This is a genomic window from Paenibacillus sp. cl6col, assembly GCF_900102125.1.
GTDB lineage: Bacteria > Bacillota > Bacilli > Paenibacillales > Paenibacillaceae > Paenibacillus_B > Paenibacillus_B suaedae.
Genome location: NZ_FNAZ01000002.1, coordinates 184,851 through 300,193, shown reverse-complemented (window position 1 = coordinate 300,193; position 115,343 = coordinate 184,851). Strand labels below are relative to the sequence as shown.

The following is a 115,343-nucleotide window of genomic DNA, read 5'->3' as shown; positions in this document are numbered from 1 at the left end:
GGGTTACGGCCTTTGCGTGCGGAACGTTCGCGCACTTCAAAGTTACCGAAGCCTACCAATTGGACTTTGTCGCCGTTCTGAAGTGCAGTCGAAATCGCTTCGAATACAGCATCAACTACTTTCGTCACATCTTTCTTCGACAATTCCGTAGCCTCTGCTACTTCAGTTACCAATTCAGATTTATTCATTCTGTTCACCTCCTGATTCAAGTATGCATCGTTATCCATTTTCTTTACTGTTTCTCTAGAATTTATACCTTATCATCAGCAAAACAGTTCAATACGATATCCAATCTGCTGCCAAATGGGTTCACAGAACAAATTTATAGTAATATACCGTTGTTACAAATGCAAGTAGGGACTGAAGAACAACGATAAGCTTATGTGTTTCCCCTACTGTTTATCTGATATTCCCTTCACTCTATCTTCAACATCTCGCAGCCTGCCACCAGCTGAAGCATAGAACAATAACTGCTCTTCCGAAGCCTCTCCTCGCTCAAATAGCCGCACCATTTCCCCGTCATACATAACAACAATGCGGTCGCCAACCATTGACGCTTCATACATGTCGCTAGTGAAGTAAATGATTCCTCTTCCTTCCTCTGACAATTGTCCAATGATGCGGAAAATCTCATTTTTCGCACCGACATCGATCCCATTCATAGGTTCATCTAAGACAAATACATGCGCATCAGTGCCAAGCCATTTCCCTATGGCAACCTTCTGCTGGTTGCCTCCACTTAAATGTCTCACTTTCTGCTTCACAGAAGCGGTCTTGATATTAAGCTGCTCGATCACGCGCTCTGCTGACAGCCGTTCTCGCGTGGTTGATACGAAACCCGCTGTGCAGTATTTTGGCAATGTAGAGATACATAAATTGCTCTGTAACGACTCATCCATAAATAAGCTATATTTGCGTCGCTCCTCGGGAACAAGCACGATGCCCGCACGAATCGCATCACGAATAGAACGCGGCTGAAGCACTTCTCCATTCAACGTTATCTCTCCACCATCGCACAGCTCCGCCCCTCCAAGAATCCGAGCCAGCTTCGTCTTCCCTGCTCCTATCAGCCCCACAAATACAAGAATTTCCCCGCGTCTCAATTCGAAGTTTACATTTTTGAGCTTCTGTCCGCAAGAGATTCCCTTCACAGTAAGCAGAACCTCTTCACGAACAGAGGAATGTACACCGGGTTCTTCTTCTATGGTTTTATCCAGCATATATTGAATTGCTTCCTTGGGGCAAATATCAGAGATTAGCGAACTGTGAACCAATTCACCGTCACGCAAGATAGAGATACGATCACAATGATGAAACACTTCAGCCAGGCGATGAGTAATAAATAGAACGATAACTCCTTGATCTCGAAGTGTATGCATAATCGTAAATAACCGCTCTGACTCCTCAAAGCTAAGGGATGCAGTTGGTTCGTCAAATATGACAATCTTCGCTTCATTCAATAATATTCGCGATATAAGCACCATCTGCTTCTCCGCTAATGTGCACTCCTCCATACGCAGCGAAGGCGAGATCGACAGGCCGATAGCATCCATGATGCTCTCAGCCCTCTTCTTCAGATGTGCAGGGCGAATCCAGCAAGAACTTCTCCCCATGCTAAAGTCATCCATCATAATATTCTCTGCTACTGTAAGCTTGGGAACAAGTGCCACATCTACCTCTTGATATACACAATGAATTCCCTGTTTCTTCGCATCAGCAGGTGAATGAATTGATAATTGCTCGCTTCCTAACTGGATGACTCCGACATCGGATCGGCATGCACCTGACAATATATTCATCAACGTACTCTTCCCCGCTCCATTAGAGCCAACAAGAGCGTGAATTTCTCCGCTAGATGCAGTAAAGTTGACTTGCTTCAGAACAGATAGCCCGTTATACGATTTTGTAATTCCAAGCATGTACAAATTTGAATCCGCTTCAAATTGACAATCGCCTGCCGCTTCCGTATCGGAGACATGCGCGGAACGTAAGTTTGATACTCCTTGCGTTTTCCATACGCTGCTCATCTCTATCCCGCCTCTTAACTTTACTGATCCATTCGATTTTTGCATGACGAATAAATCCCACTTTTTACCGTTAACGGCATTATTCTTAAATATACCCGCTTCCTTCGAGTCTGTAAATTGATTTAGCAATAAAAGATCGATGAATTTTTACAGGAACATACAAAAAGCCTAAGTGGCTAATCCAATCTGGAATAGCGACTTAGGCTTCCTTGCAATCCGATTACAATATGATGGCGATTAATCCACCTGAGCCTTCGTTGATGATCCGGCCCAATGTCTCTTGAAGCTTGTAGCGAGCGTTGTCTGGCATCATGGCGATTTTGCCTTGTATGCCTTCGCGAACGATGGAATGCAGGGATCTACCGAAAATATCAGATTCCCAAATCTTCGTTGGATCGTTTTCAAAGTCCTGCATCAAGTAGCGCATCAGCTCTTCGCTCTGCTTCTCCGTTCCGATAATCGGAGCGAATTCCGATTCAACATCGACGCGAATCATATGAATGGAAGGAGCCGTTGCTTTGAGCCGTACCCCGAAGCGTGAGCCTTGTCTAATCAGCTCAGGCTCATCGAGAGCCATTTCGTTCAAGGTAGGCGCTGCAATGCCATAGCCAGTTGTCTTCACCATTTCAAGCGCATCCGCGAATCGGTCATATTCCCGCTTCGCATGTGCGAATTCCTGCATCAACTGAAGCAAGTGATCCTTGCCTCGTATTTCTACCCCGACCACTTCCATCAGAATTTGGTCGTACAATTCGTCCGGCGCGTACAAATCAATCTCAGCAACACCTTGACCCATGTCCATGCCGCTCAAACCAGCTCGGGCAATAAAGTCATACTCCATAAATTGCTGCACAACACGATCAACATCCCGCAGGCGTCTAATATCTTTGACTGTATCCCGTACCGACGACTCATAGCTGGAGCGCAGCCAATGAGTATCGTTCAGAACCATAACCCAGCTCGGAAGATTCACGTTGACTTCATGTACTGGGAATTCATACAGAACTTCACGAAGAACGCCCATTACATCTTCTTCGCCCATCGTCGCTGCACTGAGCGCCATTACTGGGATGTCATATTTAATCTGCAGCTCATTGCGGAGTGCAATCGTCTCATCACTGCGAGGCTTCGTCGAGTTAATAATCAGTACGAATGGCTTGCCAACTTCCTTTAACTCTTGAATGACGCGCTCCTCGGATTCGATATACGAGCTTCGAGGAATCTCAGCAATCGTACCATCAGTCGTCACAACAACGCCCAATGTGGAGTGCTCTTGAATGACTTTGCGTGTCCCGATTTCGGCCGCTTCCTGGAATGGAATCGGCTCCTCGAACCACGGCGTATTAATCATGCGCGGGCCATTCTCATCCTCGTAGCCTTTGGCTCCGGTTACCGCATAGCCAACACAATCCACTAGACGAACGTTAACATCCAAGCCTTCCGCTACTTTAATTTGAACTGCATTATTCGGAACGAATTTGGGTTCGGTCGTCATAATGGTCTTACCTGCTGCGCTTTGCGGCAATTCGTCAACTGCGCGAATGCGGTCGGATTCATTCGTGATATTAGGCAATACGACCGTTTCCATAAATCGTTTGATGAACGTCGATTTCCCTGTGCGGACCGCACCGACGACCCCGAGGTAAATATCCCCGCCGGTACGCTCGGCTATGTCCTTAAAAATGTCCACTTTCTCCAATTGATATCCCCTCCTCAAATTTTTCCGACGGACTACGAGACAACGTTCGCCTCTCGCCCTTCAGAAACGATTGGCACCGTTGCTAGGATTGAGCTGTTGCCGTTGTCGCCAGTGTTCGCCGCCGAGATTTCACGTCGTACAAGGGCATTTCGACGCAACTCGTACATGCTTTTGGACTAGTAACATCTTATTTGCTAGATGGCATAAATATGCCCCTCACACAAAACATTTTTCGTAAATGATTCAGTTCTAGTAGATAGTGATGCTCATCCGTGAGTGACCCCCCACTTGGGCACGAACGCAAAAGGTCGTATCAACAAACGCCTTCCAAATCAGATATATGAAGTTAGAAATGAAGTATGACATTATCTTGCATATCGATGAGTAAATCGTCTTTTCTATTTCTGTACCAACCTGTCATCCATGTTCGCATGCAAAAAAGACCAGTCGAACATATCGACCGGCCTTCCTTTCATTCCATTTGTCTATTTGGAAGTCTCTTCTTGAGGTACAGGCGCACCGTTGCTCCATTTGTACGCGACTGACTTCACTGGCACAAAGAAGGAGGCATCCGCAAGCATGGGCCTCAGATCCTTCTCTTGACCTGTAGGCTGCTTCCCAGAGCTTTCCACAAGCTGCATAATATCCTGCGCATAATCTGCGTATACCCTTCCTTGCTCATCCATCATGAACGACAGTACACTTCGGCTGAACGGACTTCGAACTTCTACAGGCTGTATGCCTATCAGCTTCTCATCAATTCGATAGAATCCAGGATATACTTCCTCCTGCTTCGGCAACGCACCCTTAGCCCGTATATGCGCATCAACAGCACGAGCAAGATCATTGACCCGCTGTGAAGTAAGTAAATCCATCACCTTCACTTTCGGAATCGTCTCTTCATCAATAATCAGATACACACCCGAGCCACCTGATTCAAATGCACTCCCGGGAATTGCGCTAAGCAGATCTTTTCGCTTGAGCAATTCAAAGTTCACACGAAACTTCTCATATCGTGGAACACTCTCATCGCTGCTTACTAGCGGAAGCAGACCTGTATCCTTCTGATACTGATCCACAGCATTTTGGACAAGAAGTACGCCCTCACGAACCGATTGTTGGCTTTCCTTGCGCATCTCCTTCGGATATAAGCATCCTTGAAGTGTCATGCTCATGATAACGAATAGCACGATACAACAGATTTGTCTCCCCGACCTCAACTACTTCTCCTCCTCAGTCACAATCACAATTCCACACTTGAAGATAGAGCTGTTCATTCTATTCTGGCATTACCACAAGCTGTCATCTTCCTGTTCCGCTAGCTTGCGGCGAATAATGGCTTTCAGAGGATCTTCTGGGACTTCCACCGTAACCGTACCTGGATTCCCTGTCAGCAGTGTCTGGCACGATAAACGAAGCCCAGTTGCTGAATGGATACCTAGCTTGCTGCTCTCTGCTAACGTGGGCTCTCCAATTAGTCCTTCTTTATCCGCTGATACCTGTACTTTACACATCAAGCAGCCCGCCTTCCCGCTGCATCTTGTGCGTATCGGAACACCTGCGCGTTGCGCGGCATCCAATAACGACATCGAGCGCTTAGCCCCCCATACCTTGCCAGAAGGCTCGAACCGCACGTTTGTCCCCATACTAGCCAGCCCCTTTCCTCAACGTTGGTAGGGCTACATGCGACTCCACCTTTATTTACAAATCATTTACATTAGACTAATAAAAAAGACATCATATTCGGACACCTTTCATTCACGATGGACTGTATATACGCAGGTTCCGAGCAATTTGCCAATACCGTATTCATAGCAGCAATATGCTGCTCAGGAGCAGCATTGATTACCTGTGCGATCGAAGCTGTACGATCTTCCCGCTGACGCAATATATTGAAGACCAATTCATGAGCTAGCGGCATTAACGCGATGCGAAATCTGTCAATATTATAGATGATGCGATGATTCCATAAGGCATCACGAATGATTGTGTTGTATTGGCATTGCGGTGTAGTCACAATGAATTGACCAACCAATTCAATGGGAACTCCGCATATTTGATAATGACTTAATAAGGAATGATAAGTACTCGTTGCATTCCATTCGGGCGCATCGGTTGCATATGGATTCCATTGCTCCTGTAGCTGCTTTGCATCGGGCTCATCCGCATAGATATCCACATCACGAGGCTCCCGGCCAAGAGGTACTCCTTGTAGAACTAATCCACAGCTCCCACCTAGCATCCAGTGCTTCATATCGTTGTTCGCTGATGCTACTAATTGTTCAATTGTACCCATTATTGGTTCGGATAATGATATCATGCCATTTGCTCCATTCACATTTGAATCCATGCTGCATTATTCAGGCTGCCAGTCACCAGTCAGGCCTTTGATCAAAAATACGGCTTGTGAACTGCACGAATGAAGCCATCCGCTTCTGCAACGACCTGACAAGAGAGCCGATAACCCTGCTCGAATTCTTCTTCCTCCATACGGTTCCACTCTGCATCCGTCACTTCGGATACATATTCTCGTCCTTCTTCGATTAAGCAGCGACATCTCGCACATGTTCCGCGCGTGCAAGCATAATTCCAATCTACTCCAGATTCCTTTGCGGCATCCAGCAGAGTAGTACCTACAGGTACAGATATACTCGCTTGCTTCGTCTTGCCTATGAATAGGATGTCCACCATTCTCAATCACACTCCTTCGACCGTCTTATCGTCAATGACGATATGTATTGAGTAAAGTGTTAATTACGCCTACAAGATGGAGAAAAATCCATATACCATACCTGCAAGCAGCATAATGAACGCAATAAGCGAAAGAATACCTCGTACCCAGCCTCTCGTCTTACTTCTGGCAAAAGCAATGAGCAGTGCAGAAAAGGCCATTAGGCCTATTCCTATAAAGGATACCCACATTTTTGTCATACTGTCCATTTTCCCGATTCTCCCATTCGTTCAAACTGCTCTCATTATACCATTCGATGAATTAGAAGAGAAACGTTTTGCACGAACATGCACAAAAAAACGACACGATCAGCTACTCGCTGTCGTGTCGTCTTCTTTTTACACCAAATCGATTGTGCCTGCTACTTCTTCATCAACTTCATCAATGCTTCCAGGTTGTTTGCGTTAACTCCGCTCTTCTTCACGGTGCTGACAATGTCATTTATTGTCGACTCTGAGACAGGGAGTTTGGCCATTGAAGCAACTTGCTTAATCAGCTGCCGCAACTGCGCCTCATTCTGCATCGTCGAAGGCTTCACCGTACCTGCAAGCTTCTTGATTTGATTCTCCGTTATGTTTTTGCCAGACTTCTTATTGATTGCATTCAATGCATCCTTCGGAAATTTATTCGACATATCGCCCCTCCTCGGGTCTGTACTCTATACAGTGTATGTCGACGAATAAATGAAGGTGATAAGGATACTAGCCAATAATAGAGTCCGTGCAAGCCCATCAATATCTAGGATGACCAATCCGATGTGGCCACTTCTTCAATTTCGTTCTTGCGAACTCGCCCCATTAAGCATTCAACTGCTGTCTTTGGATCACGAGATTCGAATAATACTCGATATAACTGCTCTGTAATCGGCATTTGGACGTCATATCGGTCAGCCAAGAAATGAGCCGCCTTCGTTGTACGGATACCTTCAACGACCATCCCCATATGAGCCAACACCTCATCAACCGCCATACCTTGACCTATCAGCGAGCCAGCTCTCCAGTTCCGGCTATGTCTGCTCGTACAAGTTACAACTAGATCGCCAACGCCCGCAAGGCCAGCAAATGTCATCGCATTCGCTCCCATCACAACTCCGAGCCGAGCAATCTCAGCCAAGCCGCGTGTTAACAAAGCAGCCTTGCCATTATCCCCGAACTCCAGTCCATCGGATAAGCCTGCGCCTAATGCAATTATATTTTTGAGCGCTCCTGCAAGTTCCACACCAATCACATCTGGGTTGGTATAGACACGAAAGAAGGATTCGTTCATAAATAAATCCTGTGCTTGTTCAGCAGCCTTCGTACTGGTTGATGCAACGACTACCGTTGTTGGACATTGCTTCACAACCTCTTCGGCATGGCTCGGACCTGACAGCACAGCTATTCGATCTGAGCTGCATCCAAGCTCCTCTACAAGCACCTCTGACATGCGCTTTAACGTTTCGGTTTCAAATCCCTTCGTCGCATGTACGACAACCATCTCGTCCGTCAAATACGGCTTCATCATTCCCGCAACTTGGCGCATCGCAGCAGATGGTGCTACAACAACGCAAGCCTTCGCACCGCTCATAGCCTCTTCGACGGAATTGGTTGCCCGAATGCCGGGATGCAAGGTAACGTTCGGCAGATATTTCCCGTTCGTATGCACCGTATTGATCTCTTCTGCCTGCTGTTCATTTCTCGTCCATAGATACACATCGTGTCCATTATGGGCGAGAACCTCGCTTAGGGCAGTCCCCCAGCTTCCGGCTACGAATACAGCAACTTTAACGGACACGGGACATGCCCCCTTTGCTCGCGCCAAGCCGGTTCTCAGTCCCTTGAACCAGCTTAACGATATTGCTCCGATGACGATAGAATGCAAATAGGCATAACAGCAAACTGCCCCAGAAAATGCTCCAATCATATTGGAATAACAAAATAAATATCGGAGTCAGTCCAGCAAAAAGCAATGATCCTAACGAAACATAACGTTTCCAAGCAATTGAAGCAATCGCGATAATGCCAGCACATAGGGCTGGCCAAAAAGCTAGAACGGCCAGCACCCCAATTGTGGTAGCAATCCCCTTCCCCCCGCGGAAGCGAAAATAAACGGGCCAGTTATGACCAACGATGGCGGCAATCCCGCTTAGCACCATGACCCATGTGTAATCCGATAGCAAATAACCCATAAGAACGGCTACCATTCCTTTGGCCGCATCAAGCAGGAGAACCCCAGCCGCTGGCCCTTTGCCTAATACGCGCAACGTATTGGTCGCGCCCGCATTACCGCTCCCGTGTTGACGGATATCAATACCACGAAGCCACTTTCCAATCAGAAGACTAAAGCTGACTGAACCGAGAAGGTAACTCGCTACAATTGCGATAATAGATAGCGTCAATTCCGCTCGCTCCTAACTTTCGTCGGATTTCCGGCGTGTGAATATCCGGATCGGTGTCCCTTCAAAGTCGAACGCTGCACGGATACGATTATCTAAATATCGCTCATAGGAGAAGTGCATCAGTTCAGGATCATTAACAAATACGACAATCGTTGGCGGTTTAACCGCAACTTGCGTCGCATAATTGATTCTGAGACGTCTTCCCTTATCCGTTGGCGGCGGATTATAGGCGACTGCATCAGTTACAACGTCATTTAACAAATGTGTTGGAATGCGTTTGGCATGCTGCTGAGCAACATGCTGTACGACAGGAAGCAGTTTATGTAAACGCTGCTTAGTCTTCGCAGACAAGAACACAATCGGTGCGTACGTCATGAATAAGAAATGGTCGCGAATCTTGGTTTCGAATTGCTGCATAGTCTTATCATCTTTATTAACGATATCCCATTTATTGACGACGAACAGCACCGCCTTGCCTGCCTCATGCGCATAGCCTGCAATATGCTTGTCTTGTTCAATAATGCCTTCTTCACCATTAATGACGACGAGTACGACGTCTGCTCGCTCGATTGCCTTCATCGAACGCATGACACTGTACTTTTCAGTCGTCTCATATACTTTGCCACGCTTGCGCATACCCGCCGTATCGATGAGCACGAACCTCTGATCGTCCTTCTCGAACGGTGTATCGATTGCATCGCGTGTTGTTCCTGCTACATCGCTGACGATAACGCGCTCTTCGCCGAGTATTGCGTTAACCAGAGAAGACTTACCTACGTTCGGTCGGCCGATCAAGGCTACCTTAATGACATCTTCATCATATTCTTCATCCGATAAATCCGGGAGATTATTTACGACTTCATCCAGCAAATCACCAATCCCTGTACCGTGAGATCCTGAAATCGGAACTGGATCCCCAAAGCCAAGGCTGTAGAATTCATAAATGTCATCCATACGACTCATGTTGTCGACTTTATTTACCGCTAGAACAATCGGCTTGCCTGAGCGGAATAACATCTGTGCCACTTCTTCATCCGCTTGCGTTACGCCGGACTTCGCTTCGCACATAAATACAATTACATCTGCTTCCTCTATCGCAAGCTCCGCTTGCACGCGGATGGAACGCAGCATTTCATCTTCACCATAAACTTCGATTCCGCCTGTGTCGATAATATTGAACGGCTTGCCAATCCACTCTCCCGTTCCGTATATACGGTCACGAGTTACACCAGGCTTGTCCTCCACTATAGCCAATCGGTCGCCGATGATTCGGTTGAAAATGGTGGACTTGCCGACATTCGGCCGCCCGACAATGGCAACAATGGGTTTTGCCATGCAGTTCACTCCTTCATATTTTGCAACTATACACGTACATCATCATATCAAAAAAAGCGGGTCTTGGCTAACGTAAATGGTTGAAATACTCGAAGAAAGCGCATTTCCCACTATTGTTCGGAGCCAAGAAGCCCTTTCAAAAACCGTTCTTTCATCCACACCATCATAATTGACATCAAACGTACAAGCAGAAACGACAGCCACCATACATCCTGAACTTGCCCTTCTCCAGCAGTAATTAACGTATGCAGACGCAGATGGATGAGAACTTCTCCTAAGGTTAACCCAAGTGTCAAGATGATCCATTGCAGCTGCCAATTCGTTGTAAACAACAGAATATAGCACGAGAAGATGCCTGCTATCAGCCAAATGTTTGTTTGAGAATTCGACATTTGCATGGAAAATCGGCTTAATAGCTCAAGCCACATCCAAATTGCAGCTAGCATGGCGACATGGCCGCATACGGTAATGAGCTTTCCACCTGACTGTTGCCCAAGGAAAAATACAGCCAACACCATCCATAGCACCCATGCGCCATTAACTTGATTGCCGTATGACAATGCTATCGTCCAATTGTGAAGAAGCAGCCAGCTAAGTCCGACAATAATCACCTGTGTCCGCGTAACAGCCGCGAATAGGGGCGTACGCCAACCGCTTGCTATCAAGATTGCAAAGCAAACCCACACCGCTACTGACAACACACCTGATGAAGTCATCGAGACCGCGCCCCCTTCCTTGTCTGATGCTATTATTTGATGCACAGTACAAAAATAAACGGCAGACTCTAAAGAGTCCGCCGTTATTTGCATTTATGAATAGATTAATTTTTGAACTTATTCAACATATCGCCAAAACGCTCAGCAAGCGTAACGCTCATTGCTTGGTTCGTAAGGGATACATTTGGATTGTTCAATTCTTCTTTTACTTTTTTCTCAGCCTTCGGTGCTGGTGCTGCAGGAGCTTCTTCTGTTTCCTTGATGCTGAGGCTTACACGCTTATCAGCAGGGTTGAAATCAAGCACTTTCACTTGTACAGATTGGCCTTGCTTCAATACTTCGTAAGGTGTAGCAACGTGACGATGAGCGATTTGGGAAACGTGAACCAAACCTTCCACACCAGGAGCCACTTCAACGAATGCACCGAAATCAACCAAACGCTTCACTTCACCTGTCAGAATATCGCCTGTCTTGATGTTGTCGCCCGCTTGTTCCCAAGGGCCTGGTTGAGTTGCTTTCATGCTCAGGCTGATTTTTCCGTTGGCAGGATCAACCTTCAGTACTTTGACTTTTACCTTTTGACCTTCGGATACAACATCAGAAGGCTTCTCAACATGGCTCCATGCCAATTCAGACACGTGAACAAGTCCATCAACACCGCCAACATCAACGAATGCACCAAATTGAGTCAAGCGTTGAACTGTTCCTTCGAGCTCTTGGCCTTCAGTCAAGCCTTCCATAACGCGAATTTTATTAGCTTCAAATTCCGCTTCCAATACATCCTTTTGGGAGAGGATAAGCTTGTTGTTCTCGCGGTCAATTTCTTTTACTTTCACGCGGAGCGTACGACCTTTGTATTCGCTGAAATCTTCAACGAAATGACGTTCAACCATGGATGCAGGGATGAATGCACGAACGCCAACATCAGCTACAACGCCGCCTTTTACAACATCAGCGACTGTTACTTCGAACACATCCTGTGCTTCAAAGTGCTTCTGCATGTCGTCCCAAGCCTGTTCGCTGTCAACTTGACGCTTGGACAGAACAAGACGTTCCTTTTCATCGTCAATGCTAACAACCTTGCATTCAACTTCTTGGCCCACTTCAACCACATCTGCAGCATTGTCAACCGATACCGCAGTTAGCTCGCGCACAGGAATGATGCCATCGTATTTATAGCCAATGCTTACTACTGCTTGATTGTCATCGATTTTGACGATTGTGCCTTTTACGGTGTCACCTTTCTTCAAGGAAACGATGTTCTCCAACGCTTCTTGGCTTGCCGTTTCGGCAGTTTCGTTAACTTTTGTTTCTTCAGACATGTGAAATACCTCCTCGATTGAACCCCATTTATTCAAAACCCGCTCCACGAATGAAGCAGAGTTCCTTACCAACTATTGGTCACTGCATACCAGAAAAATAATACCTGTAGTATCATACCATCGAAGCAAAAACATGCATGAATTACGAAGCAGCCGTTTCCTCGAGTATAATGCGATGGATATGCTCCATAATGCGTTCAGTCGCTAGCTCGAGTGCACCGCTTCCATGCTCCAATAAGTCAGACATGTCAATCGGCGGGCCATATACGACCTTCGTCTTGCGGAACAGCTTATATTCCCCAATTACGGCAACAGGAACAACAGCAGCCCCGCTCTTCAAAGCAATCATCGCTGCACCTTTCTTCGCTGCGACAGCACCATCTGTATTGCGTGTGCCTTCAGGGAAGATCCCCATGATGTCTCCGTCGCGAAGCAGGTTAAAAGCAGTTCGAATGGTTTCTTTGCCCACTCCGCCGCGCTTAACCGGAAAGGCTCCAAGACCGTTTATAATCTTACCCAACACGGGGACGTCGAATAGTTCAGCCTTCGCCATAAAACGAACCTTACGATCCAACATAATCCCGATTGCTGGAGGGTCTAATAAGCTTATATGATTGGAGCAGAGGACTACACCGCCCTCTTTAGGAACGTAATCCTTCCTCTTCGCTTCAAGTCGGAACAAGAACCGGTATAATACTCGAAGCAATGCTCTTGCAAACGTATAGAACATAATTGTTACAGCTCACCAACTCTTTTGTAAATTAGCACGCTCAACGATCGTCGAAACAACATCAGCAATTGCCATTCCTGTCGTATCAAGCAGAACGGCATCTTCAGCTTGACGAAGTGGGGACACCTCACGTGTCTCATCCTGACGATCCCGATCCGCAATCTCTTGGATAAATGTCTCAAGAGAAGCGTTCTCCTTGTCCTTCCATTCTGCATAACGTCTGCGGGCTCGTTCCTCCACAGAGGCTGTGATGAACCACTTCAATTCTGCATCAGGAAGTACATGTGTACCGATGTCTCGTCCATCCATAACGACACCTTTACGTGTTGCCATTTGACGCTGCATATGTACTAACTGCTCACGAACGACTTGGGATTTGGCATAATCAGATGCCAAGCGGCTGATCTCAGACGTACGAATTGCATCCGTAACATCTTCACCATTCAAAATAACAAATTGCCGCTCGCCTTCCGGCTTCAGTTCCAAGGTGACTCGTTTCATCTCTTCAGAGAGCGCTGCTGCCTCATCGGGTTGAATGCCGGCTCGTGACATGTGAAGAGATATCGCCCGGTACATCGCACCGGTATCTATGTATACATACCCAAGCTCTTGCGCAACTAGGCGTGCAACCGTACTCTTACCAGCTCCCGCAGGCCCGTCGATGGCAATATTTATGTGATGTCTGCTGTGATCTGACTGTGTCAACGGGGCTGACTCCCTTCGTAGAAAAACATTTCATGCACCATTCAAGAAAAAAGCAGGCGTTGCCTGCGACGTGAAAATTATACCACACATAGAATAGGGATGCAAAAAGGGAATCGCAGTCACCTCTTCTGCAAGCCTCTATCGAATGATAGATTCTCTTCCTCAAAAGGAGGATGAAAAGGAACACCTTCTAGCCTATCCACAGGCGACACCCACGGTCGAAACGCACCAACAAGCAGTAAGGATTGGGCGGCTACAACACAGAGTACGAACCATAATAACGAGCGAACTAGCCATTTCGATAATAAGCTACATAGCTCTGGATGTGTGATATGTTTTGTATAAGTGCTCCATGCTATTTTACGGTTTGGTTTCTTCTTCAATCGACTGTGCATAAGAAGCCACCCCTTCGTTTTGGAAGTAGTATGGCAACCCTGCAATCAAGCTATGCACAGTTTCAACACATATGTATGTTATTTCCGTAAATCCAACTGCCGTTCAAAACAATAACGAATCAGTTTCTGCTGTTCTACATTCGCAATCTGGTCAAACTTAAGCATGATTAACTGGCGCTCATCATTGAGAGGCTGAACACGAACAATCTGCCCAGTAAAGAAAACATGCTCGATAGCACCGCTTCGGAACGGTACTGCAACCCAGCTTTGGATGATTTGTGATTCGCGCAGCCCCCATTTGGACTCGGTAACAAAGGAGAGGCCACCACCGCTAATATCCTCAGTCAATGCTAGAAATTTCACACCATCCAACGTACTGATCGCCATCTCCAACGACGCTTGTACACGCAAATAGTTGCGTCTCTGCATTCGTGATACCCAATGGGGCTCAGGCTTCCGAATTGACATCATTGGAATGGTTTCATTGCGCCTGCCCATTACCTGTGTACGAAAATGCCACTTTACCCCATCTGATTGCGAGAAGTAGACATTCAGCTCCTCTCCATTGGAGAACAAGCCGTATTTACCCGTCTGTTCCGACAGCGGGATTTCCATCCAGATCAGCTGTTCATTTATCTCCGTTACTCTCGCCTTATAGGCAAACCCGTCCACTTCTTCCCGAACTGGCTGCACGTACAAGGTGTCACTGACATTCGGTAACATATGCTTCCCCTCCATGAAGATTATACCATGATACCAATATGCCAAAAAGAAAAAGGTTCCAATTCCCTTGCTAGGAATTGGAACCTTTATTTAGACTTCATTTATGATTTGAGAAGCTTCATCTCTTCAATCTGTTCTTCTGTTCCATTGTCGGCATTAATGTACACTCGGTAAGCACCGCCATTAATTTTGCCTCCGAACTCATAACAGAGCACTTCTTCAGACAGATCATTTTTAATAAGCGACATGCGGTCATACATAACGTCCATGTCAGGATTCAGCATTGCTTGCGCCTCTTTTTTGCCCAACTTGGGCTTGCCAACCTTGCGCTCCTTGCCTTCATAGACGAAATCAGCTGCCTGCAGCCCGGTAACTTCGCCATTATCCAATGCTACGCGAGCTGTCACCTGCTGCGGATATAGATATACGCCATCAGCAACCGGAACTAGTGTAAGACTGCCTGTATTATTGTACTCATCATAACGAACTGCAGCCATGTCAGGATAGTCATTCTTCTTCAGGAATCGCTTCGCTGACTCTTCGGCTTGCGCCATCGTCAACTTTTTCTTGCCAACGGGACGCGTGTCCATATATGACATCAGAAAGCCTTGTTTCGTGTAGTCCATCGTGAGTGCACTTCCATCGTTCTTATATTTCGTGAAGACGGTATACGACTCATATTCGGTACCTTTGCCATTCTTTCTAACTTGAACGGGTTCATTTGGCTTCTTAATTAGGAATTTCTCTGCTTTTTCTTTAATTTGCTGCTCTGATAGTGGATTTCCCTTCAGCATCTTCACGGAGCGCTTCGTATACACGCTTGATATAGAAGGTCCCCAGTTCAGCTCTGGGTACTCGCTAACCTTTTTGTCCACCGTTTTGAAGCCGTCGATAATTGTATTATCCATCGTCTTCTTCTCGGAGGCCATCGCCGTCTCAACATCCATCCAGCGCAAACTTTGACTGATGACTTTATTCTGAACCTGCTGCAAGTCTTGTGAGATTTGAGCAGCATTCTGGTGCAGTGTCTTCAGAATTTTCACCTCATCATCACTAAGAGGCTGCTTCGTCATATCTCTTACAGCAGCTCGATATGAGAAGTTTGAGATCCGTGATAAGAAGTCTTCTGTCTTGTTAAATGGCAGCAGCGTCAACGGCAGCTGATTAATTTCATTTTGCGCCTGGCTTGTAATTCTCCATACATTCACAAGGCCTTTGCGGTGCATCGCTTGCGATTTGGAGTTAACTGCAAGTGTTTGTCCCAGTTCAGAATGCAGTTTATCAACATGATACGTCAAATCATGAAAGGCACGCTGATATTGGTTCTCTGCCTTAATCAATATAGAGTTCTTCTCTTGATGCTCTTGATATCCCCATACAATCGCCCCAATAAATAAGAGCGCAAAAATCGGAAACATCACTGCACTTAATCGTTTATACATGGTACAAACGTCTCCCTTCACAGCTACTTATACATCATAGTGATGTTAGTTTGCTGGATATCAGGGAGGTTTATGCATCGATTCCCATTATTGCACTCTTATTACGATACTTATATTGGCTCTTCATCAATATGAAACGCATCTCGATTATCACAGATGCATTGTTTGAAGCCCGTTTCAATTCGACCCTTTTCCCGTTTGCCACGTAGAATGAATTTTTCGCCGCAGCATTGGCAGCGAATGGTTACCTTCACCCTCACATGAGCCCTCCTTGCTACCATGTACTGCGCCCGTTCGTGCGGTGCACAACTTGAGCATGTACATATAGCATTCCCATTATTGCTCCATATTAACCTCATCTTCCGGATTCATTAATCGGAGCGGAGATCGGGCATTGGCACGACGTACTTTCCCCATGCCGTAATACCAGAGAAACAGCATCAGCGGCACGATGAACCACAGCCAGTAACGGGTGGACATCATTAGGATAAGATCATACACTCCATGCCAGAACAACGGTAATCCAATCGAGTACATTAAATATTTACGTGAACGACCGCCAAGGAATTTTGCCTTTCCCATGTAATAGCCCATGATAACACCAAATAAGGCATGCCCGGATACAGGCAGCAAGGCACGCATGAGCATTTGAGAGAATGACGTCTGATTAAGCCATGCGTACATGACATTCTCTATGGTAGCAAATCCGAGCGACACCGCAACTGCATACAGAATCCCATCATAGTGTTCATCGAACTCTACATGATTGTAGATCATGTGGTACAGCACGAACCATTTGACAAATTCCTCTACACCCGACGAGATTAGAAAAGAATACACATACGGATTGTTTCCCCACCACAACACAAGGCCATGTTGAATAATCATGATTGGGAATACAATAAGAAACCCGAGTAGAAAGACACGAATGACCATATGAATCGGTTCATAGTCATATCGATCCTTCAAGTAGAAATACGCCAGCAATGCAATTCCTGGAGCGATTGCTGCTGTAAGCAAAGGCAATATAGGCGTCGAAGCTTCACCAGATTGTGCCGCCATCTGAGAAGTGTCTGCGACTAGCATGCCGATAGCAGTTAGCAAAGTCACCTTCACATCCTCCTTTGGCGGCTATACATAAAAATAATGATCATTTGGATAACAGTAAGTATACCATACGTTTGCAATGTACGCTTACCCTGTCGAATGCTAGGGAATAATGATGGTTTCAAATGAAGATATCGAAAAGGGCAGTGTCCAAATCATTGGAAAATGCATATATTGGTTGACGTAGCCATCTGCTGGAAAAACACGAAACAGGGAGCCCGAATTTTTCACTTGCCATGAAAAATCTCAAGCCCCCCTGTTCACGGACGCATATTAAACTGTCCTACGCGCGACGCGGACTGAAATGTGTACAAGTAACGTCGATGGCATCCTCTGCAATGATACACTTCCCATACTCCTCCAGAACAGCTGTCGTCACTGACGCCGCTTCTCCATACTCAGCCATGATTGCAATGAAGGCTTGCAATCGCTGAGGATCCGTATTTGCCGGCTCCGCATGGAAAATCCACTGTCCATTATATTGGTAGAGCGCACCTGGTACGGTAAAATTGCCATGAACCGTATGTGCCGCCTCGATGAAGTCTTCAAAATCTCGAAATGCGAATACGATCGTATCGCTCTCCTCAAGCGTTACTTCCATTTCATATACATCATCCAACTCGTCATCCTCAATGCCGTCACCATGACCTGAAGCATGGTTCCACTGCGTTCGCGTTACGATAACTACCATACCTTGTGCAGGCATTGCGAATACTTCTACGGCTAATGGTCCCGTCGCATCAAATCCGAGTTCGGTATACGCCTGATCCATCATTTCCGCGAACAGTTCCTGCAGCTTAGACATTTCCCGCCACAGATCGTCGCGTTTGATCCCGCGCTCAGACAAATCGTCGAACGTAAGGAAAATTCGAATCTTGTCTTGACTGATACGTTCGATCTTCATGACAGGACCCTCCTTTGCAACTTCGGTTATAACAGATTATGAAGCAACATATAATATGTGCTGAAAATGGTTCTATGTAATTCATGTTATCATTTCTTGTATGGATTTGCACTACATAAAATAGTTGTCAGAGAGTAAATGTACCAAACATTGAAGAAGCTGCCGAAGAAATTCGGCAGCTTCTAAGATAAAATTTCCTCAGCTATCAGTGAGTGGACTGTTGTTCTTCGAACGGCTTGCTGCGTGGAGCAGCTTGCGTTTTGGAAACGCTAGATACTGTTGTAGTAGACGTTTCTGTTTTCACAGCTGACAAATCGGATGGCGTCGGAGCCAACCCATTTTCACGCAAAATCGCATCCACCTTGCGCTTCACTTCTGGATCCCGCTCAATCAGTTCCTTGACGCGATCCAAGCTGAATGAGTCCGACTTAGATGCCTCTTTGGACAACTTCTTCATGTCAAGCAAGGAAGCAATATCCGGCATATTTGACGTCGTCACATCCATAACCTTATCCTTCGCTTTGCCAACCACATCCTGGACAACATTGCCTGCAACATGCAATTTGGATTGCAAATTAGCCAGCGAACGTCTGTCAGCCAAGTACATACCAGCCAGAATGCCAATGGCTGCACCAGAAATGAACGATGTCACTTTCACTGTTGTTCCCTCCTTCAATTCGTTAGGATCAATTGTAGTGTGAGCGCAACTGTATCGAACCATCCGGTAAAAAATCAGGAAATCTGGCCATCAATGCCCGAACGAAGCGTAATAAAATGTGCCTCAGGCTTACATAATAAACGAAAAGGAACATGCGAGGTGCCGAACCCCTTCGTGATAAACAATGTTGTAGAACCTTGTCCAAGAAAATTATGCCAGCCACATAGATATTTGCGGTAAAACTTAGAGGTGCGAAGCGGCCCGTATCCAGGCAGGTAAATTTGCCCTCCGTGCGTATGTCCTGACAATACGAGATCAATCCCTTGCAGCTCAGCCTTGCGCAAGGACAGCGGATCATGTGTTAGAACAATGGTACAGCTAGGCTCTTGTTCTGGCTCACTCATAGCAAGCTTCACATTCGTTCGCTTCGAGCTATAGTCATCCCAACCAACAAGCCATATAAATTGACCATTCTGCTCCAACCGCATTGCTTCATTGTCCAGCACCTTAACACCTAGCTGATTCAGCTTATCATCTAACTCCCGAACATCGGCCTTATAATCATGATTGCCATGTACAGCCGTCACAGGCCCTAATTGGCGCAGCTTCGCTATATTCTCCACACTGGATTCCAGATGAGCACCTTGATCAGTCATATCCCCACCGACAAGAAACAAAGAAGCCTGTTGATGACCCAAAATCTGCTCAATATGTCTGTCAGTCAATTGCCTTCGATGAAAGTCACTTATAAAAAACAAGCGGACCCCGTCGAATGTCGACGGCAACCGCTTCAGCACCACTTCTTCTTCTGTAATTGTAAACCCCCGTGCTTCCCATAACATATAAACAACAAGCACTCCGGCTGCTGCCAGCAAGCTTGCAATGACAGTAAAAGCAACCATCATCGATTACCCCTCCAGCCCCAGCTTATGACGACCCCAAAATAGTAGTCCAATTAACAATCCTACAAATAATAAAAATAGAAAATTATAAAACCATTTTGTCAGTCTAACATAACTCGACGGAAATAACTTCTTGCGTGACGGCAATGAACGATCATCCATATCTTCATCTGATGCGGAGATATTCTCTGCAAGATGAAGCAGCTGTTCTTCCGATATCGCATGGTTGCTGTCTTGTTGCTCCGTATGTGTGTCTTTCTTCGATGAATTTTCTCTCAATGAACGTAAAGCATCTAGTGCCGGGCTATGTAGGTCTGGCTCTTGCTTGCGAGAGAACCCTCGAAATAAAGGGTGTGGGTGATTCTCGCTCATACTTCCCTCCGAAATCGTATAATGAGTCCCATAATGAGATCAATGATAAAATGTGCTAGTATAGGAGCCCACAGGGTTCCTGTCCACTCATAAATAGTACCCAAAGCAAAGCTAATTAGAAACACCATTCCAGTTGGTAACCAATGGCGCAAATAACGTACATGGATAGCTGCGAAAATAATACTCGTCCAATATGCTCCAAATGCGTGCTGAATTGCCCCGCGAAAGAGCATTTCCTCACATACGCCAACGATAAAAGAGATAGCAATTATATGCCATATTGGACGATTGCGGAAGAGCTTTTCATTCACCCCACCGTCGTCCGTCATATCATCAGGAACAAATCTAGAAACCGCGATGTCAACAACAATAACTAGAGCAGCCAATCCCGCTCCAAGCCATAGCCATGACAGATTCGATGCCTGTGTAGTTAGCAATAAGAAAGGATTTCTGCCTTGAAGCCAAATCCACACCAAACCAAGAATCAGTGTGATTCCCTGTGTTACATACAAATTAAGAAGAAGCACCTTATCATCTAACTGTTGTATGTCTACTTGTCGAGATTTGAAATCATTCCATTTCTGTTTCATTACATCCCTGCCTAACGAGTTAGCAATCCATATTATATCCCTCAATAGATGCATCATATCAGATTGAAGATGGTTCATTCAAGTTGAGGAATCTGCAAAATCTGCGATTGTATTGCCTAATGTGGCACTGCCTTGTAAAATAAATGCACTTCACACGAGAGGAGACCGATTTTTTGCCTGTATCTATGCATTTCAATTGCACCTTCTATTTCGATGACGATCTGAGAGAGGTTCCGCACTCCCTCTCTGATATGTGTAATGCCATTGCTTATATAAAAGAACAGACCCAATCTGATCAGCAGAATCAAGAGGAATTAGGAAGACAATACGGAATGCTGGGTGTTTACAGCCGAATTGTCGGCAATTACGCGGACAGCATTACGTACTTAACTTCCGCAATCTCTATTCATTCTGCAATGAACAATGCTAAGCAGGTGTGGATCAATAAGCTCCGTCTCGCTCATACCTATCAATGGATGCGTGACTTCCACACATCGAACCGCATGTTCGACGATCTATTGGAACATGCGATTTCGAACGATCAACATTTCAATTTGCTTGACTTTCTCTATCAACATTATGGTAAAAATCTATATGACCAATACAAGTACGAATCAGCTCTCCCTTGGTTTGAAAAAGCATTAAAAATCCGAACAAAGTCCGAAAACGAAGAACTGATCCATTCTTCCCAAATCGCAATAGACGCCTGTATAAACCATATTCTTAAAGAAACCGGAAAATCATCATAATCCGTACAATTTACAAATATTCTACAGTTATGTTCGTATAAAAATCTATTGACACCCTAACATTTGCATGGTACATTAAGTAAAATTTCATGAGTCAAACGGTGAAGGAAACGAACATTCAGTGAAGCCTGCAGAGAGCCGATGGTCGGTGTGAATCGGTGGCGGATTGACTTGTTCCAGCGTTCCGGAGTTGTTGCGTCGAACCCTGATGGCAGTAGGCGTAACCGAATCGAACCCGTTAACGTTCGGCGTCTAGCATAGACGCGTAAGGCTGCTTGTGCGAATAAGCAGCGAATTAGGGTGGCACCACGAAGATGGAACTCTCGTCCCTTACTACGGTCGTAGTATGTGGACGGGAGTTTTTTGCTATATTCTGGATACATAACCAAGGCCTCATTTCAACAGCAAGATAACGGCATTGCCGTTTCTAATACAATATATAGCTATGCTCAGGAGGGAGAATTCCATGTTCAAAGTATTAGTATCAGACCCGATTAGCGATTTCGGGATTCAGAAGCTTGTTGACGCAGAGGATATTACAGTTGTGAAGCAAAAAGGGTTGTCGGAGGACGAGCTGGTTGGCATTATCGCAGATTATGATGCTCTGCTCGTTCGCAGTCAGACTCGCGTTACAGCACGCGTCATGGAAGCAGGTAAGAATCTTAAAGTTGTGGGCCGTGCGGGAGTCGGTGTAGACAACATTGATCTGCAAGCAGCCACACAGCACGGAATTATCGTAATCAATGCTCCTGATGGGAATACGATTACAACTTGTGAGCATGCTTTTGCCATGATGATGGCATTATCTCGTCATATCCCTCAGGCTTATGCAAAGACAATCAATGGAGTATGGGATCGCAAGACTTTCTTAGGTGTCGAGCTGATGAACAAGACTCTTGGTGTTCTTGGTATGGGTCGTATCGGCAGCGAGGTTGCCAAGAGAGCGAAGGCATTTGGCATGGACATCATCGGATATGATCCATTCATGACAGAAGAGCGTGCTGAAAAATTAGGGGTTAAGCTTGGCACAGTTGATGAGATTATTCGCGCAGCCGATTTCCTGACGGTTCATACACCATTGACGCCTGAGACGAAGCATATGATTGCTCGTCCACAATTCGAGGTCATGAAACGCGGTATGCGCATTATTAACTGCGCACGCGGTGGAATTATCGATGAAATGGCACTTGTCGAAGCAATCGATGAAGGCATTGTGGCAGGAGCCGCATTCGATGTATTCGAGGTTGAACCTCCACAACCGGATCACCCATTCTTGAGTCATCCGAAAATTATCGTCACACCTCACCTTGGCGCATCCACTGTTGAGGCGCAAGAGAACGTGGCTGTCGATGTTTCGGAGCAGGTGCTGCATATTCTACGCAATGAACCGTTCAAGAATGCAGTTAACATGCCGCCGGTTGCGCCGGCTGTATTGAATAAAATCCAACCTTACTTCACACTTGCGGAGAAGCTGGGGCAATTCGCTTCACAAATGACAAAGAGCCCAATTCTTGAAATCCTTGTTAACTACTCTGGTGATCTGGCTGAGGTCGATACGCAAACTATTACGAGACATATCGTGAAAGGCGTTCTCACCCAGCATTTTGGCTCAGATGTGAACATCGTCAACTCTGTTCACCTTGCCAAAACGCGCGATATTCATATTATCGTTCAGCAATCCCACGTTGCCAAAGGGTTTACAAATCTGTTGTCCGTAACTTTGAAGACGAACACAGAAGAACGACTCGTAGCTGGTACATTGTTGAACGGATATGGGGAACGTATCGTACAAATTGACAAGTACCCTGTAGACCTCTCGCCAGAAGGGCATCTGCTATTAATTTCGCATGATGATAAGCCTGGCGTAATTGGAATTGTCGGTACACTACTTGGATCAAATGGTGTTAACATCGCAACCATGCAAGTTGGTCGGAAAATTGTCGGAGGGTCTGCCATCATGGTGCTTTCCGTCGACAAAGCCATTCCAGAAGAGGTAATCGCAAAACTGAAAGAAACTACAGACATTAAAAAAGCCAAAGAAATTGTGCTGTAAACCGAACTTATCCTTCATCAGCTCGTGGAGTAGTGGAAACTGTTCCACGAGCATCAAGATTAATCGGAAAATTGTGCCCTCGTCTGACACATATTCCAATCGTCATTCTACAAAAAAAAACACCCTATTGCCGATGAACTGCGCAATAGGGTGTTTTGTGTCATATACTGGTTTGTGTTGGCTGTACGGGTAGAGCAATGGAGAATGTAGTTCCCTTCCCTAATATGCTGTCGACTCGGATATGACCCTGATGTGCTTCGATAATATTTTTGACAATCGCTAGACCTAGTCCTGTGCCGCCTGAAGGGCCGCGTTTGCGTGCCTTATCAGCCTTATAGAATCGTTCGAACACATACGGGACATCCTCTGACGGAATACCCTGACCATGATCCTCAATGTGAATCCACAACCACTCATTGTCCGTACGTTCCGTCCGAATATGAATCGGTTGTCCTTCAGAGGAGTGGCGTAGTGCATTGTCCAGCAAATTCGTCAACACTTGCTCTAACCGATCTTCATCCGCTTCAGGAAGAATTGGATCCATCGCATGAAGTTTCATTTCAATCGGTATATTACGTTCCTTCGCAAGTACTGTGAATTTACGATAGACTCGGGAAGCAAGTTCGTGAACATCCGTCTCTGCTTTGTGCATTGGCAGATGGCCCGCCTCCATGCGAGCTAGGTCGAGCAGATCCTTCACCAGCCTTCCCATACGCAAGGACTCGTCATGAATAACCTGAACAAGCTCTCTGCGTTCCTCTGGCGAAGCAGCTATATCATCCAATAATGCCTCACTATATCCTTGAAGCATGGACAGTGGCGTACGAATCTCGTGCGATACATTCGCGACGAAGTCTTTGCGCAGCTTCTCCAGCTGCACTTCTTCGGTCACATCCCGCAATACGGCTACGGCACCGCGTACGCGGCTGTCTGCATGCAGAGGCCCCATCACAACAGACCAAACCTGCTGCTTCACATGAACACGGGTCGTAACCTCCCGAGCTTCAGAAATAACGGTATGAAAAATGGGTCTTAACGGCTCTGGCACTCCGGATGCACCTGTCATATCTTCATCGATCGCCCAATCCATTCCATTCCAGCGGCTCATGACTGTTTCACCATGCGGGTTCGCGAGCAGCACCTGACCCGATGCATCAAAGGTAATAACAGCATCCGTCATACTGCGCAAAATACTCGCTAGATGCTCCTTCTCATGCTGCAAATCCAAAATGGTAGAGTTCAGTTCCTCCGCCATATGATTAAACGTCTGGGACAACTCCCCGATTTCATCAGAGGAGCGAAGTGTTACTCGTGTGGAGTAATCGCCTTGACGAATCGTATCGGCCGCTTGCTTCAGCTTACGAAGCGGTTGCGTAATCTTCGTAAATAAAAAGAACGCAAAGAAAGTTGTAAGTGAAAATCCAATAATTCCTGTATATACGAACAACTGCTTGATATCATTCGGATGCGCGAAATTGCTGTCAATGTAATGCAGCAAATACAGACCTAAAATGATAAGTACAAAAGCAACTAGACCAATAATGGTCATCCACAACTTGCCGACAATGCTTCGCCAAAATTTCACGTTATTTTGGCACCTCGAGCTTGTAGCCGACACCCCATACCGTAGTAATCATAGTAGCTGCTTCTGGCGAGACCTTATTCAACTTCTCACGCAGGCGTTTCACATGCGTATCTACAGTACGAAGGTCTCCAAAGAACTCGTAATTCCATACATCCTTCAGCAGCTCTTCTCTTGAGAACACCTTGTCCGGAGATACCGCCAAATAATGCAGCAGTTCATATTCCTTAGGCGTCAAGCTAATCTCTTGACCCCCTGCTGTCACACGATGTGCATCATGTTCAATAATGAGATGCGGGAATACAATGTTGTTGCTCGCCTTCGGATCGCTTGTCAAAAAGGCTGTAGCCGAAGATCGTCTCAGGACTGCCTTCACCCGGTAGATGACCTCGCGCGGACTGAAGGGCTTGACGACATAGTCATCTGCACCAACTTCGAAGCCCTGCACTCGGTTAATCTCTTCCCCCTTGGCTGTCAGCATTATGACTGGCGTCGCCTTCACTTGTCTTAAGCGCGTGCATACTTCTACACCGTCGATGCCTGGTAGCATCAAGTCAAGAAGAATAAGGTCATACTCTTCACTTACAGCCATTCGCAGCGCTGCTTCTCCATCTTCCGCCTCTTCAATTTCAAAACCTTCTTTTTCAAGGTACATTTTCAACAGTCGGCGTATCCGCTCTTCATCATCGACGATCAAGATTCGATTCACTTGCTCGGACATGTATGACTCCCCTTTCACCATAAAAGAAAACCTCAAGCGAAGCCAAGTGCGGCTGCAATTGATGAGGTTGGTAGCTCTAGCTGTAATATAAGCAGGCAACTCGCAGGATGCTCCTCTCGTCGTCGCCTTGATACTTGGCTCTATTATAGCAAAAATGTGAACGACTGGGGTACTCCTTGTTCGTAATCCCAGTCGTTTCATCTTTTTTCCATTTGTTAACCTTTATTTTTATACCCCTGAGTAGGAATGCAGGCCTGATATCACCAAGTTCACCCCAACAAGTGTGAACATGACGATGATAAATCCAATTACCGACATCCAAGAAGACTTAGTTCCCTGCCAGCTGCGTGCTAGACGCAAGTGCAGGTAAGCGCTGTATGCAAGCCAAGTCACAAGCGCCCATACTTCCTTCGGATCCCAGCCCCAAAATCTTGACCATGCAACCTGAGCCCAGATCATTGCAAAGATAAGTGCGCCTAACGTAAAGATCGGGAATCCTATCGCAATTGAGCGATAGCTAATCTCATCCACAGTGTCTGGATCAATCCCATGGAATAAGGGTTGAAGGGCCTTCGCGATTGGCTTGCGCAGCAGCAAGCGAATTAATCCGTACAAGATCAGTCCCGCGATGACCGACCATACTACCGTATTCAGCTTCCGGCCCGCTTGAACTCCCTTCATCCAGCCCGGTGCTTCCATTAACGGCAGCTTCATGCCAAGGAAAGAGGGTAGTGATTGCAGGGTAGCTTCATCACTTAAATGCGGAGCCACAAGCGGCGGCATTGTATAGGTGACCATCTCCAAGCCTGTCTCGATCTCCCCTCCGGTCTTGACCGTTTCAACTTTCTGTCCTATAACCACCTCATAGCTTGCAGCACGAAAACTGTATACGACCACGATAAAGCCGATGAATACAACGATGCATCCCATTGTGAACTCAAGCCAGCGCTGTGGCTTGCGCGAACTTCCAGCATCCCAACGGACGGTACGCAATAAGTAGAGCAGTCCTGCAACGAAGGCTACCGCAAAGAAAGCATAGCTAAGTGCCGACATCGTCACATGAAGCTTCAGCCATACCGAGTTCAGTTGTGGAATAAGCGGCTGTACCTCGCTTGGAAAGACCGATGCATACGCCATCATCAAGAAGGCGAGCGGTACAGCAAGGAGCCCTAATACAGTACTTCGGTAAATAAGGTATACAACGATAAATGCACCGATAATCATCATCGACAAAAATGACATGAACTCATACATATTGCTGACAGGGATATGCCCAGCGTATGCCCAGCGCAATCCGAAATAAACGATCTGGCTAATAAATCCAAGTATCGTTACACCAAATGAAATTGCTCCCCATCTGCGTTCGAAGCGAACGGGATCGCGAGTTTTCATCTTCCGGCCAGCAACAGTCACGACGTACAAAATAAAGGAAAGACAAAACAAGAAAAACGCGATAATATATGCGTCCTGACTCCATTGCAAAGTCACGCCTTATTCCCCCCACGATCGATCGATTTGGCATCTACTTCTACGTGAACAGCTCCGAGTGCACTCGCCACCTCATTCCGAATTCCATACCAGTTCTTATTCGTATGGGCACCGAGCAGTAAGCGATTGCCGTCGATTCGAAGCCATATGCGGCGATGCTGCCAATAGAAGCCCATAACTAGACCGATCATACTGATACCAGCCCCAATCCAGATGAGCGGCAGCGCCGTCTCCTTACGCACGGTCATATAACTGATTGAATTCGTATAGATGATATCTTTCATGGATTCTAATCCGATGCGAAGATTGGGCATCGAGCCAGACCCTAAACTCTCTCTCAGCTTGGCATTAATGTCATCCTGATGAAATTGATCTTTGTCCTTAGGCAGCGCGAAATACAAGTAAGGCAAGCCTTCACTTGGGAGATTCGGCCCCTTAATCAAGAAGCTGAATGCAGGTGCGTTCGGGTTTTGCGATTTTGTTGTCAGTTCTCCGTTTTTGCCAATTGCAAAATCCAAGTATTTCCCTGTCAGTTTCAGTGAATATGAACCTGCTTGAAACTCCGTAGCCGTATTCTGCACCCGAAGTTCAAACTTGCCGTATACCTCTCCTGTGTCCACATTGCTAAGTACAGGGCTTACCGCAACGAGACGCGATTCAAAGTCGCTCTGATAGACCATGAGCCCTTCATATTCAAGCGGTGAATTCAACTGAATATTGTGCTGAGCTACCTGTTCAAGCACAGGCTTCACACGCGCATCACCACACTTGTCCACACACTTGAACAGTGTCGCCTTCGTCTCGAACAGCTTCGGTATGACACGCCCTTCCTTCACGAACTGCTCAGGCATATCTTCCTTGCCGTAATATTCAACTGTAAATTTATCATTCTGCAAATAATAGGGAGTTCCAGGTATTTCACGGGCTTCTCCTTGCGGAAAGCCGTCATAATAATCGTAATGCCAGCCTGGGATGCTGCGTGCAAGTATAGCAAGCAAGAAGAGAATAAGTCCGATATGGTTGATGTACGGCCCCCAGCGGCTGAACCGGTTCTTCTCAGCTAATAGCGCCTCATTATCCTTAATAACTCGGTAGCCTTTCTTCTTGAGTACGTTCGACATGTTATCCAGCCAAGCTTCAGCATCTTGGTTTATTGATCCTTCATAGACAATCCGCTGTCTCGAAATAAACTGGACATGCTTACGTATCTTCTGCCGATGTAATGCACGATATAACGGAAGTACACGATCAATGCTGCAAATGACCAGTGAGGCGCCGATCATGACAAGCAATGTAATGAACCACCAGGATTCGTATGTATGAGACAAGCCAAGCATATAATAGATTTGTCCCAATGTACCGTACGTGCTCTTATAATATTGTGTCGGGTCTATGCTGAGAAATGAGCTTTCCTGTGGGTAGATGGTGCCGAGTGACGCACCAATTAATGTAATGACGATAAGAATAACCGCCACTTTTACTGAGGAGTAGAAATTCCAAATGCGATCAATCCATGACGGACTTGCCTTCTGTGACTTACGCGCAACCCCGTCATAACGCATTTCCAGTACGGAATCCACCTCATCCCCTTCAAATAGCGGCTTGCCGCAGGCCTCGCACAATACAGTTCCTACTGCATTCTGATGGCCGCATTCGCACTTCGTATTCTCAAACCGCACAGCCTAGTCCTCCTTCCCTTCAAGCCCTATTCTTTCGCCATTTGTTCCAAATAGGACTCTAGCTGGCTTGTAGTGACTTCCCCAGTATGAATAGCATGGACTTTGCCATCAGGCTTGATGAAGAATGTGGTCGGCAATGGACGGACACCGAAGGCTTTGGTTACACTCTTATTTGAATCGAGCAGCATCGTGAAATGAACATTTACCGCTTTCATATAATTGTCCACAACGATCGCATCTTCTCCATAGTTGATGCCGACGACTTCCACGTTGCGATCCTTCCAATCATCTGCTGCCTTCTGCAAGGTGGGCATCTCCCGCTCACACGGTTCGCACCAGGAGCCCCAGAAATTAAGCACCAGGGACTTTCCCTTGTAATCACTCAGCTGCACAGTATCGCCCTTCAGCGTATGAAGCGACACATCTGGTATGCGGCTGCCAACCTCAGGGTATGTAGGCTTACTGTACGCATTGCTAATTGCAATCCCGCCAAGTATCGCAATGACAGCTAGTATGAGAATCTGGACTGTCTTGTTTCTCTTGCCCAATATCATCGCCCCTTCTTGATGTGGTTCAATTGATATAGATTGAACACTTGCTTTCTATGACATATTTCACATTCAGACGACATAATTGCAACAATTGCATTACACCATCCACGACTATTATAATTCATAGATTAGCGGACATATCTTCCTCAATATGAAAATTATGTGTCACCATATACTGGGCGGGGTGCAATAAAAGCGATTTACTGCTCTATCCGATTTACGTATGCATGGTACGGTTGGATTTCATCTCCATACGGAGTTCGTTGACTTCCGACTTCGTCAGCACACGGTGTTTGCCACGGGCAATTCCTTGCAGCGTAATATTGCCGAACTTCACACGCTTCAGCTTGGTGACAGGATGGCCAATCACCTCGAACATGCGGCGAACTTGACGATTGCGACCCTCATGGATCGTTATACTGATGGTTGCCGTATTGCTCTCCAAGTCAACATCATGGTATTCCACCGCAGCTGGCTGAGTCATACCATCCTCAAGTTTAACCCCTTTTCTCAGTTGCTCCAGCTTATCCCCATGAGGTACGCCTTTCACGGTTGCATGATAGGTCTTCTCCACATGATGGCGCGGATGCATGAGCATATTGGCTAACTCACCATCATTTGTAAACAGCAGCAGCCCCTCTGTTTCATAATCGAGGCGTCCTACCGGATATACTCGTGCCTTTACACCCTTCATGAAATCCATGACTGTCTTGCGGCCTTCTGGATCTGATGTACTTGTAATAACGCCTTTTGGCTTATGGAAGGCTAATACTATTTTGTCGGACTTAACCGATATCGTTCTCCCACTAACAGTAATCACATCGCTTGACGGATCTGCCTTTACGCCTAGAGTTGTTACGACTTCTCCGTTAACTTCTACCTTACCTGCCTTAATAAGCTCTTCACACTTTCGACGCGATGCGACGCCCGCGTTCGCCAAAATCTTCTGTAAACGTTCTTCCATGAATGTCTGTCACCTCAAACTATTAGTATCCTCATTGAAGAGAAAAGCCCGCTGCCAAGAGGGCGCGAGCTTGTCATTAACTTACATTATTCAAGCTATTATGATATTACCCTGTAATGAAACCAAATACAAGGAAACAGACGACAATTGCTGCAATAAATCCGACCAAATCAGAGAATAGGCCAACTTTTAGTGCATACCGGCCTTTCTTAATCCCAACAGCGCCGAAATATACGGTCAACACATAGATCGTTGTATCAGTGCTCCCCTGTATCGTTGAAGCAATTCTTCCAATCATGGAATCAGGCCCGTACATCTTAATCAGATCGGTAGTAAAGGCAAGAGAGCCAGCTCCTGTAATGGGCCGCAAGAAAGCAAGCGGCATCACCTCACCAGGAATGCCAATCCAATCGAGTATCGGACGCAGCAGCCCCACCATCCAATCCATCGCACCAGATGCACGGAATACACTGATCGCAACCATCATGCCTACTAAGGTTGGAATGATGTTGATTGAAGTTTGGAATCCATCCTTCGCCCCTTCAACGAAGGTCTCATATACGGGCACACGCCGAAAATAGGCAAACAGCGGAATAAAAACGATAATGGCCGGTATGGCCCATGCGGATATAGAGGAAACAAATGCATACATAACCGGACCATCCTTTCTACTTCATTTCGAGGCTGGAAGTAAGGTCATGATGCCATAATCATCAAATCATTGTTCAACTAGCTGGTGTATGATATCCCGCTCCCTGAGATTCCGTATACCGCCCTTTGTCAGACTTTAATTGTTGCGGGGGCGGACGCTTCGCATCCTTTCTTCGGTACCATCGATCCGCGAAGATCGCTGCAAATGTTGCTACAATGGTCGCAAGCAGCGTAGTACCTACAATCTCGGCAGGATTAGCAGAGTTGAAATTCATCCTTATCGCAATCAATGTTGTTGGGATTAGGGTTATACTTGACGTATTGATTGCAAGCAGCGTGCACATGGCAGGCGTAGCCGTATCTTTATTCGGATTTAATTTCTGGAGCTCCTGCATAGCTCTTATCCCCATCGGTGTAGCTGCATTGCCTAGCCCAAGCAAATTCGCGCTCATATTCGACATAATGAAGCCGAGAGCAGGATGGTTGCGAGGTACATCGGGAAACAAATACCTAACGACTGGACCAAGAGCCTTGGCAAGCCGCTTCAGCAACCCTGCATCCTCTGCAATCCGCATGATCCCTAGCCAGAACACCATCACACTGATGAGTCCAAAGCTTACAGATACTCCTGTCTTCGCTCCCTCGAACACGGCTTCCGTCACTACGTCAATCTTTCCCTGAGCGGCAGCAGCGATGAATCCCACAAACAGCATGAACATCCATATCGCATTTACAATGACAACCGTCTCCCTTCCCATGGGCGATCAAGCTGCGCCAAATAGTCTGCCTGTTACACGTTTTAGTACCATCATCCATTCACTGAGTACGTTGCCGCTCTTTCTTTCACTTGGAACTGCAGAAGTGTGTTTGGCTGAACCACCTCGAGTTGGCGCAGATTCGTCTGGAGAAATTCTTCGAACATCTACACTGGCTATCGGTTCCTTGTCCACATACATCGTCAAGCGTCCCTGATGACCTAACCTTGCATCGAGACTACCGCTAGCCGGTACGAAGAGCTTGGCAGACAATTTCGATTGCTCCCCATATCCAAGCGGATACGTCAGCGATCTAGAAGCTTCGAATGGCTGACCCTCAATATGTTGGCCTTCCTCTACAATCTTCGCTTGCGGAAACGCTTGAAAGCCGTAATCGAGCATCCTTCTATGGTCTTCCCAATCTCTGGAGTCATTCAGTGTTACAGCAACAAGCTGCTGGCCATTCCGTGTGGCAGAACTGACTAGACACCGCAATGCACCTTTCGTGTAACCTGTCTTCACACCATCTGCTCCTTCATACAAGTGAAGCATTTTATTCTTATTGCCCCACACATAATCCCAATTGTCGATTGTATTAGGCGCCTTCTTCGTACGGGTGCGCACGATTTCACGGAAGGTTGCATTATGCAGTGCATATGCTGATATACGAGCTAGATCTTCTGCAGTCGTATAGTGACCCTTCTCATCCAAACCATGAGGATTGCGGAACTGGGTATGCTCCAACCCGAGCAGCTTCGCCTTCTCATTCATTAAGTGGACGAAGCCTTCTTCCGAGCCTCCAACGTGCTCAGCAATCGCCACCGCAGCATCGTTTCCTGAACGAAGCATAAGGCCATACAACAAATGGTTGAGACTCATCTCTTCTCCAAGTCTCAAGTAAATGGAGGAGCCTTCCTTCCCTACAGCACGAGAAGTCGCCTTTACTTTATCCTCCAGCCGGCCATGCTCAATTGCCACAATCGCGGTCATCACTTTCGTCGTACTCGCCATTGGAAGCTCCTGCTTCCCGTTATGGCTGTACAGCATTCTTCCAGATGCTACATCTATTAAGGCTGCTGCTCTTGCTGCAGTAGATGGAGGCGCGATTCGAGCCGAAGCAGTTCCATTCGATGGCTCAACCTGCAGCGGGATAGACCATTCCTGTACAGCCTCACGCTGTGTGCGACTTGTGTCCACGGATGGATCAGCTGACGCGGCACGTCCATACAAATCATATGCCAGAACCGAACCCAACAGTGCGCACAACGCAATCATCTTTCCAACTTGTCCTACGTATGGATGCTTGCTCATACGTTCCTCCTTAATCTGTATACCGGTCAAGTTGTTCCATATGTATGCTTGTTCGAGACCGAGTATGTCCATCACTTACGATTACTTAAGCAAGCAGGAGTTGCTCTAATGAAAAATAGCGTCAAGCTCCCGTTGACTGCATCGCCATTTTACCGGCAATAACGGCAGCAACAATCAAGCCTGACGCCATATTCCTACCGATCCGATATAATAATATCCTCGGCCGTCGTTGATTCCTGCTTCTTGAACATCGAACTGATTTGATCCAGCACATTAGGTGCGGCATCAATAATTTTCTCCAGCAAATGCGTCTGATTGTCGAGCGACACGACATCAATGCCCCGTCTGCCAACGACGAGAAAGGCAATCGGTGTTATGTAGACGCCACCGCCGCTACCTCCTCCAAATGGCTTCGAACCATAGGCATAGGCTGCAGGAACAGTACGCGCCTCACCACGTTCTGAGGCTGGTCTGTCATGTCTGTCGTGCCTGTCGTGTCTCTCATCCAACCGGAAGTCGCTGCCTCCTGCCGCAAAGCCAAATGCAACACGGCTTATCGGCAAAATGACACTGCCGTCAGGTGTTTGGACAGGATCGCCCACGATTGCATTTACATCTACCATAGCCTTAATATTGTTAAAGGCTGCATGCATTAAGCCCTCGATAGGATGTTCCGCCATGTTCGTATTCCTCCTTCTGCGCGAACGATGCGAATAATCAACTTGATTACAGCAGTTATAGCGTGCACGATGCGAATTTTGGTTATACAAACGATCCTAGTGGAAAAAAAAGGGGTGTGAAATTGCGGATTCACTTCCATCTGAGGATGTCTTCGAAATCGAATATGGTGAGACAATGCTCCTACCAGCATGCTCTTCACTGACCATGATGCCCCTGTCAATAGACAAGCTGTTGCTGGATTAAGCAGTCCAATCTCCGTATCCCAAGTAAACATGCTGCACTGTACGCGTTGGAGAGTTTCTTTGAGCCACAGAATGATGCAACGCGTATGACGTAGAAGTCGCCGCACGTTGTGCTTATATCTCTCTATCAATTTTTTATCGACCTGAGTTTCATCTCGACTTGCATGACCTGTTCCGACATTATCCTTAGCTTTTACATGCAGGTGAACCCCTGTTTCCATGTTAATAAATCGAATGGATCGCCATTCATATTTCCAACGAAGCAGTCCATAGCATGCCCGAATCAAAAGAACAACTCGCTCATGTTTTCCTGATTTGTGAATGATTATTTTGCACTCAATGGACGAAAAGACAATGAGGGCAAGCAAGACAACTACTATCCCTCCAGCAATCGCCCATCCTATCATGTCATGCGCCTCCATTTCCTAAACTATCCGTATTATGGCCTTTTATCCAAACTAGCATGCACGAGGAGCATAATTCCGAGTGGCCTTACCAAACAAAAAACCCGGCAGCTCGTATTATCGCATACGAAGCTGACGGGCAAGCATTAGAACATATTGATGCTCCTCGTTAAAGCAAGTTTCTTTGAATGTTAGGGACAAGCGCCTCTTTACAGCATCAGCTTGGAACGATCAATAGATTGACCAGGCAAAAGTTCAAGTCCTTGAATCCCAAGCTCCTGAAGCTTCGCCACAAATGCTGCCCCATCCTGTTGAATAGGAGGAAATGTATTGTAGTGCACGGGGATGACAACTTTAGCCTGTACCCACTGCGCAGCTAGCAATGCATCTTCCGGGTCCATCGTGAAGAAGCTGCCAATTGGCAAGAAGGCGATATCTGGCTTGTAGCGATCGCCAATGAGCTTCATATCGCTGTACAATGCAGTGTCTCCGGCATGATAAATCGTTAGCCCTTCTGTTTGCAGGACAATCCCTGCAGGGTTACCCATATAAATATCCTGACCATTGACTGTAACGGAGGAACTATGCAGGGCAGGCACTAGCGCAACCGTTCCAAATTCGTATGGAGCTGGTCCACCTAGGTTCATGCCTATAGCTTGCGCACCTTGCGATTCCATGTAGTTCGTAAGCTCTACCATGCCAATAATAGGCGCATTGCAGCGCTTGGAGATGGATACCGCATCACCAATATGATCGCCATGTCCATGTGTGAGCAGCACATAGTCCGCATGAATCTCTTCTGAGCGTGTGACTGCTGCAGGGTTGCCAGTCAAGAAAGGATCAATGATAATACTATGCTGTTCGGTAACAAGCTGAATGCAGGAATGACCGTGGAAATGAATGTTCAAAGCAGTTCCTCCTCATATTTGCATTTTCAACAGCTTCATATGCAGAAGTTCTTATCTTATCTCTTCCTCGTGCTCATGTTGAACTCCTGCTTCCAATTGTTCTTCAACTTCCTTCACGTCTTCAATCGTCAATTGGCGTCCATCTAACTTCTCGAACAAGAGCTGCGTTTCCTCTTCTAACCCATCCATTTGTTCAAAAGCAGAGGAATCCGGCAGTTCTTTAATTGTTGATAATCCGAAATAATCTAAGAATGATTTCGTTGTGCCATACAAAATCGGCCTTCCAATCGCTTCTGCTCGTCCAACCTCTTCGATCAAACCCTTGTTCGTCAGTGTCTGAATCGCACGATCCGATTTTACGCCGCGGATTTCTTCAATCTCAACACGGGTAATCGGCTGTCGATAGGCAACGATAGACAAGGTCTCTAGGGCTGCTTGCGACAGAGAAGAACGCGATGGCGAATATGCCATCTTCTCAAAATACGGGGCATGTTCTGGCAATGTAACTAGCTCGTACATCCCTGCGATTGCAACAATTTGCAGACCACGTTTCGAGCGCTCGAAGTCCGCGCGCAGATCGTTCATCGCTTCCTCTATAACCTCTGGGCGCTGTTCTGTAATTTCTGAGATTTGCTTAATGTTCAAGCCTTCATCACCGGCCATGAACAACAACCCCTCAATAATCGACTTCAGCATCTGAAAGTCCATCTTCCGTGTCCACCTCCCCACTCCATTGAATCACGATGTCCTCAAAGAGGCTATCCTGGTAGCAGCGAACTTGCTTCATCTTCATCAGCTCCAGCAGCGCGAGAAAGGAAACGACAATTTCCGAACGCGTGAGATGCTCGCTAAGCAAGTTAGAGAACATCATCTTACCTCCCTTGCCAAATGGACGCAGCGTGTCGATAATGCTCTTAATCCGATCCTTCACCGATATTTCATCCCGGTGGATTGTTGCGACCTGCGTTCTGCGCGACGCTTTGCTAAGTGCCTTGCGGAATGCTGCGATCAAGTCTGTGACATGTAATCCATCCACTGGATTATCAGGAGCTGTTGGCATAAATGGCGTTAAGTCCTCTGGTTCCTTGGAAAAAATCATGCTTCGTTCTGTCTCGCGTTCCCGGAGATGCTCCGCAATTCCCTTGTACTTTCGGTATTCGATCAACTTGCGTATAAGCTCTGCCCGCGGATCAGGCTCATCATCCACATAATCTTCATAGTCGTCCCATTCCATGACCGGAGGCTTGGGAAGCAATTGCTGTGATTTCATGGACAGCAACGTTGCCGCCATAACGAGAAACTCGCTCGTAATCTCCAGCTCTAATTCCTGCATATTGTGCAAATATTCCATATATTGATCTGTAATCTCACTAATCGATATATCTTGAATATTAATTTCCGCTTGGTCGATTAAATGCAGGAGCAAATCGAGCGGTCCTTCAAACTGTTCCAGCTTATACGTTACGGTCACCCCGTGATAACCTCCTGAGCAATAAAAACAAATGTAGCGCCCTTACAAAAAGGGCACTACATTAAATAAGCACTATTTTAACTGATTCGTCAAGTTCGCCATTTCAATTGCAGTAGACGCAGCTTCCCAACCCTTGTTACCTGCCTTCGTTCCTGCACGTTCAATTGCCTGCTCGATGGAGTCTGTTGTCAGCACTCCGAATATGGTCGGAACCCCTGTCTTCATGTTCACTTGCGCAACGCCTTTAGCCGCTTCACTGCACACATAATCGAAATGCGGAGTGGATCCGCGAATAACTGCGCCTAGTGTGATCACCGCATCATACTTCCCGCTCTCCGCCATTTTCTGCGCAATAAGTGGAATTTCAAATGCACCCGGAACCCAGGCAATATCTACCTCCTCATCTTTAACCCCGTGGCGCTTCAGCGCATCAAGTGCTCCCGAAACAAGCTTGCTGACAATAAATTCATTGAATCGACCAGCAACAATTCCATATTTTAATCCTTCGGAAACTAAGTGTCCTTCAAATACATGTGGCATAAGTAAAGTCCTCCTCTGTGATAAATAACTGAATCATATCGATAAGTTTATCGCACGCTTGCGGTACTTCATTTCCTTCAGGGCTTATCTGCGTGCTTGTTCATCCTGTTCAATATCGTCGAATACGAGCATATGCCCGAGCTTTGCAGCCTTCGTATGCAGATATTTTGTGTTGTCTTCATTCTCCTGCATTTGAATCGGGACGCGCTCAACGACCTCCAAACCATAGCCTTCCAACCCTTTAATTTTGCGAGGATTATTTGTAAGAAGGCGAATTTGACGAATGCCAAGATCTTTCAAGATTTGAGCTCCAATGCCGTAATCCCGCAGATCCGCTGGGAATCCAAGCTCCAAGTTGGCATCCACAGTGTCTAGCCCTTGCTCCTGAAGCTTGTAAGCTTTGAGCTTGTTAATAAGTCCAATCCCGCGGCCTTCCTGGCGCATATAGAGCAGGACGCCATTGCCTTCCTTGTCTATTTGTGAAAGCGCAGCGGCGAATTGAGGGCCACAGTCGCAGCGATGTGAATGAAATACATCCCCGGTTAAGCATTCCGAATGAACACGAACAAGTACTGGCTGAGTTCCATCAATGTCGCCCTTCACTAAGGCAACATGTTCCTTATTGTCCACACCATTCGTATAGGCAATAGCTCGGAATATCCCGAAGTCAGTAGGCATGTTCACCTCGACCTCACGTTGAACCAGCTTCTCCTTCTCATTACGATAATGAATGAGATCCTTGATGCTGATGAGCTTCAAGTCCCATTGCCCCTTCAGTTCCATCAAGTCGGGCAGTCTCGCCATCGTGCCATCTTCCTTAATCACTTCGCAGATGACACTAGCAGGTGCAGATCCGCTCAACCGGGCGAGATCAACCGCTGCTTCCGTATGCCCTGCACGGCGCAACACACCACCATTCTTCGCTATTAACGGGAAGATATGACCCGGGCGGCGGAAATCTTCTGCCTTGGCGTTCGCATCCAGCATCTTCTGGATCGTTAGTGAGCGTTCGTGCGCTGAAATGCCAGTAGTCGTATCTACGTGATCAATGGATACGGTAAATGCCGTACCGTGATTGTCCGTGTTGTGTGCAACCATTGGGTGAAGCTCAAGCTCCTCGGCACGCTCCTGCGTAATAGGTACACATACCAATCCTCGGCCTTCTGTAATCATGAAGTTAATAACTTCCGGTGTTGCCTTGTCGGCTAACGCGATAAAGTCGCCTTCATTTTCCCGATCTTCGTCATCAACCACAATGATGACCTTGCCCTGCTTCAAATCTGCAATTGCGTCTTCTATCGAATCAAAGTGAAATGCTTCCTTCATGTTGTTCCTCCCCTTTCACCATTACATAAAACCATGCTCTGCCAAAAATGCTGCATTAAGACCTCCAGAACCAGAACGATTCGAATCCTTTGTCTCGTTCTCCGGCCCTGATCTACCATACCGGAGCAAATGATCCACATACTTGCCAAGCACATCACATTCAATGTTGACGATATCACCCGGCTGCTTGCGCTGAAGAGCGGTTTGCGCCAACGTATGCGGAATAATCGATACGGCAAATTCTCCATGCTCTGCTCGCGTAAGGGTTAAGCTGATGCCGTCAATAGTGACAGAACCTTGTGGAATCATATATTTTGCCATCTCAGGCCGACTCGCCCGACATTCGATGACGACAGCATTCGCATCTCTTGTTCGTCCCACAATCGTTGCAAGACCATCTACATGTCCTTGCACAATATGACCGCCGAATCGCCCGCCTGCTGCCATTGCACGCTCTAGATTGACCGGATCGCCCGGCCTTAAATCCTTCAAATTCGTGTGGCGAAACGTCTGCGGCATCACATCCGCCATGAAGGAGGTGCCATCATATGACGTTGATGTCAGGCATACACCATTGACAGCGATGCTGTCCCCCAGCTTCATGCCATCTAGAACCTTAGATGCTCGGATGTGAAGCACCATCGCCTCACCCCGCTTCATCACAGACTGCAGTGAGCCCACTTCTTCAATCAGTCCGGTGAACATTGCTATGCTCCTCCTTTATGCTGGAATGAGTCAAATGCTCCACCTCACGCTTGCCGAAAGGATATCCTGTGATGCAGATATTATCTCCGAGCTTCTCAACCTCCACATGCTGAAGCCGGTATGCATCCTGCATCCTCTCTACACCTTCAAACACAAAACTACCAGGCGCATGCTGACCGCCGACGACAATCGGAGCCATAAATATTGCAACTTTGTCGACCAGCTTCTTCTCTAGCATCGCCCCATTCAATCGACCTCCACCTTCAAGGAGTATGGATCCGATCTCATGTTGGCCACACCATTCCATCATCTGCTGAAGGTCTACCTTCTCGCCTTCACCGCACTCGATAACCTCTACGCCTCTGGACACCAATTCACGCCGCTTCTCCCCGCTTGCCCGTGCAGTTGTGAAGATGCAGGTTCGTGCAGCTTGATCGGTTACGACGTTGGCGTCCATAGGGATCCGAAGCTTCGAGTCTACAATCAAGCGCACTGGGTTTACCCCAGGGACCGACAGACGTGTTGTCAGCGATGGATCATCCGCAAGCACAGTGCCTATGCCTACCATAATCGCTTGATGACGGTGCCTCATCGAATGAACGAGTTCACGACTTCGCTCATTCGAGATCCACTTGCTGTCCCCAGTCGAAGTGGCGATCTTGCCGTCCAGCGTACTTGCTGTCTTGAGGGTAACGAACGGAATGCCGGTCGTAATATGCTTAGCGAACATTTCAATCAGTGCGAGACCTCTCTCCCGAAGCACATCCAACGTTATCCCAATTCCATGATCCTTCAGTAGAGCAATTCCTCTCCCTGCAACCGCTGGATTCGGATCGACGCAAGCGATCACGACACGGGCAATTCCCGCTTCAATCAATCGCAGACTGCAAGGCGGTGTTCTCCCATAGTGGCTGCATGGCTCAAGGGTCACATACGCAGTCGCTCCTCTCGCCGCTTCACCAGCCATCTGTAAAGCATAGACTTCCGCATGGCCTTCACCACGCCGCAAATGAGCTCCAAGACCGACGATTCGTCCCTCGTTCACAATGACACAGCCAACTGCAGGGTTCACATCGGTCTGTCCAAGCACCTGCTCTGCCATGTTCACAGCGAGCTGCATGTACAGTTCATCATTGATAACAGCAGACATTAGGTATCCTCCTTTCCACAAACAGATCAAGGCTAACGCAAAAAAGCCCTTCGGATCCTCCGAAGGGCATGATTGATTGAGCTTACAGGTATGTACTTAATTTCACAATAGTCGCACATAAGCATAATTTCCATTTGTATATGACAAATAAAACCGACAACAAGGATGTTCTCAGCAAACTGCAACGATTTCGCATATGTCAAATACGACGATAGATGAATAGAAAACCTCGCGCTTACGCAGGTATTCGCCGTCCATTTCGCCTGGAATGCTCATGAAATTGTGAAAATAAGAACTTGAAAGAACTAATTATCGAGTTCTTCTCTCCTGACGCCCCTTCTCCCATCCAGACTATACTGTCGGCTCTGGAGTTGCACCAGATCCACCGTGTGGACGAATCCACCCGGGTCACGGACTAAGAACATCTTGCACACGCAAGAATAGGTTCATCACCGCCGGTCGGGAATTTCACCCTGCCCTGAAGGTCTGTCATTCGTATTGCTATAAAATTAGTTTCTAAGATGTTGCACTTAGAAGTGTACCACCTGACCTGGTAAAATGCAACTTGTGTCGCTTCACCGCATGGAACATTCAGCTGCGTTCAAATAAAAAAGACGTGCAGCAGCCAAGCTGCATACACGCCTTCCCTCAATTATTTCTATTCTTCCACGATTGTAACTTGCTTCATCTTGTCGCCTTGCTTAACAGCATCTACATGCTCCATGCCCTCTACAATTTTGCCAAATACCGTATGCACGCCATCCAAGTGAGGGAATGCATCGTAAGTGATGTAGAATTGGGAACCGCCTGTATCCTTGCCGGCATGCGCCATCGCAAGTACACCACGCTCATGCTTGTGCGGGTTGCCTTTTGTCTCACATTTGATTGTGTAGCCTGGGCCGCCTGTACCTGTTCCGTGCGGGCAACCGCCTTGAGCTACAAAGCCCGGAATAACACGGTGGAATGTCAAGCCGTTATAGAAACCTTCGTTGGACAGCTTCTCAAAGTTTGCAACGGTACCTGGTGCCTCTTGCTCATGGAGCTGGATTTTCACCGTGCCGCCTTTTTCCAATTCAATCAATGCATATTTGCTCATCATGTATCGTCTCCTTCCATATGTACAATGCTCACGCTTGCTCATCCGATTATACGTTATTTCATAACAAAAAGAAAACACCCGATTTCTGCCTCATCGTTATGCCACGGCAAGACAGAAGATTGGGTGTTGTAATAGTTTCCATATCTGGTGTAACTTCGAATATGAAATTCAACTGCTGCCGCGGAGCTTGCAATCGTCACATCCCGTACTATTTCAGCGCTGGCTCCTTGCGCAGACGAGCTGGAATGCAGTCATTGCGCACGATATCTTCATGCGACTCACGACGTACAACAATATCCGCTTCCCCGTTGTGCACGAATACGACAGCTGGTCTTGGAATACGGTTATAGTTGCTTGCCATCGAATAATTGTACGCACCTGTGCAAGACACAGCCAACAGATCGCCCTGCTGGACGGCAGGAAGCACAGCATCCCAGATCAGCATATCGCCGCTTTCGCAGCATTTTCCTGCTATCGACACTGTCTCCGTGGACTCATTAGTCGCACGGTTAGCAAGCAGTGCCTCATAACGAGACTCATACAGCGCTGGTCGAGGGTTGTCGGTCATCCCTCCATCAACAGCTACATATTTGCGCACGCCTGGAATATCCTTCACAGAGCCAACTGTATACAGTGTTGTTCCCGCTTCTCCAACAATACTGCGGCCTGGCTCTACCCAAATTTCAGGCAAGCATTCTCCGATGTCAGCAAAATGCTGCTTTACAGCATCTGTAATGGCCTTTACATAATCGCGAACATGCAGAGGCGTATCCCCTTCTACATAGCGGATGCCAAAGCCGCCGCCCAAGTTCACAACCCGGAATGCGATCCCTAGCTGTTCCTTCACCCCACGAGCAAATTGTGCAACGCGTTCAACCGCCATTTGGAATCCTTCAGTTTCGAAGATTTGAGATCCGATATGCGAGTGGATGCCCAGCAGCTCCAAATGAGTTGCATCCGCCGCATGACGCACAGCCTCAAGCGCCGTGCCATTGCCGATGTCAAAGCCAAACTTCGAATCCGTCTGACCTGTCGAAATGTATTCATGCGTATGTGCCTCAACCCCTGGTGTAACGCGGAGCAGCACAGGTACGGACTGATTGCGTTCTTGGCAAATTGCATTCAACAGCTTCAGCTCCGTGAAATTATCAACAACAAAGCAGCCAATGCGGGCATCAAGCGCCATTTCGATCTCCTCGGGCGTCTTATTATTCCCATGGAAGTGGATTCGCTGGGCCGGGAATCCAGCCTGCAAGGCTGTATACAATTCCCCTTCCGATACAACATCCAGCGACAGCCCCTCTTGGTCGACTAGCCGGCACATTGCTGCTGTACAGAATGCTTTGCTTGCATATGCAACCTGAAAGGTTAACCCTGACTCGCGAAATGCTTCCATGTATTGTCCACAGCGTTCTCTGACTAATGCTTCGTCAAAAATATAAAGCGGAGTACCAAATTGCTGCTTCAATTCGGTTACATCGCAACCGCCAATTTCTAAATGTCCATCCCCATTAATCTTGCTCGTTCCGTGTAAGTACATCGTCATTTCTCCCCACTCCCACTCGATCTTCTATGTCTATCCCCTCATGTTGTTCCAATTGTTGGTGAAAATATTACATCGAGTATATCAGCTTATTCGATCTTGAAAGAATGGATTTTTCCGTCCATCATTTGCATTATAGAGGTTGTCAAGGGACAAACACCTTGCCTTCCAAACGTTGAAGCTATCGCTTCGTTCTTGGCGGCATCTTTGTATTATCTCGCGTCTGATTCAAGCTAGGGCGCGTCTTTATCAGCAAGAATGGCTGTCGCACGATGATATTGTACATCGCTTTGGCATTGAACGGAATGAACGGCCATAAGTATGATGCATTGTACGAGCGATGCAGGGTCAGCCAGAGCAGCCAAACGGTTGTACCAATTACGAGTCCGGGAACTCTGAATAGCGCAACCGAAATAAGCAGCACAAGCCTCACGATTCGATTGGCCAGCGCCAGCTCATAGCTCGGTGTCGCAAACATCCCTACGGCAGCTACAGCCATGTACAAAATAACCTCATTGACGAACACTCCTGTTTTGACCGCTATGTCACCTACGAGTATCGCAGCTAGCAAGCCCAATGCTATCGCAAGCGGCGACGGAGTATGAACAGCCGCCATTCGCATGAGATCCACGCCGAGCTCTGCGATGAGGAACTGGAAAATGAGCGGTATCTTCCCTGTCTCCTGCGGTCCAATAATTTGTAGGGTGGCAGGCTTTAATCCCGGCTCGATAACGAGCAGCAGCCACAACGGGAGAATGAAGAGCGATGCAAAAATACCGATGAAGCGCACACTCCGCAAATAGGTTCCCATAAATGCAGTTTGTCGATTCTCTTCTGCATGCTGACATAAGTCGAAAAACGTCGTCGGCAAAATGATGACAGATGGAGAAGTGTCGACAAATATGACAATGCTGCCATCCATCAAATGGGAAGCGACAACATCTGGACGTTCCGAGTATCGTACTAGCGGATAAGGGTTCCACGCCTTATTGATAATCGCCTCCTCCAGTTGCTTGTCGGCCAGTGGCAGACCATCCACATTCACCGCTTTTATTTTATTACGAACCGACTCCACTTGACGCTTGTCAGCAATATCATCTATATAGGCAATACACACATCGGTACGGGTACGCCGTCCCACCTGCACCATTTCATACATAAGCCCTGGATCACGCAAGCGGCGTCGGACAAGGGTAACGTTCGTGAGCAGTGTCTCGCCGAATCCGTCACGCGCACCCCGAACCACCCGCTCGAGCGACGGTTCTTCAAGACCCCGCATAGGGAAGGTTTTGCAGTCCACTATAATTGCACTTGATTCATGATCAATAAAGAAAGCGCTGCTGCCAGCGAGCACCTTATTAATGACGCTGCTTAACTTATTCTCCCGCTCCACTTGAACATGAGGGATATAGCGTTCGAATAAGGATTTGAGCGCGTTCGGCGACATTTCTTCCTTATCCAAGTAAGACATGCGGGACAAAATTAACGTCATCACTTCGTCCTTAGCAAACCCATTCACATAGAACAGGCCCACCCGCCGCTCACCGAAGACCATCTCGCGCAGCAAGATATCGAACGACTCCCCAAGTCCGACTACCTGCTGCAGCGTTCGTTTCGTCTCGTCCAGCTTCTTGGAGATTTCGTCCTTGTCCTGCCAATAGATGATGGACTCTTCTATCGTATCGGACTTCTCACGCTGCTTTTTTCTGTCATGCAAGCTGCCTTGCTCAGATGCATGCTGCTGATTTCCTCCATCCTCAGACTTCTCTTTCGGTGATTTCGAATGAGGAGGGGGAAGTACGTCCTTTTGCGACGATTCTTGTTCTGTTTGCTGCTCTGTCATTGGGCAATGTCCTCCTTCTTATTGAATCGCAATGTTTTGGCATATCCTTCATCGCGAGATTCTCACCATTCACACAGAAATTTCAATGCGGGTATTTAAAACAGTCGAACCAAGATCCAAGAACCTTGCCAATTACCATTGCGGTCAGTAGATGAGGGAGCGCATGTGTCATACCAAGCCGTTTCGCCAATATCGGAAAAACATTCAATACCTCCGTCAGCGCTGCAGCCAAAAGTCCCACGAATACCCCATCCAGCAGTCCGATGAATGGAGAGAACCATCCCGCATAGAAGAATCGGATACTCCATAAATCTGTTACGGTAAAGAACAGCGTGCCCGCAATAATGGCGTACTCAAACCAATACGAACAGTGGAAGGAGCGAGTAAGCTGTGCTAGCCGTGGAAGCATGTCAAGCACGACAAATAATGCCACCATCGCGCCCCCAACCGTAATCCCGCCAGCGATTCCCGCGAACGATGCCAGCAGCTGTGCAAGACCATACAGCCAAGTCTCAGTCACGCTTCAAATCCTCCTTGCGCAATCGCTTGTATTCCTCGGTTATCATGTACTGGTTCAAGTTTTCCTGATATAGGAACATCTCAACTTCAAGCGGTGTCGGCTCTTCATTGAACTTCTTGCGGAAAAAGTGATTAAAAAATACGACCATCCCAAGACCGATGCCAATGGAATAGCAGGCTTGGAACCAAAATGGATTCGCATCCTTCCGACCCGTAAGCATTTCTACAATTCGTTTATGTACAGGGAGCATGCTTACATCGGCGTGAAAGTTCATGATCGCTAAGCCAGAACCGAAGAACAGCAGCAGCCAGACAAGAACAATTAGGGCGATATTTGGCTTCTTCACCTGCGTCACAACCTCAACTAATGTATGCGGCTGGCCGAAGCATTCTATGGTCATTATCGGACACAGTTCCTTAATTGCCCTCGTAATGTGCATCATGTCAATCAATATCATGTTACCGTCGCTTGTCTTTGGTTCCTTCAGCACAAGCTCTCTTAATTTCGTGTACCATGCATCGTCTGCAATGACCTCAGCTACATCCTTAAGTCGAATCGGATGATCTGGCTTGACCGAAGATTGCTTGCGCAGCCGGATATAGCAGGTACTGCCGGAATCAGGCAACTCATCCAAAGTCGCCATGTTCATCCCCCTCCTTCCTCCATATTGTTAGTATGGTTGAATAGACAGCAAAAAAACCGCAAGGACATCTCCCTGCGGTTCGCTCCTCATACCCTCTCTGGCTCACTGAGCGATCTGGGCTTTGATGGATTGCAATATTTTCTTCTCCAGTCGTGACACTTGCACCTGCGATATTCCGAGGCGACTGGCAACCTCAGATTGCGTCTGATCCCGATAGTACCGCAAATAGACAATAAGCTGCTCTCGTTCACTCAAGCCTTCTATCGCTTCATTCAGCGCAAGCTTATCAAACCATTTGTCCTGCGTATCATCGGCAATTTGATCCATTAACGTAATTGGATCACCATCATTTTCGAATACCGTCTCATGAATGGAGGTCGGTGGTTTATTCGCTTCTTGTGCGAACACAACATCCTCCGGTGATACCCCAAGCTCCGCTGCAACTTCCTTAATCGTTGGAAGCCGATTGAGCCGCTTGGACAACTCATCCTTCGTCTTGCGAACTTTGTTCGCCATCTCCTTCAGTGATCGACTCACCTTCAGCGTTCCATCATCACGCAGAAAACGCTGAATTTCACCGATGATCATCGGCACTGCGTAAGTCGAGAACTTCACGTCATATGATAAATCGAATTTATCAACAGATTTCAGCAATCCGATGCAACCAATCTGGAACAAATCATCTGGATCATATCCTCGATTCATAAAGCGCTGAACGACGGACCAGACAAGGCGTATGTTGCAATTGACAAGTGTTTCTCTCGCTAGCGAGTCACCTGTCTGACTGAGTGCAATCAGACGCTTCACTTCCGCGTCATCCAAATAATTGGGCGACGACTGCTTCAAATCAGCTTCCATGGCTTCAACCCCTAATTATAGAGCGCTTTTTTCGATTCAATCCGCTTCTTCATGCGGATGCTCGTACCCACGCCCAGTTCGGTAGTTACTTCGCATTCATCCATGAAGTTCTCCATGATCGTGAAGCCCATGCCAGAGCGTTCCATGTCCGGCTTCGACGTATACAGCGGCTGTCTTGCAAGCTCAAGATCCTCAATGCCTCGTCCATTGTCTGATACGGTCAGCATAATCTCCTCACCGGAAATAACCGCTGAAATCGTAACCATCCCAGTAGGATCATTATCATATCCGTGGATGATACAATTCGTCACTGCCTCAGAGATTACGGTCTTCATATCTGTCAGCTCGTCCATTGTCGGATCCAGCTGCGATACAAAGGCTGCAACAGCCACACGGGCAAATGCTTCATTCTCGGAACGACTGGAAAATTGCAGCGTCATTACGTTCGTGTCTGATTGTACACTCATGATACGACCTCCAACCCATTAAGCGCTTTGCGCTCATTATCGTAAACATGCACAATTTTAAACAAGCCAGACAATTCGAACAGACGTCGTACCGCGGGATTCATATCGCATACCGCCATTTTTCCGCCTCGTCCCTTGATCTGCTTGTATCTTCCTAGAATGACCCCCAAACCCGAACTGTCCATAAACGTCAAATCACGAAGGCTTAGCACGACATGGTTCACTTGCTTGCGTTGAATCGCTTCGTCGAGCTGAATTCGTACGTACTCAGACGTATGATGATCCAGTTCCCCTCTCAGACGGGTAATCAATACGTTGCGCTGGTGTTCCAATTCCACCTGCAGATTCATGGCGCTTCACTCTCCTCCCCATGATGCCGATACAGTTCGTCAATGGGATAACCAATTCCTGCCTGACGACAAAACTAGAAGCTGCACGCCGTTAATTGACAAAAAACAACTTGCCGCACGTACGTTTAAAGAGTGTCCACCAGCCAGCTTTCGCAATTTCCTCGGTGGATTCGACAGGATATTCACGAACCTTCTTATCTCCCTGATAAACGACAAGTTTCCCAAGCGACTGACCAGCCGCTACTGGAGCCTTCACAGATTTCGGACCTTCCAGTTCGAAGCGAAGATTGTCAGTGCCCTCGCCTTTTTTGAGTAAAACATGATATGGACGCCGAGCCTTCAGCTCAATATTCTCGACCATCCCTTTCTCCACACGAATATCGCCAATCTTATCTCCGCTTTTCAGCAGCGGAACATTCGTATACTGAGCGAAGGCATAATCGAACATTTGCGTGACTTCTGCATTGCGTGTCTTCGTATTCGGTTCGCCAAGCACAACAGCTACCACACGCATATTATCCCGTTTCGCTGTCGCAGACAGGCAATAACGAGCTTCTGAAGTAAAGCCTGTTTTCAACCCATCTGCACCTTGGTAGAACCGTACAAGCTTATTCGTATTGACAAGCCAAAATTTCTTGCTGGTGTTCTGTCGCAAATAATCCTCATATGCACCTGTAAATTTCGTTACATTCGGATATTTCAACAACGCTTGCGACATCAAGGCAATATCATGCGCTGACGTATAATGATTCTCAGCAGGGAGGCCATTGCAATTTACAAAATGTGTATCCTTCATGCCAAGCTCTGCAGCCTTATCGTTCATCATTTGTACGAACGCCTTCTCGGAGCCGCCGATCTTCTCAGCCATCGCAACCGATGCATCATTGCCTGAGGCCATTGCGATTCCCTTCATCATTTCCTCAACCGTCATCTCTTCGCCCGGTTCCAGAAAGATTTGCGATCCGCCCATAGACGCGGCATACTCGCTTGTTGCCACCTTGTCCGTCATCTTCAGCTTTCCTTTGTCAATGGCTTCCATGACAAGCAGCATCGTCATAATTTTCGTAATACTCGCTGGCGGAAGCCGATCGTGGCTATTTTTCTCGAAAATCACCGTTCCCGTGTCCGCATCCATAAGCACCGCTGAGCGCGCGTTATCCGCCAGTTGGGCATCCGGCGCAGCAGAGGATGTTGCTTGGCTTGGCGTTTCTGAATTTGTCCAAGGCGGCAAGTCTGTCCGTGCATAAGATGCGTTCGCCGAAGAAGGCAATATACAAGCGGCAGCAAATAAAAAGCTAAGGCTAGCACACAGCCATTTGTTCACTGATTGTCCCCTCCTATCTAAATAGCGTACATTCTGAGCGCATTACATGCGCAGGATGCACTTTCTATCCAGTGTTACCTTTCAGAAGCAAAATATTCCACTCTTACTGAAAGATAGAGCAGAACTTGGAAGGTTTATCATGTCACGATGTCGAAATAAATTGGGAAATAAATTTATAGCCTACGAAAATGAAATGCAGTACACAACGCGAGAGGATGACATCATGCTTCAGTCGCAATTTGAACACAAAATGATCTCGAGGGGTGTGAATTTCCCGGATTTTGATTTTACTAAGGATAACCTTGATCGCATCTGTATCGGGTTGCATCTGGGCTATTCAGAGGAACAGCTAATGAAGGAGCTCTCTATTTCGCAAGCACAGTGGAAGAAGAGCATCGATCTGCTCTATGGTGAAGGTCTCGCCAAAAAAGTAGAGGGGCGATATGTTCCGACATTTCCGGTCATCTCACATGAGGCGGGGCAACAGTTCTACCAGCTTAGCATCGCAATCGGAAATGACATCGTATCTCTAATCAATCACAACGCGAATCGAATCCAGCAAGAGACTTTCAAGGTCCCGGCATTGCACAATTTTGAATTTGCCGATCTCTCCCTATTTATAATGGAGCGATGTATTATTAGATTTCGTGCAAATCGACTATGTGGAACAGTTATTCCTCAAGTCCGACAGACCGTCTCGCAATGGAAAGAACTATTACTATGGTTTGTTGGAAAAACATGCTGATCAGCAGCTAGAACCGTTCGGAATTTACGGAAACCACTGTGTTCCTATCGGTTCGGCGTACTATTGCGCGTATGGGAATAACAGATACAATCAGCCTCTTCTTCCCCTGTTCAGCAAGGAACAGGTATGTACTTTATTTGGCCCTGCATTATCGGAAAATAAGGCTGCAATTCCAACGATCATCGATCACATTATTCAAAGCTCATCTGGCAACGGTTCGATTGAAAGTGAGATACGAAAGGGTTTGGGGCAGTTACATTTGTGGAAGAACGGCAAGCTGATGATCCCTGTACTGAACAACGAGGAATATCAAGCACTGCATCGCATTGCCAATCTTATTACGGCAGATTTAATCAGACTGTTCGAGGATTATCGTTCGATGCTAGTTCAAGCGTATCACGCCTCTCCTTTCGCTGAAGAAACCTCCTTCGAGGAGTATTTTATTTGGTACTATCATTTTTTATATACTTATGTGACTAACCAGCTCATCGAATTGAACGTTATACAATTGCCTTCTTCGAATGGACTCGCTCATTTTATATTGCTGGAACCATAAGATAAGGCCGCTGCTGCTGCCCGATCAACGGACAGCCATGCAGCGGCCTTTTTTCACATGTGAATGTGTTTCTTACATCACAGGGATAATTCCAATAACAAGCTTGAGGAATTGGTCTCGAACGAGCTCTGCCGTCTCCATGACCTCATCGTGCGACAATGGCTGATCCAGAATGCCCGCCGCCATGTTGCTGATGCAGGAAATGCCGAGCACTTCCATGCCTGCATGTTGCGCGACAATTACTTCGGATACCGTCGACATTCCTACAGCGTCGCCACCTAGCACACGAAGCATGCGGATTTCTGCAGGCGTCTCGTAGTTCGGGCCAAGAAAGCCGACATATACACCTTCCTGCAGTTCAACACCCTGCGAAGCTGCAACGTCCTTAGCCTTCTGGCGAAGCTGCGGGCTGTACGCCTGAGACATATCCGGGAAGCGTACCCCGAGACGGCTGTCGTTCGCACCAATCAGCGGATTGCGCCCAGTCATGTTCAAATGATCGGAAATGATCATCAGATCCCCAGGCTTATAGGAAGTGTTGATCCCGCCTGCCGCATTCGTTACGAGCAGCTTGGATACGCCAATCGCCTTCATAACGCGAACCGGGAATGCGGTTAGCTCTGGCCCATATCCTTCGTACATATGGAACCGGCCCTTCATCATCGCTACCGTACGGCCTGCGATCTTGCCGATCAGAAGCTCGCCCGCATGGCCTTCTACAGTCGATACAGGGAAATGCGGAATGTCCCCGTATGCAATCGTTACAGGCTGTTCCACCAAATCTGCCAGCACACCTAGTCCAGATCCCAAAATCAAACCTACTTCAGGCGTATCACTAATCTTAGATTGGATATAAGTCGCTGCCTCTTGAATATGATCGTGTGTAATTGTGTTGCTCATCTTATTTCCCCCATTCATCATTGTCCGATCAGAATCGATCGGTTGTAACATCATCTTCATCAAACTTTTCAAAATGTGTTGTTCCATTGTTGTCCAAACTCTTTACAGTTCTTGCAAAAAGCTTGTGCCTACTTGAGGTTGCCTTGCTCGGAAATTATCTGCGATCGTAGCACCCAAATCCGCATATGTGGTACGAACCCCAAGTGATTGCCCCGCATGCAGGGAAGGGCTGTACAGCAGAAGTGGAACATACTCCCTCGTATGATCGGTACCCGTATGTGTCGGATCATTTCCATGATCTGCCGTAATGACTAATAAATCATCCGGCCCAATTCTATCCATCATCTTAGGTAGGGCGGCGTCGAACTCCTCCAATGCCTTCGCATAGCCTGCCGGATCACGACGATGTCCGTATAATGAATCGAAATCCACTAAGTTGACGAACAGCAGCCCTTCAAATGATTGATCTAGCAACTCGATCGTCGTGTCGATGCCATGTGCATTGCTCTTGGTCGGATAAGAAGCACTTATCCCTTCTCCCGAGAAGATATCATTAATTTTCCCTACCGAAATAACGTCCTTGCCTGCCTTATGCAGCAGGTTGAGCACGGTATTTGCCGGGGGCTTGATTGCATAATCATGGCGATTCGGCGTTCTCGTGAATGCACCTGGCTTGCCAACATAAGGCCGTGCGATAACACGGCCGACAGTGTGCGGTTCACACAATGTCAGCTTCCGGGCGATCTCACAAGCGCGATATAACGCATCAAGTGGGATAATATCCTCATGGGCGGCAATTTGGAACACGCTATCCGCAGATGTATATACGATCCACGATCCAGTCGCCATCTGCTCCTCGCCATATTCATCTAGGATTTCGGTGCCTGACGCCGGCTTGTTGGCTAACACTTTGCGGCCTGTTTCTTGCTCGAATGCTTCAATCAGCTCTTGTGGGAATCCATTTGGATACGTATTGAAAGGTGAAGTAATACGTAGTCCCATCAGTTCCCAGTGACCAGTCATCGTGTCTTTGCCGACTGAAATCTCCGCCATCTTGCCATATACGCCTTCTGGGCACTCGGCAGCCTTCAAGCTGCCGAGATCGGCGATATTGCCTAAGCCAAGGCGCTGTAAATTCGAGAGTTTGATACTCGGTTTATGCTCTATGATATGTCCCAAGGTATGTGTACCCGCATCACCAAATTGCGATGCATCCGGCAGTTCCCCAATGCCAACACTGTCCAGAACAATAACTGCAATGCGTCCAAATTGCTTGCTCTCTCTATCCACGGTTACCACTCCTTCTCTTTCTTCGTCTTAGATTATGTTAAGGAGATTTGAACCATACTCCCGCTATTTCTTCTTCGCTCTTGGATGGGCAGAGGTATATACGTCCTTCATACTTGACTTTCTCATATGCTCCACATACCGCTGTGTGGTCGCAAGCTCTGCATGCCCGAGCATTTCTTGCACTGCCCGCACATCCGCACCATTCGATAACATATGAACAGCGAACGAGTGCCGCAGCGTATGGGGCGTAATGGGAAAGGATAACTCCAACTCTTCTGCATATTTTTTGATCATTTTCCAGAAACCTTGCCGTGACATCCTTTGTCCGCGCACATTGACAAAGAGCGCATTATGCTCAGTAGTCTCCAATCCATCAGCCTGTGAAGAGGAGGATAATAATTGAGGGCGTGCATCGTTCAAGTATCGTTCCAACGCTTCAGCCGCAACCTGTCCGAGAGGCACAACCCGCTCCTTGCCGCTCATGCAGCGCAGAAACCCCAACTTAGGCTGAACATCCTCCATATTAAGCGACATAAGCTCCGACACTCGAACCCCTGTCGCATATAAAGTCTCCAGCATTGCCCGATCACGAATCCCTAACGGATTGCTCTCGTCGGGTAATGCCAGCAACCGCTCTGTATCTTGCAATGACAAGATCTCTGGCGCTTTGGAAGATGCCTTCGGGCGCTCTACTTCATAGGATGGATCCAGCTTCAAATTCCCTTCACGGATACAGAAATGGAAAAAGGATCGCAGTGAGGCCGCAATGCGCGCAATACTCGAGGCCGCACGTCCATCCCGTTTCAATTGATACATATAATGATTCACATGATACGCACGAATGTCGTCCACCATGCTCACATTGTCAGCGACTGATACGATGAACATCTGTATATCACGCATATAGGCTTCTCGCGTATTCGAGGACACTCGCCGTTCATGTATTAGATAATCTCGGTATGCTTCCACCTGTTGTTCAATTAAGCCTGCCATCGTACTATACTCCTTACCTTGCGACTTTCACATCTGCAAATCTAAGCAACTGCTCTACAATAATTCAACAACACGAGTGTAAATCCCTTCCCTTGTCCGAACAGTTCGCTACTCGCCCAACCAATAGTACAACCGCAATCGTTCTGTGAACGTCATATGCTCTTTATCCAAGCCATCCTCCCAGCGGAAGACCTTAACTGCCTTGCCATGTGGCTCGCGGTACTTGTCCACTGGATAAATCCAGTCACTGACGGCCCCCATAATATAAGCAACCGCATAGGTCATCATGAGGAATAACGCCATAAACTTGATTCGTCTTAATAGAGCTCGCAAAGGCACTATCACACTGCTCATCCCCTTCCGCTGGGCAAGTTCGACTCTCCTGTAACATATGATGCCAAGCCTTAGGATATGCGGTTCTCTCCGTATTCCCTTTTGAAATTCGCTGCTAAAACATTTCACCGTTCTATATTTGTCTCATACGATACAACAAGGCATTCCATTCCACTAGTGTCTAAGAAGTTGCACAAATTCGTTTCGAACTGGAGGGCTAGCAAGCATGCGCACCTTATCACGCATGTTGAAGGCGGCTGTAAGCAGCCGTCCTCATCGTAAAGCTGTACGTAAAATGATCATTTTAAAAGACGAAAAAAGCTACAATGCATGCATACTCGAACTCAAAAAATTTGGCATTACCCCAGTAAAACAAGTAGGTTCAGCTAACATGCTGTGTTGTCATATGGACGGCAACCATCATGCCTTGCAGCGATTGAGGAAGCACCCCAGCGTCCGTAGAATTGAAACGGATGCGAGAGTAAGGGCACATATTTATCCCTTATCGTACTATCCTGCTAGTCAGATCCTGAATTCTGTTACAGCAGAACCTACTTCCAGCAAGCAAATTCCGTGGGGCGTCAAGCGCATACAGGCTCCAGAAGTATGGAAATCATCCCAGGGGAAGAGCATAAAGGTAGCCGTAGTCGACACAGGGATATCGGCTCATCCTGATCTCAATATTGCGGGTGGTGTGAACACGATTCGCAAGGGAGGTTCCTATAGAGACGATAATGGCCATGGAACACATGTAGCCGGGATTGTTGCTGCACTTGGAAAAAGTGGTATGCAGTATGGCGTTGCCCCAGAGGTCATTCTGTATGCTGTAAAGGTACTGGATCAGTCTGGTGACGGATATGTGTCAGATATTGTGGAAGGGTTGGAATGGTGCATTCGCAATAACATGGATGTCATCAATATGAGCTTAGGACTGAATGGCGCCAGTGCATCTCTGCGCTCTATGGTCAAACGTGCTTATCGCAAGGGCATCGTGATCGTGTCCTCAGCTGGAAATGGAGGAAGAAACAGCGGTAAAATCGATCAGCCTGCCAGCTACCCGGAAGTCATCGCAGTAGCCGCCACTGACAAAAACAATCGCATTGCATCATTTAGCAGCCGCGGACGCGGAATTGATGTTGCTGCGCCCGGCAGCGATATTGTATCCACAAGCAATAAACAAGGATTCATCACAAATTCAGGAACATCTATGGCTGCCCCACATGTATCAGGTACAGCTGCATTGCTGCTTGCTCACAACCGCAAGGTAAAACCTTCCCTTATTCGCAAGCTGCTCATGGATACTGCGAGGCCTCTGAACGACTATTCTCGCCATTCACAAGGATCTGGCCTTATTCAAGCAGACCGCGCCTTCTCTTCACTCTCTATTGCCGCTCAGCAAGAAGCAGAAGCCAGCGAGGGTCTCGAATCAGCGCATTCGACTCCAGCCATCCCTATTCAGGCTGCAGCCGCTTCCCGACACAAACACAGGTCAAAGGTGCTGGTAATTCGTCGCCGCAATCGTCAACGTGCCGCCCGTCATTCTCAAGCTGTTGTCCCGCGGCATTCCTCCATCGGCGCCAAAAGAACCTCTGCCGCTCATCGCAAACGGCAAGTGCAGCCAAGAAGAAGGGCATCTACGAATCCTTCAATTATGTAATTGCTCAAGCAATAAAGCCTCGGCAGTCCTGCCGAGGCTTCCTCATCATATCCATCTTCATTCGCTGCTATCGACCTGCAGTCATAGCGTAGCGCCATTTCAATTCCCTGTTGAATGCTTGCGGTTATTCCGCCTGCTCTTCTGCTTGCTTCTCCCGGCAATTCTTACAAATGCCTTGGAAATCCAAACGATGATCTACGACAGTAAAATGAAATTCTCGCTCCAAGCGCTCTTCCAATGGCCCAAGCCAATCCTCACGGATTTCTTGCATAGAGCCGCATTGGACACATATCAAATGGTGATGATGGTGCTTATTCGTATCACCGCGCAAATCATATCGTGCAACGCCGTCGCCGAAGTTCATCTTCTCCACGACATGCAGCTCACTTAACAGTTCCAATGTACGATATACGGTGGCAAGACCGATTTCAGGCGCTTTCTCTTTCACGAGCATGAATACGTCCTCAGCACTAAGATGATCTTCTTCATTCTCGAGCAGGACGCGCACGGTTGCCTCGCGCTGTGGTGTCAGCTTGTACCCTTGGGATTGAAGTTGCTGCTTAATCTTCTCAATCCGCGCTTCCAATGGTCTCCCCCCTTGCCTGCCATCCACGTTTCATTTGTATCACTTCTATATATTATAGGGGGAGAACGCAAGCAGTGTCAAATGAATTGCACAAAGTCAATATTCTTGGTGTTGTCTATTCCTGATCACGTTGTCAATATTGGAACAACCCATCTCATTAGAAGAGGTGACACCCAAGTTGCAACAGCTGCAACTCCTGCCATTCCTACTAAGGATACAGATTGCAGTGTCATGAAGCGCTGCAGAGGATCACGCAAGGATTGCATCCTCGGAACGAACAATCGATTTTTCAGAATATGCATGGCAAATACCATAGACGCAACGCTTGCAATCATCAGAAAAGGAATCGCAATAATATTATGCGGGGCGACTGATACTAATGCGAATAATACGCCTTTCCATGCATACTGACTGATGAGTGTCCCCACCGAGAATCCGATAAACACACCCTTCGCAAATACAAGTGCAAGCACAAGCGGAAATCCGATTATAGATATGCCAAGCAATGCAATTAATGCAATCCATTTGACGTAGAACATCGTCGAGTTCAAAAACGTCTCTCCACTATTCCCCACCTGATTAGAAGCAGCAGACTCTTGTCCCATTGTGGACACAAACTGACTCACATGGTTCCCGATATCCTGCTGTTGTTCCAATGTCAGTGCATTCACGAGCAAGGAACCAAATACAACGCCGACGAGGAAGAGAACGGACACGAAAATATATAAATGGAGCTGAGAGCGAAAAGAGTGAGCAATAGGCTTCATGGATGATGCCCCTTTCGAATAAGTTGAAGCGACGAATACCTCGTCCATCCAGCTTATGCTCATGCTCGTCCCTTTATGATTCGAACTATTCTCCTGTAATTACTTTGCCGTATGTGCCTCCGCCGCCACTTTGTAGAGACAGCTGTCCGCTCCTAGCGAGCACAATAAGTTCTGCTGTAGCTTGTCCAACCACTTGCTTGAGTTCCTCCTCCGTTGCATGGTGCAGTACGTTCATCTCCGTTCCGAAATGCTCCAGCAGCTTGGCAAGCGTTCGCTTCCCTACACCAGGGATGAATTCAAGCGGAATCTGCATGCAATATGGCGGGCGATGAGCTGGAATCTCCGATTGTTCGCGATCTGCGATAGAACGTATCCGCTCGGATACACCACGGATGAACTTCGTTGAACCACATTCTGGACATCTTGGCTGTACCTGATTCGCGTGGGTATCTGTGATTTCTACGGAAGCAGTACTGTCTACAACGTGGCCACATTTCGCACAAGAAGTGCGATGATATTTACCAAGCCGCGGATTAAGACCATAATTGGCTGTAACCCCGCGTCCAGCTTCCCTACGCAAGGCCATTGCCCACTCCTTGAATGTTGGTGAAGCCATGGCAAGTGCATTGTACTCCCTTGCAATTTTACTTAGTGAATGTGCATCTGAATTCGTCAGCAATGTAAAACGATCCAACTCAGAGATACATCCCGCCATTTCTGTATCAGCACTTAAGCCCAACTCCACAGCATCTATAATCTCCAGATCGAGCACATCTGCCATTCTGTCAGCACAGTTCCCATATATACTTTTAAAAGGTGTGAACACATGCGCAGGCACGAACAATCCGCCATATGCCGCAGTTTCTTCCTGCAGTGCTCGCCCTGGCAAGTACACACGCTGGGACGATAAACTCATGTTGGTGACATGAGGGGTTAGCCAATTCGAGAATCGTTCCATTGCATGGATATTCGGCAAATAACACAGCACATGTGCAATGCCATATCCTTCTTCACGAATTTCGAGCTCGGTTCCTAGAAATATCGTGGTGTTCTTATACCGGATACCGCCATCCTGAAGTTCCTCCATCTCGCCTTTATCAAGAAGCGTTGCGATATCCCGCAGTACACCCGGCGCATGCGCATCAATGATGCCAATCAGATGAACCCCTTTGTGTTCGGAAGCTTCATGTGCTATTGCCTCGAAGGTCAAGTTGCGGCTCGCGCTGATTTTCACAGGCTGTCCTTCCGAGGTACTGCCTATATGAATATGGAAGTCACCATACATGGTATGCAACTCATCATGCTGTCCACTTCTTGCTGCATTCTCCATTCGGTTATACCGGCCACTTTCCTGTTAGTTTGTAAATTTGCCATGCATACATCGCATTGATAGTCTTCGCATCGCTAATTCGCCCTGCGCGCATCGCAGAAAATGCTTCCTCTAGCGTCATCGCATCTACTTCCAAAAATTCATCTTCGTCCGTATGTGCTTCGCCAGCTATCAATTGATCTGCTACGTACAAATGAATGATTTCATCCGCAAAACCAGGCGATGTATAGAATGAGCCTAATGGAATGAGATGATCTGTACGATAGCCTGTCTCCTCCGCAAGCTCACGCATTGCAGCTACGATTGGCTCTTCACCCGGATCAAGTTTGCCCGCTGGAATCTCAACCTGATTGCGCCCAAGAGGCTTGCGATACTGTTCAACAACAAGCATTTTATTCTCTTTGATCGCTAATACCGCAACAGCCCCTGGATGACGGACAATCTCCCTTGTTGCAGTCGAACCGTTAGGGAGCGTAACCGTATCTACCTGAAGCTTAATGATCTTCCCATCAAAAATAGGCTTCGTCTCTATTGTAACTTCTTCTAAGGGATTGCTTGCCCGTTCAGAACCTCGTTGCTCATTCATATATTCGTGCTCCTTTATGTACATATTTCCGTTCCGCTGAACATACCCATTATATCATTACGGCTTGTCCGATTCGATCCGGGAGTGATGAATGGATGCAACGCATATATCAAGCACAGGAAATGCTGTTAGTAGGCAAGAAGCAAGAAGTAATCGCCGAACTGCGTCGTCTCATGATGCGCCATGGTGGAAACACTCCACTGTCTCAGATATTGGACAACCAACCCGCCACCCGCAAATTATCGAGCAAATAGCTTACCTCTTGGCGGCTTCCGCTGTTCTGTCCTTACCATGCTTAATCCCCCTGCATCTTATGCACAATCGAACCGTTTCAAAACAATTAAGCCCTTGTTCATGAGTGGTATCGAACAAGGGCTTATCCTATGCAGCACAACTGCTGAGTATGATAATCATTTCATTCATTTCCTGCAATAATCATTCAGAAGCAAGCTACATGTTTATTGCGTGCATTATGCTTGTGCAGCTTGTTGAATAATCGCGACTACCAATTCACTCGTCTTCACCAGGTCGGATATGTGTATACGCTCCTTCGTCGTATGGATGTCCAAGTATCCTACTGCCAAGTTAACGGTAGGTACACCCATGCCGTTGAAGATATTTGCATCACTGCCGCCGCCTGAATGGAACAAGCGCGTCGTTGCGCCAATACTCTCAATAGCACGCTTCGCGAGCTGCACAACTTCATCTTTCTCTGTGAATTGGAATGCAGGGTACACGATGTCACTGTGGAACTCGGCTCTTGCTCCACATTCCTCTGCAGCACTCTCGAGCGCTTCCTTCATTGCCTTCACTTGAGCTTCAACCTTATGCTGTACGATACTGCGCGCTTCCGCATGCAGCTTCACATAGTCGCATACAATGTTCGTCGCTCCACCGCCTTCGAATTTGCCGATGTTCGCAGTCGTTTCGTGGTCAACGCGTCCAAGCGGCATACGGGAGATCGCTTTGCTGGCAACTTGAATTGCACTGATGCCATCTTCCGGATTCACGCCTGCATGAGCGGACTTACCAAACACTTCCATTGTAATTTTCGCTTGCGTAGGAGCCGCAACTGCAATTGCTCCAATCTCACCATTTGAGTCCAGCGCATAACCGAAGTCAGCCTGCAAGTGGCTGCTGTCCATTGCACGAGCACCTACAAGGCCGGATTCCTCACCTACTGTAATGATAAACTGGATCGAACCGTGTGGTGTATTCGATTCTTGAATGAGTCGGATCGCTTCGAACATAGCAGCAAGGCCTGCCTTGTCGTCTGATCCAAGAATCGTCGTACCGTCACTGCGGATATATCCATCTTCGCCAAGCTGCGGCTTAATGCCATTGCCCGGTGTAACAGTATCCATATGGGAGGTGAAGAACAAACGCTTTGCGTTCTCTTGACCTTCTGTTGCTGGCCAGTTCACAATCAGGTTTCCTGCTCCATGTCCCGTTGCAGACGTTGTATCATCTTCCGTTACTTGGAGGCCAAGTGCCTCGAACTGCTGTTTCAACGCATCACAGATCGCACGTTCGTTTTTCGTCTCACTATCAATTTGAACCAATTCCATAAAGTGCTTTACAAGTCTTTCCTGTTGAACCATATCTCTTTCCTCCAAACGTTTATTTAAGGTACAATAGAGAATAACTCATGATCTTATTGATGAAAGGAGTTCTCTGTTCTTATGCAATCCAAACGATGGTTTAAAATCATTATATATGTCATGCTCGCCGCGATGCTCGCATCCACCGTGCTTGTGATTGTCGAGCCATTTATATATGGCTAGTGCTTCAAGCTGATCCATGCTAGGGGTACCTAGCTGCATCTCATCTTGCAACCACATAAGCAGAGCAGCTACGGGACAAGCCATGCGAGCAATCGCATGGCTTGAACTTAATTGCAGCCCCTACACCAACAACGAAGTGTCAAGCTTGGCCGCTTCGAATCCGAAAACATGAATAAGATGAGGCAGCAGCAATTGGCCTACTTGCTCCACTGTGAAGGTTTGACCTGTGCAATCCTCCAGTGATGTTACCCCATACTCGCTAATTCCACACGGAATAATGCCTGAGAACCCTTCATGCTGGATGCCGCTCTTCACATTGAGTGCAAAGCCATGGCTGGTTACGAAGCCACGACGGCGTCTGCATTTATTGAATTTCACACCTATCGCAGCTATCTTAACATTGCCAACCCACACACCGGTATACTCTGGCTTGCGGCTTCCGATTACACCGAATGTCGCAAGAAATTGAATAATCGCTTCCTCCAATGATCGCAAATACCCGTGAAGATCAAGCTGTGGCCCATCCAATAGCACTAACGGATAACCGACCAGCTGTCCTGGACCGTGATATGTAATATCCCCGCCACGATCAATCTCGTACAGTGCAATTCCTTGTCGCTCCAGTTCTTCCTTGCTTAGCAGCAAATGCTCCGGGTGGCGCTGTGAACCGATTGTATACGTAGGAGGGTGCTCCAATAGCAGCAGCGTATCTTCTCTCGTACCACCATCAATGGCATGAACGAGTTCCTTCTGCATATCCCATGCTGCGCCATAATCGACACGCCCCATATGGGTTACACGAAGAGCCTTATCCGCTTTGTTCCATTCATTATTCATTGTCATCACGCTTTCTTCCGTCGATTCGTGCTGATTCTATTTTAATACACTTTCGTGTCCAATGAGAAGCTTTCGAGATTTTCTTTCACGCGTTGTAAAAATCTACCGCAAATTACGCCATCTAATATCCGGTGATCCAACGACAGACACATATTCGCCATCGAGCGGACGGCAATCATGTCATTAATCACAACAGGCTTCTTCACAATCGATTCAAAGGTAAGAATGGCAGCCTGCGGATAATTAATGATCGGATAAGACAGGATGGAGCCGAACGACCCCGTATTATTCACGGTAAATGTCCCACCTTGCATATCATTCGGAGACAAAGTTCCCTCTCTTGTCTTCCGTGCCAGCTCATCGATCTCTCGTGCCAACCCTGCAATGTTCTTCTGATCAGCCTTCTTAATGACAGGCGTTAATACAGAATCTTCTGTACCTACAGCCAAAGACAAGTTAATGTCGCGCTTCACGATAATCTTATCGACAGCCCACACCGAGTTCATAATCGGATAATCCTTGATCGCATTGACGATCGCCTTCAGGACGAATGCCAAATAAGTCAGGTTAATGCCTTCCTTGCGCTTGAATTCATCCTTAATCTTGTTGCGAAGCTGTACAAGATTCGTAACGTCGACTTCAATTGTCGTCCAAGCATGCGGAATTTCAGAGACGCTCTGGCGCATACGCGTTGCGATTGTATGCCGAATCGGTGTGACGTCAATGAAGGTCTCTCCATTGCCAGCTTGTGTTCTTCCTTCTACTTCAATCGAAGGTATGCGCGGCGTTTCTGTAAGATGAAGTCCGGTGTTACGCACATGCCCGCTTGCATGCTGCACCGCACTTGGTTGCGGGGCTGCACTTGCTCCACCAGCTATTTCTATACCAGTCGATGAGGCTGGTGCATTGCCAGCTGTAGCAGCACTTGATGGTGTTACTACGGTTTCTCCACCAGCTTCAATTGCAGCCATTACATCTTTGCGTGTAATGCGGCCGCCCAATCCAGAACCAGCCACTCGCTGCAAATCAATTCCGTGCTCCTGCGCAAGTCGCTGCACGGCGGGTGAATACCGATTGCGCATATCCTGCCCCGTTTGATTTACTGAAGCATCCGCTGAATGGCCCTGATTCTGCTCAGAGGCACCTGCAGCTGACGATGGCACAGATGCAGCAGCTTGTGACTGAACACGGCAGATCACCGCGCCTACCGCAACGGTTTCGCCTTCATGCGCCACAATTTCTTGCATAATGCCTGCTTCTGTTGCTGGCAATTCAGCTACGACCTTATCTGTAATCACTTCACAAATCGGTTCATACGCATCAAAGGTCTCCCCTGGACGTTTCAGCCATTTGCCGATAGTCGCCTGTACAAGGGATTCTGCCAACTGCGGCATCAATACTTCTGTTCCCTGATTTGAAGACATCTTTTTCACACTCCCGTTCTGTACGGTCGAAGGAGAAGTTCCGTCATAAGCTGTGCCATGTCTCTCTCCTCCTTCATACCGTCTGCCATTCGATTAGAAGATCGCCAATTGGCGCATCGCTTCCTTCACTTTGTCCTTATTCAGCATGAAGAATTTCTCCATCGGAGGACTATAAGGCATTGCAGGCACATCCGGTCCGCACAGACGTTGAATCGGCGCATCGAGATCATAGAGCAGCTCTTCTGCAATGATTGCCGCTACCTCTGCCCCGACGCCGCCAGTCTTGTTGTCCTCATGAATAATCAGCACTTTGCCGGTCTTCGAGACAGCTTCAAGTATCGCTGTTCGATCAAGCGGTTGAATCGTACGCAAGTCCAGTACATGTGCGCTGATGCCTTCCTTCGCCAATTCTTCCGCAGCTTGTAATGCATAATGGACTGGCAAACTGTAAGCAATAACTGTTATATCCGTTCCTTCACGAACTACATTCGCTTCACCAATCGGTACTACGTAGTCCTCAACTGGAACCTCTCCCGAGATCATTCGGTAGCACTTCTTATTCTCGAAGAAGATAACCGGATCAGGATCACGAACTGCCGCCTTCAGCAGACCCTTGGCATCGTATGCCGTTGCAGGAGCAACTATCTTTAGACCTGGTGTCCCGAAAAATACAGATTCCGGGCATTGTGAATGGTACAACCCCCCTGCAACACCGCCGCCAATTGGGGCACGTATCACAAGTGGACAGGTCCAGTCATTGTTTGAACGATATCTAATCTTAGCGGCCTCACTAATGATTTGGTTCGTTGCTGGGAACATGAAGTCCGAATACTGCATCTCAGCAATTGGCTTCATTCCTACCATAGCGGCTCCAATTGCAACGCCGGCAATGGCCGACTCTGCAAGCGGTGTATCTAACGATCTAGCTTCGCCAAATTGTTCATACAGCCCCTTGGTTGTTGTGAAGACGCCACCTTTGACCCCGACATCCTCACCGAGCACGAATACATTGCTGTCTCGTTCCATCTCTTCCTTCATTGCAAGTCGAATTGCGTCAATATACTCTATTACTGCCATGTTCCCTGACCCTCCTCCGCGTAGACATGCTTCAGTGCTTCTTCCCCTTGCGGGAACGGCGCCTGTTCGCCATATGCGGTTGCGTCATCGAGCACAGCTTTCAGTTCAGCGCGCAGAGCAGCATCTTCATCTTCAGACCAGATGCCGCATTCAATCAGGTAGGCCTTGAATCGAGGAAGACCGTCCTTATTCCGGTGCTCCTCCACTTCTTCCTTCGTACGATATACCATGTCATTATCCGCAGTTGAATGGGGAGACAAGCGATACATGACTGCTTCTACCAACGTAGGCCCCTCACCTCGGACAGCACGTTCACGTGCTTCCTTCATAACCCGGTACACTTCTAACACATCACAGCCATCAACCTGAACCCCTGGGAAGCCATAACCCAAAGCCCGATCACATACGCGACCTGCAATTTGCTTCGCAATCGGAACAGAGATGGCATATTGATTGTTCTCTACCATAATGATGGTTGGCAGCTTATGAACTCCTGCGAAGTTGCAGCCTTCATGGAAATCTCCCTGGTTGCTGGAACCTTCTCCAAGCGTCACAAATGATACAGAATCTTCATTGCGCATCTTCGCTGCCAGAGCTATGCCTACCGCATGTGGAACCTGTGTCGTTACCGGACTAGAGCCGGTTACGATACGCAGCCGCTTGCAGCCGAAATGACCTGGCATTTGGCGCCCACCGCTGTTCGGATCGCCCGCTTTGCCGAACAAGGCGAGCATTAGTTCACGTACGGTCATACCAACCGACATGACAAATCCATAATCTCGGTAATAAGGCAGGAAGTAATCTTTCTGATGATCGAGCGCAAAAGCCGCGCCAATTTGCGCTGCTTCTTGGCCTATGCCTGATACGTGAAAGTTGATTTTACCGGCACGCTGCAGCAGCAGCGCACGTTCATCGTACATGCGTGCAAGAAGCATCATGCGGTACATTTCCTGTGCCTGCTTATGGGTTAGGCCAAGCTCTTCATGTCTCGTCTGCTGACGAGTCGTCATATCTGGTGTCATGGAGTCATCCTCCTTTATTATCGCAAAGTCCGTTCTTTGACCCTTGTACAGAGCAGCTCCATAGCTATCCTGCACACAAGTCAATGAACAGTGGTCAGTAATCTAATACCAGGTACTAAGACTAGAGTCTAAAAACTATTATACTCTGAACATTCCCAAAAGAAAACGTCAGACTATTCTCATCCCCTTATAGATTCAACGCATGACCATCAACAGCAAGCATTGCCTCGCCCATAATCTCGCTTAGTGAAGGATGCGGATGAATAACTTCGCCTACTTCCCATGGTGTTGCATCAAGCCATTGTGCAACTGCTGCCTCGCCTATCAGTTCTGTAGCATGAGGCCCGACAATGTGAACTCCAAGTAAATCATTGGTATCCGCATTTGCAATTATTTTCACGAATCCTGTCGTATCACCCTGCACAATTGCCTTGCCTATTGCTTGAAACGGAACTTTGCTCGTCTTAATCGAATATCCCGCTTCAACTGCTTCCTTCTCCGTCCAACCGATGGATGCCGTTTCTGGCGCTGTATAGATGCAGCGAGGTATACGACGGGAATCGATCCCCGAATCTGCCTCGCCACATATGTGGCGAACTGCAAGTATTCCTTCTGCAGATGCTGCATGAGCAAGCTGTAATCCCCCAACAACATCGCCAATCGCGTATATATGAGACTCATTTGTTTGCATAAATTCGTTAACGATAATTCGACCATTGCCGAATTCAATGCCCGCATTTTCCAGCCCAATGTTCTCGATATTGGCCTGTCTTCCAATACATACGAGCAGCTTGTCTGCATTTATGTCTATCGCTTGTCCGTTCGAGACAATCTCGAGCTTCACTTCTCCTGTGTCCGGATCTATCTGAACCTTCTCTGGTTCAACAATTGCTTGTGTATGTATTCGCGCACCACGCTTCGCCAATTGACGCTGAAGTTCGGTTGAGACATCCTTATCTTCCTGCGGAACAAGATGAGCAGCAGACTCAATGACATTCACTTCAACACCGAAGTCTGTCAGCATGGAAGCCCATTCTACCCCAATGACTCCGCCCCCTAGAATCGCCACTCTCTTCGGCAGCTCTGTCCATTCTAGCGCCTCATCCGTCGTAACAACAGAAGGGTGATCTACTGGAAGTCCCGGCAAAATGCGCGGGCGTGATCCTGTTGCAATGATGACATGGTTCGGTACGATTGTAATCGCTTCTCCCTCATCACATTCTACGGCGACTGAGCCGCTTCTTGGTGAAAAGATGGAAGGACCCATAATCCGTCCCACTCCATGAATGACTTCAATTTTGTGCTTCTTCATCAGAAATTGCACACCTTTATGAAGCTGGTCTACAATCTTCTGCTTGCGAGCCTGAACCCGATCAAAGCGCAGCTTCCGTCCCTCAATCTCGATGCCGAAGGATGCGGCTTCTCCTGTCTGACGGTATATTTCAGCACTCCGAAGCAGAGCCTTGCTTGGGATGCATCCTCGATGCAAGCATGTTCCCCCTAGCTTCTCACGCTCAATGACAGCGACTGACTTACCAGCCTGGGCTGCTGCAATTGCAGCGATATAACCTCCAGTTCCTCCACCCAGAATCGCAACATCTACTTGTTTCGTCATGCAAGCAACTCCCCTTTCGTGTTCATTTCCGATGGTTCTATTGTACTCCCTTTTCTTTGCGCAGCAAACATGACAACTGTCATTCTATTGGTTCTTAAAGAGAGGAAACATTAGACAAGTATGCGCAATCAAGGTAATATGAAGCTAACTTACATGACGTGAGCAGGTGAAGATCATAATGAAGCAAACACATGTTATCACTCGATTTATTGCGGTTCTGCTTCTGGTTATTCCAGGCGTAACCGCGACAAGCGGATTTCTGCTTATGAAAAATGCTGTGTTCGATTATGTGGTCGACCATGGCAATGATAAGCTGTCTGCCCCCGCATTCCAATGGCTGCCCTTCACTGCTGGTCTGCTTCTGTTCATTATTGGCGTGGGCTTCATAGGGGGATGGATATTTTATCGCGACCGCAAGCGCAACTACGTAGCTGGACGTTTCCGTGCAAAAAAAAGCCCCAAGCCACCATCCTTCCGTCCAAGTGCGGATGGCCCAGTAGAAGGCAAAGAGTAAGCCACGATAAGAATTGTTGTTGGCGCATTAGGAGTAACCTCTGGTCAAACAACGAATGATATTGTTCTATACTGCATTTATTACCAATTTACGCCCGCATCTCGATTTAGATGAACGAAATTCCAAGAAGAAGGGCCTCTATGATCACAAATGTTGTGATGATTAGAGGCCCTTATTATTTGTAATTATTCTTCTTTCTTCGCCAGCTTCTCCTTCAGACGAGCCAGCTCTTGATCAACCAAGTCGCTAGCATTATTCGAACGTGCTGACCCTGTTGACTGCGGAGCCTGCATAACCTGATTTTCAGGTTTCTCATCTGAATGCACTTCATGTCTGGATGGTACTGAGGTTGTCACGTCTTTAACAACCAGCTCTGTGTTCAGGATGTCATCATAGTTTGGTTTAGAAGTGATTTCAGGCTCATTATCAACTGATTCATCCTGCGTAGAAGGAGCATAATGTTCATCTGCCATCTCTCGCCTCATTCGTTCTGGGACGGTGATCACATTACGAGTTCGGCTTATTTTTTCGTAAAATAGACGCTTATCTTTCTTGAACAGATGCAGCATGAGGTGCAGGAAGAGTAAACCGTTGAAACCAAGCCACGCAATCACTACCAATATCATAATCAGCGAATCCATAGCCTCGTTGAACTTCAATACATATCCAAGTACGTAATTGATGCCACCTACACCGAAATACAATATACCGTATCGCTTCAGCAAACCAATAAATGTAATTCTGCAAAGGGAACCCTCTGTATCGCCCTGAACCAAATGGATACGTGTTACCCATTTGCCGAAGGTTTTCCCATCCGTAAACGTTGGTATGAGTATAAAGTAAACGAAAATACCTGCTGCCAAATACAAGAAATTGAATTCACTCAGCTCGAAATTGCTATAGTTGTCTCCATATGCAATCGTGCGATATACAATGTATATGCAACCCATGATAATCGATAGCAATGTCATATCCAGCCACACCGCGATTCCTCTGCGAATGAATCCAACAGGCTTCTTGCTCAGATCTACATGATCATCCAGCTGGTGTGAACGCGGCAGGAAGTATGTAAATACTGGTGCCAGTAAAAATCCGATACAGCCCCCTGCTGTATTCAAAATCAAGTCATCTACATCGAACAGCCGATATGGACAATCGTAGAACCCATACAAGCCTGTTCGTTGCGTAATCTCGAAAAATAAAGAGACAAGAAATGCAATAACCGTCGTCTGCAAGAACGATCGTTGGAAATAGTAGCGCATATATACGCCAAGCGGCAACGTCAAGACCACATTGAATGCGGCTTGGAAAAAGGCTCTTTCCTTCAGCAGCTGTACATAGGTCGTTGGATGCGACCATTCAACACTAGACTCCTTCATAATATCGCGAACGAATTGGAATGGGCGCAGCTGCTCAAATACTGCACCTGCCCGATCCACACAATTGTGCACATTTTGCGGCAGCGGCAATATCACCAAGTAATAAGCAGAAATGAAATAGAGCAGCATGGAATAAAGCACCAAAGCGCGAACCTTATTGACATACCCGTATTTGCGATATTGCACGATTAAAAAAGGAAGCGTCAAGAGTAATGCCGCTATCGGGAACGTAAGAAAAGCAAATTTAATTGGAAATAGATACGCGTTCATCTGTAACCCTCTTTATCACTGTAGTCGCATTCGTAACTTTATCGATTAGACGATCAAAAGTCAACGAAATACACTGTATTTGCCACATTACATTTTTGTAAGCCAGTATTCTGGATGATTTACTGCCAGATTAGGCCGAACTGTTGGAACCTTTCCCCCTCATCCTGATTACAATAATCATGATAAAATACCGTGTCACCAAGGAGAATGAGCATGACCGATGAAGATGACAATAAACGACTGATACTTCTCATTGTGGTCATAGTTCTGTTCGTTGCCTATGCGTTTGGGATCATTCAAGGAACGGGGGCAGCACCAGCAGAGACAATTGGAGAGTAATCTGATAAGAGGGTGAGTGGCTGTGTCCTTTTCAAAAAATAATAATAAAAAATCAAGTGGAAATGGAAACGGAAACTCTAAAAATAATAATAAGAAAAAAGCCAACTGCCCTAAACTAAGCATTGACCAAATTGCAGTTATTGCTGCATTATTAACCAATTCTCTGCAGGTTCAATCTGTTCTTGTCGATCGCGATCAAGCCGTTGAGGTATTGCTGGTCGGCTCTCTTCGCAAGAAAACCCAAATGGATAACCTGCTTAATCAAATAAGCGAGCTGTCTGTTGGTGATTTCCTAGAAAGTTTAAAACGATTTGGTGAATAGGGTTGTATTTGGCATTCGTAAACGTGGACAAGTTCGGGGGTTAAAAATGGATGTTGCCTTTACTCGATCTGTAACAATAAGAAAAGAGGGTTAGAGAAAATAATTCTCTAACCCTCTTCTATCATAGTAGTTAATCTCTGGTCAAAATTAACTTCTTATCACTCTACCCAGGAACCGCTTCACCGGTCCATATGGCGTATCAAACATTTCATAGAAGCTGACCGTGACAGGATAACTCAAGCCAAGCATATCAATGTTCTCAAAAATGATGTTCTGTTCTCCTTCCCTCAAGAGTGGCTCCTCAACAAGTGAGAACAGCTTGGATCCAAGCATCCGTCCGCTATGATCGGTTAGCTCCAGTTTGATTTTCGATAAGTTCGGCTCACTCATTACCTGCTTCGCCCGAATAATATTCAGTTTCAGTCTTAAGGCGTACGAGGACGATTGAACCATGTCAGCTCCACCCCGCAACCAGCTTCCTCCCCAATCATTAATTTTCAATTGGAATGGATACATATCAAACAGCAAGTCTCCAGTATTATCGTAACTCGTCTTGAAACGGAACGTATCCACAATGAAAGGATAGGTTTGTTCTTCTCGGTTGTCGACAACATGCAGCAGTAACTCCGGTTCCTTTGAGCCATCAGGGATCACGAACATGTGAGATTCAACTACAGCAGCGCTTGGAAGCAGTGATTTCTTATCCGTCTTGGCACCAAGTCGTTCCCCTCCAAATCGAGATCCATCCTTATCTTCCAGTTCAAATTGATAGGATGGGATCGTGATTGAGGAGCTGCTCTTATTCTCGAATTTGAAACGGAGAAGAAGTGCTCTGAATCCTGCTTCCTTGTTCTCTAACAGAGTCTCTTCTTCCATTGAGACATTCAAGCCCTCTGGAAATAAATCCGTACTATCGCTGAAATTCAGCTTATCCCGCAGCTTATAGTCGGTCGGTACAACCTGACTCGTTCCTCGATTCGGAATGTTAATATATAATCGCCCTACTTGATAGGTTGCAGCCTTGGTCGGATCGGCAGCCCCAGGAGGCAGGAACGATTCCGAGGTTAATAGCTTCAATCCTGTCAGCACCGTATTCGCACCTGTCTCTACAGCGTATCGCAGCGTTGCGCCCTCACCCGGCATGAGCGATTCAGGAGCCTTGCCCAGTTTTGTAGACTGATACAGATCGTTGTTCGACCATGCCGTCAATTTGATGTCTGGGACATTCTCGCGTATACTGTTCCTGTTTACGACACGGAAAGTGACCACATGAACCGTCTCCAGCTTTTGTTTGAACCGCTCGGCCACTTGCGCTGGCTTGCCTGAACTCTTCATGATGCTTACAGGCGTATACGTAAGCATTGATGAATCCGACAATGCTTGCAGTTGGAAGGATTGCCCCCATTCCTTAATCAAGGCGGGATCGGTAATTGGAGTATAGTCATTTTCCCATGCAGGCTGCACGACATCCATCACCGCAACGACTGTTTCCTTTTTCGGATATACCTCCCGATTAACTTCCTTCCAAATAAATCGTACAGGAGCCGCCATGTCATCTTCGACGACATGACTCATTAACCTCCACTCCACCACTTCGCCCTGAGACAGTACACGAGCACTGTTCTCGCTAGATATCATCGCATATTCCTTTTTGTTATCCATCAGTACATATAATTCATAATCAGGGAGACGGAGCTTTTTGCCAGAATTATTTTTGATTTTCATGGTGGCAGCAACTTGTTTCCCTTTGTCCGTTACGCTATTAATCACATTGGTTAGGTCAATCTGTAATCCAAACCTATTCTTCCAGTAGTCCTGAGCCTTCGGTATCTGCTTCTGAACTGGCTTCGCTTTCGCTGCGCTGGCAGGATGCGTAGTTTGATTAGCAGTATTAGCTGACTTGCTCCCATCTGTGGCAGCAGCAAGCGCCTCTGTCGGAAGAGTCCCAATAATTATTCCGCACAGAGCGGCAAAAGCCACGACCTGAATTGTTTTCTGTTTCAAATCTTGTCAACTCCTCTACTTCGCAAGCCGCACCTGTTGTTTGTCCTTCAGTTGGTGCTGGCCTGAGATAATAATGGATTCTCCATCCTGCAATCCTTCAATTACCGGATATATCGCATCCTCCAATGTGCCAAGTGTGACAGAGCGCTTAATCGCCGTACCATTTTGATAGATGAACACAAATGCAGAGCCTTGTTCACGTACGACAGCAGTTGCTGGTACGACAGGAACCTTGCGTTCATTCTCCCCAGCAAGAATGACCTGAACCTTCATCCCCGCCTTTAATTCAAGCTTGGCATTATCCACTAACAGCTCCACAGCATACGTACGTGTGTCCATATCCATAACTGCGGATAAATAGGTAATAGAGCCCTCATACTTTTTTTCTGGCTTGCCAGACACATAGAAAGGCAACTTCTTCTTACCATGAAGCAGAGAAAGCATGTCTTCGGTCACTTTCCCCTGTACGCGAACGGTGTGGACATTGGCAACGCGTCCGATCTTCGTGCCTGGAGCCACATTCATTCCAGCAAGCACAGTCCATTCTGTCAAGACGCCATCGGTAGGAGCCTTGATTTCAGCTTCTGCAATCGCAAATTGCGCCTCTTTCAATTGAAACTCTGCTGCCGAGATTTGATCCTCGGCACCTACATCCTCTGCAAGTCTTTCCGCTGTATCCAGCTTCATTTTCAACACTTGCAAATCAAACTTTGTATTTTTAAGTTGCAGCTCAGACTGTTCTACAGAAGCTTTTTCTACAGTGCCTTCATCATAGCCGTTTTTCAGCTTATTCAACGCCTTTGTTTGCTCTTCGATTTGCTCTTCCATCTTCGTTATGGACATTCGCGTTTCCGAATTGTTCACACGTTTCGTCTCATGTGAAGTTTCCAGCAGTTTATTGGCATTCTGCAACGCCTGCTCTGCTCGCTGCTTTTGAGAAAGAATACGCGACACATCCGTCCGAGCGATCACTTCTCCGCGCTTCACACGATCTCCGCGCTTCTTCTCCACTGCCACAATTTCTCCGCTACCCTTAGCTACGATGTCTATCGTCACTGACGGCGCAATATCAGCGACGATCTCAGGTGCGGCCCCCATGATCTGTTTGGTCACAACGGTCGTCTTAACCTCTTCAACTGTAGATTGCGAATGTTGTTCGCTTGTCGCTTCGGGACCATTCACTTGATCCGACGCAGAGCACCCAGCCACTCCCACAGCCGCTCCCGCAAGCATCAACATAAGCAGTATTTTCATGCTTCGTAAATGGGATTGATTCATGATGAGGTCTCCTTCCCTTCTGTTAGCGGCGCTGCTCCATTCCCTTGTTGATCAAGAAACTGGTTCTTTTTTCTTTTACGCCGAGCTATCATATCATACATAATTGGAACAACCACAAGCGTTAATAATGTGGATACCGTCAAGCCGCCAATTACAACAACCGCCAATCCGCGGGATATAAGCGTACCGTGGCCGAATCCAAATGCAAGTGGAAGCAGCGCCATAATGGTTGCTCCTGCCGTCATGATGATAGGCCGCAAACGGGATATACCCGCTTCTATCAACGCACTCCTCACATCCTGTCCGGCTTCTCGCAGCTGCTGCGCCTTATCGATATACACAATGGCATTCGTCACTACAATGCCGATCAACATCATGAAACCGATTAAGGAGGTAATATTAATCGATTCATTCGTAACAATCAAACCAAGCACACCGCCTATAGCTGCAAACGGCAGGGAAAACATAATCGCAAATGGAGCAGTCGCATTGCCGAACGTAAGTACCATAATCAAGTACACGACAAACACTGCCGCAGCCATTGCTATGAATAACTGTCCAAAGCTGTCTCCAATATCTGCACTTATGCCCGACACGGATCGTCCAACCCCGTCTGGCAGCTGGATCAGATCTAAGGAGGCTGCTACTTGTGCACTAATACCGCCTTTGTTCTGTCCATTTAATTTCGCCGTAACATTGATGACCTGTTTCTGATTGTCTCGCTTAATGGAAGCTGGGGACTTCACTCGTTTAATCGTAGCGATATCCGCAACTGAAATGGTTTCCTGAGTCGGTGTTCTCAGTTGAATCTGCCCAACCGCGCTCAGATCACCACTCAACCCCTTCTCCGTCTCTACTACCGTGGACAACAGACCTTCTTGGTACCGATACTCGCCAATCTTATCTTGGAACAGCCACGTCTGCAGTGTGCCCTGGACGATAGCGGGTGTTAGTCCGAATTGTCTCGCTTTCCGCGGATCGACATCGATCACCACTTCAGAGGAAGCTTCGCTTAACGAATCTTTGATCTCCGACAACTCAGGGAATTTGATCATTTCCTGCTTGATGATTGCCGCAGCCTCTCTTAGCTGAACTGCATCTTCACCAGACAACACATATACAAAATCAGGCGCTGCACTGGAGTCCCCTACCAATGTCCGCGTATCCAGCTCCGATCCAGCGGGAATATATGCTTCCAGCTTGGCTTTATATTCACGTCTTACTTGCTCCACATTAGCCTCTTCATTTACTTCCGTATAGATTTGGGCCATGTATGGCATCGCATTCGGATCGCCTGCGTACCCGACCAGCGTCTCAATGAACGTGAACAGCGGCTTATTCTGTGCGTCTTTAGCAGCGCGAAGCTCCGCTTCCATCTCCTTCATGACATTATCTGTCGCCTTTAAGGAATTCTCATAAGGAAGCTTAATGGTGAAAAAGAACTGACGCGGCGGTGTCCCTTCTGGCATTAAGGTAAAGGCAAGCTGTGGGACAAGCGCAACCATTGTGACGATAAACAACAGAATTGAGATGAACAATGTCTTGATCCGATGATTGAGGGACCACACTAAGAGCTTGCGATAGCCGGTCGTAATTCTGGATGGCTTGTGCTCTCCAGCATCATGTCCCTTCACATTAGCCTGCTTCAGTACGAGCAGCTTCGCCAGCATCGGGATAACAGTCAGGGCCACGAGCAGTGATGCCATCAAAGCACAGGCCAATGTAATTGCGAAAGGACGGAACAGCTGCCCTGCTGCTCCACTGATCATGCCGATCGGTGCAAATACGCCCACTGTTGTTAACGTAGATGACGTAATTGCATTGGCTACTTCCTTCGTCGCCAGCGCGATAACGGATTCATTCCGTTCCTCAGCCCGATACAGCTTGGCATATATATTCTCAATGACGACAATACTGTCGTCGACCACACGGCCTATCGCAATAAACATGCCGCCGAGCGTCATAATATTAAGGGAGATATCCATCCATTTCATCAGCAATAGGGCAATAAGCACGGAGAGGGGAATGGATATGAGCACGATTAAGGTCATTCGCATATTTCTCAGAAAAACTAGAATCATGAGAGAGGCAAGCAGTGCACCAACTAATCCCTCCCGGACAAGCCCGCCAATGGATTGCTTCACTTCGTCAGCATAATTGTAGACCTTCTTGAAGGTTACACCTGTAAGTTCTGATTCCCACTTGCTCATCAAACGATCGGCACCTGTAGAGAATTCAACCGCGTTAGCTCCGTTCGCCTTATATAGCAAAATACCGATAGCCGGCTGATCATCCAGCCTCGCGATGAACTTGGATTCCGAGATCTCAGTGATCTTCCCGAGCTCCGTCAATCGGATCGTATCCCCCTGAGGGGATTGCACAGCAATTTCCTCTAGTTGCTTGACACTAGTTAATCCGTTATTCATGCGGGCAAGCAGCGTATTCCCCTCCAATTCCACTGTTCCTGCCGGACCTGATGTCAAAGCGTTGCGGACGGCTTCTGATACCTGAGCAGGCGTTAACCCATAGGAACGAAGCCTATCTGGAAGGAGTCCTATGCTCAGATGTGTACTTCGATCACCGATCACGTCCATATGATCCAAGCCTCGTAATGCTTGAAATCCCGGCTTAATCGTCTTGGTGAAATGCTCCTCTAATTGAGATTGCGTTACCCCCTCTTTCCCATATACCGCTAAATAGTAGGAAGGGATGGAGGCTACCCCAAATGTGGATACACGCGGTCGTTCTACACCCGATGGGAACGCTATTTCTTGGATCAAGCTTTCTATATCCGCCTTCTTCCGATCAGTATCCACCCCTTCTTCAAACCTGATAAGAATGGACGCTGTTTGGTCACTGGATGTGGAAGATATCGACTTGATTCTTTCCATGCCGGAGAGCTTCTTCTCAATCGGTTTCGTAACCTGTTCCACTACGTCCTGAGGGGGTGCTGCATATTGTGCAGTCACCATTACATACGGGATGGAAACGTCTGGCATGTTGTCAATTTTCAAGCCCGTCGACGCATAGATACCTCCCCCGAACAGCATTGCTACGATAATGAACACCGCAGCCACATTCTTCATTGAAAATCGAATCAACGAATTCATAATGTGTGTCTCTTCCTCCTCCTTAACGTCTCCGCGTCCCCTTGCGATAGCTTGAGATATACGCTAACAAGGAAATATGAACGGAGTATGAACTCAGGAACATTTTTACAATAATGTTCTGCAAATTTGTGGATAAAAAAACCATAACCGCGGTTCTCCTTTGGCTATGGTTCCATTCGTTCTCTTATATATTAATTTCATGATTGCAATTCCTTACATCGCATTAGGCGATCGCAGTCTAATCGTCACCGTCGTTCCTCCCCCAGTACGGCTCGCAATTGTGACTGTCCCTTGATGAAGCGCTATGACTTTATTGACAATTGCCAGTCCCAAACCACTTCCATTTCCATCTCTACGCCTTGACCGATCAACTTTATAAAACCGCTCAAATACTCGATTTAGCTCTTGATCAGGGATACCTATCCCGGTATCGGTAATCGTCACTTGCGTCCACCCTGTCGGCTGGTTCGTTAACGAAATGGTAATTGTCCCATTGTTCGGCGTAAACTTCATGCTGTTGCCGATTATATTCATCCAAACATGGCTAAGCAGATCTTCGTCCGCGACAATCGTTATAGGAGTCAACTGCAAATCCATATGCAGCGTCTTGTCTTTCCATTGCGGCTCGCAGGCCACTACAATTCTCCGAAGCTGCTCATCGAGCGCGTAAGCTCTCATGTTCATCGGATGATGATCCGACTCCAGAGAGGCCAGCTGGAGCAGGTTATCGCTTACCCGAGATAATCGCTCACTTTCCGTTAAAATAATGTGCAGATATCTCTCCCGCTGCTGTTCCGGAATGACATTCGATTTTAGAGCTTTAGTGAATCCTATGATTGAGGTTAGAGGGGACTGGATCTCATGCGATACATTGGAGACGAAATCCTGCCTCATCTGCTCAAGCTGGTTCAGCTCTTTAGCCATTTGATTGAAACTATTCGCCAGCTCGCCAATCTCATCTCTTCTCCTCATGCGCAGCTCTGCCGAGAAATCCCCTTTTGCCATCTTCCTCGTAGCTGCAGTCATTCGCTTAACCGGCAATACAACAAATCGGGCAGCGATCAGGAAACATAAGCTGCCAACAACAAGCACGACGACGAGAACCATTGTAATAAATCGGCCGATTACATCCAACCCGCCAATCGACATTTGCAAAAATAAAGCCTGACGCTCGTTACCGATCTGTATAGGGATCCCGATAATCGGCTCTTGTTCATCATTGTCCGCAATTGCACGAATCCGCTCCCCTTCCAGCACCTTCTTCAGCTGTTCTGCCTTAATGGGGTAACCTGCCCGTTCTTTCTCATTGTGGTGAATAACAGTGTCTCCATCACTATTCAATATCCGAACCTCATACATCGTAAGTGCCTTCAACGACATCACATAATCCTTAAATTGAGATGCTGACATCGAAGTACGCAGACGAGCCAAGTCATCACCAAGATTCATCAATTGACGGTACGACACTTCTTCCATTTCCTTCTGAAACAACAACCCCGACACAGAAAAGGCGGCAATAATGCCGATAATAATTGCTAATATGAACGTAAGCACCACTTGAACGTACAGGGTCTTAATCATGACATACCTCAATTCGATATCCGAGGCTGCGAGCAGTCACAATATTAAAGATCTCCGAGTAGTTGGAAAATCGTTCACGGAGCCGCTTAATATGTACGTCAACGGTTCGGTCGTCCCCTTTATAGTCCATCCCCCATATATCCTGTATGAGCTGTTCCCTCGTTAAGATCTGCCCAGGGCAACTCGCAAGCTTAAACAAGAGTTCAAATTCCTTCAGTGGCAGTGTAATGACAGAGTCGTCATCCTCCATCATTACTTTATAACTGCTTCGATCCAAGCGCAGCGGGCCAAGCTGCACAACCTGCGAGAATGCAATTCGGTAACGCCGGAGCAGTGCTTTGACGCGCATCACCAGCTCCACTGGATCGAATGGCTTCGTTATATAATCATCCGTTCCCAATTGGAATCCTCTTACCTTCTGCCCGGGTTCCCCTTTGGCTGTAGCCATAAGGATAGGCAAATCAGGATGTGAACGGCGCAGCTCCTCGCACAGTTCCCACCCATCCATATTCGGCATCATAATATCTAAAATGACGAGATCGACTCGCTCCGCATCCATGTACCGTAGCGCCTCCATCCCATCCCGTGCTTCAATAACGTGAAATCCTTCTGCTCGGAGATATAATCCTATCAGTTCCACTATATTTTCATCGTCGTCTGCGACCAATATCGTTCTCATGTACAAGAAATTCTCCTTTGGTTTGGAACATTTTTCTATAAACCTATTGTAATACACGTTAACTCCGAATAACATCCTGGATTATTCTCATTCCATGAAAAAAGCACTGACCTCGTTGTGATCAATGCTCATCTACTCTCGACTTTTGTATCTGACTGAGTATTACTTCATCGAAGATGCTTAGCTTCTTAATTGATGAGCTGGTATACTTTGTTCACCCCTGATTTGATGCCTCTATGAAGAATTTCCCAGTCCTCATCGTATCGCCATGTACAATATTTCAATATTCTTCATTAGAAGATTCATTTAGATAGAACTGATGCTCCAGCCGTTGAGATACACGCCCGAGGCAACAAATTATATAGAATTTAGATAGTGGAACAAACATGTGAGGACTTAATGAATATATCTCTTTGGGTTTCATTTTATTGGTTAAAACCATGAAGTTTATTGTTCTCTAACGAAGAATCATATTATCGTATATGACCTGTTACACAAAATATGATGAAGGAGAGATTGGATGGAAAAGTTAATCGAGGAGTACAAACAAGACTGTATGCTGCTGCGAGAAGCCGTCGAAGGATTTTTCTCAATTTCGCCGGAAAGTCGTCGATGCTTATCCTATAGGAAAAATCGTTTTAATACTGGATAATGCCCGTATTCATCATGCAAAATTACTGAAACCGTTTCTGAACGAAATGAAAGGAAGACTCAAACTGGTCTTTACGGTGGCTGATCGGCTTTGTATTAGTTATTCTAGTCGCTAGCATTAGTTCAACTTATATATAATAAATAGTCGAATTTATTTCCGAGGATAATAACGTTGCTCGATCGTTTGAATCGGCGTATAATAAGAACAAACGTTCCCATAATGTAAACTAACCGAAATATTACACGAGGTGATTAACGATGCCTCCTACGATGGCAACCGGAGAGGAACTCGAATTGATTAAATCATACGTACTGCTCCCGATGATATTGTCCGCATACGAGCGCGATAAACAGATTATCGCGGATTCCGTGAGAAATCCGGAAATATATACGGATATGATTTCGGCCGCAATGGATCGCGTAACGAATGACGGAGATTAGACGAGAGTTCAGAAATCGTGGAATTAAAGTATACGAAATAACTCGCGATACGGAAGGAAAACGCGCGGATTTTAAGTGTCGCGGATATACGAGTAACATGCGGATGTTGTGGTCGCTCATAACCACTCAAGCTAACGAAAGGTTGCGCGTGTACATGAACGGGAGTTGCTGACGGATCTGAGCGTTGGCGGACGGAAATTTCCCACTAACTATCGAAGGTAAACACGAGGATTAGTCGAATAATGATTCAGGACATTACGAGATTATCAATCGTCATATGGCTTATCGGATAGGAATTGACGAAACCACTCTCAGAAAAAGAAGACGAGCCATTAAAAGGACGATTTTGAAAGCAGCGCAATCGAGTTACTACTGTGTACTTACCTCTTTCTTGAACATAGGAGATGTATTGACGGATATGACCCTTTTTCACATCCGCCAATTTATCAACCCTATGCTCTCTATTCAAGTACTAAAAAGTCAAAGCGACTGTTCATATGAGGATAATGTTACTTTCACGATTCCATTCCTCCGTCTGCACGTATTTCACAGACCCAATAAATCAACGGATTTATTGCATAAATAGTGAATAGTTTATCGATATTTTTATATTTGCGTTGTGATCCCGCAAAGCCTCACCGTTGAGCCATTTACGACACCTTATGCTCAATTCTCAGCTTATCAGCGACCATCGCGATGAATTCGCTGTTCGTAGGCTTCGACTTGCTTATGTTGATTGTGTAACCAAAGAGACGGCTGATGCTGTCGATGTTGCCGCGAGTCCATGCAACTTCAATCGCATGGCGGATCGCCCGCTCAACGCGGCTTGGTGTCGTTTTGTACTTCTCCGCGATCGCTGGATACAGCGTTTTCGTGATGGAGCCCAAAATTTCGATATTGTTGTACACCATCGTGATTGCTTCGCGCAAGTACTGGTACCCCTTAATATGCGCAGGAACACCGATTTCATGTATGATAGACGTGATATTCGCGTCTAAGTTTTTGGATTTGCCAAGCGGTACGACATTCGACTTCGATACAGATGATGTCATTAAGTTACTAGCAGATCCTCCAGTTACCGAAGCATTGGATGCAACACCTGCCAGCTGTCTAATACGATTCGCCAAAATGTCCATATCGAAAGGCTTCAATATGTAATAGGATGCGCCAAGTTGAACCGCACGTTGCGTAATGCTCTCTTGGCCGAAGGCTGTGAGCATAATGATCTTCGGTTGCGGGGACAAGTCCATATTGCGCAAGCGCTCAAGTACACCCAAACCATCCAAATGAGGCATAATAATATCGAGAATGAGCACGTCAGGCACCGCTCTCGTCTGCTCAAGGAATTGGAGCACCTCTTCGCCATTATAGGCAACACCAGTAACGACCATGTCGTCTTGTTCGGATAAGAAATCAGCCAACAAATTTGTAAATTCTCTGTTGTCGTCCGCTAACAATATTTCGATCTTTTGCAACTTGGGATCCTCCCTTGTCAAAGTTTCGCACACGATAGTAACCGGTTTGGTGTTTATCGCTTCCAGATCATGTTATTCGACATCAAAGATGAAATTCCTTCTGTCGAAAACTTTTTTTCTTTATTTTTTAAAATTTTTCTATTATAATTAATGATTTGTCCAACGATCCAACAGATTTCGTATTCATTCGTATCGATTCGACATATCCTGAAGATTGATGCGATCGTCGTGATGTAAAAGAAAAAGAAGGATCACGTTGAACGTGAACCTTCCCTTTTTCATTCATTGACTGAGGTGAAGCCAGAACAACACCAGCATCCTGCAGCATCCATTCGATAAAGCATCCATAGCCTGAGCTTGGATCATTGACGAACACATGCGTAACTGCACCAATCAATTTGCCATCTTGAATAATCGGACTGCCGCTCATCCCTTGCACAATGCCTCCGGTTTTTTGCAGCAGCCGCGGATCTGTTATGCGGATAACCATCCCTTTGGTTGCAGGTGCTGATTGCTTCGTAACATGGACGACTTCAATCTTGTATCGTTCCACTTGTTGACCATTCACCACGGTCAACATTTCGGCAGGTCCCACCTTAACCTCTTCGCGGAATGCAACAGGAATCGGTTCTTTATATACACTATGTTCTGGATTCGATACCATCTTACCAAAAATGCCAAATGGCGTATTGCGTTCGATATTGCCTAAAACACGGCTTTCCTTCACAAATTGAGCACGTTTTTCACCTGGTTCTCCATTTTGACTTTTCGAAATGGAAGTTACATGGGACTGGACAATTTCACCTTGCCCCACCACGATCGGAGTCTGCGTGTCCATATCCGTAATGATATGTCCAAGCGCCCCATACACTCCTTGGTCTGGAGCATAGAACGTCAAAGTTCCTACTCCGGCTGCTGAATCTCGGATGTACAAGCCTAGCCGCCACGTTTTGTCCTCCTGATCGTACGCGGGGGTCAACTGAGCTTTCACTTCAGTATCGCCGCGCCGAATTACAAGATCAAGTGGACGTTTGTTCTCGCCAGCCTGCTTCACGATATCCGCAACCTTGCTTACATCATTCAATCGATTTCCGTTCATACTCGTAATGAGATCACCAAGGCGAACACCTGCTTCTTCACCTGGAGATACTTTGCGTTCTCCCTCAACCTTCACAAGATGATGGCCGACAACAAGGATGCCTGCTGATTTGACTTTGACGCCAATCGTTTGACCTCCGGGAATGACACGCAAATTCGGAACTACATTCACTTTCAATGTCTTGAGTGGAATGCCTCCGAACAGCTTCAATTTCAGCTCTGCTTGACCAGATTGGGCTGACTGTAATGAAATTGGACGATTCGGTGATAATTGGAATGTAGGTCGATTCTCGCCGTTCACACGCAAAATATCCGGTCGATCTACCGTCGCTGAAGCCTGAACAGGCATCACGAGATCAAGCTTCGTTTGCTGTCCTTCAAATAACCTCAGTTGATTCGGCAGCGCCGCATACGTGCGAAAGGTTGCTGTTGTAGTGCTTAAGCATACAAGAATGACGAGCATTAGGCCAAGCAGTCGTTTGACGTTGGGGTTCAAAGGTGGTCACACTCCTTTGTTAGACGGAAGCTTGACGAAAAGAGACGTGCCCATTTCGTAACTTTAAGGTATCCCCGGCCCCTACGTTTTATAAGTGAAAATGATTCCTAAATCCCTTAGAATTACGCACCTTTTTGACGTTCAGCCAATTCAAGCATTTCTTGTGCATGATGCATAGTCGCTTCCGTTACTTCCACCCCGCCTAGCATGCGAGCAAGCTCGATAATACGACCTTCATCCTCCAATTCATGTACCTGAGTAGAAGTCCGTTCATCTCGAACCTGCTTCTCGATGTAGTATTGGTGGTCAGCCATGCAAGCAACCTGTGGAAGATGAGTAATAGCGAATACTTGTCCACTCCGAGACACTTCAGCAAGCTTCTCAGCAATGGCTTGAGCGGCCCGGCCACTTACGCCAGTATCCACTTCGTCAAATACGAGCACTGGGATTCGATCAACTTCGGCAAAGATTGTCTTCATGGCAAGCATGATACGTGACAGTTCACCGCCAGATGCGATCTTATGGAGCGGACGCAATGGTTCTCCAGGGTTCGGTGAAATAAGGAACTCTGCATCATCCCATCCATTCTTCGTGAAGCGAACAGATACACCGTCGACCTCATGCCCGCCTTGTCCATCCTGCAATCGATCCAAACGGACATCGAGCCGAGTACGTTCCATATGAAGATGCTGCAGTTCCGCTTCAATTCGCTTCGTCAATTCCAGTGATAACTCTCGGCGAGCATCACTCAGGGCTTGCGCTCGCTTAGCGAGCTTACCCAGACGTTCTTGTGTCTCTGCTTCGAGCTTCAATATGCGTTCATCCTTATGTTCCAGCTTGTCAGCTTCATCTTCAATCTTGGCTAAATATTCAAGCATCTCCTCAACAGTTGAGCCATACTTGCGCTTCAATGAAGTCAGCTGATCCAGTCGATCCTCAATTTGTTCAAGGCGTTCCGGATTGAACTCGATATTCTCACGGTAATCGCGGAGCTGGTAAGCCGCATCTTCCAGTTGATAATACGCATTTTGCATTTGCTCAATTATAGGCTGAAACTTAACTGTGTCGTACATGAGCACATCTTCAAGTTTGGAAATTGCGACACTAACGGAATCCATTGCACCTTGGCCATACAAGCGTTCATAAGATACATTTACATGATCCATAAGCTGCTCCGCATTGGCTAGTTTGCGCTTTTCTTCCGTTAATGATTCATCCTCGCCAATTTTTAACTGTGCATTGCGCAGCTCCTCAATCTGGAACCGGTACAGATCAAGCATCTGGTAGGCTTGCTGACTCGTTTCCTTCAATTGATTCAATTCATGCTGCAGCGCCATGAAGCATCCGTAATCATCACGATATTTCCGCTTAAGTACAGCAACCTCTTCCCCGCCATAAGCATCGAGCCAGTCCAAGTGACGCTCAACCTTGAGCAGGGATTGGTGCTCATGCTGCCCATGAATATTTATGAGCAGCTCACCGATTTCGCGCAGCATCGTCAACGTAACCATTTGACCATTGATCCGGCACATGCTCTTGCCCTGCGCGGTCAATTCCCTGCGAATAATGAGGAGCTCTTCACTGCTTCCCTGAATCCCTAAGCGGGAAAGCGCCTCCCATACCGGATGATCAATGGCAAGATCGAACGAAGCCTCGACTTCCGCGCGTTCACACCCATATCGAACAAAATCTGCTGATCCCCTTGCTCCTCCGATAAGACCTAACGCATCAATAATGATCGACTTGCCCGCGCCCGTTTCCCCCGTTAAGACATGAAATCCACGGTGAAACCGCAGCTGTACCGATTCAATAACCGCCAAATTGCGGATAGATATAGCTACTAGCAAGAAGAACCCCTCCCGGAAGAACACTTATGAAATGTAACTCATCACTTGATCAACAACACTCTGACTCAATTCTTTGGTACGGCAAATGATCAAGATTGTATCATCACCGCATACCGTGCCCATAATTTCAGGCCATTCAATCGAGTCCATCAATACAGCGATCGCATTTGCTGTACCTGGTAGACACTTCATGACTACTAAGTTCTCAGCGCTGTCTACACTGACGAAGTTATCAAGAAGTGACCGCTTTAACTTCTGTGCAGGATTGAAGCGCTGATCGATTGGGAGTGAATACTTATATCGGCCATTGTCCATTGGCACCTTAATGAGATGCAATTCTTTCATATCCCGAGATACAGTTGCTTGAGTAACATGGAACCCTGCATTGCGCAATGAATCCACCAGCTCGTCTTGCGTCTCAATATCGTTATTCATTACGATTTCTCGGATTTTAATATGTCGTTGTCCTTTCATGCATGCCCTCCATACTGTCTACACCATAATTCCATGACTTATTATTTGCTTATTGCGATAACTTTCATATTGCATTGTTCGCTTGCCATTCTTTCATACCTACGCCTAATCTTGCAAGGGTCAAGCTTCTGCTTCCCCAAACTCCATATGAAGCATGCGAATTCGCCGCTCTGCCATATCAACGACAAGCAGCCCATCACATTCAGGATATGCCGCGAAGTAAGCTCCCCAATGTCTGCGAATCGCACTGGCGCTCCAATCGAGCTGCATCCGTTCGCGTACGATACGAACAATATACCATTGTTCGCCCCGTTTGACGACCATATCAATCCACAATTTCGTAGACTCTAGCTCTTCTCCGTTCATCTGAATCTGAATTGGCACAAAATACTTGCCGCCAATGATCTCGTAACCCGCTGACTCAAGCAATGCGACAATCTCATCATCCTGCGGATATCTCTCGGATAAGCACACATTCTCCATCGCTTCAGGTGTTCGCATATAATGTCGTATTGCATATCCAATCCATACAGCCAAACCAATTCCGATCAATCCCATGATCCAACGATCACCCATCGAAATTCACCCCTGGTTCGCAGCTTATGCGCATATAGATTTGATTAGATACGTGCTATGGTGCAAAAGAAACTCATCCGACGGATGCTTGTCCCGGATGAGTTTCTTCTACAGCATGTTCCATTGCCAGCTAGGATCGGAACGTAGTATGTGCCTCCCTCACGATGTCAGCGATCAGATCGCGTGATACATGCGGCACTTCTTCTTCCGTAAGTTCAGGCACATTCCAGTACGCTAGAAATTCAATATTGCCCTCTCCGCCCGTTATTGGAGAGTACGTTAACCCTTCCAATTGGAAACCGATCGAGGCAGCAAAATCAAGAATCTCTCTCAACACCTGCTCATGTGTGCTTGCTTCACGAACAATTCCCGATTTGCCAACCTTCTCACGCCCTGCTTCGAATTGAGGCTTAATCAGTGCAACTACCCGTCCAGGCTTAGCCAGCAATCGCGAAAGTGGTGGTAGGATCAGTTTCAAGGAAATAAAAGAAACATCAATAGAAGCTGTATCCGGTATCGGTCCTACTAAATCCCCTGGCTCCGTATATCGGAAATTCGTTCTCTCCATGACGATTACCCGATCATCATTGCGCAAAGACCAGTCAAGCTGGTTGTAGCCGACATCTACCGCATACACCTTCTGTGCACCATTTTGCAATGCGCAATCGGTAAATCCCCCAGTAGATGCTCCAATATCAAGCATTACAGCGTCCTGCATGTTCAATCCGAATTGCTGGATCGCCTTCTCCAGCTTAAGTCCGCCGCGGCTCACATAAGGATGAACCGCTCCCTTCACGGTAATTGCAGCATCACGCGGTACTTTCATGCCAGCCTTTTCAATTCGTTCCGCATTTGCAAGCACAAGGCCTGCCATAATGGCAGCCTTGGCCTTCTCTCTACTCGTATAATACCCCTGCTCGACGAGCAGGACATCAATTCGTTCCTTCGGTATAGACATTCTGTACTCCCGTCTCATTCCATTCATTCATCAATGCGAACATAATTAAGCCCGAGTCAACCGATTATTGCCGCCTGTTGCGAATAACATCGAATGAACTTCTTTCACAACCCGTTCAGGTGTTAAGCCAACTTCATTCCGCTGTTCCTTAATGCTACCATGTTCGACGAAGCAATCAGGAACCCCAATTGGCTTCACTCTCATATCGTAAACGCCATGGTTAGCATACCATTCCAGTACAGCACTACCTAAACCTCCGATTGCCGAGCTTTCTTCCAACACGATTACCGGAATGCGATCCTTCCCTAGCTGATGCAGCATCTCGTCATCAAGCGGCTTAACAAATCTCGCATTAATCACTCGAATACGAATGCCTTCTTTTCGCAACAACTCTGCTGCTTCCTCTGCAACCTGCACCATCGGACCGATAGCCAGAACAGCCGCTGAATCTCCATTCCGAACGGTTTCCCACGTTCCTATTGGAATCGGGCTCAATTCGGTGTCCATTGGCACCCCTACAACCGCATTACGCGGATAGCGAACGGCAATCGGGCCTGCGTCATAATCAACAGCCGTCTTCATCATATGACGAAGCTCATTCTCGTCCTTCGGCATCATAATGACCATATTCGGGATATGACGCAAGAATGGTATATCATATACCCCTTGATGCGTCTCCCCATCTGGGCCTACGAAGCCCGCTCGGTCAATTGCAAAGATGACATTAGCTTGTTGACGGCAAATATCATGTACAACCTGATCGTACGCTCGCTGCAGGAAGGTTGAATACACCGCAAATACAGGCTTCATTCCTTCCATAGCCATAGCAGCGCACATCGTTGCTGCATGCTGCTCTGCGATACCTACATCAATCATCCGGTTCGGATACAGCTTCTCGAACTTCAAGAGTCCTGATCCGCCTGGCATTGCAGGTGTTACTGCCACGATTCGCTCGTCTTCCTCAGCGAGCTCAATGAGCACATCACTGAAGATATCGGTGTAATTCGGCGTGCCCACTGATTTAAGGGGCTGGCCGGATTCAATCTTATAAGGTGTTGCTCCATGCCATTTATGGGAATCGGCTTCAGCTGGTGAATATCCTTTCCCTTTGCGGGTTACAACATGGACTAGAACCGGTCCATCGATACGGTCTGCCTGCTGGAAAATGTCCAGAAGCTTATCAATATCATGACCGTCTACAGGGCCAAAATATTTCAAGCCGAATTCTTCGAACAGCATGCCGGAGACGACTAGGTATTTCAGTCCGTCCTTCACGCGTTCTGCCGTTTTAGCCAGCTTACCGCCAATAGCCGGAATTTTTTTGAGCAGCTGTTCAACTTCTTCTTTGGCTTTTTTATAGTTGCGGTCAGAGCGAATTTTACACAAATAATTATGTAATGCTCCTACATTTGGCGCAATGGACATTTCGTTGTCATTCAGCACAACCATCAACTTGCGCTTTTCATGCCCGATATGGTTCAATGCTTCCAGCGCCATACCGCCTGTGAGCGCACCGTCTCCAATGATTGCGACTACCCGATTATCCTGACCTTGCAGGTCACGGGACAATGCCATCCCCATTGCGGCGGACAAAGACGTACTGCTGTGTCCGGCTTCCCATACATCGTGTTCGCTCTCTGCACGCTTCACAAAGCCGCATAAACCTTTATATTGGCGCAATGTATCGAACTGATCCTTGCGTCCTGTTAATATTTTGTGAACGTAGGCTTGATGGCCAACGTCGTATAACATTTTGTCCTTCGGGCTGTCATAGTAATAATGCAGGGCAAGCGTTAGCTCAACAATCCCCAAGTTAGATGCTAGATGACCTCCGGTCACTGCCAGCTTTTCAATTAAGAATTGACGAATTTCGGCCGCTAGCGGCTCCAGTTGCTCCTTAGGCAACTGCTTCAAGTCGCTAGGTTGATTAATCTGTTCGAGCAGCACGGGATTTCCCTCGCTTTCGTTGTTTCGATTTGCTGCGTTTCACGGTGAAGAATGAAATATTGAACTTCGTCTCCAACACGTAGAAACACTTCCCAATTAGCAGGACGATCGGAGTGGCGTAATAAATAGCAAAGGATTTTCCGAGTGCCTTCCCGCCAACCGTCAATGCTGATACGAGTCCTGTGAAGACAACGCTCGTTACCGTCTTCATTACTGCGGAGTCAGCATCCATCGAATATAACAAGTTCGTAACGACTATTGCTGTGGCCGACCCACTGATTACTCCAGTCATATCGCCGATCACGTCATTACAGAAGTTGGAGAATCGGTCTGCGTTACGAACGATTGCGATCGCCTGCTTCGCGCCAGCAACCTTCTCAGAAGCCATGGCGTGAAAAGGTGTCTCCTTCGCTGCCGCTGCAGATAACCCCATCATATCAAAAAACACTCCGATGAGCACGAGTAGGAGCACGATCACCATCCCGATGCCCCAGCCTACTCCCTCCAGCATCGAAGTCGATACGACGGAAAAAATAGCAGCTAGAGCAAATGTGACGATGAAAATAAATACGCTCCACCGAACGGAATGTTTGAAAGAGAATTTCATTGTATGTGATGTTCCATCCTTTATGTGTTAGAACTGGCTGATCAGTTACGTAAAGTTAAGAGTGGCAACTTCTCAAGTAAACGCTGTGGCTTAGGTCCAGTAGGTTTTCCCAGATGCTCGCCTCCTCGTCGCCGAGCAGGCCGTTTCCAATTAAGAGCGCCTTGACGTTGTCGCCAATCGCCAGACTGAATTACCACTTAGTCCACACTATAATCCTTAAGAAGCTTCACGCCAGTGAACAGTCTAGGAGTTTTCCTCGGGCAGCCCTGAACCAACCCCTAGCCTCTTTTGCAAGCCAGATTTCATACGGCATACGATTCATGCGTACTTTGGCCGAAGTCCACCGAATCTACACATCCGCAATCCCCGCAGGCTCACTCAAGGCAGGCTACGCTACAAACAAGCCGGGTACGTACATCACGCTTCATAATAGAATGAAGAATTGCAATGTGCGACTCGTAATGTAGGTTCATACCCCAAGCCGTAATGCGACGCTCGAGGGCGTCAAACCACGCACTTGGGCCTCCGCGGAAGCGGGGTCAACGCCCACATGCCATTGTGGATCGCCCCACAACCTTAACTCCCAGCATCAGCCCCCGACTGGGCGTCGAAAGCCAACACCAGGAACTTCATCGATGTGCCCTTTAGCGAATTTTTAGGCCCGCCTTCAGCGTTGGTAGGCCGACTAGAATACTGCACCACTCTACGCAAGGCCTATTATATCATAAATAGTGCCTAAATACTCGCCAATTAATGGTCTCGCTTCATCAAATAATCTGCCATGCCAACCAATAGCTCAGGTTTTTGGAACCCTGCATTCGCAATTGCAGCTTTCGCTTCCTCAGTCAAGCGTTCCACTTCCTGTCTCGATTCTTCAAGGCCGATGAAGTACGGATAGGTAACCTTCCCGCTTTTCTCATCGCTTCCCTTCGGCTTACCCAGCATGGCTTCATCTCCGATGACATCCAAAATATCATCTTGAATTTGAAAGGCGAGCCCAAGCTTATAACCATAGGTCGTCAGCGCTTGCAGCTGCTGTTCCGATGCGCCACCAATCCGCCCGCCTGCGCGGAGGGAGCATACAATAAGATCACTTGTCTTATGCAGATGGATGTATTCCAGCTGATCCAACGTCGTAATCCCTTGCTCACCGAGCATGTCAGCAGCCTGCCCGCCGACCATCCCGTTCATCCCTGCATACTCTGCCAATTCCTCTACAATAGACAAGGATACCTCAGCTGCAACACCATGCTGGCGTGTGCTCTGCACAATACAGTGGAAAGCCTGCGTCAACAGACCGTCTCCAGCGAGAATTGCCATGGCCTCACCATAGATTTTATGATTGGTCGGCTTGCCACGGCGTAGATCATCATTGTCCATTGCAGGCAGATCATCATGTACCAATGAGTACGTATGAATCATCTCAATGGCACATGCAACCGGCTCCGCTGCTCGTGTGTTGCCCCCTAAGCTATCACAAGCCATTAACACACATACTGGCCGCAGCCGCTTGCCGCCTGCCATTAACGAATAATGCATCGATTGTGTTAGCGGCTCAGGAGTATTGCGCTTGCTATCCAGCATCTTCGGCAGTATCGATTCAATCCGAGTTGCCTGCTGCTTCACATAATCGGCAAATACTCCGGCCGATTGATAATTAATCAATCGAATCACCCGTCTCCTCTGTTGCATACGGCTGACGCTTCCATTCGCCGTTCTGCTCGGTTACCATCTCTATCTTGCGTTCAACTTGTTCCAGCTTCTCTGAACAAAGCTTCGAGAGCATCATTCCTTCTTGGAACAACTCAATTGATTGTTCAAGAGGAGCGTCTCCGCTTTCTAGTTTGGCAACGATCTCTTCCAACTTATCCATCGCCGCCTCGAAGCTTAATTGTTCAATAGTCTCTTTATTTTCCATGAGAGTTATTCACGCTCTCCTTTCATCGACCATACATGACAATCCAATTGGCCATCCGATAATTTCACCCGCACTACGTCTCCAGGCTGCACTTCTTCGATCGAGCGGATCAGCTTCGCCTCCTGTTCATCATACACAAGACTATACCCTCTTGACATAATCTTAAGTGGGCTAAGCGCGTCCAGCTGTCTAATCATCCCAGCTGCCTCCATCCGCTTCTGCTTCGTGATAGCAGCCATCGACTGAACGAGTTGATGCTGATTGCCATCCAACCGCTTGCGTGCAGCACGCGCTTGATGTACTGGCGTCTGTTCACGCAATCGACCACGCAGTTCCTTCCATCGCTGTGAAGATTGGCCTTGGATCAACTGCAACCGGTACGTTAACTGCTCCTGTAGGCGCGCAACCTTATCCGCATGCTTCATCATCAACTGTTCAGGCTTGCGGAACACGGCAGATTGCTGTGCCCGAAGCAACCGTTCCTGGTTTTGATTCAAGAGGCGATTCATTGCCGATTGCAGCCTGCGATTTACATGTGTAAGATGCTGCCTGAGCTCTTCACGATTTGCTACCGCTAATTCGGCCGCTGCCGTAGGTGTAGGAGCTCGAAGATCGGCTACGAAGTCCGAAATCGTAAAGTCCGTCTCATGTCCAACCGCTGAGATGATCGGGATCGTCGATGCAGCGATTGCTCGCGCAACCACTTCTTCATTGAATGCCCATAGTTCTTCTAGCGATCCTCCGCCGCGGCCCACAATCAGCACGTCCACCTCGCCGCTGCGGTTCATCGCCTCGATCGCCTGAGCAATCGATCCTGCCGCTTGTGTTCCTTGTACTAATACGGGGTAGAGCAATACCGCAACACCGGGCTGACGGCGGCGCAGCGTAATGAGGATATCCCGTACAGCAGCACCTGTCGGCGAAGTAATGACGCCGATTGCAGCAGGATAACGCGGGATACTTCGCTTGCGTTCCTGCCCGAACAATCCCTCCGCGTTCAATCTCTCCTTCAACTGTTCGAAGGCCATGAACAGACTTCCAATTCCATCAGGCTGCATATGCATCGCATAGAACTGGTATTGACCATCCCGTTCATACACCGTAATATTGCCGCGAGCAATGACCTTCGTTCCTTCCTTCGGACGAAAAGCCAGCTTTTGATTGTGCGAAGCAAACATAATCGTACGTATACGGCTATCAGAATCCTTCAATGTGAAATACATATGCCCGCTTGAATGATGTGTGAAGTTCGATATCTCTCCACGAAGCCATACATCCTGAAGCCTTGGATCGCCTTCCATCTTCATGCGGATGTAGCGGTTCACTTCTTTAATTGATAATATTCGTGCATCGTCGGACACATTGTCTGCCCCCTTTCGTTCCCAATGACAGACAGCGCACAACTATTCGTTGTGCGCAATGTGATGTATTCGTTTGGCGGCCTTGAGTGTATTGAACATGAGCATTGTAATTGTCATTGGTCCTACACCGCCTGGTACAGGTGTAATCGGGCCGCAAATTTCCTTCACGTCCTCAAAGTCAACATCTCCAGCCAGCTTACCGTTCTCAAGGCGGTTCATGCCCACATCGATAATGACTGCACCTGGCTTAATATAAGAACGATCCACGAAGTTAGCGCGACCAATCGCAACAACCAAAATGTCTGCCTGTTTGGTAATCTCCTTCATATTGATAGTCCGAGAATGGCACATCGTAACTGTTGCATTCTCACGTTGAAGAAGGAGAGATATCGGTTTGCCTACAATGTTGCTTCGCCCAATAACAACAGCGTGCTTGCCAGCAACGTCAATCTGGTTGCGTTTCAGCATTTCCATAATGCCTGCTGGCGTACAAGGCAATAAAGAGTCATCCCCGATGACCATATTACCGACACTGACAGGATGGAATCCATCCACATCCTTCTCAACGGCAATTGCATCGATGACAGCCTTCTCATCAATATGCTTCAGCAGCGGAAGCTGCACAAGAATTCCGTGAATGGAAGGTTCTTCATTCAAGCGATGAACAAGAGCCAGCAGCTCTTCCTGAGACGTATTTGCCGGAAGACGATGTACTTCCGAATTGAAACCCAGCTCCAAGCATGTCTTATGCTTGCTGTTCACATATACTTGCGAAGCAGCGTCTTCACCAACGAGAACGACAGCCAGCCCTGGCTGTATCCCCTTGTCCCTCAGCCCAGCGGTCTCCGCCGTAATCTCCTCACGAATTGTACGAGATAATGCCTTACCATCCAATAAAGTTGCTGTTATCATTCTCTGCGCCTCCATCCGAATACTCGACATTGTCATCCAAGCTGAACTTACTTCTATTCTTCTGTTGTTTCTTCCTTTGCAGCTTCCGCAGTAGAAGCTCCGTCCATATCACGCATCATCTGCCCTAGAACTCCATTGACGAATTTTCCGGACTCGTCCGTACCAAAGTGCTTTGCCAAATTGATGGCCTCATTGATCGCTACTTTAGGAGGGACATCATCGCGATATTTCATTTCGTACGTAGCCAGACGAAGGATCTGTCTATCCACTCTGGACAAACGCTCAACGTGCCACCCTTTCAAATAACGTGCCAGAAGCTCGTCGATCTCAACGTGATGCTCCCATGTAGCTCGTACCCATTCCAATACATGAGCATGCATGGCTTCCGCATGCTCATGCTTAACACCTATTTCATTGTCTTGTGCAGATTCTTGCACAATCATAGCAACAGCCTGGTGTGGCGTTACCTCTGTCATTTCAAGCTGATACAAACTTTGAATAGCCATTTCTCTGGCGATGCGTCTTTTCATGATTTATCCTCCTGCATGTAAAGCATCCGACATGTCGAATTCGTATTCCTTCAATTCACTAGCGCATGCACTCTACTGTTCATCAAGGCAATTGCCACCGTTACTACGATTTTAAGCACTTCGATGCATCTACTTACGATTTATTTGTGAAAAAAATCCTATGAAGCTCCCCGATTCCCTTCCGTCGGCCAGAACCGGCGGTCAAGCAGTCGTTCGGAGCGTCCATAGGACTACTTCAACCTTCTCCAACGTTCAGACATCCACATTCCAATTCGCTGAAACGGGAACAAGGGGCCTAATTTCAGATCCCGCTGTCTGCCGATTGCAAATCCGATGAATACAAGAAGTGCAAAAAATAGCATATCCCAAAAACCAACAATTAGATACAAGATGCCAAAAAAAATGCCCGCCGTGACGCCGAGTAGACGTCCGCCGTGACTCTCCCATATTTCCTTCCACATCGGACAGCTCACCACCTATTCAACGCGCGCTTTAAAGGTTTGCGTCTGCACAATATTTGCGACGTATACCGAAACGTAAGAAACCGGTATTCCGGTAATTTCCTGCACATAATCGCGAACCTGGCGTTGAACATCCTCCGTCATGCTTGGTATCGCCGTCTCCCCGTCCACAACGGTGCGAATCGTGATATCGAGCCCTGATTCATTGGTGCGGATTCGTGCCTTTAAGTCCTTAACACCACGGACGCGCGACGCTGCCTTCAACGCCACGTTCTCGATCGTTTCTATCGATATCTTAATATCACCAATATCGGTGCGTTGATCAATCGATGACATTGACTTCCGCTCACGACGCATTGAAACGTAAACGAAGCGGATGCTAAGCAATAAAATAACGGCCGCAACCGCTATTACTGTTGTTTGCAGCCATAGAGGCTGAGTTGGATCAAGCCGTTCGGGAATGAAGCCTAATGCAGCTAAAATGGCTGCTACCGATAACGAACCAATGACCAAACTATACACAAACAACAACAGTCTGTCTACAATTCTGCTCACGCTTGACGACCCTCCTCATGGAATGGCAGTAAACCCCCTGCCACCAGGAGGGGGTTTACTGCCATCATTATTTCACTCGCGTAGATACTTCCGTTTCTTCCGGTTTCTCTTGCGATTTAAAATGCACGTCATGCACATGCACGTTCACTTCAACAACATGAAGACCTGTCATCATCTCAATGGAGCGCTTTACGTTCTGCTGAATCTCATCAGCAATCACAGGAATGCGACGACCATATTCTACGATGATGTTCACATCTACTGCAGCTTCACGTTGTCCAACTTCAACCTTAACGCCTTTGGACAAGTTCTTACGGCCAAGTAATTCAGCAATACCGCCTGCAAAGCCACCGCTCATACCCGCTACACCTTCTACTTCAATAGTAGCTAGACCAGCGATCACTGCAATCACGTCAGGAGCAATCTGAATATTGCCAAGATCAGTACGCTCAAATTCCGGAATAATCGTCTGATTCATCCGTTACACACTCCTCATTATTTTTTGAAAAGAGGCAGTTCTTGTCCGTCATAATCATAACTATAGCATTTGTCTATTTTTATGACAAATTACTCATGATGACGTTCTAGACTTCATGCTCTTCCAGGAATTTAATATCGAAATCCCCTTGCTCGAACTTCGGATGCCGCAGCAACCGTTGATGGAACGGAATTGTTGTATGAATACCTTCTATCGCGAACTCCGCAAGTGCACGCTTCATACGTTCAATCGCTTGTTCGCGAGTAGGAGCCCACACGATCAGCTTCGCAATCATGGAATCATAGTGTGGAGAAATCACACAACCTGGATATGCTGCGCTATCCACACGTACACCCGCTCCTCCCGGAGGCAAATAGAATTGAATTTGCCCTGCGGAAGGCATAAAGTTGCGATCAGGGTCTTCTGCGTTAACACGGCACTCAATCGCCCATCCATTAAGCTGAACATCCTCTTGTCGGAACGATAATGGATTGCCTTCCGCTACATGGATCATCTCTTGGATAAGATCAATTCCAGTTATCATCTCGGTAACAGGATGTTCAACCTGAATACGAGTATTCATCTCCATGAAGTAGAAATTGCCGTCTGGACCGAACAGAAACTCCAAAGTACCTGCACCCGAGTAGTCAACAGCGAGTGCTGCGCGTACAGCTGCCTCGCCCATCTTCATACGAATATCTGGCGTCAGCACTGGACATGGAGCTTCCTCAACCAGCTTCTGACGTCTGCGCTGCACGGAGCAGTCACGTTCGCCTAGATAAGCTGCATTACCATGCTTGTCTGCGATAATTTGGATTTCAACATGCTTCATGCCCGTCAAATACTTCTCCAAATAAACGCCGGCATTACCGAAGGCTCTCTCCGCTTCCTGTTGTGCTGTCGTAATTTGCTTGACCAGCATCTCTTCATCATCCGCAATTCGGATCCCTTTGCCACCGCCGCCGGCAGTTGCCTTAATGATGACAGGATAACCGATATCGCGTGCGATCATAAGAGCTTCTTCGATATTCTCAACGAGACCGTCGGAACCAGGAATGACAGGAACTCCTGCATCCTTCATCGTCTGCTTCGCTACAGCCTTGTCTCCCATACGCTCAATCGCATCGGAAGAAGGACCAATGAATGTAATGCCGCATGACTCGCAAATATCAGCAAAGTCAGCATTCTCCGCCAAAAAACCATAGCCAGGATGTACTGCATCACATTCTGTCAATGTAGCAACACTCATTATATTCGTAAAGTTCAAGTAACTGTCCTTGGAAGATGTAGGGCCAATACAGTACGCTTCATCTGCAAGACGTACATGAAGTGAATCACGATCGGCTTCCGAGTAGACTGCAACCGTTGCAATTCCAAGTTCTCGGCAAGCACGAATGATACGAACAGCGATTTCACCACGGTTAGCAATTAGAATCTTCTGAAATTTCAATGTTTTAAACCTCCTTGGCTTTACATCTGTTCGGGATGATAGCATCCACTAATCCAGCTTCACCAAGAATAAAGGCTGGCCGAACTCAACCAACTGGCCATTTTCTACAAGAATCTCAACAATTTCGCCTTTGACTTCAGCTAAGAGTTCATTCATCAGTTTCATCGCTTCCAAAATACATACGACCGATTTCTCGTTAATTTTATCTCCCGTATTCACAAATGGAGGCGTGTCTGGTGAAGAAGCACGATAGAATGTACCTACCATCGGAGACACAATCTTATGCAATCCCGCCTGCTCCTTCGTGTCGGCAACAACATCTACTGCTGGCTGTGCAGGAGCTGTCTCAACTGCAGCTGCTGGCTGTGCAGGTACAGTTGGAACCGGGGTATATGTAGGCTGTGCAGGTGCTGGCTGAACACTAATGACTTCAGTCTTGCCGGGCTTGCGAATGGAAAGACGATAACCTTCGTTCTCGATTTCCAATTCCTGCACGGAAGTTTGGTCCAACAGCTTGATCAGTTCTTTGATTTCGCCAATCTTGAACAACATGTTTCACTCCTCGTGACAATTGATAAGTCTCTTATAGCAAGGTAGTTTCATACTGCAAATACATGTCCAAAAAGGGAGCGGTATTCCGCAACAGAGATCCGCAAGGACGCTCAGCGCATGCTGTCTATGCAGAATATAATACCGAATCTGTTCAGCAGTGCGCACAAGTAGCTGTTAAGCTGCATGCATAGCAGAGTGCCGTGTTGCCGCAGAAGAAATGACATATTCGATGCGACAATCCTTGTGATTGAATGCTAGATTCCATGCTGAGAGACCTTCCGTTGCTTTCTCAAAAATAAGCTGTCTTTTTGAACAACCTTCAAAAAAGGACAATCTACAGACGTTAGTATTATAACATAATCGTTCCAAATGGAAAGAGCCCAGTTTGCAACTGGGCTAGATTCGAGTACATTCGCTATTCACTGACATATTCTACAACAATCTTATCTTGTGTCACATTCAAGTCCTTCATGACTTTATCTACTATTTCAACAGCATCTTTGGCTTCAAGCTTATTGCTCTGCACAAGCACTTGATATTTATCATTATCCTGTGTGATGACTGCACTCTGATACTGCTTCTGCAGCTCCGTTTCCAGGTTTGATAATTTCGTCTCATGCTCTTCCAGCTTGCCCATTTCGTCATGGACTGCAGCAGTCTTCTCACTGCTGGTTGAGTTCAGGTCACTCATGAGTTTCTCCATCTCTTGCTGATACTTCTCTGCACGCTGCATTTGCAGTTCTTCAATAGAGCTCCGCTTCATAACACCTTCTGCTTCAACTTTGTCCAGCATCGCCTTCTCTTGGTCTTCCTTCGCAGCAGCGCTAGTCTCATTTCCAGCATTCTTGGCTTCATCGTCCTTGCCAGTGCTTGTCGCAGAAGGATTGGTCCCGTCACTCTTGCTGCTGTTCTCCTTAGCTTCGGATGCAGCGTCTTTGCCATTGACGCTTGGATCAGCACCATGCCCTGTAGATACCTCAGTGACTTTGATTTCTGGCAATTGCCCAACTTCTGTTGCATCACCTTTCAATGTCTGTTCTGAACGTACATTGTCTACCGTTTGCTTCGCTGGAGCTGTTGTGTCCTCCGTGAATAAATAATATGCGGACAATACGACCATCAAGCTCAGCATAGACACTAACCATATCGTCTGTCTTTTCGTATTCATTCTTCATTACCTCCTAATGTTCATTCAGTTTCTCGTTCAAGCTTACCTATTGAGCAATCTTGCGTGGAACGACCGATATCCGATAAGCCGGTACATTCAAGCCTTTCTCGACAGCATCGACGACCATCTTCTTCACCGTCGCATTCTCTGCCCCTTTCGCAACGACTATGACTCCCCGCACCTTCGGCTTAATGCGCTTCGTCACGATTGGAGCTTGATTTCCCGAGGATTCCAGCGTCACGATTTGACCATCGCGCGTATATTGGGTAGTGTGCCGCTTGCCGCCGTTCGAATCTGTCTCTTCGGTCTGCTGCTGATTGTCCTTGAAGTTGCGCTGAACAATCAGTTCCTCTGTGGAGTCAATCGTGACAAGCACATCAACTTGTCCGACGCCGACAATTCCCTCCAGAATGCCTTTGACGCGTGCTTCAAATGACTGCTCAATGGACTCGAATACATTCGATGAAGCCTTATCAGATGAATTCTTGGTTTCCATCGAGTCAAAGGCCCCGACAGCCGGCGGCTCTTTGTCTGCGCTGCCTTTGCCCCCGAACCACCCTCCGCCGCTTCCCTGAGGCTGGAACGAGCCGAACAATATGAGCGCTGCGCCGACAAGACCGAGCAGGAGCAGCCAGCGGAACGAACGGACGCGCTTGGAACCGTTGCTGCCTTTTCCGATCCACGTTTCAATCTGCTGCAACCATTTCGCCAACATGATCGACTCCTTCGTTATCGAATGGACTTGTCTTACTTGTCCTATTTCACCTATATGCTACCGTATAGAAAATATGCTTGTTTTTTCATGATTTTCACCTGCTTGAACGCATGACCAAAGGATGGCTGTCCTACAGCTTTGGTTCAGCTCGTTTCCACTCCACCTTGATTTGCTCCGCATTCACAATCCAAGAGGTCATCAGTGATCGTATCGCTTGATTCGTAACCTTGCTGCGATACTGTTCGGCCTCTTCCCCCAGCTGTTCAGAGTATCCTGATGCTGGGATTTCCTTGAATTGCTGAGACTGTCCCGTCTCCGGGCCCTCTTGTCCAATCAAGCCTGATTGAATCTGTACTTGATGAACCGGCTTCACAGCCTCCACTGTGCCATCAGTTTTAACGAAATCTATGGAATCGGTTTCGCTCACAGCAGCCTGTCCGGCAGAAAGAGCAAGCTCTATCCGTTCAATGATTGGTTCCCCCTTCGCATTACGGGTAAGCTTGACTTGCAACTGCTCCACTTGTACCTGTTCCTCCGAGATGTTCCTCTTCGTACCGTTGGCATTTTGAACACTGTGACGTAAGGCAAGTGCAAGCTGTTCCTTCATCTGACTGCCAATTTCCGCTTCTGCAAGCCGCAGCGCACTGCCTTCCTGCTCACGGGCTAGCAACTCTCCTTGCCTTCGGATTTCGTTTACGCTCGTTGACTGTTTTCGCTCTGCGGTTAACGTGGATGACAACGTAGAGCTCCATTCGCTTGCTAATTGATCTGCCAGTCTTGCGTCGAACAGCTTAAGGACAGGTGATAATAAGGTTAGTAAAATAATTAAGCTAAGCATTAGCTTGACGTATCGCTGCATCGAGCGATTGGGCAGAAGCAGATCAATGAACGTTGCCAGTAGAATTATCATGATGATCTCTTTCATCCATTGACTTAACCAGCTCATTTCGTTCACTCCATTTCATCCGCGCGGCCTAGCGCATCATAACCGTCACATTGCCTGCCGTAATGAGAATCGTAATTGCTAGAAAGAACATGAGACCGACCGCAGCTAGAGCCGCAAACACATAGATCATGCTCTTGCCGATCGTCTTCAGGCACCCAAGCACAGGGGAATCTCCTAACGGCTGCATAATGGCTGCCGAGGCGTTATAGATTAATGCAAGCGTCAATATTTTGATTGCCGGGAAGGCACATAAAAACAGCAAAATAATGACACCTGACAACCCAACCGCATTTTTTACGAGCAGCGATGCCGAAATGACGGTATCCGTTGCATCTGAGAATGCGCGTCCAATTACAGGAACGAAATTGCCGGTTATATACTTGGCTGTTCGAATAGATACCCCATCAGTGACTGAGCTCGTAGCGCCTTGCACGGAGATCACGCCCAGAAAGATCGTTAACAGAACACCTAGCAATCCCACACTGATGCTCCGCATCAAGTTCGCCAGTTGAGTCACCTTGTATTTGTCAGATATGGAACTGACAATATGCAGAATTGCTGAGAAGAATAGAAGCGGAAATACACCGACATAGATCAGTGTTCCGACCAAATGAACCATAAAGATGATGAGCGGATGCATGACTGTAACGGTCACAACATTCCCCATTGAAGCCAGCAGGGTTAGAAGCAAGGGCACCATCGCCATCATAAAGTTAATCATGCTTGATATTGCTTCCTTGGCGAAGCCGATTGCGATCTGGAAGCTGTTAATAGCCAGAATAATGATGACCATGTAAGAAATCGTGTAGGCAATTTTGCTGACTGTGTTGCGCTCGAAGGCGGTCTGCAGCGTTTCCAGCACCATGCTGAATACGACGAGTATGACAATCGTGACAATTAACTTGCCGTTCATAAACACTTCTTGCAGCATAAATTTCCCGATAGCCTTGAACACATTGCTGACTGTCAGCTTCTCACCGCCAGGAAGCAGCAAATCAACAAAATCTGGCATGGCATCTCTAGGAAAGTAGCCCCCATACTTGACGAGCAGATCATTCCAGTACCGCTCCACTTCGCTCGTCTGTAATCGCTTCGTCTGCTGCTCGATCCATGCTTCTGTTGCGGCGGGTCTTGCGGGCGCTTCTTCTTGCAGCTGCTGCGGCTGTGTCACCTGCTTGTCTTCTATCGCAGGAGCAGCGAATGCCGTACCCACACTAGCGAACAACACGCACAGCAGCAACAGGAGCCACACCCACTTCCTATAGACCATGTTCCAATGCCGTTCTTGCAATTGAATTCGGTTCATTCGCACTCCACCTTACCTCACGTCAAGCAGGAAGAAGCTTCATTACAGTCTCTATAATGACGCTTATGATCGGGATAGCCAGTACCATAATCAGCACCTTCCCGGCAAGTTCAATCTTAGATGCAATCCCATCCTGTCCTGCATCCCGAACAATTTGAGCGCCGAACTCCGCGATGTAGGCGATTCCAATCATTTTCAATATCGTCTTCAAATAAATGGGCTGAATTCCCGAGCGATCGGCCAAGTCCTCCAGCACTTGAATGACGACTTCGATCTTCCCAATCAAGAATAGAAAAATGGCGATTCCAGCAAAGGTTGAAATGATAAACGCAAACATCGGCTTCTGCTCTTTGACAACCAATACTAGAATGGTCGCTAAAAGTCCGAGTCCTACAACTTGAATGATTTCCATGAAATCACCTGACCTGTATACCTACCGTTATTTTATTGAAACAAGAAGATGGTTTTAATCTCTTGGAATAAGTGATCCAGCAAGCGAACGACCATGAACAAGACCACAACAAAGCCGATGACCGTCACCCAATGAGCCATATCTTCCTTTCCCATTTGCTTCAGCACGGTGTGAATCATCGCGATGATAATACCGATTCCGGCAATTTGAAAAATGGCGCTGACATCTACATTCATCATCTGGCACCTCAATACATCAAAATTACAACGAGCAAACCAGCTAGCACACCAAGACTGCGAGTCATTTTTCCATAGCGGCTATGATCTTCCCGAGCGCTCCACTCCTCTTGCTCCAGCTGCTTAATCGCAAGCTTGATATGCTTGCTCTGATCCTCTCGATCACTAATTCCAAGCGTAAACCCAAGTTCCTTAATAATTCGGAGGTCATCCTTCGTTAGCGAGGTATTGCTGCCATATCGTTCCCACGCTTGCTCCCAAGCTTCCCTTGCCGTAAATGATTGTGCTGCGGAATGTTCCATTGCTTGTGATGCGCTGAGGAATATATCACGCAGTATAGGGGGCATTTGCTGTGCAATATCGTGAAATGCTGCCGATAGCGGGGTGTGCCCGTATATTATTGCGGTTTCCAATCGAGCCAGTGCATGGTGCAGCAGCCGAAGCTGCTTCGGTCTCGCCGCATATGCAGCTGCTTGTACCCACCCTATCCCCGCTGCAGCCGCAACGAGAATTGCTGCTCCTAGCAATTTATACGTGGTACCCACCTCCTCCCTGCACATTCGCTACGATGCTGGGCTGAAGCGCTCGCAGCTTGCCGTCGTACACCTTCCGCTGCCACTGTCTAGCTGTCCTCCGCAGCGTAACAACCCGAGTAAATCCCCCTCCATCAAGCAAGGATGCCATTCCAGGACGTCGAATCACATCCTCTGCATCCGATCCATGAACAGATGCGATCATCCTTACGCCAGCATGTATGGCCTCTCGCATCGCTTCGTAATCTTCTTCTCTGCCGAATTCATCCACAACAAGCACATCGGGAGACATAGAACGAATAAACATCATTAATCCTTCCGCCTTCGGGCACCCATCTATAACATCTGTTCGATAGCCAAGATGGTAACTAGGCACTCCCTTCGTACAACCGGCAATTTCAGAACGCTCATCTACAATGCCTACCTTAAGCGCCTTCCAGAGCGCCTGTGGATGATTCCAGCAGCCAGAGGAGATAGCCCGAGCCATATCTCGCAGCAGGGTTGTCTTCCCATGCTGTGGAGGGGATACGACAAGTGTGCTATGGATTGTCCGATGCTTGAAATCAAGCAGTTGTGGAATAATGTCGTCGGCTATGCCCATTACTTCTCGGGCAATACGCAAGTTGAAGCCCGTTATATCCCGAAGATGACTAACCCTTCCTTGCGTCAGCACAGTCCGACCCGCTAGTCCAATTCGATGTCCACCAGCTACCGTAATGAATCCACGCCGAAGCTCTTCCTCCATCGTATACAGAGAATGATTCGTTACATAGTCAAGCAATTGAAGGCTATCTTCGCGGTTGGGACGATAGGCTGTATCAGGCTTATCAGTCAATGTGCCTTCCCTAGTCACAAAATAAAATTCCCCCGCTGCACTGACTTCTAGCGGGCGCTCTTGTCGGATTCTCACTTCTTCCAATTCACCTAAGATGCGTTCAGGCAAGTGCAGCAAGATAGAACGAAGCGCGGGAGGCAGCACCGCTGACCAGCTGTATACATTCATCTCTCCCATCCTCCTTGGGTCATCCTCATTATTTTAAGGGAAATAAGGTGCTACCTTGTGTATCCCATATGTATGACCCTTGTCCGGCAAATATGCACCTCGGTGGGACTAGTACCGATTGATCCCTATACCCCCGTCCACTACTTCTTCAAAATGCCGATAAGCAAGCACGTAACACCAGCAACAATCCAGGCAATCTTCGTCCAGTTCAACTTGTCTGCTATGCCTATCAGCCCAATTGTGGTCGTTGTAATAAGCACGAGCGGCCCTACAAGAGCGAGCAATGAATTAACGGCAAGCGCCTTCTCGGTATCATTTACTTTCAACATAATGAGGGCTACAGCAATCTCCAGAGATCCAGACAGAAAGCGCAGTCCCGCCATACTCGCTACGAACTTATCAATCGTCACCGTTCTCCCCTCCTGTACACAATCATGAATTGGAAACATCAAGCGATCCAAGTGAACGCAGCCTGTACAATACGCATATTGACACATTGTATGCAGGACAAGACTTGTTTAGAGCAGTAGATTGCGAGAATCTGGCAGATAGACGCTGCTCATATTGAGGTTGTTCAAAAAGTCCGCTTTTGATCACGAAGTAAATCATGAAGTGGACTCGGCATCGAATCTTGAATTCAGCCGGGCCTTCCGGTGCTCATGTACCCAAAACGTACGCTCCGCTCCTCAGGCCCTGGCTTCATCCAACTTTCTCGGTGCTGAAAACCGGCCTTTTTGAACACGCACATACAGGCAACTAGGCACCTGTCAGGTGAGGTATGCATATATTGACTTCATAGTTTGACTATCTTCATGAGATGAGGGAGATTGTAAACCATGAGCTTCACTGACAACCAAGTTGGCTGTTGGCCGAGTCGATTAATTGATCCAAGCGGAATACGTACTGCGAAGCCGCGTACCACGGGAATGACGATGGTCATGGACAAAGGAATGGGAATGAGCGAATTTACGGATATGCTGGAGCTCGCTCACGAGCACATCGACGTCATTAAGCTGGGGTTTGGAACCTCTGCCGTTACGCCTCTTTCTCTGCTTAGCACCAAGCTGGAAGCCGCAGCACGTCATGATGTTATTGTCATTCCTGGAGGTACGTTTTTAGAAATTGCTGTCGCGCAAGGCATGGTGGATGCTTTTTTTCATATGATGAGAGTGACTGGTTTTACGGGAGTTGAGGTGTCGGACGGCACAATCACATTAACCCGCAAGGAGCGGAATGAGCTCATCCGCCGCGCTAGCGAGGAAGGACTGCTTGTTTGTACAGAGTATGGCAAGAAGGATAATTCAACACCATTTGTTCTCTCCGATATCGTAGAGACCTTTACAGAAGACCTTGCTCACGGAGCCGAATGGATGACACTTGAGGGAAGAGAATCTGGTGTGGGGGTTGGCGTGTATGATTGCAGCGGCAGTTGTGATACCTCATTGGTCAATCGTATTGTCTCCGCAGTGCATACGCCTAGCCGACTGATGTGGGAAGCTCCACACAAGGAGCAGCAGGTTGAAATCTTGCGAACGGTTGGTTTGCAGGCGAATATCGGCAACGTATCCCCACATGACATTATTGCCTTCGAAGCACTCCGCAGAGGACTGCGTTCAGATACAATGAGCGCCATGGTTCAATCTCAATACATGATCTAATTGTTCGATACACGTAACCAGAAATATAAAAAAAAAGGGGGGGAAACCAACATGCATATCGATGTCATTCTTAGCGTAAACGAGGCACGAGCAATAGATTTGACACATCGCACGGTGATTGTCATCGACGTACTTCGTGCAACAAGCACGATCATCACTGCCCTTCATTATGGTGCTTCCGGCGTCATTCCCGTTGAGACGGTATCCCAAGCCAAACAAATTGCCAAAGATGAGGATGTATTAGCTGGGGAACGCTACTGCAAAAAAATATCAGGATTCGACGCAGGGAACTCCCCTTATGAATACATGTCGAACAGCATAGAAGGCAAGCGAATCGTGCTAACAACTTCAAATGGTACGCGTGCCATCCAGAAAGCATTGAAAGCAGACTATATATTAGCCGGAGCAATCATTAATGCGCAAGCTACCGCACATGCTGCATGCAAACTGCGCAAGGATGTGGCATTGCTCTGTTCAGGCGCACAAGATGAATTCGCCTTCGAGGACGGCCTATGCGCCGGACTTATAATTGCGGAGCTGCAACGCTGTATGGGTAATGCAAACGAACTAACCATGAATGATGTCGGATATACCGTTCACAGCTCCTATCAGTATTATGCGAATTGCATTCCAGAAGCGCTTCAACAATGTTCGGGCGGCAAGAAACTATGCAAGCTTGGCTTCGCAAAAGATGTAGAGTTCTGTGCAACGGTCAATACGTATTCACTCGTCCCCATTCTTACAGACAACCACACGATGAAGCCGTTTATATCATCATAAACGTCACAATTACGAGCAAGGCGCCAGACGGTCTATGTTCTAAAGCAGAGGGGCTTGTTCATACATTGAAAATGACTACAGCATATCAGCACGATGGTATGAACAACTCTCTCTTGAGGAGCATGATACATGAATGGTGAATTTGTACTCGTTACGCTCATACTCATAGGTCTCGTTAGCCGATCTCCAATTATTACGACTGCCGCATGTATTTTGCTAATCGTTAAGCTTGTCCATTTAGAGCGCTATCTTCCCACCATTGAACGTCGGGGATTGGAGTTCGGGTTATTATTTCTTACCATTGCCGTGCTTGTTCCCTTTGCGGCAGAGCGAATCACTACCCACGATCTATGGTCAGCCCTATCTTCCTGGCCGGGTATGATGGCACTTGCGGGCGGTGCTATTGCCACCTCGATGAATGGCAAGGGACTGGAGCTATTAAAAAACGATCCGCAAATGATTGTCGGCCTAGTGGCTGGGTCAATCATCGGGATCGTTCTACTGCGCGGCATTCCGGTAGGGCCATTAATGGCTGCCGGTATAACCGCACTATTATTGCAGATAAGCAGATGGATTATTGATAAGTTCTAAAATATGCAGTCCATCCATTATCTACGGTCTTGAGGACCGCCTACGAATGCTGTCTCCATTGTGTCCAAGCCATAGCCTGTATGAAGAGCTCGGATAATATCATGCAGGTTATCAGCTGCCACAACACAGGATACTTTAATTTCAGAGGTGCTCACCATTTTAATGCTGACTCCCGTCCGGGAGATGATGTCGAACATTTTAGCAGCAACACCCGGATGGCTAACCATACCAGCCCCTACGATCGAAATTTTCACCAAATCTCGCTCCGATGTAACTTCACGGTATGGAACCTCACCGCGAATGTTCTCAATAACGGATACTGCTCGCTCACAATCAGCAAGTGCTGTCGTGAAGGAGAAGTCTGCCTCACCGTTTAATACACCGCTCTGTACAATAATATCTACATCTATATGTTCATTTGCAAGCGCTCCGAATACCTTCGCCAATACTCCCGGCAAATCAGCGACGCCCAAAATGCTAATACGCGCTACATTCTTATCATATGCGATGCCACTAACGACTACACCCTGTTCCATTGTAGCTTCCTCCTTCACGATTGTCCCCTCATTGTAGTTAAAGCTGGATCGAACAACAAGACACACTGAATTGTGCTTGGCGTATTCTACTGCACGCGGGTGCAGTACGGCTGCCCCTAGATGAGCCAGCTCCAGCATTTCGTCATAGGATATTTCCTTCAGCTTCCGGGCACAGTTTACGATTCGAGGATCTGTAGAGTATATGCCGTCAACATCCGTATAAATCTCACATACATCCGCCTGAATAGCAGCAGCCAGCGCAACGGCTGTCGTATCCGAGCCTCCACGGCCTAATGTTGTTATTTCTCCGACTTCCGACATCCCCTGGAATCCAGCCACAATTACAATCTGACCTTCCTGCAGTGCATTCTTCACCCGTTCAGACTGTATGTCGACAATACGTGCCCTGCCGTATGTACCGTCTGTTCGGAAACCAGCCTGCCATCCGGTCATAGACATCGCCTGGTGACCAAGCTGATGGATAGCCATGGATAACAGCGCTACCGAGATTTGCTCGCCTGTCGTGAGCAGCATATCCATTTCACGCGCAGGAGGATTCTCATTCAAGCTTTTCGATTGATCGATTAATTCGTCCGTCGTGTCTCCCATTGCTGATACAACAACAACACACTTGTGGCCTTCTTGTTTTTTTTCTACGATTCGTTTGGCAACCCTCTTCATTCTCTCAATATCTCCTACTGAGCTGCCTCCGAACTTCATGACGTATAGTGCCACACTGACTCACTCCCACCCTATGAACTAGAAATGCTTGCACTTTCTTTTAATAGCATATTATAGCACAATTTTACCAATGCGGTACGTTAAATTATAAAAGCCCCGAATGCACAGGGCACTCAGGGCTTATTAAAAATCTTATTCAATAATTAGGCACGAGAAATGTACTTGCCTTCGCGTGTATCGATAAGCAGTACATCGCCTTCGTTGATGAAGAGTGGCACTTGAACGTTCAAGCCAGTTTCCACTGTTGCGTTCTTCGTTGCACCTTGAGCCGTGTTGCCTTTAACTCCTGGCTCTGTCTCAACTACCTTAAGCTCAACGTTGTTCGGCATGTTGATACCAAGGATTTCACCTTTATAGCTTACGATGTTAACGATCATGTTATCTTTCAAGAAGTTCAATTCCCATTCCAATTGGCTCTTGTCCAAGGAGAATTGGTCGTAGGACTCATTGTCCATGAATGTATACTCTTCACCACTGTTGTACAGGTATTGTACTTCGCGGTTATCGATTTGCGCACGGCCGATTGTTTCACCTGCACGGAACGTCTTCTCCGTAACGTTGCCGTTACGCAAGTTTTTCAATTTGGAGCGTACGAACGCAGCACCTTTACCTGGCTTAACGTGTTGGAAATCCAAGACTGTAAAGATATCTCCATCTACTTCTACCGTCAAACCTGTTTTAAAATCGTTTACTGAAATCACTCTAAATTCCCTCCTACATGCATGGCAACCCCGATTAACCGTAATGAAATACGTTCGATGCTCAGTGTATCGGTTAGATATCTACTGAACTGCGCCCGTCACTACATGTCTAATACGAGCAGTTGTTTCGTTGATTGTGTTATTATTTCAATCCCGTCTTCCGTAATCACAATATCGTCTTCGATACGTACACCGCCGAATCCCGGAATATAGATACCAGGCTCCACCGTAACGGTCATACCGGGAGTTAACACCGTATCGCTTCCGAATGCCAATCTTGGATTTTCATGAACTTCCATACCCAAGCCATGACCGGTGCTGTGTCCGAAATGGTCACCATATCCGTAACCCTTAATGATGTCACGAGTTAAGGCATCTGCCTCGCGTCCAGTCATCCCCGGACGAATATGTTGAATTGCATTCATCTGTGCTTCAAGAACAATGTTATAAATTTCATGATGCTTGTCAGTCGGCTTACCCAGTACTACCGTACGTGTAATGTCTGAGCAATACCCATTGTACAAAGCACCGAAGTCAAGCTTAATGAACTCGTTGCCTTGGATGATGCGATCACTTGCAACACCATGCGGCAATGCGGATCGTTCGCCAGATGCAACAATCGTATCGAAGGAGCTCGATGTTGCTCCATTCTTACGCATGAAGAATTCCATCTCAAGCGCAATATCCTTCTCGGATACGCCTGGCTTGAGGAAGTTCAGAATGTGGCTGAATGTACGATCCGCGAGCTGAGCAGCATCGCGCATAATCGCCAATTCTCCCTCATCCTTAATCATGCGAAGATCTTCGATCAGCCCAGATACAGGTACAAGTTCGATGCCTTCGAGCTGTCCTTGATATCCTGTATAAGTTGCGAATGCGACGTGATCCTGTTCGAACCCTAGACGACTAATATGCATATCAGACAGAAGCTGCTTCAGCGTATCTGTCATCTTCGCGCCGTGTTCAACAACGTCATAATCAACAGCTTGCTGCGGCGCCTGTGTCATATAGCGGAAATCCGTCAGCAGCACTGCGCGGTCTTGCGTAATCAGCACATAGCCGGATGAACCTGTAAATCCTGTCATGTAACGACGGTTCACCGCACTTGTGATGAACATGGCTTCCAAGCCTTTCATCCCCATTGCTTCTCTTAAACGAGTCAAACGTGATTGGCTCATCTTCTCATCATCTCCCGACTTTGCATTGTTCCGTCACCCTTGAGATTGACCTTCTGCCCGTTGTGAGGATACATACTGATGCAGTGCAGACAATCCCAACTCATAGCTTAATGCTCCGAATCCCGCAATTTGTCCTACCACTACAGGAGCGGTTACAGACACATGCCGGAACTCTTCCCGCTTATGTATGTTGGACATATGAACTTCCACTGTCGGAATGCGAACTGCACTTAATGCATCTCGCAATGCATAGCTGTAATGCGTAAGTGCTCCCGGATTAATGACAATACCGTCGCATGTCCCATATGCCTCATGGATACGGTCTATGAGCGCTCCTTCATGATTGCTCTGGTAGCATTCCAGTGAAACGGCCCAAGATGCAGCCATCTCTGTAAGCCGTGCTTCAATCGCAGCCAACGATTCGCTCCCGTAGACACCAGGCTCGCGAATGCCGAGCATATTCAAGTTCGGTCCGTTCAATAACAAGTAACAAGCCATGATGATTCCACCTCTCAAGCGTACCGTCAACAGACGAATCCTCACGTATTTTAACATACGATGCAGAAAATGAGAAGCGTCAATACAGCAAAACCCGCATGACATCGCGCATTTAGCTACATGATCGGTTTAGGCTTGCGTCGCTCTGGGTATTCATGCGCCTCTTCCCCAGAATCACTTCTTGCTGCTGAATGAACAACTCCGTCGCTGGGTACACGGTCAGGCCCTCTATTTCCTGACTTCCCAGATCCCTGTCCTCCACCGCTGGTATAGCCCGATCCCCCCTTCATTTTGAGACGCTCTGCCTCATCGGGTTCACGCTCCTGTTCATTATTGAACTCCGTTGCTACCGTATAGCCGATGAATAATCCCCAGACAAGCATGATACAGGATTCTGTCCATATCGTGTTCCATGTTGTCCTCCATACTGGATGCACGAGACCAAGCATAGGCCCGGGTGCAACATATAATAGAACCCACCATACTATCCCATATAGAATCCCAGGGTACGGACCAGGTACTTTCCGTAGGAAAAGTGTATATAGTATGGAAGCTGCGATTGAAAATAAAATGAATGCGCCCCATCCTACTAGCTGGCCTTGGGTAGTGATCAAATATTTATGCGGGTAAAAAGGTTCCGCAATCATCCCAGGGATCACCGAAGTAAAGTGGAAAGTATAAGCGAGCCAACGTATCCCGCCCCATATCAGCCCGGCAAAAAAACCGATTTGCACAGAAAACGATAATGGGTCAGTAGGATTCTTCTTACGTTCCGCCCTTGCTTGCCTTTCATTCATTGCCATTCCTCCCAATTGTGATCATCTCAACGTGTATGTAGTATGCTCCAACCTAGGCGGATTACAATCATGGTGTGGAAAACGCCAGCAAAATTCGCTACAATAAAATTATTATTATTTCAAAATCGTGAAGTGCCTCTTACTTGAGGCACCTTCGGTACACACGCAAAGCGGAATGCAATCAAGATGGGGATGGTGAAGTAATTGTCAGATCAGAAATCCATTTACGGTGGACAGGCCGTAATTGAAGGCGTAATGTTCGGCGGCAAGCACGTCAATGTGACGGCTGTCCGTCGCAAAGATAAATCCATTACGTTCTACGAAGTACCAAAGAAAGATAAAGCATGGGTTGCCAAGCTAAAAAGAATCCCGCTGCTCCGAGGGATTGTTGGCATATTCGATGCCAGTGCTAAGGGATATCAGCACTTAAACTACGCTGCAGAGAAATACGCCGAGGATGAAGAAGGAATTGAAGCTGCTGAGGCAGGCAAAGACTCCAAATGGAACCTTGCGATGATCGTCGGGGTAGCAGTAGTCGGAATTTTATCGCTTATCTTTAGTAAAATTATTTTCACAACCGTTCCAGTTGTCATTGAAGAACTCATTTTCGGGTCGGCCTTCAATAATATCGTGATCCATACTGTCGTTGAAGGCGTCATTAAAATTGCGTTCCTTCTCGGGTATTTGTGGCTAATTTCCAAGACTCCTATTGTCAAGCGTCTGTTCCAATATCATGGCGCTGAGCATAAGGTAATTACCGCATATGAAGCCGGTGTAGATCTAACGGTACAGAACGTACAGAAGTTCAGCACGCTGCATTATCGCTGCGGCAGTAGTTTTATTATTTTGTCCGTCATCGTTGGAGTCGTTATTTACTCCTTTATCCCATATGATAATTTATGGGAACGCATTTATCCAAGGCTCCTGTTGATTCCTGTCGTCATGGGCGTATCCTACGAGTTCCTGCGATTAACGAATGCCCTGCGGAATGTGCCTGTGCTTCGCTGGCTTGGGTATCCTGGACTGTGGCTGCAACTGCTCACAACGAAGGAACCTACAGATGATCAGGTGGAAGTGTCGATTGCTTCCTTCAATCGCATGTGTGAGCTTGATCGCGAATTACAGCCTAAACAGGCTGTATCTTAATTCTACATCAACACTATGACAAGAAGGGAATGATGACGATGGCTCGACTGCCGCGATGGTTTATGCTCCTCATGGCTGTGTTGGTTGGAATCGGAATCGTTAGCAGCTTCACTCGAGATCCTATATCCATTCTAATTCCCGTCGCCATCATTGCCGTTGTATTCCTCGTCTATCGATTTGGGCCGAAGAAGAGCGTCAAGGTGAAGGTCTCACCTCGTACGGAGGCGAAGCTGAAAGCAGCACGTGCGTCTCAAGCCAAGAAGCGCATACGACCTCGATCCCAAGCAAAACTTACGGTCATTGAGGGCAACAAGGCTAAGGATGAGAACAGACAACAGACTAAATAAAGAAAACAGCGCGTAGATGAGTTTCCTTCATCCAAGCGCTGTTTTTTGGTTATATCTTCGTCTTCCCGCAACAAAGCACCTTATACATCTTCTCATAAGCGTCCCTCGTCCACTGTTCGAAGAAGGCGTTACCCGCTTTCTCGCCTGACTCATATAATGCCATGCTCTGCTCAACGGTTAAATCAAAGTCAGTTGTTCCGATACCCAGTGTAGGGATCTTGATCGTACGGAAGCGGTTCTGCTTATCGATATAGCGCTGGTCATGTGCCGAGATCATGGTGGATACCATGGCCTGAAGCATCGTGATGAGACCCGTAATCTGATGGGGCTGGCCAGACTGCATTCCTACCATTTGAAAACCGATCGTTGGAATCAGACGACTTGTACGCGGGTCAATATCGTCATCGAACAGCCATAGCGGGAAGTTAGAGAGCATCCCACCATCCACGATATAAGAGAATTGATCAGCAAACTTCTTCGTTCGGCCATTCTTCACCTCAAATGGAGCTCGTAAAATCACCGGATCGAAGAAGTAAGGAATGCTTGTGCTCATCCGTATCGCCTTGCTTACGAGGAATGATTCTGGGTCTATCCCGTAGTTCGCAATATCGTCAGGGAGAACCATCAACCTCCCATTCGTAATGTCCGAGGCGATGATTCTTAGCTGTTCCTTCTTCAAATCCCCAAACGTACGAATCCCTTTCTTCAACAGGCAATCATGCACCCATTTCTCCAGTGCTTCACCTGAATATAGCCCCTTTTTCCACAGCAGCCGCATGGCTGACCCTATCCATTTAATCTGGAAAATTGGAGCACGCTGTAAGAAGGATGAGAAAGGCATTTCTAATATGAGCCGTTCCATCTCTTCGGCAGTATAGCCAGCGGCAAGAAATGAGGCTACAATCGAACCCGATGACGTGCCCGCGACACGGTTGAATGTCATCCCGTGCTGCTCGGCTGAATGGACTGCACCAACTAACGATATCCCCTTGACTCCCCCGCCTTCGAATACCGCATTGATACGCACGGGATACCCCTCCTCGCACACATACTGCTTCTTCTTGTATGTATGCTCATGCAGGAGGGGATATGAATGTATGAAAGGTATAATTTCTGAATTATGGCTTTCTTCTATTTTTCCTCGTAATACTGTTGAAGTTTATCGGATACCTGCTTCGTATTTCTTACCAGATCAGCAGCGCTGAAGAATATACTGCCCGCTACCGCATCAATTCGCGAATTGAACTCCAACTGCTTAATAAGTACATCTGCACTGTTCCAGTCCGTTTCATTTGCATCCGCAAGCTTATAGGCAGCGTGTCCAATAAATAGGTCCACCCCAGTGCCTGCCGTTTCTTTGACCCACCAATTCACTAACGTGTCGTAGGACGCAGCCTTGTGGCCGATGTGCCAATACACTTGAGGTGCAATATAATCGATCCAATGATTCTTGATCCATGTTCTTGTATCTGCATACAGATTGTCATAGCTGCTCAGTCCCGCCTTCGTTGCTGATCCGGTTGGATCTGCGCTGGAGTTGCGCCATACTCCGAACGGACTTATACCAAATTGTACATTCGGCTTCGCCGACTTAATCTGCTTGTACAGGGATTCAACGAACTCATTCACATTATTTCTACGCCAATCTCCCTTGTTATTGAACATCTTGTTGTAGCGTTCATATGTATCATTATCCTTAAATGATTCCTTGTCTTCGCCATATGGATAGAAGTAATCGTCCAGATGCACGCCATCGATATCATAGTTATTGACAACTTCCATGATGGAATCAAGCACAAACTGACGAGCTTCTGGGACGCCTGGATTATAGATAAGCTTGTTCTGGTGCTTTACAACCCAGTCTGGATGCTCCTTCGCGGGATGACCATTAACCAGCTTGGATACATCTCCTTGTACACTTACACGGTAAGGGTTAAACCATGCATGGAACTGCATGCCGCGCTTATGTGTCTCTTCTACCATGAATTTCAATGGGTCATATCCTGGATCCTTGCCTTGCGTTCCTGTCAGCCATTCCGACCAAGGAAGCAGCTTCGAAGGATAGAAGGCATCTGAAGTTGGGCGCACCTGTACGAATACAGCGTTGATTCCTGCCTTTTGGAGCTTGTCCAGCATGCTTGTATACTGCTGCTTCTGACGTTCCGCATTGAAGCCTGACTTCTTCGGATCCTGCGGCCAATCAATATTGTAGACAGTCGATATCCACGTTCCTCTCATCGATTCCGCATGGATCGCTTCGCCATCTTCAGAGGCTGCTTCGCCACCCTCAGAGACAATTGTAATAATACGTTCTCGCTGATTCCAATCCACCTTCAATCCAACACTTTCACTGATGAAGCGAAGCGGAACCATCGTTCGTTCACCACGCATGGAGGCAGATACGTCGAGCTCCACATGTTGCCCATCCACTTCCGCATTGCTGTCGCCAATCGTCAAGCGTATGGTATGTCCATCCTTCCGGAACTCAACCTGGCGATTCGCCTGATCCCAACCTACAGTTGCACCAGTAGCTTCCCCTACTGCTCGGAATGGCAGCATCGTCACATTCTTGCCTGGCACCAAATAAGGAGCTACATCCGTTTGAAGCTGCTTATTGTTCATCAATATTCGAATGTCATTGCTGGCCGCATTCCCCATTTGCGGCATAAGCGTACTTAGCATAACAGCAGCAAATGTGCCGAGAAGTACTTTTTTCGCGTGATTCATCATTCTTTTTTCCATCTCCCTTGTCCATGTTGAACGAGAAAATGAGTCAATATCATTTCCCCTCAACTATTAGACGCAAAAAATAAAACATCTGTTTCGCAAAAAACAGATGTTTTACGATTCATTATCCAATTCACTGCGCAAATCACGAAGCGCTTGCAGGCGCTGAGGGTCTCTGCGGAAGTATTCAACAAGTGTTTCGATGCATGTAATCGAGTTCCAGCTCAGGTGATGCTCGATTCCTTC

Annotated in this window: 121 protein-coding genes, 2 pseudogenes, 1 riboswitch and 1 other annotated feature (2 of these 125 cut by a window edge); of the genes and pseudogenes, 17 read left to right on the top strand and 106 right to left on the bottom strand. The window is 47.2% G+C overall.

Annotation, left to right across the window (positions count from 1 at the left end; genetic code table 11):
* The 24 genes from BLS15_RS05510 to BLS15_RS05395 form a co-directional block, all read right to left on the bottom strand.
* Positions 1–188 carry the 5' portion of an HU family DNA-binding protein gene (locus BLS15_RS05510; RefSeq protein ID WP_021254695.1) on the bottom strand. It extends 85 nt beyond the left edge of the window, so the window shows 188 of its 273 coding nt (coding positions 1–188); it begins with the start codon at positions 186–188; its stop codon lies off the left edge, out of view.
* Between the two features lie 204 nt (positions 189–392).
* Positions 393–2,027 (bottom strand): sugar ABC transporter ATP-binding protein, encoded by a 1,635-nt coding sequence (locus BLS15_RS05505; RefSeq protein WP_254777288.1) that lies wholly within the window; start codon positions 2,025–2,027, stop codon positions 393–395.
* A 220-nt stretch (positions 2,028–2,247) separates the two neighbouring features.
* The gene (gene spoIVA, locus BLS15_RS05500) at positions 2,248–3,726 is read right to left on the bottom strand and encodes a stage IV sporulation protein A (RefSeq protein WP_021252893.1); all 1,479 of its coding nucleotides are present in this window, start codon (positions 3,724–3,726) and stop codon (positions 2,248–2,250) included.
* 485 nt (positions 3,727–4,211) lie between these two features.
* Positions 4,212–4,946: a DUF3939 domain-containing protein gene (locus BLS15_RS05495; RefSeq protein ID WP_028533099.1), complete on the bottom strand. Its 735-nt coding sequence runs from the start codon at positions 4,944–4,946 to the stop codon at positions 4,212–4,214.
* A gap of 69 nt (positions 4,947–5,015) precedes the next feature.
* Positions 5,016–5,372 (bottom strand): 2Fe-2S iron-sulfur cluster-binding protein, encoded by a 357-nt coding sequence (locus BLS15_RS05490; RefSeq protein WP_065290846.1) that lies wholly within the window; start codon positions 5,370–5,372, stop codon positions 5,016–5,018.
* Between the two features lie 71 nt (positions 5,373–5,443).
* A complete protein-coding gene (locus tag BLS15_RS05485; protein WP_090510357.1) occupies positions 5,444–6,046 on the bottom strand; it encodes a nucleotidyltransferase family protein in 603 nt (200 codons plus the stop codon).
* Between the two features lie 71 nt (positions 6,047–6,117).
* On the bottom strand, positions 6,118–6,417 hold the full coding sequence (locus BLS15_RS05480; RefSeq protein ID WP_021252897.1) for a 2Fe-2S iron-sulfur cluster-binding protein: 300 nt from the start codon (positions 6,415–6,417) through the stop codon (positions 6,118–6,120).
* Between the two features lie 69 nt (positions 6,418–6,486).
* Complete coding sequence (locus BLS15_RS05475; protein ID WP_065290844.1) at positions 6,487–6,666, bottom strand: DUF2768 family protein; 180 nt, start codon at positions 6,664–6,666, stop codon at positions 6,487–6,489.
* A 152-nt stretch (positions 6,667–6,818) separates the two neighbouring features.
* Entirely contained in the window at positions 6,819–7,091 is a 273-nt protein-coding gene (locus BLS15_RS05470; RefSeq protein ID WP_021252899.1) for a stage VI sporulation protein F, read from the bottom strand.
* Positions 7,092–7,195: 104 nt separating this feature from the next.
* On the bottom strand, positions 7,196–8,230 hold the full coding sequence (locus tag BLS15_RS05465) for an NAD(P)H-dependent glycerol-3-phosphate dehydrogenase (RefSeq protein WP_021252900.1): 1,035 nt from the start codon (positions 8,228–8,230) through the stop codon (positions 7,196–7,198).
* Positions 8,220–8,834, bottom strand: a complete 615-nt coding sequence (gene plsY, locus BLS15_RS05460) for a glycerol-3-phosphate 1-O-acyltransferase PlsY (RefSeq protein WP_021252901.1) — start codon at positions 8,832–8,834, stop codon at positions 8,220–8,222. The genes BLS15_RS05465 and plsY overlap by 11 nt, the downstream gene beginning before the upstream one ends.
* 12 nt (positions 8,835–8,846) lie before the next feature.
* Positions 8,847–10,169, bottom strand: coding sequence for a ribosome biogenesis GTPase Der (gene der / locus BLS15_RS05455; protein WP_021252902.1), 1,323 nt, complete (start codon positions 10,167–10,169; stop codon positions 8,847–8,849).
* A gap of 110 nt (positions 10,170–10,279) precedes the next feature.
* Entirely contained in the window at positions 10,280–10,885 is a 606-nt protein-coding gene (locus BLS15_RS05450) for a hypothetical protein (protein WP_021252903.1), read from the bottom strand.
* A gap of 104 nt (positions 10,886–10,989) precedes the next feature.
* Entirely contained in the window at positions 10,990–12,207 is a 1,218-nt protein-coding gene (gene rpsA / locus BLS15_RS05445; RefSeq protein ID WP_021252904.1) for a 30S ribosomal protein S1, read from the bottom strand.
* A 142-nt stretch (positions 12,208–12,349) separates the two neighbouring features.
* Positions 12,350–12,937, bottom strand: coding sequence for a lysophospholipid acyltransferase family protein (locus BLS15_RS05440; RefSeq protein WP_021252905.1), 588 nt, complete (start codon positions 12,935–12,937; stop codon positions 12,350–12,352).
* A 12-nt stretch (positions 12,938–12,949) separates the two neighbouring features.
* Positions 12,950–13,642: a (d)CMP kinase gene (cmk, locus tag BLS15_RS05435; protein ID WP_021252906.1), complete on the bottom strand. Its 693-nt coding sequence runs from the start codon at positions 13,640–13,642 to the stop codon at positions 12,950–12,952.
* 473 nt (positions 13,643–14,115) lie between these two features.
* The gene (locus BLS15_RS05430) at positions 14,116–14,760 is read right to left on the bottom strand and encodes a flagellar brake protein (protein ID WP_021252907.1); all 645 of its coding nucleotides are present in this window, start codon (positions 14,758–14,760) and stop codon (positions 14,116–14,118) included.
* 101 nt (positions 14,761–14,861) lie between these two features.
* On the bottom strand, positions 14,862–16,202 hold the full coding sequence (ypeB, locus tag BLS15_RS05425) for a germination protein YpeB (RefSeq protein ID WP_021252908.1): 1,341 nt from the start codon (positions 16,200–16,202) through the stop codon (positions 14,862–14,864).
* 336 nt (positions 16,203–16,538) lie between these two features.
* Complete coding sequence (prsW, locus tag BLS15_RS05420; RefSeq protein ID WP_051249867.1) at positions 16,539–17,264, bottom strand: glutamic-type intramembrane protease PrsW; 726 nt, start codon at positions 17,262–17,264, stop codon at positions 16,539–16,541.
* A gap of 328 nt (positions 17,265–17,592) precedes the next feature.
* Positions 17,593–18,213 (bottom strand): genetic competence negative regulator, encoded by a 621-nt coding sequence (locus BLS15_RS05415; RefSeq protein ID WP_021252911.1) that lies wholly within the window; start codon positions 18,211–18,213, stop codon positions 17,593–17,595.
* A gap of 205 nt (positions 18,214–18,418) precedes the next feature.
* Positions 18,419–18,871 (bottom strand): hypothetical protein, encoded by a 453-nt coding sequence (locus BLS15_RS05410; protein ID WP_021252912.1) that lies wholly within the window; start codon positions 18,869–18,871, stop codon positions 18,419–18,421.
* 74 nt (positions 18,872–18,945) lie between these two features.
* Complete coding sequence (locus BLS15_RS05405) at positions 18,946–19,776, bottom strand: metallophosphoesterase (protein ID WP_021252913.1); 831 nt, start codon at positions 19,774–19,776, stop codon at positions 18,946–18,948.
* Positions 19,777–19,779: 3 nt separating this feature from the next.
* Complete coding sequence (locus BLS15_RS05400) at positions 19,780–20,145, bottom strand: hypothetical protein (RefSeq protein ID WP_021252914.1); 366 nt, start codon at positions 20,143–20,145, stop codon at positions 19,780–19,782.
* Positions 20,142–20,735, bottom strand: a complete 594-nt coding sequence (locus tag BLS15_RS05395; protein WP_028533103.1) for a type II CAAX endopeptidase family protein — start codon at positions 20,733–20,735, stop codon at positions 20,142–20,144. Before BLS15_RS05395 ends, BLS15_RS05400 begins: the two co-directional genes overlap by 4 nt.
* Before the next feature lie 173 nt (positions 20,736–20,908).
* Between BLS15_RS05395 and BLS15_RS05390 the strand changes: the two genes are divergently transcribed.
* Complete coding sequence (locus BLS15_RS05390; RefSeq protein ID WP_021252916.1) at positions 20,909–21,484, top strand: tetratricopeptide repeat protein; 576 nt, start codon at positions 20,909–20,911, stop codon at positions 21,482–21,484.
* Positions 21,485–21,576: 92 nt separating this feature from the next.
* Positions 21,577–21,818 (top strand) — a binding site (T-box leader).
* A 132-nt stretch (positions 21,819–21,950) separates the two neighbouring features.
* Positions 21,951–23,537 carry a phosphoglycerate dehydrogenase gene (serA, locus tag BLS15_RS05385; RefSeq protein WP_021252917.1) on the top strand — a complete coding sequence of 529 codons (1,587 nt, stop codon included), beginning with the start codon at positions 21,951–21,953 and terminating at the stop codon, positions 23,535–23,537.
* A 160-nt stretch (positions 23,538–23,697) separates the two neighbouring features.
* On the opposite strand, the gene BLS15_RS05380 is transcribed toward serA, so the two are convergent.
* From BLS15_RS05380 to BLS15_RS05250, 27 genes are all read right to left on the bottom strand, one after another.
* Positions 23,698–25,122, bottom strand: coding sequence for a sensor histidine kinase (locus tag BLS15_RS05380; protein ID WP_021252918.1), 1,425 nt, complete (start codon positions 25,120–25,122; stop codon positions 23,698–23,700).
* Between the two features lies 1 nt (position 25,123).
* Positions 25,124–25,840: a response regulator transcription factor gene (locus BLS15_RS05375; protein WP_021259234.1), complete on the bottom strand. Its 717-nt coding sequence runs from the start codon at positions 25,838–25,840 to the stop codon at positions 25,124–25,126.
* Positions 25,841–26,068: 228 nt separating this feature from the next.
* Positions 26,069–27,328 carry a cytochrome c biogenesis protein CcsA gene (gene ccsA / locus BLS15_RS05370; RefSeq protein ID WP_021252919.1) on the bottom strand — a complete coding sequence of 420 codons (1,260 nt, stop codon included), beginning with the start codon at positions 27,326–27,328 and terminating at the stop codon, positions 26,069–26,071.
* Positions 27,325–29,007: a cytochrome c biogenesis protein ResB gene (locus BLS15_RS05365; RefSeq protein ID WP_021252920.1), complete on the bottom strand. Its 1,683-nt coding sequence runs from the start codon at positions 29,005–29,007 to the stop codon at positions 27,325–27,327. The genes ccsA and BLS15_RS05365 overlap by 4 nt, the downstream gene beginning before the upstream one ends.
* Before the next feature lie 26 nt (positions 29,008–29,033).
* A complete protein-coding gene (locus BLS15_RS05360; protein ID WP_227774399.1) occupies positions 29,034–29,561 on the bottom strand; it encodes a redoxin domain-containing protein in 528 nt (175 codons plus the stop codon).
* A gap of 214 nt (positions 29,562–29,775) precedes the next feature.
* Positions 29,776–30,522, bottom strand: coding sequence for a pseudouridine synthase (locus BLS15_RS05355; RefSeq protein WP_021252922.1), 747 nt, complete (start codon positions 30,520–30,522; stop codon positions 29,776–29,778).
* A gap of 106 nt (positions 30,523–30,628) precedes the next feature.
* Positions 30,629–31,174, bottom strand: a complete 546-nt coding sequence (locus tag BLS15_RS05350; protein WP_021252923.1) for a spore maturation protein — start codon at positions 31,172–31,174, stop codon at positions 30,629–30,631.
* Between the two features lie 73 nt (positions 31,175–31,247).
* Entirely contained in the window at positions 31,248–31,910 is a 663-nt protein-coding gene (locus BLS15_RS05345; RefSeq protein WP_036590561.1) for a nucleoside recognition domain-containing protein, read from the bottom strand.
* A gap of 27 nt (positions 31,911–31,937) precedes the next feature.
* Complete coding sequence (locus BLS15_RS05340) at positions 31,938–33,239, bottom strand: D-alanyl-D-alanine carboxypeptidase family protein (protein WP_021252925.1); 1,302 nt, start codon at positions 33,237–33,239, stop codon at positions 31,938–31,940.
* A gap of 194 nt (positions 33,240–33,433) precedes the next feature.
* Positions 33,434–33,919 (bottom strand): GerW family sporulation protein, encoded by a 486-nt coding sequence (ytfJ, locus tag BLS15_RS05335; protein WP_021252926.1) that lies wholly within the window; start codon positions 33,917–33,919, stop codon positions 33,434–33,436.
* Positions 33,892–34,569 (bottom strand): DUF2953 domain-containing protein, encoded by a 678-nt coding sequence (locus BLS15_RS05330; RefSeq protein ID WP_021252927.1) that lies wholly within the window; start codon positions 34,567–34,569, stop codon positions 33,892–33,894. The genes ytfJ and BLS15_RS05330 overlap by 28 nt, the downstream gene beginning before the upstream one ends.
* 206 nt (positions 34,570–34,775) lie before the next feature.
* Complete coding sequence (locus tag BLS15_RS05325) at positions 34,776–35,474, bottom strand: metal-dependent hydrolase (protein WP_021252928.1); 699 nt, start codon at positions 35,472–35,474, stop codon at positions 34,776–34,778.
* A 51-nt stretch (positions 35,475–35,525) separates the two neighbouring features.
* Positions 35,526–36,182: an SMC-Scp complex subunit ScpB gene (gene scpB, locus BLS15_RS05320; protein ID WP_021252929.1), complete on the bottom strand. Its 657-nt coding sequence runs from the start codon at positions 36,180–36,182 to the stop codon at positions 35,526–35,528.
* Entirely contained in the window at positions 36,151–36,945 is a 795-nt protein-coding gene (locus tag BLS15_RS05315; RefSeq protein WP_028533111.1) for a segregation and condensation protein A, read from the bottom strand. The genes scpB and BLS15_RS05315 overlap by 32 nt, the downstream gene beginning before the upstream one ends.
* 72 nt (positions 36,946–37,017) lie before the next feature.
* Positions 37,018–37,485 (bottom strand): 6,7-dimethyl-8-ribityllumazine synthase, encoded by a 468-nt coding sequence (gene ribE, locus BLS15_RS05310; RefSeq protein ID WP_021252931.1) that lies wholly within the window; start codon positions 37,483–37,485, stop codon positions 37,018–37,020.
* An 84-nt stretch (positions 37,486–37,569) separates the two neighbouring features.
* Positions 37,570–38,811: a bifunctional 3,4-dihydroxy-2-butanone-4-phosphate synthase/GTP cyclohydrolase II gene (locus tag BLS15_RS05305; protein WP_021252932.1), complete on the bottom strand. Its 1,242-nt coding sequence runs from the start codon at positions 38,809–38,811 to the stop codon at positions 37,570–37,572.
* Positions 38,812–38,832: 21 nt separating this feature from the next.
* Positions 38,833–39,516, bottom strand: coding sequence for a riboflavin synthase (ribE, locus tag BLS15_RS05300; RefSeq protein WP_021252933.1), 684 nt, complete (start codon positions 39,514–39,516; stop codon positions 38,833–38,835).
* Positions 39,497–40,666, bottom strand: a complete 1,170-nt coding sequence (gene ribD / locus BLS15_RS05295; protein ID WP_021252934.1) for a bifunctional diaminohydroxyphosphoribosylaminopyrimidine deaminase/5-amino-6-(5-phosphoribosylamino)uracil reductase RibD — start codon at positions 40,664–40,666, stop codon at positions 39,497–39,499. Before ribD ends, ribE (BLS15_RS05300) begins: the two co-directional genes overlap by 20 nt.
* A gap of 330 nt (positions 40,667–40,996) precedes the next feature.
* A riboswitch (FMN riboswitch) is annotated at positions 40,997–41,156 on the bottom strand.
* A 168-nt stretch (positions 41,157–41,324) separates the two neighbouring features.
* The gene (locus BLS15_RS05290; protein ID WP_021252935.1) at positions 41,325–41,762 is read right to left on the bottom strand and encodes a peptidylprolyl isomerase; all 438 of its coding nucleotides are present in this window, start codon (positions 41,760–41,762) and stop codon (positions 41,325–41,327) included.
* A 211-nt stretch (positions 41,763–41,973) separates the two neighbouring features.
* Complete coding sequence (lysA, locus tag BLS15_RS05285) at positions 41,974–43,305, bottom strand: diaminopimelate decarboxylase (protein ID WP_028533115.1); 1,332 nt, start codon at positions 43,303–43,305, stop codon at positions 41,974–41,976.
* A gap of 184 nt (positions 43,306–43,489) precedes the next feature.
* The gene (locus BLS15_RS05280; protein WP_021252937.1) at positions 43,490–45,151 is read right to left on the bottom strand and encodes a spore germination protein; all 1,662 of its coding nucleotides are present in this window, start codon (positions 45,149–45,151) and stop codon (positions 43,490–43,492) included.
* 82 nt (positions 45,152–45,233) lie between these two features.
* Positions 45,234–45,671, bottom strand: a complete 438-nt coding sequence (locus tag BLS15_RS05275; protein WP_021252938.1) for a stage V sporulation protein AB — start codon at positions 45,669–45,671, stop codon at positions 45,234–45,236.
* On the bottom strand, positions 45,664–46,314 hold the full coding sequence (locus BLS15_RS05270; protein ID WP_021252939.1) for a stage V sporulation protein AA: 651 nt from the start codon (positions 46,312–46,314) through the stop codon (positions 45,664–45,666). The genes BLS15_RS05275 and BLS15_RS05270 overlap by 8 nt, the downstream gene beginning before the upstream one ends.
* 102 nt (positions 46,315–46,416) lie before the next feature.
* A complete protein-coding gene (sigF, locus tag BLS15_RS05265) occupies positions 46,417–47,172 on the bottom strand; it encodes an RNA polymerase sporulation sigma factor SigF (protein ID WP_021252940.1) in 756 nt (251 codons plus the stop codon).
* An 11-nt stretch (positions 47,173–47,183) separates the two neighbouring features.
* Positions 47,184–47,639: an anti-sigma F factor gene (gene spoIIAB / locus BLS15_RS05260; RefSeq protein ID WP_021252941.1), complete on the bottom strand. Its 456-nt coding sequence runs from the start codon at positions 47,637–47,639 to the stop codon at positions 47,184–47,186.
* Positions 47,636–47,989: an anti-sigma F factor antagonist gene (gene spoIIAA, locus BLS15_RS05255; protein ID WP_021252942.1), complete on the bottom strand. Its 354-nt coding sequence runs from the start codon at positions 47,987–47,989 to the stop codon at positions 47,636–47,638. Before spoIIAA ends, spoIIAB begins: the two co-directional genes overlap by 4 nt.
* Positions 47,990–48,080: 91 nt before the next feature.
* Positions 48,081–49,313, bottom strand: a complete 1,233-nt coding sequence (locus BLS15_RS05250; RefSeq protein ID WP_021252943.1) for a D-alanyl-D-alanine carboxypeptidase family protein — start codon at positions 49,311–49,313, stop codon at positions 48,081–48,083.
* Between the two features lie 139 nt (positions 49,314–49,452).
* Between BLS15_RS05250 and BLS15_RS05245 the strand changes: the two genes are divergently transcribed.
* On the top strand, positions 49,453–50,058 hold the full coding sequence (locus BLS15_RS05245; RefSeq protein ID WP_090510353.1) for a hypothetical protein: 606 nt from the start codon (positions 49,453–49,455) through the stop codon (positions 50,056–50,058).
* Positions 50,039–50,614 carry a hypothetical protein gene (locus tag BLS15_RS05240; protein ID WP_051249860.1) on the top strand — a complete coding sequence of 192 codons (576 nt, stop codon included), beginning with the start codon at positions 50,039–50,041 and terminating at the stop codon, positions 50,612–50,614. Before BLS15_RS05245 ends, BLS15_RS05240 begins: the two co-directional genes overlap by 20 nt.
* A gap of 72 nt (positions 50,615–50,686) precedes the next feature.
* Here BLS15_RS05240 and BLS15_RS05235 read toward each other — a convergent pair whose 3' ends face one another.
* The 4 genes from BLS15_RS05235 to BLS15_RS05220 all read right to left on the bottom strand — a co-directional run bounded on the left by BLS15_RS05235 (position 50,687) and on the right by BLS15_RS05220 (position 54,151).
* Complete coding sequence (locus BLS15_RS05235; RefSeq protein WP_028533120.1) at positions 50,687–51,514, bottom strand: purine-nucleoside phosphorylase; 828 nt, start codon at positions 51,512–51,514, stop codon at positions 50,687–50,689.
* A 102-nt stretch (positions 51,515–51,616) separates the two neighbouring features.
* The gene (locus tag BLS15_RS05230) at positions 51,617–52,804 is read right to left on the bottom strand and encodes a phosphopentomutase (protein WP_021252945.1); all 1,188 of its coding nucleotides are present in this window, start codon (positions 52,802–52,804) and stop codon (positions 51,617–51,619) included.
* A gap of 63 nt (positions 52,805–52,867) precedes the next feature.
* A complete protein-coding gene (locus BLS15_RS05225; protein WP_021252946.1) occupies positions 52,868–53,797 on the bottom strand; it encodes a tyrosine recombinase in 930 nt (309 codons plus the stop codon).
* A 108-nt stretch (positions 53,798–53,905) separates the two neighbouring features.
* Entirely contained in the window at positions 53,906–54,151 is a 246-nt protein-coding gene (locus BLS15_RS05220) for a YqzK family protein (RefSeq protein ID WP_254777287.1), read from the bottom strand.
* A 205-nt stretch (positions 54,152–54,356) separates the two neighbouring features.
* On the opposite strand from BLS15_RS05220, the gene BLS15_RS05215 reads away from it, so the two are divergent.
* Positions 54,357–55,787 carry a S8 family peptidase gene (locus BLS15_RS05215; protein ID WP_021252948.1) on the top strand — a complete coding sequence of 477 codons (1,431 nt, stop codon included), beginning with the start codon at positions 54,357–54,359 and terminating at the stop codon, positions 55,785–55,787.
* A 124-nt stretch (positions 55,788–55,911) separates the two neighbouring features.
* Here BLS15_RS05215 and BLS15_RS05210 read toward each other — a convergent pair whose 3' ends face one another.
* The 4 genes from BLS15_RS05210 to BLS15_RS05195 form a co-directional block, all read right to left on the bottom strand.
* A complete protein-coding gene (locus BLS15_RS05210; protein WP_021252949.1) occupies positions 55,912–56,373 on the bottom strand; it encodes a ferric iron uptake transcriptional regulator in 462 nt (153 codons plus the stop codon).
* Between the two features lie 125 nt (positions 56,374–56,498).
* On the bottom strand, positions 56,499–57,203 hold the full coding sequence (gene spoIIM, locus BLS15_RS05205) for a stage II sporulation protein M (protein WP_231515150.1): 705 nt from the start codon (positions 57,201–57,203) through the stop codon (positions 56,499–56,501).
* Between the two features lie 22 nt (positions 57,204–57,225).
* Positions 57,226–58,470: an endonuclease Q family protein gene (locus BLS15_RS05200; RefSeq protein WP_021252951.1), complete on the bottom strand. Its 1,245-nt coding sequence runs from the start codon at positions 58,468–58,470 to the stop codon at positions 57,226–57,228.
* A gap of 4 nt (positions 58,471–58,474) precedes the next feature.
* Positions 58,475–59,056: an NUDIX domain-containing protein gene (locus tag BLS15_RS05195; protein ID WP_021252952.1), complete on the bottom strand. Its 582-nt coding sequence runs from the start codon at positions 59,054–59,056 to the stop codon at positions 58,475–58,477.
* Between the two features lie 95 nt (positions 59,057–59,151).
* Between BLS15_RS05195 and BLS15_RS28875 the strand changes: the two genes are divergently transcribed.
* Positions 59,152–59,310: a hypothetical protein gene (locus BLS15_RS28875; protein WP_155987318.1), complete on the top strand. Its 159-nt coding sequence runs from the start codon at positions 59,152–59,154 to the stop codon at positions 59,308–59,310.
* Positions 59,311–59,526: 216 nt separating this feature from the next.
* Here BLS15_RS28875 and BLS15_RS05190 read toward each other — a convergent pair whose 3' ends face one another.
* Positions 59,527–60,657, bottom strand: a complete 1,131-nt coding sequence (locus tag BLS15_RS05190) for a M20/M25/M40 family metallo-hydrolase (RefSeq protein WP_021252953.1) — start codon at positions 60,655–60,657, stop codon at positions 59,527–59,529.
* Between the two features lie 81 nt (positions 60,658–60,738).
* On the opposite strand from BLS15_RS05190, the gene prli42 reads away from it, so the two are divergent.
* On the top strand, positions 60,739–60,840 hold the full coding sequence (prli42, locus tag BLS15_RS05185) for a stressosome-associated protein Prli42 (protein WP_005546772.1): 102 nt from the start codon (positions 60,739–60,741) through the stop codon (positions 60,838–60,840).
* A 120-nt stretch (positions 60,841–60,960) separates the two neighbouring features.
* On the opposite strand, the gene lipB is transcribed toward prli42, so the two are convergent.
* The 5 genes from lipB to lpdA all read right to left on the bottom strand — a co-directional run bounded on the left by lipB (position 60,961) and on the right by lpdA (position 66,815).
* A complete protein-coding gene (gene lipB, locus BLS15_RS05180) occupies positions 60,961–61,677 on the bottom strand; it encodes a lipoyl(octanoyl) transferase LipB (RefSeq protein WP_036590568.1) in 717 nt (238 codons plus the stop codon).
* Between the two features lie 41 nt (positions 61,678–61,718).
* Entirely contained in the window at positions 61,719–63,101 is a 1,383-nt protein-coding gene (locus BLS15_RS05175) for a dihydrolipoamide acetyltransferase family protein (RefSeq protein ID WP_021252955.1), read from the bottom strand.
* Between the two features lie 93 nt (positions 63,102–63,194).
* Positions 63,195–64,178, bottom strand: coding sequence for an alpha-ketoacid dehydrogenase subunit beta (locus BLS15_RS05170; RefSeq protein WP_021252956.1), 984 nt, complete (start codon positions 64,176–64,178; stop codon positions 63,195–63,197).
* Positions 64,169–65,200 carry a thiamine pyrophosphate-dependent dehydrogenase E1 component subunit alpha gene (locus BLS15_RS05165; protein ID WP_021252957.1) on the bottom strand — a complete coding sequence of 344 codons (1,032 nt, stop codon included), beginning with the start codon at positions 65,198–65,200 and terminating at the stop codon, positions 64,169–64,171. The genes BLS15_RS05170 and BLS15_RS05165 overlap by 10 nt, the downstream gene beginning before the upstream one ends.
* Positions 65,201–65,387: 187 nt before the next feature.
* A complete protein-coding gene (gene lpdA, locus BLS15_RS05160) occupies positions 65,388–66,815 on the bottom strand; it encodes a dihydrolipoyl dehydrogenase (protein ID WP_021252958.1) in 1,428 nt (475 codons plus the stop codon).
* 178 nt (positions 66,816–66,993) lie between these two features.
* On the opposite strand from lpdA, the gene BLS15_RS05155 reads away from it, so the two are divergent.
* On the top strand, positions 66,994–67,329 hold the full coding sequence (locus BLS15_RS05155) for a DUF2627 domain-containing protein (RefSeq protein ID WP_021252959.1): 336 nt from the start codon (positions 66,994–66,996) through the stop codon (positions 67,327–67,329).
* A 479-nt stretch (positions 67,330–67,808) separates the two neighbouring features.
* On the opposite strand, the pseudogene BLS15_RS05150 reads toward BLS15_RS05155, so the two are convergent.
* Positions 67,809–68,978 (bottom strand): annotated as a pseudogene (locus tag BLS15_RS05150) (VanZ family protein); the annotation flags it as partial.
* 213 nt (positions 68,979–69,191) lie between these two features.
* Here BLS15_RS05150 and BLS15_RS29760 point away from each other — a divergent pair.
* Positions 69,192–69,317 carry a hypothetical protein gene (locus tag BLS15_RS29760; RefSeq protein WP_260612150.1) on the top strand — a complete coding sequence of 42 codons (126 nt, stop codon included), beginning with the start codon at positions 69,192–69,194 and terminating at the stop codon, positions 69,315–69,317.
* Between the two features lie 22 nt (positions 69,318–69,339).
* Complete coding sequence (locus BLS15_RS05145; RefSeq protein ID WP_021252961.1) at positions 69,340–69,639, top strand: hypothetical protein; 300 nt, start codon at positions 69,340–69,342, stop codon at positions 69,637–69,639.
* Positions 69,640–69,786: 147 nt separating this feature from the next.
* Here the strand turns inward: BLS15_RS05145 and BLS15_RS05140 are convergent, their stop codons facing one another.
* The 5 genes from BLS15_RS05140 to BLS15_RS05120 form a co-directional block, all read right to left on the bottom strand.
* Entirely contained in the window at positions 69,787–71,643 is a 1,857-nt protein-coding gene (locus BLS15_RS05140; RefSeq protein WP_021252962.1) for a DUF4352 domain-containing protein, read from the bottom strand.
* A gap of 15 nt (positions 71,644–71,658) precedes the next feature.
* Positions 71,659–72,921: an efflux RND transporter periplasmic adaptor subunit gene (locus tag BLS15_RS05135; protein WP_021252963.1), complete on the bottom strand. Its 1,263-nt coding sequence runs from the start codon at positions 72,919–72,921 to the stop codon at positions 71,659–71,661.
* Complete coding sequence (locus BLS15_RS05130; RefSeq protein WP_021252964.1) at positions 72,918–76,031, bottom strand: efflux RND transporter permease subunit; 3,114 nt, start codon at positions 76,029–76,031, stop codon at positions 72,918–72,920. The genes BLS15_RS05135 and BLS15_RS05130 overlap by 4 nt, the downstream gene beginning before the upstream one ends.
* 213 nt (positions 76,032–76,244) lie before the next feature.
* On the bottom strand, positions 76,245–77,612 hold the full coding sequence (locus BLS15_RS05125) for a sensor histidine kinase (protein WP_021252965.1): 1,368 nt from the start codon (positions 77,610–77,612) through the stop codon (positions 76,245–76,247).
* On the bottom strand, positions 77,605–78,291 hold the full coding sequence (locus BLS15_RS05120) for a response regulator transcription factor (protein ID WP_021252966.1): 687 nt from the start codon (positions 78,289–78,291) through the stop codon (positions 77,605–77,607). Before BLS15_RS05120 ends, BLS15_RS05125 begins: the two co-directional genes overlap by 8 nt.
* A 584-nt stretch (positions 78,292–78,875) precedes the next feature.
* Here BLS15_RS05120 and BLS15_RS05115 point away from each other — a divergent pair.
* Positions 78,876–79,016, top strand: a pseudogene (locus BLS15_RS05115) (transposase); the annotation flags it as partial.
* A gap of 184 nt (positions 79,017–79,200) precedes the next feature.
* On the top strand, positions 79,201–79,383 hold the full coding sequence (locus tag BLS15_RS05110) for a YhjD family protein (RefSeq protein WP_021252967.1): 183 nt from the start codon (positions 79,201–79,203) through the stop codon (positions 79,381–79,383).
* A 650-nt stretch (positions 79,384–80,033) separates the two neighbouring features.
* Here the strand turns inward: BLS15_RS05110 and spo0A are convergent.
* The 27 genes from spo0A to BLS15_RS04975 all read right to left on the bottom strand — a co-directional run bounded on the left by spo0A (position 80,034) and on the right by BLS15_RS04975 (position 103,807).
* The gene (gene spo0A / locus BLS15_RS05105; RefSeq protein ID WP_021252968.1) at positions 80,034–80,858 is read right to left on the bottom strand and encodes a sporulation transcription factor Spo0A; all 825 of its coding nucleotides are present in this window, start codon (positions 80,856–80,858) and stop codon (positions 80,034–80,036) included.
* Between the two features lie 127 nt (positions 80,859–80,985).
* Positions 80,986–82,452 carry a SpoIVB peptidase gene (gene spoIVB, locus BLS15_RS05100; RefSeq protein ID WP_021252969.1) on the bottom strand — a complete coding sequence of 489 codons (1,467 nt, stop codon included), beginning with the start codon at positions 82,450–82,452 and terminating at the stop codon, positions 80,986–80,988.
* 122 nt (positions 82,453–82,574) lie between these two features.
* Complete coding sequence (gene recN, locus BLS15_RS05095) at positions 82,575–84,299, bottom strand: DNA repair protein RecN (RefSeq protein WP_021252970.1); 1,725 nt, start codon at positions 84,297–84,299, stop codon at positions 82,575–82,577.
* A gap of 24 nt (positions 84,300–84,323) precedes the next feature.
* Positions 84,324–84,773: a transcriptional regulator AhrC/ArgR gene (gene argR / locus BLS15_RS05090; RefSeq protein WP_005546729.1), complete on the bottom strand. Its 450-nt coding sequence runs from the start codon at positions 84,771–84,773 to the stop codon at positions 84,324–84,326.
* A 120-nt stretch (positions 84,774–84,893) separates the two neighbouring features.
* Entirely contained in the window at positions 84,894–85,349 is a 456-nt protein-coding gene (locus BLS15_RS05085) for a hypothetical protein (RefSeq protein ID WP_021252971.1), read from the bottom strand.
* Between the two features lie 130 nt (positions 85,350–85,479).
* Entirely contained in the window at positions 85,480–86,307 is an 828-nt protein-coding gene (locus BLS15_RS05080) for a TlyA family RNA methyltransferase (RefSeq protein ID WP_021252972.1), read from the bottom strand.
* Between the two features lie 45 nt (positions 86,308–86,352).
* Positions 86,353–88,254 (bottom strand): 1-deoxy-D-xylulose-5-phosphate synthase, encoded by a 1,902-nt coding sequence (gene dxs, locus BLS15_RS05075; protein WP_021252973.1) that lies wholly within the window; start codon positions 88,252–88,254, stop codon positions 86,353–86,355.
* A complete protein-coding gene (locus BLS15_RS05070; protein ID WP_021252974.1) occupies positions 88,235–88,861 on the bottom strand; it encodes a hypothetical protein in 627 nt (208 codons plus the stop codon). Before BLS15_RS05070 ends, dxs begins: the two co-directional genes overlap by 20 nt.
* Before the next feature lie 750 nt (positions 88,862–89,611).
* The gene (locus tag BLS15_RS05065) at positions 89,612–90,553 is read right to left on the bottom strand and encodes a polyprenyl synthetase family protein (RefSeq protein WP_051249861.1); all 942 of its coding nucleotides are present in this window, start codon (positions 90,551–90,553) and stop codon (positions 89,612–89,614) included.
* On the bottom strand, positions 90,519–90,779 hold the full coding sequence (xseB, locus tag BLS15_RS05060) for an exodeoxyribonuclease VII small subunit (RefSeq protein WP_021252976.1): 261 nt from the start codon (positions 90,777–90,779) through the stop codon (positions 90,519–90,521). The genes BLS15_RS05065 and xseB overlap by 35 nt, the downstream gene beginning before the upstream one ends.
* Positions 90,780–90,784: 5 nt before the next feature.
* The gene (xseA, locus tag BLS15_RS05055; RefSeq protein ID WP_021252977.1) at positions 90,785–92,140 is read right to left on the bottom strand and encodes an exodeoxyribonuclease VII large subunit; all 1,356 of its coding nucleotides are present in this window, start codon (positions 92,138–92,140) and stop codon (positions 90,785–90,787) included.
* Between the two features lie 42 nt (positions 92,141–92,182).
* Positions 92,183–93,049: a bifunctional methylenetetrahydrofolate dehydrogenase/methenyltetrahydrofolate cyclohydrolase FolD gene (folD, locus tag BLS15_RS05050; RefSeq protein WP_090510915.1), complete on the bottom strand. Its 867-nt coding sequence runs from the start codon at positions 93,047–93,049 to the stop codon at positions 92,183–92,185.
* 56 nt (positions 93,050–93,105) lie between these two features.
* Positions 93,106–93,582 carry a transcription antitermination factor NusB gene (gene nusB / locus BLS15_RS05045; RefSeq protein WP_021252979.1) on the bottom strand — a complete coding sequence of 159 codons (477 nt, stop codon included), beginning with the start codon at positions 93,580–93,582 and terminating at the stop codon, positions 93,106–93,108.
* 230 nt (positions 93,583–93,812) lie between these two features.
* Positions 93,813–94,043: a DUF2273 domain-containing protein gene (locus BLS15_RS05040; RefSeq protein ID WP_021252980.1), complete on the bottom strand. Its 231-nt coding sequence runs from the start codon at positions 94,041–94,043 to the stop codon at positions 93,813–93,815.
* A gap of 15 nt (positions 94,044–94,058) precedes the next feature.
* Positions 94,059–94,598: an alkaline shock response membrane anchor protein AmaP gene (gene amaP, locus BLS15_RS05035; RefSeq protein ID WP_021252981.1), complete on the bottom strand. Its 540-nt coding sequence runs from the start codon at positions 94,596–94,598 to the stop codon at positions 94,059–94,061.
* A gap of 67 nt (positions 94,599–94,665) precedes the next feature.
* Positions 94,666–95,076 (bottom strand): Asp23/Gls24 family envelope stress response protein, encoded by a 411-nt coding sequence (locus BLS15_RS05030; protein ID WP_021252982.1) that lies wholly within the window; start codon positions 95,074–95,076, stop codon positions 94,666–94,668.
* A 106-nt stretch (positions 95,077–95,182) separates the two neighbouring features.
* Complete coding sequence (accC, locus tag BLS15_RS05025) at positions 95,183–96,526, bottom strand: acetyl-CoA carboxylase biotin carboxylase subunit (protein WP_021252983.1); 1,344 nt, start codon at positions 96,524–96,526, stop codon at positions 95,183–95,185.
* 48 nt (positions 96,527–96,574) lie between these two features.
* On the bottom strand, positions 96,575–97,075 hold the full coding sequence (gene accB, locus BLS15_RS05020; RefSeq protein WP_028533131.1) for an acetyl-CoA carboxylase biotin carboxyl carrier protein: 501 nt from the start codon (positions 97,073–97,075) through the stop codon (positions 96,575–96,577).
* A gap of 418 nt (positions 97,076–97,493) precedes the next feature.
* Positions 97,494–98,246, bottom strand: a complete 753-nt coding sequence (locus tag BLS15_RS05015) for a SpoIIIAH-like family protein (RefSeq protein ID WP_021252985.1) — start codon at positions 98,244–98,246, stop codon at positions 97,494–97,496.
* Positions 98,247–98,292: 46 nt separating this feature from the next.
* Positions 98,293–98,961, bottom strand: coding sequence for a stage III sporulation protein AG (spoIIIAG, locus tag BLS15_RS05010; protein ID WP_021252986.1), 669 nt, complete (start codon positions 98,959–98,961; stop codon positions 98,293–98,295).
* 130 nt (positions 98,962–99,091) lie between these two features.
* Positions 99,092–99,907 carry a stage III sporulation protein AF gene (spoIIIAF, locus tag BLS15_RS05005; protein WP_021252987.1) on the bottom strand — a complete coding sequence of 272 codons (816 nt, stop codon included), beginning with the start codon at positions 99,905–99,907 and terminating at the stop codon, positions 99,092–99,094.
* A 28-nt stretch (positions 99,908–99,935) separates the two neighbouring features.
* Positions 99,936–101,213: a stage III sporulation protein AE gene (gene spoIIIAE, locus BLS15_RS05000; RefSeq protein ID WP_021252988.1), complete on the bottom strand. Its 1,278-nt coding sequence runs from the start codon at positions 101,211–101,213 to the stop codon at positions 99,936–99,938.
* A gap of 22 nt (positions 101,214–101,235) precedes the next feature.
* Positions 101,236–101,625, bottom strand: a complete 390-nt coding sequence (gene spoIIIAD, locus BLS15_RS04995) for a stage III sporulation protein AD (RefSeq protein WP_021252989.1) — start codon at positions 101,623–101,625, stop codon at positions 101,236–101,238.
* Positions 101,626–101,657: 32 nt separating this feature from the next.
* Positions 101,658–101,861 carry a stage III sporulation protein AC gene (gene spoIIIAC, locus BLS15_RS04990; protein WP_005546700.1) on the bottom strand — a complete coding sequence of 68 codons (204 nt, stop codon included), beginning with the start codon at positions 101,859–101,861 and terminating at the stop codon, positions 101,658–101,660.
* 11 nt (positions 101,862–101,872) lie between these two features.
* Positions 101,873–102,406, bottom strand: coding sequence for a stage III sporulation protein SpoIIIAB (gene spoIIIAB, locus BLS15_RS04985; RefSeq protein ID WP_231515151.1), 534 nt, complete (start codon positions 102,404–102,406; stop codon positions 101,873–101,875).
* Positions 102,390–103,397 carry a stage III sporulation protein AA gene (gene spoIIIAA, locus BLS15_RS04980; RefSeq protein ID WP_021252991.1) on the bottom strand — a complete coding sequence of 336 codons (1,008 nt, stop codon included), beginning with the start codon at positions 103,395–103,397 and terminating at the stop codon, positions 102,390–102,392. Before spoIIIAA ends, spoIIIAB begins: the two co-directional genes overlap by 17 nt.
* Before the next feature lie 140 nt (positions 103,398–103,537).
* Complete coding sequence (locus tag BLS15_RS04975) at positions 103,538–103,807, bottom strand: YqhV family protein (RefSeq protein WP_021252992.1); 270 nt, start codon at positions 103,805–103,807, stop codon at positions 103,538–103,540.
* A 426-nt stretch (positions 103,808–104,233) separates the two neighbouring features.
* Here BLS15_RS04975 and BLS15_RS04970 point away from each other — a divergent pair, with 426 nt between their 5' ends.
* From BLS15_RS04970 to BLS15_RS04960, 3 genes are all read left to right on the top strand, one after another.
* The gene (locus tag BLS15_RS04970; RefSeq protein WP_021252993.1) at positions 104,234–105,055 is read left to right on the top strand and encodes a phosphosulfolactate synthase; all 822 of its coding nucleotides are present in this window, start codon (positions 104,234–104,236) and stop codon (positions 105,053–105,055) included.
* Positions 105,056–105,106: 51 nt separating this feature from the next.
* Complete coding sequence (locus BLS15_RS04965) at positions 105,107–105,835, top strand: 2-phosphosulfolactate phosphatase (RefSeq protein WP_021252994.1); 729 nt, start codon at positions 105,107–105,109, stop codon at positions 105,833–105,835.
* Between the two features lie 129 nt (positions 105,836–105,964).
* On the top strand, positions 105,965–106,426 hold the full coding sequence (locus BLS15_RS04960) for a DUF441 domain-containing protein (protein WP_021252995.1): 462 nt from the start codon (positions 105,965–105,967) through the stop codon (positions 106,424–106,426).
* 17 nt (positions 106,427–106,443) lie between these two features.
* Here BLS15_RS04960 and BLS15_RS04955 read toward each other — a convergent pair whose 3' ends face one another.
* The 5 genes from BLS15_RS04955 to BLS15_RS04935 form a co-directional block, all read right to left on the bottom strand.
* On the bottom strand, positions 106,444–107,697 hold the full coding sequence (locus BLS15_RS04955) for an aspartate kinase (protein WP_021252996.1): 1,254 nt from the start codon (positions 107,695–107,697) through the stop codon (positions 106,444–106,446).
* Positions 107,698–107,846: 149 nt separating this feature from the next.
* Entirely contained in the window at positions 107,847–108,404 is a 558-nt protein-coding gene (efp, locus tag BLS15_RS04950) for an elongation factor P (protein WP_021252997.1), read from the bottom strand.
* Between the two features lie 101 nt (positions 108,405–108,505).
* Entirely contained in the window at positions 108,506–109,582 is a 1,077-nt protein-coding gene (locus BLS15_RS04945; protein ID WP_021252998.1) for a M24 family metallopeptidase, read from the bottom strand.
* A gap of 33 nt (positions 109,583–109,615) precedes the next feature.
* Complete coding sequence (gene aroQ, locus BLS15_RS04940; protein WP_021252999.1) at positions 109,616–110,080, bottom strand: type II 3-dehydroquinate dehydratase; 465 nt, start codon at positions 110,078–110,080, stop codon at positions 109,616–109,618.
* A gap of 116 nt (positions 110,081–110,196) precedes the next feature.
* The gene (locus tag BLS15_RS04935; RefSeq protein ID WP_021253000.1) at positions 110,197–110,877 is read right to left on the bottom strand and encodes a YqhR family membrane protein; all 681 of its coding nucleotides are present in this window, start codon (positions 110,875–110,877) and stop codon (positions 110,197–110,199) included.
* 255 nt (positions 110,878–111,132) lie between these two features.
* On the opposite strand from BLS15_RS04935, the gene BLS15_RS04930 reads away from it, so the two are divergent.
* Positions 111,133–112,023 carry a DUF1385 domain-containing protein gene (locus BLS15_RS04930; RefSeq protein WP_051249871.1) on the top strand — a complete coding sequence of 297 codons (891 nt, stop codon included), beginning with the start codon at positions 111,133–111,135 and terminating at the stop codon, positions 112,021–112,023.
* 38 nt (positions 112,024–112,061) lie between these two features.
* A complete protein-coding gene (locus tag BLS15_RS04925; protein WP_028533133.1) occupies positions 112,062–112,370 on the top strand; it encodes a hypothetical protein in 309 nt (102 codons plus the stop codon).
* Positions 112,371–112,419: 49 nt separating this feature from the next.
* Here the strand turns inward: BLS15_RS04925 and BLS15_RS04920 are convergent, their stop codons facing one another.
* The 3 genes from BLS15_RS04920 to mntR form a co-directional block, all read right to left on the bottom strand.
* On the bottom strand, positions 112,420–113,397 hold the full coding sequence (locus BLS15_RS04920; protein ID WP_021253003.1) for a patatin-like phospholipase family protein: 978 nt from the start codon (positions 113,395–113,397) through the stop codon (positions 112,420–112,422).
* Between the two features lie 104 nt (positions 113,398–113,501).
* Positions 113,502–115,100, bottom strand: coding sequence for a family 10 glycosylhydrolase (locus BLS15_RS04915; protein ID WP_021253004.1), 1,599 nt, complete (start codon positions 115,098–115,100; stop codon positions 113,502–113,504).
* 111 nt (positions 115,101–115,211) lie between these two features.
* Positions 115,212–115,343 carry the end of a transcriptional regulator MntR gene (gene mntR / locus BLS15_RS04910; protein WP_021253005.1) on the bottom strand. Its footprint extends 294 nt past the window's final position, so 132 of the gene's 426 nt are visible here — the last part of the coding sequence; its start codon lies off the right edge, out of view; it ends in the stop codon at positions 115,212–115,214.

What these genes read in the sequence shown, in the direction of transcription:
- BLS15_RS05505 (WP_254777288.1), bottom strand. Translation starts at nt 2,027, where the DNA reads ATGAGCAGCGTATGGAAAACGCAAGGAGTATCAAACTTACGTTCCGCG.
- BLS15_RS05490 (WP_065290846.1), bottom strand. Translation starts at nt 5,372, where the DNA reads ATGGGGACAAACGTGCGGTTCGAGCCTTCTGGCAAGGTATGGGGGGCT.
- BLS15_RS05485 (WP_090510357.1), bottom strand. Translation starts at nt 6,046, where the DNA reads ATGATATCATTATCCGAACCAATAATGGGTACAATTGAACAATTAGTA.
- BLS15_RS05480 (WP_021252897.1), bottom strand. Translation starts at nt 6,417, where the DNA reads ATGGTGGACATCCTATTCATAGGCAAGACGAAGCAAGCGAGTATATCT.
- BLS15_RS05475 (WP_065290844.1), bottom strand. Translation starts at nt 6,666, where the DNA reads ATGGACAGTATGACAAAAATGTGGGTATCCTTTATAGGAATAGGCCTA.
- BLS15_RS05470 (WP_021252899.1), bottom strand. Translation starts at nt 7,091, where the DNA reads ATGTCGAATAAATTTCCGAAGGATGCATTGAATGCAATCAATAAGAAG.
- der (WP_021252902.1), bottom strand. Translation starts at nt 10,169, where the DNA reads ATGGCAAAACCCATTGTTGCCATTGTCGGGCGGCCGAATGTCGGCAAG.
- BLS15_RS05450 (WP_021252903.1), bottom strand. Translation starts at nt 10,885, where the DNA reads ATGACTTCATCAGGTGTGTTGTCAGTAGCGGTGTGGGTTTGCTTTGCA.
- rpsA (WP_021252904.1), bottom strand. Translation starts at nt 12,207, where the DNA reads ATGTCTGAAGAAACAAAAGTTAACGAAACTGCCGAAACGGCAAGCCAA.
- BLS15_RS05440 (WP_021252905.1), bottom strand. Translation starts at nt 12,937, where the DNA reads ATGTTCTATACGTTTGCAAGAGCATTGCTTCGAGTATTATACCGGTTC.
- BLS15_RS05430 (WP_021252907.1), bottom strand. Translation starts at nt 14,760, where the DNA reads ATGTTACCGAATGTCAGTGACACCTTGTACGTGCAGCCAGTTCGGGAA.
- ypeB (WP_021252908.1), bottom strand. Translation starts at nt 16,202, where the DNA reads ATGTATAAACGATTAAGTGCAGTGATGTTTCCGATTTTTGCGCTCTTA.
- prsW (WP_051249867.1), bottom strand. Translation starts at nt 17,264, where the DNA reads ATGGCGGCACAATCTGGTGAAGCTTCGACGCCTATATTGCCTTTGCTT.
- BLS15_RS05415 (WP_021252911.1), bottom strand. Translation starts at nt 18,213, where the DNA reads ATGAAGATCGAACGTATCAGTCAAGACAAGATTCGAATTTTCCTTACG.
- BLS15_RS05405 (WP_021252913.1), bottom strand. Translation starts at nt 19,776, where the DNA reads ATGATGGTTGCTTTTACTGTCATTGCAAGCTTGCTGGCAGCAGCCGGA.
- BLS15_RS05400 (WP_021252914.1), bottom strand. Translation starts at nt 20,145, where the DNA reads ATGAGCGAGAATCACCCACACCCTTTATTTCGAGGGTTCTCTCGCAAG.
- BLS15_RS05395 (WP_028533103.1), bottom strand. Translation starts at nt 20,735, where the DNA reads ATGAAACAGAAATGGAATGATTTCAAATCTCGACAAGTAGACATACAA.
- serA (WP_021252917.1), top strand. Translation starts at nt 21,951, where the DNA reads ATGTTCAAAGTATTAGTATCAGACCCGATTAGCGATTTCGGGATTCAG.
- BLS15_RS05375 (WP_021259234.1), bottom strand. Translation starts at nt 25,840, where the DNA reads ATGTCCGAGCAAGTGAATCGAATCTTGATCGTCGATGATGAAGAGCGG.
- BLS15_RS05360 (WP_227774399.1), bottom strand. Translation starts at nt 29,561, where the DNA reads ATGATATTGGGCAAGAGAAACAAGACAGTCCAGATTCTCATACTAGCT.
- BLS15_RS05355 (WP_021252922.1), bottom strand. Translation starts at nt 30,522, where the DNA reads ATGGAAGAACGTTTACAGAAGATTTTGGCGAACGCGGGCGTCGCATCG.
- BLS15_RS05350 (WP_021252923.1), bottom strand. Translation starts at nt 31,174, where the DNA reads ATGTATGCATTTGTTTCCTCTATATCCGCATGGGCCATACCGGCCATT.
- BLS15_RS05340 (WP_021252925.1), bottom strand. Translation starts at nt 33,239, where the DNA reads ATGAGCAAGCATCCATACGTAGGACAAGTTGGAAAGATGATTGCGTTG.
- ytfJ (WP_021252926.1), bottom strand. Translation starts at nt 33,919, where the DNA reads ATGGCGGAACATCCTATCGAGGGCTTAATGCATGCAGCCTTTAACAAT.
- BLS15_RS05330 (WP_021252927.1), bottom strand. Translation starts at nt 34,569, where the DNA reads ATGATAGGATGGGCGATTGCTGGAGGGATAGTAGTTGTCTTGCTTGCC.
- scpB (WP_021252929.1), bottom strand. Translation starts at nt 36,182, where the DNA reads ATGGACTTTCAGATGCTGAAGTCGATTATTGAGGGGTTGTTGTTCATG.
- ribE (WP_021252931.1), bottom strand. Translation starts at nt 37,485, where the DNA reads ATGCCACATGTATTTGAAGGACACTTAGTTTCCGAAGGATTAAAATAT.
- BLS15_RS05305 (WP_021252932.1), bottom strand. Translation starts at nt 38,811, where the DNA reads ATGAAGGAAGCATTTCACTTTGATTCGATAGAAGACGCAATTGCAGAT.
- ribE (WP_021252933.1), bottom strand. Translation starts at nt 39,516, where the DNA reads ATGTTCACCGGACTGATTGAAGAAGTGGGCTCACTGCAGTCTGTGATG.
- ribD (WP_021252934.1), bottom strand. Translation starts at nt 40,666, where the DNA reads ATGTCTGCTGTTATCAATGATGAACTGTACATGCAGCTCGCTGTGAAC.
- BLS15_RS05290 (WP_021252935.1), bottom strand. Translation starts at nt 41,762, where the DNA reads ATGAGCAAATATGCATTGATTGAATTGGAAAAAGGCGGCACGGTGAAA.
- lysA (WP_028533115.1), bottom strand. Translation starts at nt 43,305, where the DNA reads ATGTACTTACACGGAACGAGCAAGATTAATGGGGATGGACATTTAGAA.
- BLS15_RS05280 (WP_021252937.1), bottom strand. Translation starts at nt 45,151, where the DNA reads ATGACAGAGCAGCAAACAGAACAAGAATCGTCGCAAAAGGACGTACTT.
- BLS15_RS05270 (WP_021252939.1), bottom strand. Translation starts at nt 46,314, where the DNA reads ATGGCGACTTTGGATGAGTTGCCTGATTCCGGCAGTACCTGCTATATC.
- sigF (WP_021252940.1), bottom strand. Translation starts at nt 47,172, where the DNA reads ATGGAAGCTGATTTGAAGCAGTCGTCGCCCAATTATTTGGATGACGCG.
- spoIIAB (WP_021252941.1), bottom strand. Translation starts at nt 47,639, where the DNA reads ATGAGTGTACAATCAGACACGAACGTAATGACGCTGCAATTTTCCAGT.
- spoIIAA (WP_021252942.1), bottom strand. Translation starts at nt 47,989, where the DNA reads ATGAATCTGCAGGTGGAATTGGAACACCAGCGCAACGTATTGATTACC.
- BLS15_RS05245 (WP_090510353.1), top strand. Translation starts at nt 49,453, where the DNA reads ATGTCACGATGTCGAAATAAATTGGGAAATAAATTTATAGCCTACGAA.
- BLS15_RS05235 (WP_028533120.1), bottom strand. Translation starts at nt 51,514, where the DNA reads ATGAGCAACACAATTACACACGATCATATTCAAGAGGCAGCGACTTAT.
- BLS15_RS05225 (WP_021252946.1), bottom strand. Translation starts at nt 53,797, where the DNA reads ATGGCAGGCTTAATTGAACAACAGGTGGAAGCATACCGAGATTATCTA.
- BLS15_RS05220 (WP_254777287.1), bottom strand. Translation starts at nt 54,151, where the DNA reads ATGAGCAGTGTGATAGTGCCTTTGCGAGCTCTATTAAGACGAATCAAG.
- BLS15_RS05215 (WP_021252948.1), top strand. Translation starts at nt 54,357, where the DNA reads ATGCGCACCTTATCACGCATGTTGAAGGCGGCTGTAAGCAGCCGTCCT.
- spoIIM (WP_231515150.1), bottom strand. Translation starts at nt 57,203, where the DNA reads ATGAGCATAAGCTGGATGGACGAGGTATTCGTCGCTTCAACTTATTCG.
- BLS15_RS05200 (WP_021252951.1), bottom strand. Translation starts at nt 58,470, where the DNA reads ATGGAGAATGCAGCAAGAAGTGGACAGCATGATGAGTTGCATACCATG.
- BLS15_RS05195 (WP_021252952.1), bottom strand. Translation starts at nt 59,056, where the DNA reads ATGAATGAGCAACGAGGTTCTGAACGGGCAAGCAATCCCTTAGAAGAA.
- BLS15_RS28875 (WP_155987318.1), top strand. Translation starts at nt 59,152, where the DNA reads ATGCAACGCATATATCAAGCACAGGAAATGCTGTTAGTAGGCAAGAAG.
- BLS15_RS05190 (WP_021252953.1), bottom strand. Translation starts at nt 60,657, where the DNA reads ATGGTTCAACAGGAAAGACTTGTAAAGCACTTTATGGAATTGGTTCAA.
- prli42 (WP_005546772.1), top strand. Translation starts at nt 60,739, where the DNA reads ATGCAATCCAAACGATGGTTTAAAATCATTATATATGTCATGCTCGCC.
- lipB (WP_036590568.1), bottom strand. Translation starts at nt 61,677, where the DNA reads ATGAATAATGAATGGAACAAAGCGGATAAGGCTCTTCGTGTAACCCAT.
- BLS15_RS05175 (WP_021252955.1), bottom strand. Translation starts at nt 63,101, where the DNA reads ATGTCTTCAAATCAGGGAACAGAAGTATTGATGCCGCAGTTGGCAGAA.
- BLS15_RS05170 (WP_021252956.1), bottom strand. Translation starts at nt 64,178, where the DNA reads ATGGCAGTAATAGAGTATATTGACGCAATTCGACTTGCAATGAAGGAA.
- BLS15_RS05165 (WP_021252957.1), bottom strand. Translation starts at nt 65,200, where the DNA reads ATGACACCAGATATGACGACTCGTCAGCAGACGAGACATGAAGAGCTT.
- lpdA (WP_021252958.1), bottom strand. Translation starts at nt 66,815, where the DNA reads ATGACGAAACAAGTAGATGTTGCGATTCTGGGTGGAGGAACTGGAGGT.
- BLS15_RS05155 (WP_021252959.1), top strand. Translation starts at nt 66,994, where the DNA reads ATGAAGCAAACACATGTTATCACTCGATTTATTGCGGTTCTGCTTCTG.
- BLS15_RS29760 (WP_260612150.1), top strand. Translation starts at nt 69,192, where the DNA reads ATGACCGATGAAGATGACAATAAACGACTGATACTTCTCATTGTGGTC.
- BLS15_RS05135 (WP_021252963.1), bottom strand. Translation starts at nt 72,921, where the DNA reads ATGAATCAATCCCATTTACGAAGCATGAAAATACTGCTTATGTTGATG.
- BLS15_RS05130 (WP_021252964.1), bottom strand. Translation starts at nt 76,031, where the DNA reads ATGAATTCGTTGATTCGATTTTCAATGAAGAATGTGGCTGCGGTGTTC.
- BLS15_RS05125 (WP_021252965.1), bottom strand. Translation starts at nt 77,612, where the DNA reads ATGATTAAGACCCTGTACGTTCAAGTGGTGCTTACGTTCATATTAGCA.
- BLS15_RS05120 (WP_021252966.1), bottom strand. Translation starts at nt 78,291, where the DNA reads ATGAGAACGATATTGGTCGCAGACGACGATGAAAATATAGTGGAACTG.
- BLS15_RS05110 (WP_021252967.1), top strand. Translation starts at nt 79,201, where the DNA reads ATGCCTCCTACGATGGCAACCGGAGAGGAACTCGAATTGATTAAATCA.
- argR (WP_005546729.1), bottom strand. Translation starts at nt 84,773, where the DNA reads ATGAAAGGACAACGACATATTAAAATCCGAGAAATCGTAATGAATAAC.
- BLS15_RS05085 (WP_021252971.1), bottom strand. Translation starts at nt 85,349, where the DNA reads ATGGGTGATCGTTGGATCATGGGATTGATCGGAATTGGTTTGGCTGTA.
- BLS15_RS05080 (WP_021252972.1), bottom strand. Translation starts at nt 86,307, where the DNA reads ATGTCTATACCGAAGGAACGAATTGATGTCCTGCTCGTCGAGCAGGGG.
- BLS15_RS05070 (WP_021252974.1), bottom strand. Translation starts at nt 88,861, where the DNA reads ATGAAATTCTCTTTCAAACATTCCGTTCGGTGGAGCGTATTTATTTTC.
- BLS15_RS05065 (WP_051249861.1), bottom strand. Translation starts at nt 90,553, where the DNA reads ATGCAACAGAGGAGACGGGTGATTCGATTGATTAATTATCAATCGGCC.
- xseB (WP_021252976.1), bottom strand. Translation starts at nt 90,779, where the DNA reads ATGGAAAATAAAGAGACTATTGAACAATTAAGCTTCGAGGCGGCGATG.
- nusB (WP_021252979.1), bottom strand. Translation starts at nt 93,582, where the DNA reads ATGAAAAGACGCATCGCCAGAGAAATGGCTATTCAAAGTTTGTATCAG.
- BLS15_RS05040 (WP_021252980.1), bottom strand. Translation starts at nt 94,043, where the DNA reads ATGTGGAAGGAAATATGGGAGAGTCACGGCGGACGTCTACTCGGCGTC.
- BLS15_RS05030 (WP_021252982.1), bottom strand. Translation starts at nt 95,076, where the DNA reads ATGAATCAGACGATTATTCCGGAATTTGAGCGTACTGATCTTGGCAAT.
- BLS15_RS05015 (WP_021252985.1), bottom strand. Translation starts at nt 98,246, where the DNA reads ATGAATACGAAAAGACAGACGATATGGTTAGTGTCTATGCTGAGCTTG.
- spoIIIAG (WP_021252986.1), bottom strand. Translation starts at nt 98,961, where the DNA reads ATGTTGGCGAAATGGTTGCAGCAGATTGAAACGTGGATCGGAAAAGGC.
- spoIIIAF (WP_021252987.1), bottom strand. Translation starts at nt 99,907, where the DNA reads ATGAGCTGGTTAAGTCAATGGATGAAAGAGATCATCATGATAATTCTA.
- spoIIIAE (WP_021252988.1), bottom strand. Translation starts at nt 101,213, where the DNA reads ATGAACCGAATTCAATTGCAAGAACGGCATTGGAACATGGTCTATAGG.
- spoIIIAD (WP_021252989.1), bottom strand. Translation starts at nt 101,625, where the DNA reads ATGGAAATCATTCAAGTTGTAGGACTCGGACTTTTAGCGACCATTCTA.
- spoIIIAC (WP_005546700.1), bottom strand. Translation starts at nt 101,861, where the DNA reads ATGAATGTAGATGTCAGCGCCATTTTTCAAATTGCCGGAATCGGTATT.
- spoIIIAA (WP_021252991.1), bottom strand. Translation starts at nt 103,397, where the DNA reads ATGAATGTATACAGCTGGTCAGCGGTGCTGCCTCCCGCGCTTCGTTCT.
- BLS15_RS04970 (WP_021252993.1), top strand. Translation starts at nt 104,234, where the DNA reads ATGAGCTTCACTGACAACCAAGTTGGCTGTTGGCCGAGTCGATTAATT.
- BLS15_RS04965 (WP_021252994.1), top strand. Translation starts at nt 105,107, where the DNA reads ATGCATATCGATGTCATTCTTAGCGTAAACGAGGCACGAGCAATAGAT.
- BLS15_RS04960 (WP_021252995.1), top strand. Translation starts at nt 105,965, where the DNA reads ATGAATGGTGAATTTGTACTCGTTACGCTCATACTCATAGGTCTCGTT.
- BLS15_RS04945 (WP_021252998.1), bottom strand. Translation starts at nt 109,582, where the DNA reads ATGAGCCAATCACGTTTGACTCGTTTAAGAGAAGCAATGGGGATGAAA.
- aroQ (WP_021252999.1), bottom strand. Translation starts at nt 110,080, where the DNA reads ATGGCTTGTTACTTGTTATTGAACGGACCGAACTTGAATATGCTCGGC.
- BLS15_RS04935 (WP_021253000.1), bottom strand. Translation starts at nt 110,877, where the DNA reads ATGAATGAAAGGCAAGCAAGGGCGGAACGTAAGAAGAATCCTACTGAC.
- BLS15_RS04930 (WP_051249871.1), top strand. Translation starts at nt 111,133, where the DNA reads ATGTTCGGCGGCAAGCACGTCAATGTGACGGCTGTCCGTCGCAAAGAT.
- BLS15_RS04925 (WP_028533133.1), top strand. Translation starts at nt 112,062, where the DNA reads ATGGCTCGACTGCCGCGATGGTTTATGCTCCTCATGGCTGTGTTGGTT.
- BLS15_RS04915 (WP_021253004.1), bottom strand. Translation starts at nt 115,100, where the DNA reads ATGATGAATCACGCGAAAAAAGTACTTCTCGGCACATTTGCTGCTGTT.